This is a genomic window from Vreelandella venusta (assembly GCF_007989605.1).
Taxonomy (GTDB): Bacteria; Pseudomonadota; Gammaproteobacteria; order Pseudomonadales; family Halomonadaceae; genus Vreelandella; species Vreelandella venusta.
The window spans coordinates 1-83,963 of the sequence record NZ_BJUL01000013.1 but is presented as its reverse complement, the minus strand read 5'-3'; the positions used below and the strand labels follow the sequence as shown (position 1 = coordinate 83,963).

Here is an 83,963-nt window from a genome sequence, read left to right as displayed (position 1 = left end):
GACCACACTTACCCCCTTAGCAATCTACATAGCTTTAAAACAAAAACCGAGCTTGTTCGACGGTTTTTCTGCTCGATGACAAACAGCCTCCACGCGATTACCTTCAGGATCCAGCAAGAATGCACCGAAATAGCTCTCATGGTAGTGGGTGCGAAGCCCTGGGGCACCATCATCCTTGCCACCGTGTGCCAAGCCAGCCACGTGAAAGGCACAAACAGCTTCACGGCTCATTGCCTTGAAACACCAGTGGCGGCGCGGGTCTTTATTCGCGCTCGAAGACGAAAGTATCGTCAGGTAGGTATGGCTTGCATCGGTCGCACTACAGCGGGTTCCAAAACCAATGGCATCCTCGTTGTCATAAATTTTATCGGCACCTAGCGCCTCCATAATTGCACCGTAAAAAGATCTACAGTGATCAAGATTTCTAACTGTTATAGACACATGGTCGAGCAGAAACATTACTTTCTCCATTGACATCGAACAGGTATTAGGCGGCACGCTTTATCATTGAGTGAACGTGCTAACACTTTCTAAAATCACCAACCGCCTATTACACAGGCCACTTATTACGCAGGTCGTTTGGCCAGCAGTGCCCACACGCCCGCTGAAGAAAGTAGCGTTCCGCCCACAATATTGAAACGGCGCTGGGCGCGGCGTGAGGCAAGCATTTTGCGCACGGATGAGGCAAACAGCGCGTAAAGCGTGGCATTGAGTGTTGCTAACGCCACAAAGGTGACCGCCAAAATCCACAACTGCTGCCCCGCATTAGCACCAGGGCTAACAAATTGCGGCAAAAAGGCGACGAAGAAGATGATGCCCTTGGGGTTCAGTGCCGTTACCAAATAGGTATTAGTGAACAGCTTCCAACGCGACCCTGATACCGCAGGTGTTACCGGCTGAACCGACGATATCCCGGCACGCAACAGCTTTATCCCCATATAGAGCAGATATAAACCGCCCATCCATTTGATAACGGTGAACCAAAACGCCGAAGCGGCCAAAACAGCTCCCAAGCCAAGTAGCGAAAAAACCAGCGCCGTGGAATCGCCCAGGGCAACCGCGGCGACAAGTGGAATATTAGCGCGTCGACCTTGGGCGATGGAGTAGCTGACAACCGTCAAAATCGTCGGCCCAGGAATAGCGAGCAAGGCCACGGATGCAAGCGCAAAGGCAAACCAAATTTCGATAGACATGGGACAGCACCTTAGACGTGATAACGACTAAGTTAGCATAAGCCGCAATAGGCTGGAGTCCCCCATTAGTCCCCCTGAGCCCCTCATTACTTTGACGATATGAGCGCCCCTGATGGTCGTTCTCGCACTATTTTTAACTAAATAAACACAAAACGTTGACGAAATATAAAAATGTAGATATTTTTTAAGCGTAGGTTCTCTGTTTGATTCAGTTCTTTTTCACCCTTTTGCTAAAGAGAGGCGTCCAATGAACGCTCCAGCCACTATCCCCGCACAGCAGCATCATGGTTTCACCCTTGGCCGCTCACCGCAGTCGGACCGTTTACTGCAACTGAGCTTCCCTAAGGAAACAGTGAAAGCGTTTCTTGACGCCGTGTCGGAATGGCCGGTTCAGGCACTGGAATATAAGTCTTTCCTGCGTTTTCGAGTGGCCAAGATTCTTGATGACCTGTGCAAGAACACCCTTCAGCCGGTGTTGATTGAGACCATGGTGGATCGGGATACCGGGGCATTTCTGGTGACACCGGAGGGGCTGGATCAGGTTGAGCAAGCTGATGATATGGTGATATTCGCCACGGCGGTGGCTCACCTGATGGGGCGCTCTAACTACGACGCTATGAGTGGCCAGTACTATGCGCGTTTTGTGGTCAAGAACGTCGATAACTCAGACAGTTACCTACGTCAGCCACACCGCGTGATGGAGCTGCATAACGACGGTACGTTCGTGGAGCAGGACACCGATTACGTGTTGATGATGAAAGTTGACGAACAGAACATGCAAGGCGGCAACTCGTTACTGTTGCACCTTGATGACTGGGAAGGGTTAGACAGTTTCTATTCTCACCCACTGGCGCGTCGTAACATGCGCTGGACCGCGCCACCGAGCAAGAATGTTGATCGCGATATCTACCACCCCGTGTTCGATGTGGACACCGAGGGTCGCCCGATCATGGCCTACATTGACCAGTTCGTTCAGCCGAAGGACTTTGAAGAAGGCAATTGGCTAGCTGATCTGTCTGATTCGCTGGAAGGTAGCCAACATCAGCTATCGGTTCCGGTCGCTACTGGCAGCTTCCTTTTGATTAACAATCACTTCTGGCTGCATGGGCGCGATCGCTTCACCCCGCACCCTGACCTGCGTCGTGAGTTGATGCGTCAGCGTGGCTATTTCACCCATGCCAAAACACTACGTCAGCCGCGTCAGGTATAATCATTTAGAATAAGCTGGCCACCGCCATGACGGTGGCCATTTTCCCTTGGCTACCGAGACGCCTATGTACGACTACATTATTATCGGGGGCGGCATTCTTGGGCTGTCGACTGCCATGCAGCTGATCCGCGCCTATCCTGACAAGAAGATGCTGCTGGTTGAGAAAGAGGATGGCCCTGCCCGCCATCAAACAGGCCACAACAGTGGCGTGATTCATGCTGGAGTTTACTACACGCCAGGCAGTTTAAAGGCGCGTTTTTGTTTAGAGGGTAACCTCGCCACCAAGGCGTTTTGTGACGAACATAGCATTGCCTACGACGAATGCGGCAAGCTGCTAGTCGCCACGAATGACCTCGAACTCCAGCGTATGAAAGCACTGTGGGAGCGTACAGAGGCTAATGGCTTGGAACGGTATTGGCTGACGGCAGAAGAACTGCAAGAACGTGAGCCTAACATCACCGGCGTCGGTGGTATCTTTGTTCCTTCCAGCGGTATCGTCAATTACGCTGAAGTGGCTGCCGCCATGGGCCGCGAATTTGAAGCCGCTGGCGGTGAAATCCGTTACACCACGTCAGTCACCGGCTTAAGCGAGCGCCCCAATGAGGTGGTAGTATCTACCAGCCAGGGGGATTTCTCTACCCGCTACATGGTGTCCTGCTCTGGCCTGATGGCAGACCGCGTGGTACGTATGCTGGGTATCGAGCCAGACTTCACGATCTGCCCGTTCCGCGGCGAGTACTTCCGACTGCCTGCACAGCACAATCAAATTGTTAATCACCTGATCTACCCGATTCCAGACCCTTCGATGCCGTTTCTTGGTGTTCACCTGACACGCATGATTGACGGCAGCGTGACGGTCGGCCCCAACGCGGTGCTAGCCTGGAAACGTGAAGGCTATCGAAAAACCGATGTGTCGCTATCCGACACGCTAGCCATGCTGCGCCACCGCGGCATCCGCCAGGTGCTGAAAGACAACCTGCGTCCTGGGCTTTCCGAGTTTAAGAACTCAATCTATAAAAAAGGCTACCTGCAGCAAGTGCGTAAGTACTGCCCAAGCTTAACGCTTGCTGATCTTGAGCCTTACCCGGCTGGCGTGCGCGCCCAAGCGGTGTCCAACGATGGCAAGCTGGTCGATGACTTCCTGTTCGTCAACACGCCGCGTACTGTCAACGTGTGTAACGCACCCTCGCCTGCGGCGACGTCTGCCATTCCCATTGGGGCGTATATCGTCGAGAAAGTTAAGCAGCAGGTTGGCGATAGCGCCGCCGTAGTGAGCTAAGAGCCCACCAAGCTGATTAGTAACAAGCCTATTTCGGGCGCATAGTTTGCGTCCGAAATAGGCTTAAGCAGTTACTTAACCAACGCCGCGTAACGCCATCAGCATAGCCTGCATCATAAGAGAAGAGTCCCTCCTGAGCGGCACTGGCTGCCCCATTGCCATAAATCCAGACGACCGATACAAACCAGCTGCCGCCTCATTACTGGTTGTAACGTCAAGCGCGATACGCTCACACTCTTTATCTATCGCCCAGGTTTTAATTTTACCCAGAAGCGCCTTGGCAATGCCTTGCCCTCTTGCCGCAGGCGAAACCCACATTTGATAGATGTGAGCGGTTTCCACCTCTGGTGCATGTATCACTCCCCAAGCAAGCCCCATCGCCCGGCCACCCTGCTCGGCCACTAACGGAAAAGCCACAAGCCCCCGCGCACTAAGATCTAAACGCGCCAGCCAATCAGCATCCGACAATGTAGATTCCTGCTCGTAAGTAGCGCCAAATGAGTCAGGGGAATCCTTGAGTGATTCCAGCCTAACGGACTTATACAGCGCCCAATCTTCTGGGGTTACTACTTTGATGTTGAAATTTTTCATTTAAGGGATGGGCTGCATGGTGTGGGGGTGCTTAGGCAATGAAGGCAGCAAGCCAGCGTTAAGACATTAATACACAGAAACAGGCCGCCATCAAAGGCGACCCCTGATATTAAAAGGCGATGACTTGGCCATCAGCGGGGATAGAGACGTGATCCTGGATCCCAACTTCTTGCACATAATCAGACAGCTCGTCACGGCTTAATGTCATATGGTTCACCGCGCCCATATGCACCGCGATGATCGCCGCATTAGGGGCTGCCTGATGCATACGCAGCGTATCTTGCTTCCCCATGATGATTGGGTCACCTGAGAAGCCTGTGATCTCTGCGGCGCCAGCATTCACGACAATCACCTCGGGGTTATAACGCGCCAGCGTCTGTTCAACTTCATCGCGCCAGATGGTGTCGCCCACCAGGTAGGTGGTTTTATGCTCAGGGGCTTCGAAAACCACGCCCATCACCTCACCGAGCAATTGTGCCAGTTCAGGAACTGCATAGAGGGTGTCAGAGCCATGTTGGCCGCCCGTTTTATGCAGTGTCACTCCTCCAAATTCAACTTTACCGTCCAAAATGCGCACATCATTGAATCCCTGAGAGCGTATCAGCTCAGCATCGGTGGCATTCTGTGTAAATAGCGGCAGGTCTTTGGGCAACAGCTGCTGGGCAGCATCGTCCCAGTGATCGAGGTGTGTGTGAGTAACGATAATGGCATCGACACCATCGATTATCTCCTCAACGGGCATAGGCAGCCCCACCAGCGGGTTGCGTAACTCGCTACGGTAGGTATTTTCAAAGCCAGGATAAGTGCCCTGCTCAGCCAGCATCGGGTCCACCAAAAAGGTGGTGTCCCCATAGCTAACCTTCACTGTTGCATTGCGAATCTGCTGCAGCTTTTGCGTCGCCCCCTGAGCGTTTGAATCCGCCAAGGCGTTACCGGTAATGAGCCCTGTTGTGAGGACAGGAGAACTGGATAAGGTTTTGATAGGCATCTAATGACTTCCTTCAATACGCTGCTGGATTGGTAGACAACAGTGTAGAGAGAGACAACCGTCAAAAAAATTGGCCTGAAAGTCAGTGTTCGAAAGTTTTGGGCCACCATGGTAAGGTTAAGTTAAGAACAGCTAAGGAATTACCCATGTCCTTACCCCGCGTAGGTTTAATTCTCCATCCCCGTATCACACCTTTCCATTTCTCGGTGCCCTATACGGTATTCGGCATGGCCTTTCCTGATCGCTCACTCTTCGATCTGTCCATCGTTGCAGCTTGGGAAGATTCGCCAGAGAGTGATGAAGTGATGACAATAAAGCCCAACGGCGGCTTAACGCTCTTGGATAACGTGGATATAGCCGTAGTCCCTGGCTGGCATGACCTGGATGAACCGCCACCGCCTGAGCTGGCCGAGGCGCTTGTCCGCTGCCATGAACGGGGCGCTCATGTGGTGGGTCTTTGTTACGGCACGTATGCACTGGCGTACGCTGGACTGCTCGACGGCAGGCGGGCATCAACTCACTGGGTCGCCGAGCAGGACTTTAGTGACCGATTCCCAAGGGTCAAGCTGGACACCAATGCGCTTTATGTGGAAGAGGATCGTTTAGTCACGTCCGCAGGCACGGCGGCAGGCCTAGATTGCTGCTTATTTCTGGTGCGCGAGTATTACGGCGCAACGATTGCCAACAAGATTGCCCGTATTATGGTGGTTCCCCCGCACCGCGAAGGTGGGCAAGCGCAGTTCATTGAGCACCCCGTTGCCATTTCCACTCAAGACGCCCATATCAATCGCTTATTGGATTATTTGAGAGAAAACCTAGTCGGCTCGCATCGCATCGATGAGCTAGCGGCTCGAACCTCCATGAGCAGACGCACCTTCACGCGCCACTTTCAAAAAGCAACCGGAATGACGGTGGTGGAGTGGCTTGTCAATGAGCGCCTACGGCGCGGGCGCGAGCTGCTGGAAACCACCTCCCTGTCGGTGGAAGCGATTGCGGAACAAGTTGGCTTTCATACAGCAACGTCTTTCCGTCAACATTTTAGGCAACATCATCAAGTCAGCCCACGCGACTGGCGTAAAACTTTTGGCGGCAACTCCAAGTAGGTAGAGTTTTTCCTTACACCAATATGGGTTCTTTTTAGCGTCTAAAAATGGGTATTCTCTACTAGATAGTCAATTAATAAGCGGCAATGGCGTCGAACACGATGATCGCCAGTAAAAACCATACTGATGTCTTGCTTAGGTAAACGCCAATCTGGAAATAGTTCGACGAACTCTCCGCTTTGTAGCTGCTCTTTAATAACCCATTCAGGAAGAATCGCAACACCTAAATCAGATTGAACCATGGACCTGATTGCGATGGAGGAGTTGGCGCTAAATTTTGCTGAAAACTTTAGTTGAAAGGTCTGTTTATCACCACTGTGTAGCGTCCATTGGTTGGGCGTTTTGAGATTACTGTTAGCGATCCACGGCGCTGTTTTTAAATCTTCTAATGAGGATAAAGGGTTTTGTGCTAACCAATTGGCGGAGCACACTATCATAGTAGAGAAGCTGCCAAGCTTACGACTCTTTAGGGCTGAATCATCGAGCGTTCCTAGTCTTACGGCAAGATCAATTTTCTCATTCAATAATTTATTGAGTGATGAGTCAGCATGAAAACTGATATTTAGCTCTGGATGAACATGACAAAACTCACCAATCAGCGGAATAAGAAATGCTTCGCCAAATTCGACGGTGGACGAGACCCTTAAGTGTCCGGTTAAGGAGTGATGCTTTTCAACAACATTGTCTAATGATGAGTGAATATCAGAGAAGATATTTTTAAAATCGTTATAAAGTAACTCTCCCGCCTCGGTCATAATGAATCCGCGTGAGTTACGAATAAGCAATGGTACATTGAGCGAGTCTTCCAACGATTTTATATGGATACTAACCATGGCTTTACTAATAAACAATTGATTGGCTGCCTTAGTAAAAGAGCCACTATCCACCACAGTAATAAACGTATGAATACGTTTAATCTCATTAAACATCATCGTTTACCCTGATTTAACTAAGCGTTTATTTTAAACAGCTAACAGTCCCAAGTCAAATGCTTTAAAATTCTCGTAATTAGATTTACACCAGGATCACCAATGGCTTATCGTTATCGTATCGCGCTTATTTTCTTGCTCGGATTTTTTATTGATTGTATTAATATTTTTATGTCAGCGATTGCCCTTCCGGATATTGCTCAAGAGTTATCAATTTCAGAGTCGAGCGTGACTTGGATTGCCAATAGCTACATTTTAGGATTAACGCTGATTATTCCGATTAGTAATTGGTTAGCGAGCAAGTTTGGTGCGAGACAAACGATGACCATGTCGATGCTAGTATTCTCGCTCGGCGCACTGTGTTCAGGTATGACGAATGAATTTTACTCGCTCGTCTTTTTTCGCTTCCTTCAAGGCGTCGGAGGAGGTTTACTGATACCAGTAGGTCAGGCGCTGGCTTTTAATTTATTTAAAAACAAAGAAAGAACCAAAATATCAACACTCATTATGAGTATTGCATTAATTGCTCCGACTATTTCACCCAGTATCGGCGGTATCATTGTTGATTATTCATCTTGGCGCTGGGTCTTTCTCAGCAACATTCCCTTTAGTTTATTGGCCGCTATATTGTCTGCTTATTGGATTCGCTCTGAAACCAAAAAAGCGCTACCACCAGATATGAAAGGACTTCTATTTGTTAGTACTTCACTCGCAACATTACTCATCGGACTTTCTATTTATGCAAATGCGAGTTCGAAACTATTGCCAATATTATTTCTCATCGTAGGATTGGGGTTCAGCGTTCTCTACTTACACCATTATCGTAAAACCACGCATGCCATTCTTGATTTGAGTGTATTTAAAAATACGCATATGCGTTTTTCTGTATTGGTGTATTTAGCGGTGCCGGGCGTCTTCACAGGAGTAAACTTACTGAATATCTTCTTTCTTCAAGAGGTATTAGGCTGGTCTGCTCAAAAAACGGGGATGTTGATGGTGCTTTACGGGGCTGGCTCATTAGTTGCGATTACCGTAGGTGGTAGACTCTATAATCGCATTGGCGCTCGCTCACTATTTTTGTTTGGTATGTTGGCACATTCTGCCGGTATTGCTGTGCTATTTTTTGTTGGCCACCATTCCAACATTCCGTTACTTATTATTGCGTATTTATTGATGGGCTTAGGAGGCGGTGTGAGCGCCAATACGGCACAAACTACCGCGATGATGGATTTTGACGAAGCAACATTAATCAAGGCCAGCGCAGTTTGGAACCTCAACCGTCAGATGTCTTTTAGCCTTGGCGCCGCTTTTTTCACTCTTCTGTTCAATGTACTGCAGCACTACGCCAATGATATGTCGGCGTATCAACTGACATTCCTGCTCGCTGCTTTTATTGGCGTCACTCCTTTACTCATCATAAAACAACTTAATCGTAAGCCAAACGAGGATATATCATCATGCTACCCGAAAAAGAGTTAATCGCCGTTGCCCATCGTAGTGTTCAAGATCTGCACGTATGGATTCAAGATGCATTCACAGGAAGCGTCGAGCAAGATGCTTCGTTAGAGAAACTTATCAATAGCTTTTGTCCATCTTTTACCATGGTGACAACATCGGGTAACGTAGTGGGCAAATCTCAAGTGGATGCATTGTTTCGCAACAATAAAGGTACACGACCCTCACTTTCAATCCTCATTGAACAATATGAAACCTTACTCGTCAGCGCAGACAGCGTTGTCCTACGTTATCGCGAAACCCACCAAGAAGCCGAGACAAGTTCGTCTCGTTATTCCGTTGTTATCATTGATATAAAAGATAGCAAGCCTCTATGGCGATACCTGCAGGAAACTGCTGACGTCACCCCAGACTGAGTAGCACTGCACTTTAGAATCCAACCCTATGGGCAAGCAGTTCTGTGGGAACGCCATGTTGTCATGGGTGTTTTCGAGATGAATGTTTGAATGAGCATTGGTCCACCAGTCTTCATCTTGCTCAGTTTTCAAACCCTATAGTAGGACTAACACCTGAACTAAGCCGACCGCTTGGAGCGCATGATCAAGGGGGAGCGAAAAGCGTGGTCGGCTGCAAGGCATTGTTATGTGCGTTCCGCTTTTTGGTTTATAGCTCTTGCACCAGCTGAATAAAGTTTCCACAAGTATCATCAAAGACGGCAATTTTGACTGTCCCAGCTTCCTTGGGAGGAATTGAAAACTTCACTCCTAACCCGGAAAGTCTGGCGTACTCTTTTTCAAGATCGTCAATAGCGAAAGACGTCCAAGGAATGCCAGCCTCTTTCAGCGATTGTTGATAGATTCTTGCAGGCTCAAATGCCATAGGCTCTAGCAGCAACTCAACTCCCGACTGCTCTTGCGGAGATACAACGGTCAACCACTTGTGCTCACCCAAAGGTACTTCTTTTTTCTTAACAAACCCTAAGATATTTGTATAGAAATCAAGGGCTTTTTCCTGATTTTCAACTGGGACGCTTGTGACAAAAATTTTAATCATGGCGATGAGAACTCCGACTAAACTAATGGAATGCCAACGATAGCTGGAAGCAAGTTGGAATACTTATTCTCGATTGCTCTTGTGGAGCCACTGATAGTCTCTCGGCGTATATCCAGTACATTTTTTGAAAACTGAAGAAAACGTAGGCAAGCTCTCATAACCCACCGCGAAACATACTTCAGTAACTGATAACCCGCTCCTCAATAGATTCTTGGCTTGTTTAATGCGCAAATCTCTCAGATAGCTTCTGGGCGTTAAGCCATACATGCTCTGAAAAGTACGTATATAGTGAAAGCGAGACATAAGTGCAGTTTTTGCGAGCTCATTCACCTCTATTCTCTCAGAATAGTAATTTTCCATGAGTGCTTTCGACCGTCTCACTTGAACGTACAGCTCAGCCCGAAATAGCTCCTCTGTGTATAAACGATCAACCTCGCCTTCGAAATACGATTTTGGCTTCTCAGACATATCTGAAGTCAATTTATTTTACGGGAGAGGTTTGATCCTAGCGCATATCGCCTGCAATCATGCACTTGTCGCGTGCATTGCTTTGTTAAGTGGCTTTCGGACGAACGCACGGTAACTGGACGTAGAATCACCACGCATAGTGCTTGCGCTCACAACCTCCTCGTGAAGGCAGGAAAAACCAACGAATACGTCGCGGAGTTCTGCCGGGCTACTGTAGCGCATCGGTATGCCGAGACCGGAAACAAAGCCCTTACTTTTTACGGAACAGAACTCCGACATATGAACGATACCGCCAGGCTTCAGCACGCGGTTTATCTCCGCAGACACTCTATCTCGCTCATCAAGTGAAGGAATGCACGTAAATACCGCGCAAATGACGACAACATCAAATGCATTTTCGCCGAACGGAAGATCAATCCCATCCAAATGTAGGAGAGGCACCCCAGGAAACGCCTTCCTTCCACGCTCGATCATGGCGAAGGAAGGATCAACACCCGTAACGTCAATGTATCCGCACTCGGTAAGTTCGTTGGAAATCCGTCCGTATCCACAGCCAAAATCGAGCACTTTGGCTTTTCGGCTGATCATGCCTAGAAATCGCGCTAGGTCAATTTCAAGATTAAAGTCGACGTCACTCGCCACCTTATCCCAACTGCACTGGAGCATCGAATTCCCCACTCAACATAAATAACCGTGCCTGCCACATAACACTGCTGAACCTGTAGGTCACTTTCAGCCGGAATGTTCGCTCTGGGCGTTACCTGTCATCTCGCCATCAGAGTAGCTTGAGGCTCTGCACTCGGCCAGGAGCGAATTGTTAGGCGGTTCCGATGCATGCGCTTGTTATATGCTGCTTGCACGATGCTTCCAATCAAATTTAGGGATATTAATTCTTTGATTTGTAGTGCCATCCCATTCTACGGTAAATCCCGCCTTCTCTAACGCTTGCTGGATAGTTTCAGCAACCTCAATTTTTTCAGGCACGTCACCATTAACGTGGTCATAAGCTAGCATCAACCCACCACCAGAAACAGCTCGTTCTAAATCTTGACCATGATAGAAACAATAGCCGTAGAATTCACCTTGCGGGTACGCACTCAATGCTTCATTTGAATCTTCATGCCCGTCAGACATGGTATAGCCAGCGTTATGTAAGCAAAGAATGCCATTAGCATTGAGGGCTTGAAACACACCATCTAATCGATCTAGGTCTGTAACTTGAGGCCATGATTTTTCGGCTTCTCGCTTTTTCTTAAACTCGATGCTTACGGATTCACGAAGCATCTCTTCATCAGCTCCTTCTTCAAGTAAATCAGCAATCATCTCTTGAATGTCTTCAGATGTGTCAAACCCACCCCATACATGAACCTTGATAGCATCCAAAATATACTTATTCACTTCATTCATAGCTTCTTCCTTGTATAAAGCTAGTTCACTGATTAAGTAGGGATAATAGAACGATAACTTTCAATGCAGATACCGTCCGGCTTTGGAGCGGACTTGTAGCCGCACAGCAGCGAAAGGCCATCCCAGACCCAGAGGGACGACAGCAGCCGTTTGTTATGTAATTTTATGGCAAGACTAAGCACCGGATTTAACCATATCTCTGATTTTTACTGCTTTCTCGAAATGATCCAATTCGTGAGTTTCAATCCACCACCGTGCCACCTCCATGAGAACTTCTGGCTGATCGTTTTTGTTTTTGAAAAATGCGTAAAACGATAACCCTACCTCTGATCCTTTCTGATCGATTTTTCGATCGCATACTTCAATAAGTATTTCTCTAAGCTCTTTCCGCAAAGCCATACTCCATTGATTTGATCGGATAACGTCGCCAACACGTGTAGCTTTACAGTGAAGGCGAAGCCACAACGAAAACGCTGTTGCCGTGATTGACCTAGCTTTTCGCCATTACTCGTATGCTACCAGCGTGTCAGATATTTCCTGAGATAATACGCTAAATGCACCGTGAACAGATTTAAACAGCTCTGTAATATTGTCGAAATCTGGATTAGCTAGAAGTGTCACTTCGAAAATTGAATATTCAGGCATTACTGCAGGATTGACCCACGACAAGCCTTTTAGCTTTTCCCAATAACGAATTTGGACATCCTTGGTTTGCCCAAGCAGCCACAGTTCGAAGCGTACCTGCTGGTGGTTAAACACAACGGCGAGTTTGAGCTTGTGGCTTTTTAGGAAGTCATTTTGCAAATAAAAGTATGTGAAGTCTATGTAACCATGCATTACGCCTGCTACAGAAAACTTTTCTTTGTATCTTTTTACAAATTCAGTGTGAAGGCTTTGAACGATACCGACCAATTTTTGATGCGTTTCCTGGATCTCTCCACTAGCGAAAGCCTCTTTGTAAGCGGACACCCTGTCGTTTAGGCTTTTATTTGACATAATCCGCTTCCCCTAACTATAACAACACGTAGCGCCGCGCTCTGCGGAAATTTGCCCGATAGCAGCACCTTGTTAGCAATGAACAATAGCAGTTGGCCTTTTGCTCTTGGCAGCTTCATCTAGCGCTTCTAATAAAATTTCTATGAGATCATGACCTGTAGACGTCACAAAATAGTTGGCCAATGACGTGATGTCCTGTGAAATGTCAGAACCCCACGGCGGTTGCTTTGAAAGATCTTCGATATCCCAAACCACCTGCTCTGGAGAGAATGCGGACAACTCCTCTTTAATCTGCTCTAACTCGGCTAGAGCATTTTCAGCGAACGCCGCTTCAAGTCCACCTTGATAGAGGTTAGTGAGAAGAAGAGGGAAACGACTTCCCCATCCCTTTTCGAGGTTAAAGCTTACAGTGCTGAAAAAGGCATGAAAAAAGTCCGGGGTGCCAATTTCATCTGTAATGCTCCCAACCTTAATGCCTACAGCCATACCTGACCCTCAGTATTGCTAACGTCGCGTTAAATAGCGAACAACGCCACCGCTAAACTTAACCCATTGTGCCGTAAATACTAAATCCAACTCAAACTAAAAATGCCATGCGTTGGAAATGTGCCTAAGCGCCTTGCTATATGTGTATTATTGGTTGCACTCACTGCACAAGCAATAACATATACACACTTACTGGAACAAGCTCTAACAGCCAACCCACCACAGTAAAAAAAACACCCAAGTAATTTATATTATTACTTAAAAACTGAGAGATTAGCTTAACTCTGACAATCGATGAAAACAGAAAACCTAATACAACTAACGCCAAGGCAACATCTATTAGAGGATGGTCAACACTCTCTCCATAAACAAATATATAGGTACCAACAGTGCCAGCAAAGGAAATCACTGGAATTAAATATAATATTAAAAATTTCGTAGCTGTACCCATATATCCTCTTAGCTGAATAGTCGTTTGTCACATAACATCGCGCCAAGTTGTGAACAACGCCTATCACCAAATCTAAGCCATTGCATCCTAACCACTAAACCTGATTTTGAATTCAAACCGCCAATCGTTTTGAATCCGCCTTAACCACCTTATTATGCAGCTTTCTAATACGGTAACTCATCAGCTTCAATACCAACATAATCGGGAGCTAAATATTGAGGAAACCTAACTGCTCGGACTGTATCGTGACCAAGTAAAACTGCTTTACACACTCTATGCATACCGTCCATTACCCTTCCTTTATGGCACAGAATAATTGGGTATGATAAATCAGTTTCTTGGATGAGTTTCGTATGCTCTATAATATTTCTACACGTTGGTTTTTCACCACCTAGCTCAAACCAAAATTCTTCGTCCAACTCACTGATGTCAGCTAGCGATATTTCGGTAACTGGCAAATTTTTAGCCAGTTCAATTAGCCGAAAAACGTCCCACGATAGCAGCCCTTCATCTGAGCTTCGAAAATGATACTGTTGTCTCATAATTCTCCTTGGTTGCATAACGCCGCCAACACGCACAGCTTTGTAGTGTAGGTGAAGCCACAACGGAGAAGCTGTCGCTGTGATTGATCTGGTTATACATTTTCGCTTGCATAGAACTCCACCACTTTCTGCCAGCAACGCTTTATTTCCTTGATGATGGAAGCATCTCCATGTATAGCGTTGGGGCGAACTGAAGCAGGCAAGTTTTGAAGAAGCCAAGAATCTGGCCAGCCGCCCCAAACACCGGCAACGCTTCGTAGGTTACTTTCCAATACTGGGTAGACCTCGTTCCAAAGGATGCTCTCAACTTCAGGCAAGGAAAATTCGCTCTCTGAAATTGTACGGGCAATATACCTGAACGTTACATCATCTATTTCTGTGTCAAGAAACAGGTCAGATAAAGCTCGCCATACTTTAAGCCGTTGTTCGCTACTCAATTATCGCTACCCTCCCTACTGATGCTTAACGCCCTGTTAAGGGGTGAGCAACGCAATACCGAAGCCACCGCACACCACCCTAATCACTAAAATCAACGCATAGTAAAAATGCCACGCGTTGCGAATCCCTCTTGAACAGTTTGTTATGTTGAAACTCAGCACGTGTTTTACATTAAACTTTTACCGCATTTTCAACTGCATCAAGACTTCCATGTGTCAAAGACAGCCTCAATATTATGACCATCTGGATCATGAACGAAGCAGGCATAATAGTTCTCGGTATAGTGAGGTCGCGGTCCTGGAGCTCCGTTGTCTCGCGCTCCTGCTAAAATAGCTGAGTCATAAAACTCTCGAACCTTTTTCTGACTCGCCACACGAAAGGCTATATGAAAGCTCGTTAAAGCACCCTCAGTCTTAGCGCTACAGATCTCGAATAAGAAGCCCTTACCGAGGTCGAAAGCCCAAAATTTTCCTTTTTCACCAAATGCAACTATGTACCCTAGTGGACTAAAAGCTTCTTCATAAAACTTCCGGCTTCTTTCCAAATCACTAACGGGAATTGTAACGTGATCAATCATGTATATACCTAAGATATTGCGTGGAAGATGAGATTAGCTGAATACCTGTGGGCTTTGAAGCCCTATTCAACATAACAGTGATTATACGCCCCGCTACATAACCTCAATGAACCTGGCGGCGCGCTCATTCAGGTTATACCGCCTTTCATTTACGACCTAGCTCATTGAAATAAAAATAAATTAAGTATAAATAGGCTGTATATCATAGATTATCGTGCCGGCTGCATAACACCGCTGAACCAACATGGCACCTTGACTCGATGAGCCTCTCAAAGCCGTAAAAACAGACACCCAGATAATCCTTAGCCTCGTCATTAGCCACGCATTGCGGTTTTCTACCACGTCTAGAGTCTATTGGCTGATGACACACCTTTCCGCTGCTATCACGTATACGAAAAAAGCCGATGCAGTGAACCAGGTTAGCTCGGCCAACTGCATCGGCGCGTTACGGGTTAGTTTAATACGGGGGGCTTTCCGCGACGGTGAAGTCGCTGCTTACGTCACCAGAAAGTTCGATATTATTCGGATCGAGCACTTGCACCGGCGAGCCTTCTTCTAGGTCTTGCTCAGAGAGATCAGCCCATATTACGTTGGGGCTGGTCGTCAGCTCGAAGTAGTACCTCAACTCCGAGAGGTTCATGACGGTGCGGTACTCGGTGTTATAAATGCCGAATCCCTTATACGGCGCACCGAACGGAACCGATACATTTCGGGCAATTGCCAGTGCGCTTGCCACGGCTTCGCGCTCGTTTTGTGGCTCCGGCAGCATTGACGAAAAGTAGGCGATTCGCTGGAAACGGTCGGTCGGCTTGACGTTCCCTGGTAGCGGTGTGTCGCTGCTTGGGTTTGAAAAATCTAACTCTTCCAGCAGTGCCAACTGTTGATCGTAAGGTGGATCATTGGTCATGATTCTAAATTCTCTACCGTGGTGAATCATGGGTTCACCATCGATATACTCAATGATCGCTGAATCCCCGCTAGCATCTTCAATTGCCAAGTGTACGGTTGCCTTGCTACCCCGCGCCTCCGTCATGACAATTTGTACATCTTCGAGTATGTCGAGAGCTTCTTCGACAGTGGCTGCGTTGTCGACCACATACTGCCCCCACAAGCCGGCCTGCAATCCTGGTTTAGCCGGATCACGCGGGCCAAAATCGGTGGCCGTGAGATAGAGCATGTGAAACGCCAGCCCTTTTTCGTTAAACCCATCGGCGGCGCCGATGCCATAAACCGTGGTGACCATGCTGCCGTACTTGGATGTCCATGTTGCGGCGTTCTCCTCCACAACGACTTGCGTACCCAGCATGCCCCCATCACGCTCCATGCCACGGGGAAAAATAGTAATCACCGGCTCTGTCGATTCGGGCCAGTCCATTGTGCGGGCAACATAAATGCCCCGCTCATTATCATTCCATAAGTATCTTGAGCACGCCCACGCTGCATTTGCCATTACCATCGCACCAATCACGATAGCAACGCTTCCTTTGTAATACCTACGCATGAACCCTCCCTTAGGGCGTGTCAATCGCCAGCACAACGCCCTTACGAAAAGACGCTTAAATCAAGCATCTAATTAAAGGCCGATAGCCCAAATCAGATTCGAGCAATTAGCCATTCACCCCAGCACTTACGTTAACTCTTTTACCTCGCAAAGCACTTCAAATATTAAATATAGTGAACTAGACAAGCAGTGCAAACCACCACCCAAGCACACCTAACAAGCGCCTAGTAAGATGGGAAAAGGCAGCTAATCATGCGTATCAACATTAAAAATTAACCGTGTCGCTTGCAGCATTACACTTCACCTTCATTTCCTAGTGCTGAACACGGTAAGCTTGGCGGCAACACTGATGCTAATGGCTAAAAATCAACGATGACTTCCCATTGGATACTTGGCCCCGGGGCCATTGGTCGCCTATTGGCGCATTCGCTTTCCCCCTTAACTGACACCACTTTAATTGGCCGACGTGGGCTACCTGAACAACAGCGCCTAACCTCCCCTGAAGGTGAAGAGCAAACTAAGCGACTGGCGAGCGTTACGGTTGCGGAACTGACTTCTCATCCACTGCCCGCGCCTGGGTTTGTACATATCACCACCAAAGCCATGGCCGCCGAGGCGGCACTTGCAAGCATTGCCGATAGAGTTACGCCCACGACCCCACTCGTGCTGTGGCAGAACGGTTTTTTGGCACAGCCACGTATTACACAAACGTGGCCGGGGCCGGTGCTGTGCGCGACCACGACTCAGGGTGCTTATCTGACTGGGGATGATAGTGTAGTTCACGCGGGGCGCGGGCCTACGTTTATTGGTGATTTAGACAATCAGCACGCGAGATTGGCGGAGGCGTTAGCGGCACTATTGAGTGAGGCAGGTTTTGTCGCAACGGCGGTCGGTGATATACGCCAGCGTTTGTGGCAAAAGCTGACGGTGAATGCGGCGATCAACCCATTGGTCGCGCTTAATGGCGTGCGCAATGGTGAGCTGCGCGGTAACGCTTATGCAGGCCGCGTGGAAGCGGTGGTTAAGGAAGTCGCGGCGATTATAAACCAGGAAAACATTGCACCACCGAATGGTGGTGAGGGTGAAAACGCGTGGTTGGCGCTGGTGTGGCAGGTGGTAGAGAACACCGCTAACAATAAGGCCTCGATGTTGCAGGACGTTGAGGCCAAGCGTCCCACCGAGCGCGGGGCGATTTTAGGACCGTTGATTGATAGCGCCGAGCGCCATGGCTTGCCATGTGGGGTGTTGAAGGAACTTAATAGCGAACTGGCCAAATTGGAGGCGAAGTTTTAGGGAACATTTGGTGGCTGAGTCATCGCCCACTAAAGCGCTCTCCCGTCATCAGGGAGAGCGCTTTCTAGATCAGGTTACAGGGATCATCACTACGTTCTGAAAGGCTGGGCGCTCTGCAAGCTGTTGGTACCAGCGCTCCAGACTGGGACGCCGCTGCCAGGTTAATCCAATGTTCCAAAGGTTATAGATAAACGGCGCTAGGGCAATGTCGCCGAGGCCAAACTCATCGCCGGAAAACCAGGGTTGGCTTTGGTTTGCCAACGCATTATCTAATAGCTCAAATGATCTTTCGCAGGCTAGCATTCCGGCATCAATAGCATCGTTATCACGCTCTTCCGGCGGTGTTCTTACGAACCCCTGCAAAATAACGCGGTGCCTGGGCGAAAGCGTATTGTTCGCCCAATCCATCCATTTCTCTGCCTGGGCGCGCTTGGCGGGGTTATCTACCCATAAGCTACCTTGGCCATACTGCGCGGCCAAGTAACGGATAATGGTGTTAGATTCCCATAACACGCTATCGGTCGCGTCGTCTTTAAGTAGCGGCACTAGCCCATTGGGGTTCATGGCCAAGTACGCTGAGGTATTGTTGACCCCGTGCTGCATTCCTGCCGGAATTTGTTCAAACGCCAAGCCGAGCTCTTCGAGCACCCAGCGCACTTTTTTGACGTTCGTGGAGTTATTGCGGCCCCAAAGCGTAATCATGGCAGTCCTTTTTCTGGGCATACATCTGAGAATAGTGAAGAAAATGAGTGTGCCCGCCTTTGAAGCAAGTGGCAAGGGGCGGCTATGCCGCCCGCTCACGGGTGCCTAGCGTTGCTCGTTCCGCGCAAAACTCGCCACCACGCGCCCCCCCTTGCTCCTCACCATTTTCCATTCACGCCTTACTCTCACTCCTTATCTTGATAAAACTGCAGCAGGCTGGAGAAATCGAGTTTGCCGTTGCCGCCGGCTTTATGCAGGGTGAATAACGAACGTGCGGCAGACCCCATGGGCACCGGTGAGGCGCTTTGCTGGCTAACATCCATGGCGAGGCCCAGATCTTTAATCATCAGGTCTACCTGGAAGCCGCCTTGATAGCCCTTCGAGGCGGGGGCATTTTCCATCACACCGGGGTACGGGTTGTAAACGTTTAGCGCCCAATTTCCCCCAGAGCTTTGTTTCATGATTTCGGAAAGCACCGCTGGGTCCAGGCCATTTTTCACGCCCATGTTGATCGCTTCGCAGGTGCCCGCCATCAGGATGGAAAGCAGCATGTTGTTGCACACTTTGGCCACTTGGCCTGCACCGTGATCGCCAGCGTGGAAGATATTCTTACCCATCACTTCTAGCACGGGCTTGGCCTGCTCAAATTGTGCCGCGCTACCGCCCACAATAAAACTCAACGTGCCGGCCTGCGCGCCACCTACCCCGCCAGATACCGGCGCGTCGACAAAACCAACGCCTTTTTCAGCGCCAGCGGCCGCTACGCTGCGGGCGGTATCCGCATCAATCGTCGAGCAGTCAATCACTAGAGCGCTCTTTTTGATGACATCAAACAGCGGCTCGTCGCCATCCACATACAGCCCACGTACATGCTTGCCTGCGGGGAGCATGGAAATAATAAAGTCTGCATCGGTGGCCGCTGCTTTTGCAGAGACTGCTACTTCACAGCCTTGGGATTTAGCCGTTTCCAAGGCTTGTTCAGAAAGGTCGAACGCGCGAACGTTAAAGCCCGCTTTCGCCAAGTTGGCCGCCATGGGGCCGCCCATATTGCCTAAACCGATAAACGCGACAGTGGTCATCTTTATTGTCCTTATTCGAAAATTGACGGTGAATTGGGTTGGGGAAATGGTTTGAAGAAATAGCTTAGTGAAGATCCGACAGAGGGCTCGTTTGCCACGGCGAAGCTAGCAACTCATCAATAAAGGTGTGTTCGACAGACGCGACATCTGGGTATTTCCAGGCAGGCTTACCGTCTTTATCGACCAACAGCGCACGTACGCCTTCGGGGAATTCCTGGTGACGGCAACACTGCACTGAAAGCGCCAGCTCAAACTGAAACACCTCAGCCAACGACATGTGCTTGGCACGCTTTAGCTGCTCATCAATCAGCTTCACTGATACGGGGCTGCCGTGGGAAAGCGTTTTCTGCGCTTTGCTGAACCATTTGTCGTCACTGCGAACCGCCAACACGGCATCTACGGTTTGCTCAACCGTATCGTGATCCATTAGCTCACGAATCAATGCGGCGGATTTTTGAACCGGCGACTCCAGCTCGGCAAATACCTCTTGAGAGGCTTGTTCAAATTCGCGCAGCACACGGTTAACCACACCATGGGCATCAGTTTGCTTTCCTTCACCCCAGGTGGCATCCATCAGTTTTTGCGTCAGGTCTGCGCGGTAATGGCTAGCAATCGCGCGATCGGCAAGGCCGAGATGAACGGCATCTGGGGCGTTAATTTGGCTGCCGGTCATGGCTAAAAAGCGTCCGGTGCCATTCGGCAGGCGGTTTAAAAACCAGCTAGCGCCAACGTCCGGGTAAAGACCAATCGTCACTTCTGGCATCGCCAGCCGAGAGGTTTCTGTCACAATTCGGTGGCTGCTACCGCTGAGCAGCCCCATTCCCCCACCCATTACAATACCGCTGCCCCAGCAAATAACCGGTTTGGGATAGGTGTGAAGCAGGTAGTCCAGGCGGTACTCGTGTTCAAAGAAGCGCTCAGGAAAGTCTGGTTCGCCGTCACCTTTAATCGCTTTATACAGATTGACGACATCGCCCCCTGCGCAAAACGCTTTTTCACCGGCGCTGTCCAGCAGAACCGCGACAACTCGCTCGTCGGTTTGCCACGCTTTCAAGCGCGGCAGGATCTCTTCAATCATTTCTAACGTCAGGGCATTCAGCGAACGCTCGGCGTTAAGGGTGATCTCGCCGATAATATGGCCATCTTGGGTGGCGTGTTCAGCAAACAGTACGCTACTCATTCCATTGTCCTTGTGGTGGTTGGCTACAGCTCAGAGGCACCATCAGAGAGCACGCGGCGGGAAATAATCAGCCGCATGATTTCGTTGGTTCCTTCCAAAATACGATGTACACGGGAGTCACGTACATAGCGCTCCATTGGATACTCTTTAATGTAGCCGTTGCCACCATAGAGCTGCAGCGCTTCATCACACACTTTGAAACCGACGTCAGTCGCAAAGCGCTTAGCCATCGCACAGTAGGTAGTCGCATCGGGGTGACCAGCATCCAGCTTAGTGGCTGCCATACGCACTAACTGACGAGCCGCGACAAGTTCGGTAACCATATCCGCCATACGGAACTGAAGCGCCTGGAAGTCTGCCAAACGCTTACCAAACTGCTTACGCTCCAGCATGTATTCACGGGCTTTGTTGATTGCCTGCTGGGCGGTGCCGATTGAACAGGTAGCGATGTTGATACGCCCCCCATCCAGGCCCTTCATGGCAATTTTAAAGCCATCGCCTTCGTTGCCTAACAGGTGGTTGGCGGGAACACGCACATCTTCAAAGGTAATCATGCGGGTTGGCTGACTGTTCCAACCCATTTTGTCTTCTTTGCGGCCGTAACTAATGCCGCTTGCTTTGGCATCAACCGCAAAGGCAGAAACGCCGCTGGGACCTTCACCGCCGGTACGCGCCATCACCACCAAAAAGTCGGTGCTACCGGCGCCAGAGATAAACATCTTGCTACCGTTGAGCACGTAGTCATCGCCATCACGCTTGGCGGTGGTTTTAAGCGAGGCTGCATCAGAGCCTGCATTGGGTTCAGTTAAGCAGTAAGAACCCAGTAACTCGCCGGTGGCGAGCTTTTCGCCCCACTGTTCCACTGCTTCGGAGGTGCCGAAGTCAGCCAGCATCCAGGTCACCATGTTATGAATGGTGAGATAGGCAGTGGTTGAGGTACAGCCCATGGAAAGCTGTTCAAAAATAATGCTGGCATCCAGACGGGAAAGACCCAGCCCGCCAACGCGTTCTGGCGCGTAAAGTGAACAAAAACCTAGCTCTCCTGCTTTGCGGATAACATCGACAGGAAAGAAGGCTTCAGCATCCCACTGCGCAGCGTTAGGTTCTAATTCATTCTGGGCGAATGCCCGGGCCATATCGGCAAAGGCGACCTGGTCTTCACTTAACTCAAAATTCATGGCGAATCTCCGCAGCATGCGTCGCTGAACAGCCTGTGAGCAGGTTGGGCAGCTTGGCGTTTGCTATTATCTTTATTAGCCGTTGGCGTTATTGGCAATTGTCTTTGCTAGCTATCGTCTTTACTGGCAATTATCTTGACAGGCAACGTTGACGTTTACGTTAACTTATATTCTTAACCTGACAGGTGCAACCGGCTTACCTCACTACCTTTGGCGTAGAAGCGTGATTTGGGCAGAAAAAAGGGTGCCCTAGGGCACCCAATCATCGGACAGAACCGGTTATTTGAAATTTTTGCGATACATTTTGGTGAGCTCGCCCACGATGCCACTGCGGAAGCTAAGTACGCAGACAACAAAGATAATACCTAGAATAACGCTTACCCAGTTACCCAGCGGCGACTGTGCCAAAATGTGCTGCAGGCTAACCACAATGCCCGCGCCCATAAGAGGGCCAAGCAGTGTGCCTACCCCACCCAGCAGCGTCATTAGGATAACTTCACCCGACATGTGCCAATGCGCATCGGTTAACGACGCCAACTGAAACACAACTGTTTTGGTAGAGCCCGCCAACCCCGCCAGCGCCGCAGAGAGTACAAACGCCAGTAGCTTGTAAGCATCAACGTTGTAGCCCAGCGAAATAGCGCGCGGCTCATTTTCACGAATCGCTTTAAGCACCTGGCCAAAGGGAGAATGCACGGTGCGTTGGATTAGCGCAAAGCCAAATACGAAGATGGCAAAAACGAAGTAATACATCGCCAGGTTGCTGCTCAAACTGATTACGCCAAACAAGTCACCGCGTGGCACGCCATGCAAGCCATCCTCGCCACCGGTGAACGATGACTGAACAAAGACGAAAAACATCAGCTGCGCCAGCGCCAACGTCACCATGGCAAAGTAAATGCCCTGACGTCGGATCGAAAGCACCCCGAACAACAGCCCTAACAGGGTTGCCATTAAGGTGCCCGCAATAATTCCCACCTCCGGCGTTAACCCTGGATAGCTTGCCAACAAGTAGCCAGTCACATAACCACCGGTGGCTAAAAATGCCGCGTGCCCAAACGAGAGCAATCCCGCATAGCCCAGTAGCAAATTAAACGCGCAGGCAAAAAGCGCGAAGCATAGAATTTTCATTAGAAAAACGGGGTAAGCCAAAAAAGGAGCGACTAACCCGATGGCCAAGAGCGCTATATAAAACATGTTACGGCGCATTTTGGCCCGCTTCTGCCGCTCTTTTACGGCTGATGGCGCATTGAGTGCTTGAGAGTCTGCCATGGTTATGCCTCCTTACCGAACAGCCCAGCGGGGCGTAACATGAGCACTAATATCATCACCAAGAAGATCACGGTATTGGAGGCTTCGGGGTAGTACACTTTGGTTAAGCCTTCGATGATCCCCATTCCCAGGCCAGTAAGAATCGCACCTAGAATAGATCCCATACCCCCAATAACGACCACCGCGAACACCACAATCAGCAGGCTTGACCCCATGGTCGGTGACACAGGATATAACGGCGCTGCCAACACCCCCGCAAAAGCGGCTAGCGCTACGCCGAAACCGTAAGTAAGCGTGATCAATAGCGGTACGTTTACTCCAAACGCTTGCATCAGCTGGGAGTTTTCAGTACCTGCACGCAGATAGGCCCCCAAGCGGGTGCGCTCAATCATAAACCAGGTAAATAGACACATGGCCAGTGCCGCTACCAATACCCAGGCCCGGTAGGTAGGCAGGAACATGAAGCCTAAATTCAGGCCGCCTTGCAGTGCTTCCGGAGTCGCGTAGCGCGCACCCGAAACACCAAAGAAGTTAACCAGCGTGCCTTCAAAAATGAGTGCTAACCCGAAGGTAAGCAACAATCCATAAAGATGGTCTAAATGGGCAATGCGACGCAGCAAAAAGCGCTCTATTAGCATGCCGAAACTACCCACCACCAGTGGCACCAAAAACAGCGCTAGCCAATAGTTGATGCCTAAATAGCGAAAGCCTAGCAGTGCGGCGAAGGCTCCCAGCATGTATTGCGCCCCATGGGCAAAGTTGACGATCTTCAGTAGGCCGAAGATGACCGCCAGGCCCAAACTGAGCAGTGCGTAAAAGGCTCCATTCACAAGCCCAAGCGTAAGCTGGCCCATGAAAACGGCCAATGGCACGCCGAATATCATCGTCATTGTATGACTCTCCTCGCCGTCAAGCGGTTGGTGGCAAGTTGCCACCAACCAGTTCTAACGTCACTTGCGGTTGTTATTCGACTTAGTTTTGAACCAGTTTGCACTGGCTCTCAGAGAGCGGACGGTAGGCTTCATCGGCAGGAATGGTGCTGAGGATTTCATAAAGATCCCACTCACCGGTAGACTCTTCCGGCGTTTTCACTTGGGCAAGGTACATGTCGTGAATCATGCGGCCATCTTCACGAATGGAGCCGTTACGCGCAAAGAAGTCTTCAATGGGCATATCAGCCATTTGGGCACGAACAACTTCAGGATCGTCGGTTCCCGCGGCTTCTACGGCTTTCAGGTAGTGCATGGTGCTTGAGTAGATACCCGCCTGAACCATGGTGGGCATACGACCAACTTCTTCAAAATAACGATCTGACCAAGCGCGAGCCTCTTCATCCATGTTCCAATACCAACCCGTGGTTAGCAGCAGGCCTTGAGTGGACTCCAAGCCTAGCGCGTGTACATCGTTGAGGAAGATCAGCAGGCCCGCTAACTGCTGGCCACTCTGGGTCAGACCAAATTGGCTGGCAGTAGTGATCGCGTTAACAGTGTCGGCACCGGCGTTAGCCAAACCAACAATCTTCGCGCCAGACCCTTGGGCCTGGAGGATGTACGAGGAGAAGTCACTTGTCGGGAACGGGTGGCGTACGCCGCCGACAATCTCGCCGCCATTGGCTTCAACCACTTTGGTTACATCAGCTTCCAGCGCATGGCCGAACGCATAGTCAGCCGTTAACAAGAACCAGCTGTCGCCGCCCTGCTCGACAACTGCTTTTGCAGTACCGTTCGCCAGTGGGTAAGTATCGTAAACCCAGTGAATGTGGTTGGGCGTGCAGTGTTCATTGGTAATGCTTGATGCCGCAGAGCCCGACACAATGCCCAGGCCATTGTTTTCTTCCAACACTTTGGTGACCGCAATAGACACCGAGGACGCCACTAGGCCACCCACCATGTCGACGTTACGCTGATCGATCCACTCACGCACTGTGTTAGCACCGACGTCAGCACTGTTACGATCATCAGCACTAAAAATTACAATGGGCGAGCCGTTAACACTGCCGCCAAAATCAGCAATCGCCATTTCCATGGCTGTTTCGCCGCCTGGGCCAGCTAAGTCACGATAAGTCCCTGACATATCTGCCAAATAACCAATGCGCACCTCATTATCGCTAATTTCGGCGTGAGCGGTTGAGACTGCCATAGTAGAAGCGGCGGCAACGGCGATGCTGGCGGTCAGCGTTTTTTTCATAAAGGTCATGTTCGTCTCCTGGCCCTTGAGGCCTTTGTTGTTGTGTTACGACGTACGAATGAAATGCTTATAGAGCGTTTAGTGTTGTAGTGCACCTACTGCGAAGCTGATGCTGTGTTTATGATCTAGATTGGCGTTATACCCCCAGCATGGTGTTGAGATGGTCTCGACGTGACGGAAGCTGCTCAGCGCTTATCTCTTCAACAATTTGACCGTGGTCCATTACAAAATGGCGATCTGCCAGCGGCGCTGCAAAACGGAAGTTCTGCTCCACCAGAACAATGGTCATACCGCGCTCTTTCAGTTGAATAAGCACTTCGCCAAGTTTTTGCACAATAACGGGGGCTAAGCCTTCGGTAATTTCATCGAGCAGCAAAAGTCGCGCGCCGGTGCGTAGAATGCGTGCCATGGCAAGCATCTGCTGCTCACCGCCGGAAAGCCGCGTCCCCTGGCTTCTGCGGCGCTCGTAAAGGTTGGGAAACATGGCGTAGATTTCATCTAGGCTCATTCCGCCAGAGCGAACCGTGGGCGGAAGTAATAAATTTTCGTGCACATCCAGGCTGGCAAAAATACCGCGCTCTTCGGGGCAGTAGCCGACACCAAGCCTTGGAATATGGTGTGCCTTCATATTCAGTGTTTCGTTGCCATTAATCACAATCGAGCCGGTGCGACGCCCAACCATATTCATAATGGATTTTAGAGTAGTGCTGCGTCCCGCGCCGTTGCGGCCCAGCAGGGTAACCAACTCCCCACGCTTAACATCGAAGTTCACGCCATGAAGTATGTGCGATTCACCATAGAAAGCGTGCAAGTCTTGCACTCTCAGCATTTCTAGCGTTTGGGAATCGGCTAGTTCATTGGTTTCATAGGCCTCAGCGGTATTCATACGGCAGCCTCCTCTTCAGCAGCTTCACTGCCCATATATGCCTCGCGCACTAATGGATTGCGGGAAACCTCGTCATAATTACCTTCGGCCAACACCGCGCCGCGGGCTAATACCGTAATACGATCACAAAGCCTGCTTACCACGCTCAAATTGTGCTCCACCATTAAGACGGTGCGCCCTTTTGAGACACGCTTAATCAGCTCGACGATACGATCAACGTCCTCTGCCCCCATCCCCTGAGTCGGCTCATCCAACAGCATCATCTTAGGGTCAAGCGCCAGCGTGGTGGCAACTTCCAGGGCGCGCTTACGGCCGTAAGGCATTTCTACCGTTAGTGTATCGGCGTACTCACGCAGGCCAACCTCATCAAGCAGCTCTAACGCACGCTCATTAAGGTGATCTAGCGACTTTTCTGATTTCCAGAAGTGAAACGATGTGCCTAATTGGCGCTGTAGCGCTACTCGGACGTTTTCCAGCGCCGTCATGTGCGCAAACACCGCTGAAATTTGAAATGAACGCACGAGACCCAGCTGTGCAATCTCATTGGATTTCTTGCTGGTAATGGGCTTACCGCGATAAAGGATTTCTCCACGTGTAGGCGGCAAAAACTTGGTTAGCAAGTTAAAAACGGTGGTCTTTCCAGCACCGTTGGGGCCAATCAGGGCGTGAATGTGCCCTTCTTGAACCTGAAGATTAACGTCATCCACGGCGGTAAAACCGCGGAATTCTTTGGTCAGCCCTCGTGTCTCGAGCACTGGCCCATTAAGAACATCGTCTTCACGCATGGAGTGGTAAGCCTCTTTTTGTTCTTGTGTTCGGGTGTTCGGGTGTTCTTGTATCCGGGTGTTGGGTGCTGACGTTTCACCAACCGCTTCATCAAGTAAAACTCGTTAGCCGGCAACACACCCTTACCTGAACGTAAGGTGTAGGTGCAAACTAGCAATCACTTGAGGGGTATTACAATTACAACTTTGGTCTACGCTTCTTTAACGTTTCTTCACACAAACAATCAAAAAATCTATTTTTCAACAACTTACAAAGAAACCAAGGAAATTACACAAGCGCAACTACTGCTTTACGTTAACGTAAACTTGTTTTAGCCTCATGGTCAGTGTTCCATAGGGACATTCCCCTATCGACGAGAACAATGATCATGAGCAAAACCTACACGATCAGTGAATTGGCCAGCGAGTTCGACGTTACCACTCGGAGTATTCGGTTCTATGAAGATCAGGAGCTACTCCATCCTGCTCGCCGTGGTCAAACACGCATCTACAGCAGCAAAGATCGCGTGCGACTAAAATTAACGCTACGCGGTAAACGGCTCGGATTTTCCTTAGCAGAAATTCGCGAACTCTTTGAGCTATGGGATGAAACCCGTAGCGGCAGCGAAAAGCAGTTGCATCTAATGCTAAGCAAAATCAGCGAGCGTAAAGCCGCTCTAGAACAACAAATGAAAGATATCACGATGGTGCAGCTGGAACTTGAAAGCGCTGAAATTCGCTGCCGCCAGGCCCTTGAAGAACTCAATGAAAAACCTGCTTTAACGACGAAAAGTCCCCATTAACAATGACAAGGTGATTGACCATGTTTTCACACTATTCAGAACTCAATTTCGGCCTCGACGATGAACTGAACATGCTGCGCGAGCAGGTCAATGCCTTTGCCGCTAGCGAAATTGCCCCACGCGCCGCTGAAATCGACCGCAATAACGAATTTCCTAATGATCTATGGAAGAAATTTGGCGATATGGGTCTGCTGGGGATTACCGTATCTGAAGAGGATGGTGGTAGCGGTATGGGCTATCTTGCCCACTGTATTGCAATGGAAGAAATTTCCCGGGCCAGTGCCTCTGTCGCCCTCTCCTATGGCGCGCACTCGAACCTGTGTGTCAATCAGCTAAAAATCAATGCCAGCGCTGCGCAAAAAGAGAAGTACCTGCCCAAGCTGATCAGCGGCGACCACGTAGGCGCACTGGCAATGTCTGAACCAGGTGCCGGGTCTGACGTCGTGTCAATGCAGCTGCGAGCCAAGTTAGAGGGTGATCATTACATCCTTAACGGCAACAAAATGTGGATCACCAACGGCCCTGATGCTGACGTATTAGTGGTGTACGCCAAGACCGACCCGGAAGCAGGCTCTAAAGGTATTACAGCGTTCATTATTGAAAAAGGCATGCCTGGCTTCACTACTGCACAGAAGCTCGACAAGTTGGGTATGCGCGGCTCTAACACCTGCGAACTGGTTTTCCAAGACTGCAAGGTACCGGTTGAAAACGTACTTGGCGAAGTCGGTAGAGGGGTTCGCGTGCTCATGAGCGGTTTGGATTATGAGCGTACCGTACTGGCTGCTGGCCCTATCGGCATTATGCAGGCCGCTATGGATGTGGTGATGCCCTATATCCACGAGCGCAAGCAGTTCAACCAGTCAATTGGCGAGTTTCAGTTGGTGCAAGGTAAAGTGGCGGATATGTACACCACGCTGAACGCTTGTCGTGCTTACTTATACGCCGTTGCCGGAGCCTGCGACCGCGGCCAGACCTCGCGTAAAGACGCGGCGGGCGTGATTCTTTACTGCGCAGAGAAAGCCACCCAAGTTGCCCTAGACGCCATTCAGCTGCTCGGCGGCAACGGTTATATCAACGAGTACCCCACCGGTCGCCTTCTGCGCGATGCCAAACTGTATGAAATTGGCGCGGGCACCAGCGAAATTCGCCGGATGCTGATTGGCCGCGAACTCTTCACCGAAACAAAGTAAGGGACGCGCCATGAGCACACTCTCTACACAGATCAATCCCCGCAGCGATGTCTTTCAAAGCAACGCAGCATCCATGCTGGGGGAAGTTTCCAAGCTCCGAGAATTGACCGCTGCCGTCGCCCAAGGCGGCGGTTCCAAGGCCCGTGAACGCCATGAAAGCCGCGGCAAGCTATTTGTGCGCGACCGTATCGATCACTTAATTGACGAAGGCTCGCCATTTTTAGAGTTTTCCGCCCTGGCCGCCCATCACGTTTACGATAGCGACGTACCTGCGGCAGGCGTGGTAACGGGCATTGGTCGGGTATCTGGCGTTGAGTGCGTGATTGTGGCCAACGATGCCACGGTAAAAGGCGGCACATATTTCCCGCTAACGGTGAAAAAACACCTGCGCGCCCAAGAAATCGCCCGCAAGCACCGTTTACCGTGCATCTATTTAGTTGATTCCGGCGGCGCTTTCCTGCCTCGCCAGGATGAAGTGTTCCCCGACCGCGATCACTTCGGGCGCATTTTCTATAACCAAGCCACGATGTCGGCAGAGGGTATCCCACAAATAGCGGTGGTCATGGGCTCCTGCACGGCTGGCGGCGCTTACGTGCCCGCCATGGCGGATGAATCAATCATCGTTAAAGAACAGGGCACGATTTTCCTGGGTGGCCCGCCGCTAGTAAAGGCGGCCACGGGCGAAAACATTAGTGCAGAAGACTTGGGCGGTGCCGATGTGCACGCCAAAATCAGTGGCGTAGCCGATCACTACGCTGAAAATGATGCCCATGCCCTACAGTTGGCACGCGCTTGTGTGTCACGCTTGAATTGGCAAAAGCGCGGCAAGTTAGCCATGCAAGCGCCCCAACCTCCCAAACTCGACCCCAGCGAACTTTACGGCATTGTTGGCACCGACCTTAAAAAGCCTTACGACGTCCGCGAAGTGATTGGTCGCATTGTCGATGGCTCTGACTTTGACGAGTTCAAGCGCTACTACGGCGACACTTTGGTAACCGGCTTTGCGCATATCCACGGCTATCCGGTGGGTATTGTGGCCAACAACGGCGTGCTGTTTTCGGAGAGCGCGGTAAAAGGGGCGCACTTTATCGAGCTTTGCGCTCAGCGCAAGATTCCGCTGGTGTTCCTGCAAAACATTACCGGCTTCATGGTCGGCTCTAAGTACGAGCATGAAGGCATCGCTAAGCACGGTGCGAAGTTAGTGACCGCCGTCGCCTGTGCCAAAGTACCCAAGTTCACCGTTTTGATTGGCGGCAGTTTTGGCGCAGGTAACTACGGAATGTGTGGTCGCGCCTATGACCCTAACCTGCTGTTCATGTGGCCCAATGCGCGCATTTCGGTAATGGGCGGCGAGCAGGCGGCAGGCGTGCTCTCTCAGGTTAAACGTGAGCAGTATGAACGCGAGGGCCGCGAGTGGACCAAAGAGGAAGAAGAGGCCTTTAAGCAGCCCACGCGCGACCAGTACGAGCACCAGGGTCACCCCTATTATGCTAGCGCCCGCCTATGGGATGACGGCGTCATTGATCCACTTCAAACTCGCGATGTCTTAGGGCTTTCGCTAGCCGCTGCAATGAATGCTGACATCGAAGAGACACGCTTCGGCGTGTTCCGGATGTAAGGGCGAACACTATGGCTTACTCAACGCTACTGATCGAAGAAGGCGTGGCGCGCCTAACGTTAAACCGCCCAGAGGTGCATAACGCCTTTGACGACAGCCTGATCGCTGAACTAAACGCCCATCTAGACGAATTGCATGCGCTGGCCAACGCTGGTGACGTTCGGGTGGTAGTGCTTGGCTCTGAGGGTAAAAGTTTCTCTGCGGGCGCTGATCTCAACTGGATGAAGCGCATGGTCGATTACGGCTTGGAAGACAACCTAGCAGACTCACGCAAACTGTCGGCGCTTATGTTCGGGTTAGACACCCTGCCTTGCCCCACCGTTTGCCGAGTTCAGGGAGCGGCCTTTGGTGGCGCGGTGGGCCTAGCCGCCTGTTGTGATCTGGTCGTTGCTTCGGATAAAGCTAAATTCTGCTTGTCGGAAGTCAAAATTGGCCTATCGCCCGCGGTGATTAGCCCTTATGTTCAGCGCGCGCTTGGCGAACGCCAAATGCGCCGTTACGCACTCACTGCTGAAGTGATGGATGCGCCAACGGCGATGGCGCTCGGCTTGGTTCACCAAGTGGTGGAGCACGATGCCTTGGATAGCGCTATAGACGCTATGCTTGACACCCTTCTGGGCGGCTCTCCCCAAGCCCAACGGGCAACCAAAGCCCTGCTAGCAAGCGTGGCTCAAGCACCGAACAGTGACGCCACCCGAGAACACACCTGCCAAGTGATCTCCAAACTGCGGGTGAGCCAAGAGGGTCAAGAGGGCTTAGCGAGCTTTTTTGAAAAGCGCCGCCCTGCCTGGACGCAAACGTCAGACCTTCAAGAACACAATACTGCTGCGGAGCCACGCTCATGACGCTTGATCTTACTAAATTCGACACGTTGCTAGTGGCCAACCGCGGTGAAATTGCCTGCCGGGTAATGCGCACTGCCCGTCGCATGGGCCTGAAAACGGTCGCCGTTTATTCAGATGCCGATGCCACGGCACGCCATGTACGCGAGGCCGATGAAGCGGTTCGCTTAGGCCCTGCCGCCGCCCGCGAAAGCTACCTCAATGTTGATGCGGTTATCGATGCCGCCAAGCGCACCGGCACCGGCGCCATTCATCCCGGCTACGGCTTCCTCTCTGAAAACGGTGGATTTGTTAAAGCTCTGGAGCAAGCGGGCATCATCTTTGTTGGCCCCCCGGCATCAGCGATTGCCGCGATGGGCGATAAATCTGCCGCGAAAGCACGCATGGCCAATGCCGGTGTACCGCTGGTGCCTGGCTATCATGGTGACGATCAAGATGATGCGCTGCTGCGCAGCGAAGCCGATAAAATCGGTTATCCGGTGATGTTGAAAGCCAGCGCCGGTGGCGGTGGTAAAGGCATGCGCGTGGTTGAAAGCGGCGAAGGATTTAAAGCAGCGCTTGATGGCTGTCGGCGCGAATCCAGCGCCGCTTTCGGCGACGACCGCATGCTGATTGAGAAATATCTGGTGCAGCCTCGTCATGTCGAAGTACAGGTATTCTGCGACCGCTACGGCAACGGCGTCTACCTATTCGAGCGGGATTGCAGCGTTCAGCGCCGCCATCAGAAAGTCATAGAAGAAGCGCCAGCCCCAGGCATGACGCCTGAACTGCGCAGTGCGATGGGCGACGCAGCCGTTCGCGCGGCCAAAGAAATTGGCTATGTCGGCGCAGGTACTGTGGAGTTCCTGCTCGACGCCGACGGCTCGTTCTACTTTATGGAGATGAACACCCGCCTGCAGGTTGAGCACCCTGTTACTGAAATGATTACCGGCCAGGATTTGGTCGAATGGCAGCTGCGCGTTGCGATGGGTGAACCACTCCCCTGCACACAAGACGAGCTCACCATCACCGGCCATAGTTTTGAAGCGCGCCTGTATGCTGAAGATCCAGAGCAAGACTTCCTGCCGGCCACCGGTTTGTTAACTCGCTTCGCACTGGATTTAGAAGGTGCCGACTTAGATAGCGATCAGGTGCGTTTAGACAGCGGCGTAGAAAGTGGCGATGTTGTTTCCATGCACTACGATCCTATGCTGGCTAAACTGATTGTTCACGGCGCTGACCGGGATGCAGCACTAGCCACTCTCAACCGCGCGTTGGCGGCGTTGGATGTCCAGGGCGTGGTGACGAACCGCGCTTTCCTGCAGCGCTTGGCAAATCATCCCGGCTTTAAAAATGTCGAGCTCGACACGCGTTTTATCGAACGTAATGAAGCCACCCTGTTTGCGCCGCGTAGCTACTCTACCGAGGCTTACGCCAGCGCCGCGCTGATCGGTTTAAACCAACTGGCCAAAGAGTGCGAAAGTGACTCTCCGTGGGATCGCCACGACGGTTTCCGCTTGAATGCTCCCCATACCATTCGTATTGCGCTGTGTGACCCGGCAAGCGCCCAAGCAGCCGACAGCGATGCAGCAGTGGTGATTGTTGAAGGTAAACGCGAGAGCGGCGAATCGCTGTGGAACTTGACCATCGGCGATCAAACGTTGACCGCTAGCCTACAATCACTGACAGGTGATGCGGTAGCCGTCACGCTAAACGGCCACCGCCGCCGTCTACAGGCACGCCGCGATGGTCATATCGTAGTGATGGCTGAACCCAGTGGTGAAACACGCCTCTTCTGGCGGCGCATCGATGCCATTGACCACGGCCACCATGAAGCGGAATCCACCCTCACCGCCCCCATGAATGGCACCGTTGTCGCGCTGCTGGTAGAGCCTGGCGCGGCGGTAGAGAAAGGCATGCCGTTGATGGTCATGGAAGCGATGAAGATGGAGCACACCATGACCGCGCCTGCCGACGGTAGCGTGGAGACGTTCCACTTCCAGTCGGGCGATACCGTGAGTCAAGGTGACGTGCTACTCGACTTTGCCCCCAGCGAATAGGAGCTAACCGATGGCACTGCCGACATCTATTAAACTGTTTGAAATGGCCCCACGCGATGGCCTGCAAAACGAACCGGGCACCCTGGTGCCCACCGCCACCAAAATCGAACTGATCGAACGGCTGGCAAACGCTGGCCTTACCCATATTGAGGCCGCCAGCTTTGTCTCGCCAAAATGGGTGCCCCAAATGGGCGATGCCAGCGAGGTAATGCATGGCATTGCCCGCAAGCCCGGCGTGGTTTATTCAGCATTAACGCCCAACCTGAAAGGCCTGGAAGGCGCACTCGCAGCCGGCGTTGAGGAAGTCGCGGTATTTGGTGCAGCCTCTGAAGCGTTTTCTCAGAAAAACATCAACTGCTCGATTGCTGAGTCGCTGACGCGCTTTGAGCCAGTGCTGGCGCGCGCCAATGAAGCAGGAGTACGGGTACGCGGCTATGTGTCTTGTGTGCTGGGCTGCCCCTATGAAGGGGCTATTTCTCCGCAAAAAGTTGCCGAAGTCGCCAGCGCACTTTATGAAATGGGCTGCTATGAAATTTCTCTGGGTGACACCATCGGAGTGGGCACGCCGCTAGCCGCTAAGCGGATGATTGAGGCTGCCCGCCAGCAGGTGCCCATCGAGCATTTAGCGGCCCATTTTCATGACACCTATGGCATGGCGCTAGCTAATTTATATGCCGTAATGGAAGAAGGCGTGAGCGTGATTGACGCCGCGACTGCCGGACTTGGCGGCTGCCCCTATGCCAAAGGTGCATCCGGCAATGTAGCCACAGAAGACGTACTTTACCTGTTGGAGGGGCTGGGCATTAACACCGGCATCGACCTCCAGGCAGTGATTGATACGGGCGTCTGGATCACTCAGCAGTTGGGCCGCAAGCCCAGCTCTAAAGTCGCGTTGGCCAAAAGCACGGTTAGTTAATAATAACTATAGAAGCCAACTGCTTTCTTCCCGTTGAGACAAAAAAAATAGTTCGGAGAGACATCCATGGCATCACCTGCACACACCCTACCTAGCTACACCAGCAGCACCGCAGACAAGCCGCTGCTGGGCATGACCATTGGCGATAAATTTGATCAAATTGCCGCACAGTATCCCGATAACGACGCGCTGATCGCCCTTCATCAGAACATTCACTGGAGCTACCGCCAGCTTCAGGAAGAAGTTAACCGCTGCGCCCGTGCGTTGCTGGCCATTGGGGTAAAAAAAGGCGACCGGGTTGCCATCTGGGCACCCAACTGCTGCGAATGGACCCTAACCCAGTTTGCCACCGCCAAGATCGGTGCGATTTTAGTCAACATTAACCCCTCTTATCGCACCCATGAGCTGGACTACGCGCTGAATCAATCCGGTGCGCGCTTTTTAGTCACTGCCGATCAATTCAAAAGCTCTGATTACACCGCCATGCTGTTTGAGCTCGCGCCTGAACTCAATAGCAGCACAGAAGGCCAGCTAAAATCGCACAAGCTACCTGATCTTGAGTGCATCATTAATCTGGGCTCTGACAAACAGAGTGGCATGTGGCGCTGGGCAGACTTCATTAACGAAGCCAGCAAGATCAGCCAGACGGATGTTGATGACTTGCAGGCGACGCTACAGTTTGATGACCCGATCAATATTCAATACACCTCGGGCACAACAGGCTTTCCGAAAGGCGCGACGCTCTCTCACCATAACATCCTCAACAATGGCTTCTTTGTTGCCGAAAGCATGGGCTTTACCAGCGAAGACCGCTTGGTCATCCCCGTACCGCTCTACCACTGCTTCGGCATGGTGATGGGTAATCTGGGTTGCATGACCCATGGCGCGGCGATGATTTATCCGGATGAAGGGTTCGAGCCCGGTAAAGTGCTAAAAGCGGTACACGAGCAAAAAGCCACCGCGCTTTACGGCGTACCCACTATGTTCATCGCTGAACTAGAGCACCCCGACTTTGCCACGACTGATTTTTCCACGCTGCGCACCGGCATTATGGCGGGTTCTATTTGTCCTGCAGAAATCATGAAGCAAGTCATCGAAAAGATGAACATGAAAGGCGTACAGATCGCCTACGGAATGACAGAAACCAGCCCGGTTTCCACCCAAACCGGCGCTAACGACACCATTGATAAGCGCGTTTCTACCGTTGGCCGTACCCAACCCCACCTAGAAAGCAAGATCGTCGATCCTGGCAACGGCGGCATTCTGCCCCGTGGTGAAATCGGTGAGCTATGCACCCGTGGCTACAGTGTGATGCTCAAGTACTGGAACAATGACAAAGCTACGGCTGAAGCCATTGACGAAGCCGGTTGGATGCACACAGGCGACCTTGCCACGATGGACGAGGAAGGCTACATCCAGATCGTTGGCCGCATTAAAGACATGGTGATTCGCGGCGGTGAGAACGTATACCCGAAAGAGATTGAGGAGTTTTTATACGCCCACCCTGCGATTTCGGAAGTACAGGTCACCGGTGTTCCGGATAAGAAGTATGGCGAAGAGCTAATTGCTTGGGTGAAAGTCAACAGCAGCGCTGGAGAACTCACTGGAGAAGACCTTCGCGAGTACTGCAAAGGCAAAATCACTCACTTTAAGATTCCCCGCTACTTTAAATTTGTTGATGAGTTCCCGATGACAGTAACCGGTAAAATTCAGAAATTTAAAATGCGCGAAATTTCTATCCAAGAGCTTGGGCTTGAGGATCAAAAATAACCCTTTAATCAACGCCGGCCTGTGGTCGGCGTTAATTTTTGTAAGGTATTGAGACACCGATATGTCCACACAGCAGCGGCTAGCCGAGCACTACCACCAAGGGTTACGCGATGACGCTATCCTTAACCAAATTCGTACCCACTACCCTGATGGCCCAACGCTTCACCAACTTGCCCCGCTAGACCAGCTGCATATCGGAGGCATTGCCGCCTCTAAAAAATTGCTTAACCTGCTTGATCCTTCCCAACATACAAAGGTGCTTGATATAGGCTCAGGCTTAGGCGGATTAATGCGTCAAGGCGCAGCGCTTGGTTTTCAACTTACCGGTTTAGATATTACTCACCGCTTTAACGTACTTAATCAGGCACTGACTAACTTAGCGGCTTCTCCGACAAATCCGTCGCTTAGCTGGGTTACCGGAGATGCCTGCGTACTCCCTTTTCCTGAGCACACGTTTGATGCCGTGCTATTTCAGCACAGCCTGATGAACATGCCCGACCCCGCCCGCGTTATTGCCGAAAGCCGACGCGTGCTTCGCCCAGGTGGCAAGCTTGTTATGCATGAAGTCGTTAGTGGTAAAAACCTGGCCGAATTGCGCTACCCGGTTCCTTGGGCCGCATCGCCAGAGCATTCACACTTACTTTCGATGACAGAACTGACAAACTTGCTGGCAGCCAATGGCTTTCAGCTTCAGCACAGTGAAGATTGGAGCAGCACTGCGCTTGAGTGGCGTCAGCGGCAGCGCCAAAAAGAGCAAACTAACACCGTCGCTGTGCTCTCTCCCCAATGGGTATTTGGCGAGCGCTTTTTGAAAATGGGTAAAAATCTGCTAGAAAACTTATCAAATAACGCAATTAATGTGGTAGAAATCAGCGCCCGTTGCTAGGCTGATTAAGATAACTTCCTTAGCCAGGGATACGAGGAACGCCAATGAAACGCTTGGCAAGCACCCTGTTGTGTAGTTTTGCTGGTTCCATGCTGCCATTGATGGGCTGTTTAGCCAGCGACGGAGACACCGACCTCGCCTATGCGTCTCCCAACAGCGAATTTATGTCGCTGCGCAACGGTGTCGTTTTAGAAGGCAGTGACTTAAGCAGCCTCGATAGCTACACAACAGGCTTCCGCTTCTCGGCAGGTTTTAGCCCATTGCAACTACCACAGCTGGATATTGGTGCTGAAATTGCCTACCGCGAAAGTGAAGAAGTCCCTATCGCTTCCAGTGCTGACCCCCTCATCATGGACACCCTCAGCTTAGGCGGTGCCATCGTCGCAGGCGTGCGAATGGGTGCCTTTAGTATTTACGCTAAGTCTGGCCTTACCGAGTGGCGTGGCGAAACCGATCAGCCACTGGCCGACGACGGCGGCACCGCTTTCCTACAAGGCTTTGGCGCCACCATGACCATTAATCGCCTGGTAAGCCGGGTTGAGTATGAGCGCATCGACGCGCCTACCCTCAGCCACCTCAATATGTTGAGCGCATCCCTGCACCTGCCGTTTTAGCGGTTTTCTTCGGCTGCCTGTTCCGGCGGCGTCCATACGTGCTCTTCAGCTTGATTTGGCTCATCCCAGCCGTGCCGCATTGATCGACTCAGCGCTTCCTCCAGTTTCATAAACAGTTCGCCGTAACGCGGGCTAAAGCTAATCCCCTCCTCAATCTCTTTCCAGGCTTCAAACAGCTCATCTTCATGGGCATTTTCGTGTTGCTCAAACGAGTCGATCATCTGCTTGGCACGCATTGGGTGTACCCCCATGGCCGTCAACGTATGGCCGCCAAGCTCTAGCGCAGAGTGATAGACCTCTCTGGTTATATCGTCAGCCCCTGCTTCGCGAAGCTGATATCCATGGCCACGGTCAAAGGCACGCGCTAATACCCAAACGTTGGGATAGTAATGCTTAACATGCTTCACCATATCAACAGCACGATCGCGATCATCAATCGCAACCACCATCACTCGCGCATTCGCAATGCCCGCTGTTTCTAAAAGGTCTGAACGACTGGCATCGCCAAAGTAGCTTTTAATCCGAATATGGCGAAGGAGTTCAATTTGCTCAATTTCGAGGTCTAACGCTACGATGGGAATGTTATTAGCGCGCAACAAGCGACATACAATCTGTCCAAAACGACCGACACCAGCAATAATCACCGGTGCTTGTTCTTCGATCTTATCGGCATCCCGCGTAGCATTTTTAGCTGTTTGGTAGCGCGGCAGCACTAAGCGGTCGTAGGCAATAAACAGCAGCGGCGTCGCAAACATGGAAAACGCAACAACCAGCGAAAGTAATTGCGACACATCAACAGGAATAACGTTACTTTGCACGCTGTAAGTTAACAGCACAAAACCAAATTCCCCTGCCTGCGCAAGGCTTAACGTAAACAACCAGCCATTGCTATTTCGAACCCGGAACAGCATAGCTAACCCGAACAGGATAGTGCCCTTTACGGCAATAACGCCAAGCACTAATAGCAATACGGTTGGCCACTGCGCCGCGAATACCTGAAAGTCGATGCCAGCTCCAACCGTGATAAAAAACAGTCCGAGCAAAAGTCCTTTAAACGGTTCGATGTTGGCCTCAATTTCGTGCTTGAATTCGCTGTTAGCAAGTACGATACCGGCTAGAAACGCCCCAAGCGCTGGGGATAAATTGACAACCCCCATCAACGCAGCAATGCCAATGACCAGCATTAAAGCGGCAGCTGTAAACACCTCTCTCAAGCCAGAGGAAACGACGTAGCGAAACAGCATCGGCCCAAGATAATGCCCACTAATAATGACGACTCCGATAGCCCCAACTACCACCAGCCCGTGGAGCCATGCAGGCATATCCTCAACAAGACTTAGGCTACTGTGCTCAGCATAACTACCACCTTCTTCCGTTAGTTCGGGAAGCGCCAACAGTGGGATCAACGCCAGCATCAGGATCACCGCGATGTCCTGAAATAGCAGCACCGAAAACGCGCTACGTCCGCCCTCTGTTTTCGTGAGTCCTTTTTCGTTTAGGGTTTGCAACACAATCGCCGTTGAGGAAAGCGCAAAAATTAAACCGATGGCCAAGGATGTTTGCCAAGCAAGTCCCAGCCACAAAGCAACAGCGGTACCTGCAGCGGCGGTGATCAGCACCTGTAAACCGCCCATCCCTATCAAGCTCACCCGCATGGCCCACAACCCTTTTGGGTCAAGCTCCATACCGACCAAAAACAGCATCATCACCACACCAAACTCGGCGAAATGCTGAATCGTTGTAGTTTCCTGGCCGACTAGCCCCAGCATGGGTCCTATCACCACCCCAGCGACCAAATAGCCGAGCACCGAACCAAGTCCAAACCGCTTGGCAAGGGGAACGGCGATTACCGCTGCAATGAGATAGATAAACGCTTGAATAAAATAGTCGGTCATCGGGCTTCCTCAAATTAACACGAATGGCTTGACTTCATTGCGCAATAGGATACCGTACTAGTACGCTAGTACAGCAACTTATTTCCTTAATTTTGTGGCAATACGGTGAACTCACTTTATGTCATTTGATGATGACCATCAGGCTGATTTAGTACGCTATTTACTCGCCATTGATTCGCCGGAAGCAATGGACGAGGCACTGGCCAGCTTGTTAACGCCTGCAGAGTACCAAGAAATCAGCAAGCGCCTACAGATTTTTAAGCTTTTGCGCGAAGGAGTCCCCCACCGCAAAATCGCTGAAATCCTGGGCGTCGGTATTGCCACGGTATCCCGCGGTTCGCGCGCTTTAACCACGCTACCTTCTTCAACGTTACCTTCATCATTACCGTCACCCACTTCACGGACCGATTAATCATGACGACGACTACGCCTGCTTCATCAGGCCCACAGCCTTTTACGCTGTCGCGCAAGCCTCACTACGTCACCCTGGCAGCGGACTGTGACTTTTTTGCTCTGTTTCAAAAAATTGAACGCCAATTTGATACCTGTTACATGCTGGAATCACTAGGCGAAGATAGCCATATGGCGCGCCACTCGATTATTGGCTTTGACCCCGAGTACACGCTTTACGCCAATGGCGGCTTATTAACTATTGAAGATCGTGACGGTAATGCAAACCACTATCCAAGCGATAACCCTTATGAGCTGCTGCGCAGTCTGATTCCGCAGAATATTATTTCTCGTAAGTATGCGGGTGGACTAAGCGGTTACCTTGGTTATGACGCCATGCAATACTTTGAGCCTTCGTTATCGTTGAAAGCTAGCGACGATTTCGACACGTTTCGATTTGGCCTTTATAAAGACGGTTTGATCCTCGACAAAATGACCGGGGAAGTGACCTATTTTTACTACGACAACAGTCGATACGAATTTCTACAAACCTTGATCGACGCCGATGATATTCCCCCGGGCGCGTTGCATATTACTGCGCTGGGCGACACCATGAGCCGCGAAGAGCACGCCGAAGCGGTGGCCAAGGTGAAGCAGGACATCATCGACGGTAAGGTTTTCCAATGCGAAGTCGGCTTTAAAAAACGCTTTAGCATTAAAGGCGATACGCTAGCGCTCTACGATCAGCTACGCACCATTAACCCATCGCCACAGATGTACTACGTAAAATTTGGCGAGCAGAAGCTGATTGGCGCAAGCCCCGAGCTTCTATTCAGGCTTCGCCAAGGCGAGATGGAGACCTTCCCACTGGCAGGCACCACTACACGAGGCAAAACCCCGCAAGAAGACACGCAGCTAGCTCGTGCGCTACTCAACGATCCAAAAGAGATTGCCGAGCACAATATGATTGTGGACCTACACCGCAACGATATTGGCCGAGTGGCGCAATTTGGCACGGTGAAAGTACGTAGCCTGATGGACATCAAACGCTTTAGCCACGTACAGCATATCTCCAGTGAAATTGTTGGCATTATTGCCGAAGGCGAAGACATGTTTACATCGCTTGCCAGCAACTTCCCTGCGGGTACGCTGACGGGCGCGCCAAAAATCGAAGCGATGAAAATTATCGATGACTTGGAAACTGACGGTCGCGGCCCTTACGGCGGCGCGGTTGGTCAATTCTCATTTAACGGCGATTGCACCTTTGCGATTCCGATTCGTACGGTTTTTGTAAACGGTGAAAGTGCTTACGTGCAAACTTGTGGCGGCAACGTGTTTGATAGTAACGCCGAAGATGAGTACGAGGAAATACGCCGCAAATTTGCAGGCACCCGCAAAGCCCTTGCTCCTTTTATGAGCGCGGATATGGACATGGAGAGCCAAGCATGAAGGTGCTAATTATCGATAACTACGACTCCTTCACCTATAACTTGTATCAGTTTATTGGTGAGATTTTAACCACCGAGAAGAACCGCGGCGAACTGCCTCATTTCGAGATTATTGTTAAGCGCAACAATCAAATCGACTTCAAAGCGATAGAAGCCATGGCGCCTGATCGGATTATTATCTCGCCGGGCCCAGGCTCGCCGGATGATCCGCGTTACTTTGGCGTCTGTGCCGACGTCATCGAGAAACTCGGCAAAACCATACCACTGTTGGGCGTGTGCCTGGGCATGCAGGGTATTGTTCACGTCTTTGGCGGCAAAGTGGTGAAAGCGCCTCTGCCGATGCACGGCAAAATCAGCCCGATCAACCACAACAATCGCTCGGTATTTAATGGCGTCCCCGATCAGCTTGAGGTGATGCGCTATCACTCATTGATTGCCGACGCGTTAACCCTGCCTGACTGCCTGGAAGTAACCGCAACAGTAGGCGCGCTAGGTGCTGACAAGTTTGAGCAACGCAGCCACTGGCAAGCAGTAGGTGAGTTTGAATTGATGGGCGTAAAGCACCGTGATTACCCCATTCACGGCATTCAGTTTCACCCCGAATCGTTTGCCACAGAAGGTGGCAAAGAACTCATTGCTAACTTCTTATTTGCCTGACCCATCAGGCTTAGCATTGAGATAACTTAGTGTTGAAATAACTTAGCGTTGAGATAACTTAGCGACTAACGGCGGGCACTCAGAGCTGCCCGCCCTACTCTCTAACGCTTCCCTTTCGGGCGACCAACACGGCCTTTACCCACCGGCTTGGCCCCTGACTTAGCGTTTTTTCCTGCGCCAGCGGTTTTTCCCCTGGGCTGTGGTTTACCCGAAGCACTGGCTTTTGGGCCAGTTCTCACTTTACCGCTGGCGGTTCTTTTACCCTTGGGCGGCGGTTTATTGCCAACCGTTTTAGCACCCGGCTTAGCCGGTTTCTGGCGCTCCTGTTTCTGTCGCGCCTTGGTGGCTGTTTTTTTCGGTTTGTTAGCGCCTGCCCCCGAATTGTAATCCGGCCGTGCCGTCTGGCGCTTTTCAGGCACTGCCTCAGAGCTTTCTGTCAGCGCAACAATCGTATCAATCTCTTTAGGAGTTAGATCCCGCCAATCGCCCAGAGCCAACCCTTGCAGGGAAACATTCATTATCCGGGTGCGAACAAGCTGGGTGACCTCGTAGCCAAAGTACTCGCACATACGGCGAATCTGGCGGTTCAACCCTTGCACCAGCGTAATAGTGAACACAAACGTCGACGCTTTGGTCACTTTACACTTTTTAGTCACCTGCCCAAGGATCGGTACCCCCTTTTGCATGCCGGCAACAAATTCATCGGTAATCGGCTTGTTGACTGTCACCACATACTCTTTTTCATGATTATTATTAGCGCGCAGGATCTTATTAACCAAATCGCCATTATTGGTTAGAAAGATCAGTCCCTGGGAGTCTTTATCCAGGCGCCCGATGGGAAAGATGCGCGTGCCGTGCTTCACGAATTCAACAATATTGTCTTTTTCGCTGGACTCAGTGGTACTGACTATTCCCACCGGCTTATTCAGCGCAATTAGCACCAAATCCTCTTCTTCCTGAGGCTCAATCTCTTGACCGTTGACCTTAACCAGATCACCCGGCACCACTTGGTCGCCTGTCGTTGCCCGACGCCCATTAATCCAAACGTTGCCTTGCTCAACATAGCGGTCAGCCTCTCGGCGAGAACACAAACCGCTTTCGCTGATGTATTTATTGATGCGGGTAGATTTTCGTAACGACATAAAACGCCATAGGCAAAAGTGTGGTGAAGTGATTAAGCAAATTCAAACGCTAACGTTAAAAGCCTAACTAGAACCCGGAGCCAGGCTGTTTAAGAAACTCTATTTCGTCTGGCGTAGATACCCGCCCCAATACGTCGTTGCGGTGGGGATAACGACCAAAGCGGTCAATGATCGCTTTGTGGCGAATCTCGAAATCCAGGTTATTTTCTAACCCAGGCTGATCGAACAGCTGCATTGCTACCTTATGAATAGCGGCAGACTCACTGTGCATATACGGCATGTATAAAAAACTACGCTCGACGGTAGCCAGTTGGTTATCCACCGCTAAGGCAACCGCTTCCTGTGCAAGCGCTAAGGCTAACGCGTCACTGGCAAAGGCTTGCGGGTGGTCACGGTAGATATTGCGAGAAAACTGGTCCAACACAATAATTTCAGCCAGCCTACCCTGGGCGGTACTGCGCCACTCATAACACTCACAGGCGGCCGCTTTGGTCAGCAATGAGCCAAACCGCTGGGTAATCTGCTGATCCATCGATGTGTCTTTTTTAAACCACTGCTCTGGCGTCAATTCATTGAACCAAAACGACAGTACTGATTGAGCATCCTGTATCATCGCGCCCCCCAATTCCTAGTAAGGTGATGACGACGCCGCCACACGCGGTGGCGGCGCACTCTTTGTTAGCCTGTATTGCGTAACCCTGCTGCAATACCTGCCATGGTCACCATGAGCGCACGTGAGAGATCTGCGCTAATGGCACCATCGGCGTCCCGATTACGCTGCAGAAGCTCCGCTTGCAAGCCATGCAACGGGTCGATGTAAGGGTTGCGCACATCAATTGCTTGGCGAATAAGCGGGGTGTTTTCAAGCAGCTCCTCTTGCTGAAGAATATCCAGCACGACGTTTTCAAGCCGTTCAAAACGCTCACGTAGCTTCTTGCCCAGCGCTTTCAGCGAAGGCTCATCGACTAAGCGATGCTCATAGTAGGCCGCAATCGCTACGTCCGCTTTGGCCAACAGCATCTCTAACATATCGAGATAGGTGCCAAAAAATGGCCACTGGCTGCGCATTTCTTGCAACACTTCACGGCCACCTGGCTGCTCTAGGCGTCGCGAGAACGCCTCACCACTGCCCAACCAAGCGGGTAGCATCAAGCGAATCTGGGTCCAGGCAAAAATCCACGGAATCGCTCGTAAGGTTTCCACGCCACCATCCTGGCGACGCTTGGTTGGTCGCGAACCGAGCGGCAGCCTGCCCAGCGCCCCTTCCGGCGTGACAGCACGGAAGTACGGGACAAAATCGGGGTCTTCACGCACTACGCCAACATAAGCGGCATGGGCCACTTTCGCCAGCTGGTCCATCTCTTCACGCCACTGAAGCTCAGGAGCGGGCGGTGGCAATAGCGTCGCTTCCATCACCGCGCAAGCGTAAATTTCCATAGAGCGCAGCGCGATATCTGGCTGGCCAAACTTAAAGCGAATCATCTCACCTTGCTCGGTCACCCGAAGACTGCCATTCACCGAGCCAGGCGGCTGGGAGAGAATCGCCGCATGCGCAGGGCCGCCACCACGACCAACAGTGCCACCCCGGCCATGGAACAGCGTCAAATCTACGCCATGCTTGTCACATACATCGACTAACGACTCTTGGGCACGGTACTGTGCCCAGGCAGCAGCAAGCTGACCGGCATCTTTAGCCGAGTCTGAATAGCCAATCATGACCTCTTGGCGGTCTTTCGCCAGAGCGCGGTAACCCGGTAGCGCCAGCAATTGATCGATGACATCGCCTGCATGGTCAAGGTCGTTGAGGGTTTCAAACAGCGGCGCGATGGGCAGTGTGACTTGCCCCCCCACCTCTTTCATCAATAGCGCAACGGTTAATACGTCCGAAGGCTCGGCAGCCATTGAAATAATATAAGTACCCAACGCTTCTGCATGCTCTTGAGCAATCACTTTGAAGGTATCGAGTACTTCGCGGGATTCTGCCGAACACTCCCAACGGCGTGGAATTAGCGGCCGCCTTGATTCAAGCTCTGCGAGCAGAAACTCTTGGCGCTGAGCTTCGTTCCAGTCCTGATAGTGTCCCAAACCTAGTGCACTGGTGAGTTCTTCCATTACCTGGGCATGGCGACTGGCCTCTTGGCGCAGGTCAAGTTTGGTCAGTGTGACGCCGAACACCGCCACGCGGCGCAAGGTATCAAGCAGCGCACCGTTAGCAATGGTGTCCAGCCCGACATCACACAGCGAGCGGTAGCATGCCAGCAGCGGCGCGTAGAGCTGGTCGCGGGTTTCAATAATTGGCCCGCCATCATAGTTACGGCCATCCAACTCTGCTTTGGCCCAGTCACGTGTGGCTTCCATTTTATTCAGCAGACGCTTGAGCAGCTCACGGTAAGGCTCAGCAACTTCTCCTACCTCTGCCTTCAAAGCGCTGTTGGCTTTCCACATTGAAAGCTCGGTTTTCAGCTGCTCAAGATCGCGCAAATAGAGATCGGCGGCCATCCAACGGCCTAATAACAGTACCTCTCGCGTCACCCGCGCGGTGACATTGGGATTGCCATCTCGGTCACCGCCCATCCAGGAAGCATAGCGAATGGGCGCGGCATCCAACGGCAAGCGTTCCCCGGCAGTATCGAGGAGTAAATTATCCAAATCGCGATGGAAGTCTGGCACCGCCTGCCATAAGGAGTTTTCGATAACCGCGAAACCCCATTTGGCCTCATCAACAGGGGTTGGCCGCTCGTGACGAATCTCATCGGTATGCCACGCCTGACTGATTAACTCTTCCAAGCGCCCCTGGGCACGGGCTCCGCGCTCAGGGTAGTCCTCAGAGCTTTCAATCGCGGTTAGGCACTCGTCGATCGCGTCATATTTCTGAATCAACGTGCGGCGAATAACTTCTGTGGGGTGGGCAGTCAGCACTAGTTCAACACGCATACTGGCCAGGGTTTCTACTAACTTACGGGGCGAATTACCTGCCTGCTGTGCACGGCTTAGCAGCTCACCCAGCACTGGCTGGGTGCCTGGCTTGTAGTCTTCCACGCGGCGAAAGCGTGCCCGATAGTGCTGCTCAGCAATATTGGCAAGGTTCAAAAACTGATTGAACGCGCGCGTCACGGGTAGCAGGTCGCGTTCGGGCAACTGGCGTAGATACTCAATAAGCTCACGTTGCTGCAATGAATCGCCCTGACGTCCCCGCTTGGCATGGGCACGAATTGTTTCAATTTTATCAACAAACGACTGGCCTAAATCATCGGCAATCGTACGGCCCAGGCTATCACCGAGAATACGTACGTTATCTCGTAGCGATTCGTGTAGGTCGTGACTCATTGGCATGGCCTCCTTACGGGGTCGCATTAGTTGTTAAAAGTCAGTTATTAAAAATCAGTTTTTAAGGGGTAAGCGTTTTTTCTTGTGCTTTAGCGGCTTGCCAGTGGCTTTCCATTTCATCCAGCGAGGCGTCGGTTAACGGACGCGCATCAGCAGCAAGCTGACGCTCTACGTAGCGAAAGCGGCGCTCAAATTTACTGTTTGTGGTACGCAAGCATTGCTCAGGGTCGGCACCCAGTGTGCGAGCTAAATTAGTCACTGCAAACAGTAAGTCACCGACTTCTTCTTGAGCGTGCTGGCGATTACCCTCGGCAAGGGCTTCTTCAACTTCAGCGAGCTCTTCACGGATTTTGTCCAGCACACCGCTGGCATCCGGCCAATCGAACCCGACCCTGGCGGCACGTTTCGAGAGTTTCGCGGCACGACTGAGCGCTGGCAGCGTACGTGGCACATCGTCAAGCACAGAGGGAGTGCTTTGCAGCGAACGCTCAGCACGCTCATCGGCCTTAAGCGCTTCCCAGCGCGAATTAACGTGCTGGGTTTGTACGTCCTCGGCACTCATCCCAGGTGGACGCCGTGATGCTAGCGTGCCATCAGGAAATACATGCGGATGACGGCGCAACATCTTTGCAGTCAATGTATCAACGATATCGTGAAAGTCGAAGCGCTGCTCTTCAGCACCAAACTGGGCGTAATAGACCACTTGGAACAGCAGATCACCCAACTCGCCGGGCAATTCATCAAAAGCGCGCCGCTCAATAGCATCAGCCACTTCGTAAGCTTCTTCCAGTGTATGGGGCACAATGCTGCCCCAATCTTGCTTAATATCCCAAGGACAGCCCTGTTCCGCGTTGCGAAGCACCGACATCAATGTCAGCAGATCCTCTACGCTATACCGCATCAGGCGCCTCCTTTACGGACGTTTTTCTCTGGGTCAGCATTGCGCAGACGACGCACTTCCGTCACGTTGGGCAATTGCTGGATACGGGAAAACAAACGGCCTAGTGATTCAAGACCATCAACTTCCAGCGTGATGCGCAGTCGCGCAATCCCCTCATCGGTGTCTGTCAGTGTATTCACTGCTAACACATTGACCTTCTCGTTGCCCAGCAGGCCGGTCACATCGCGCAGTAAGCCGGAGCGATCCCAGGCTTGAATTTCAATAGTGACGGGGTAGCGCGTGAGAGCACGTTCGCCCCACTCTACTTCGATAATGCGCTGGGGCTCTTCCATGCGCAGTTGCAGGATATTGCTGCAATCCTGGCGATGGACGGTGACCCCGCGACCTTGGGTAATAAAGCCAACAATTGGTTCGCCAGGCACTGGCCGACAGCAATTCGCCATGCTGGTTTTTAAGTTGCCAACCCCCAGCACGGTGATGTCGCTTTGAGTCGCTTTGCTTGGCTGACGGCGTGGCTTCGCCAGCAACCGATCTAACTGCTCTTGGTCGTCCGTTTCACCAAATAACTGTTGCGCCTGATGAAGCACTTGCCCGATACGCAGGTCGCCCGCGCCGAGCGCTGCATACATATCATCGGCGTTTTGGTAGTTAACAGCAGCAGCCAGCTTAGCAAGATCAAGCCCTTCAACATCCAAGCGGCGCATCTCTCGCTCGAACAACGCCCGCCCTTCGTCTAGGTTCTGGTCTCGTGCTTGGTACTTAAACCACGCCTGGATTTTCGCCCGCGCGCGTGAAGTGCGCACATAGCCCAAGCTGGGGTTTAACCAGTCGCGGCTGGGGCCGCCTTTGGTGGCCGTTAAAATCTCGACTTGCTGGCCGGTTTTTAACTTATAGGTAAGCGGTACTATCCGACCATTAATCTTGGCACCACGGCAGCGGTGACCAATTTCGGTATGCACGCGATAAGCGAAATCGATGGGGGTCGCAATACGCGGCAGGTCGATGACATGGCCATCGGGGGTGAAAACATAGATGCGGTCTGGCGCAACGTCGCTGGAAAGACCTTCGCGCAGGTCGCCAAAGCCACCCACTTCATCCTGCCACTCAAGTACTTGACGCAACCAGGCAATCTTTTCTTCATAACTACGGCTTTTGGCGTTGGTATCATGCCCTTTATACCGCCAGTGTGCACATACACCTAATTCTGCTTCGTCGTGCATAGCAAAGGTGCGAATCTGGATTTCCAGCACCTTGTTTTCTGGCCCCATGACCGCGGTATGCAACGATTGGTAGCCATTCTTCTTCGGGTTGGCAATATAGTCATCAAACTCGTTGGGCACATGGTGCCAACGAGAGTGAACAATTCCTAATACGGTATAGCAGTCAGCTACATCAGGGACCAAGATGCGCACTGCGCGCACGTCGTGTACCTGAGAAAAATCAATCCGCTTACGCTTCATTTTGCGCCAGATTGAGTAGATGTGCTTGGCTCGCCCATCGACATCGTAGTGATGAATATGCTGGGCTTCCATCAAGCTCTTGATGGTTTCCACCACGTCATGAATATAGCGATCACGATCTAAGCGCTTTTCAGCTAATAGCTTAGCAATCGCTTTGTACTCATCTTCATGCAGATAGCGAAACGATAGGTCTTCAAGCTCCCACTTGATTTGACCTATCCCAAGTCGATGAGCCAGCGGCGCATAAATATCAGCCACTTCACGCGCGACTTGTAAGCACTTTTCACGGGGGGCATCTTTTACTTGGCGCAAGGCGCAGGTGCGTTCAGCAATTTTGATCAGTGCAACGCGTACATCTCCGACCATGTTAACCAGCATTTTGCGCAGGTTTTCCTGCTGGTTATGCTGGCTCATACCATGGTTGGGCGCTAGTGGGTAGCTAATGGCTGCCATTTGCAAAACGCCGTCAATCAGCTTAGCGACTTCTTCGCCAAACCGTTTGGTAACGGCGTCTATACTCAGCAGCCCTTCGCGAACCGCGCGATAGAGTACGGCAGCCTCAAGGGTTGCTTGATCAAGCTTGAGTTCGGCCAGGATGTCGGCCATCTCTAGCCCCATTCGAAAACTTGAACCTGGCGAGAGCCACACACGGTGGGTTTGCGGCGCCTCTCGTTCCAACTGTTCAGCAAGCTCGCATGCTTGCAATAGTCGTTCGGGGTCGCGTAGGCGCACATCCTCTTGAAGGCGCGCTAACCACTGCTGTATGTCCACCTTTCCGCTTTCGGTAAGCGGCTGGTCTTCACGCACTTTCACCATGACAATTATTCATCCTTTCAGGGTGACGGCTAGCCATTTTCCGTCACCGAGGCTTGATGCAGTGGGCAGGCTAGCCCTGGTATTCAAATAGCATCAGCGTTTCCAGGTGAGCAGTGTGTAAAAACATATCGGCCACTGCTACTTGCTTGACGCGATAACCTGCATGCACAAGGTGTGCCGCATCGCGAGCAAGCGTTGCCGGGTCACAAGAAATATAGGCCACCCGAGGTACATTGTAACTACCTAATACTTGGCAAACTGCTTCTGCACCGCTGCGCGGCGGATCTAGCACAATCGCATCAATTTGCTGATGCTCGCTCAATAGCGTTTGCACCTTTTTGGCGTCGCTTAAGTCTGCTTGCTGGGCATGCACATCCAGTAGGTTAACATTAGCGTTAGCGGTAATTCGTTCGACCATCGCAGGGTTGCCTTCTACAGCAAGCACCTTGGCTCCGGCAGCGGCCAACGGCAAACTGAAATTACCAATCCCAGCAAAGAGATCTATGAGCTGTTGCCCTGGCGCTGGCTTTAGCCATGCTAACACCTGGGCTACCATCTTTTGGTTTACCTCAGCATTTACCTGTAAAAAGTCGCCTGGTGAGAAACCCAGCGTCACTCGGCTGGATGCTTTATCACCCGCCACACACTGTTCACTTGTTGGTGGGTTAGCTCTTTGAATTCCGAGCTCCTTGAGATTAAGCACTTCCTGTAGAACGGATGTGGCCCCACCCTGCGCACCATTCCAGTGCAATACAGGCGTTTCACGCCCCAACCAAGTGCCGAGCAAGACCTGCTGCTGCGCCGCGAACTGCTGCCAGCGGGCCCTATCTTGATCATGGGCTTTTAACTGACGCACTAGCACGACTGTTGCCTCATCGGTCGCCAGTAATTCGACATGGCCAACGAGGCGTGGCGAGGCGAGTGTTGCCAGTAATTGCCGTAATGGACGAATTAATTGATTCAGCGCTGGCACCAGCACATGGCACTGCTCAATATCCACTAAGCGGTGGCTGTTGGGTGCTCGAAACCCCAGCAGTACATTACCCTGACCGTCTACCCTTACCCCCAGACGCGCGCGACGCCGATAGTGCTCGCTGCTACCATCCAATGCAGCAATAGGGCCTAGCGTTAGGCCCTGACGGGCCATTAGCTCAGTGACAACGTCGCGCTTATGCTGGCGTTGTGCAGTCAGATTAAGGTGCTGTAAATCACAGCCGCCACACTGGCCAAAGTAAGCACAGGGAGGCTCAACCCGCTGCTCTGAAGAGCTGAGCCGGTTTTTTATATGTGCTTCGTCATACCGCTTACGCGTGACGTGGATCGCTATATCGACATGCTCACCGGGAAGCGCTTGGTCAATAAAGACTGTTTTTCCCTCGACATTATGCGCAACACCACGGCCATCATGAGCTAAACGCTCAACCACCAACGTTGTCGAGGTAGCATCCTTTGACTCAGTTTTACGGCTTGGTTGGCGAACTAGCCCTGAGTGTCCCGAGGCGGGGCGAGATGGCCGCCGCTTACCCAACATGGCCATCTATAACTCCGGGGCAAATAAGCCTGTGGAAAGGTAGCGATCACCTCGGTCACAAACGATGAAGACAATGACTGCATTCTCAGTTTGTTCTGCGATACGCAATGCGCCAGCCAAACTGCCACCTGACGACACCCCTGCAAAAATACCTTCTTCACGAGCCAGGCGGCGCATATGGGCTTCTGCTTCTTGCTGCCCAATATCCAGGGTCGTATCGACCCTCGGTGATTCAAAAATCGACGGCAGGTACTCTTTTGGCCAACGACGAATCCCCGGTATGCTCGCACCATCCGCCGGTTGTAAACCGACAATTTGGATCGCTGGGTTTTGTTCCTTAAGATAACGAGACACTCCCATAATGGTGCCCGTTGTCCCCATCGAACTGACAAAATGCGTCACTTCACCGCCGGTTTGCTGCCACACTTCAGGCCCCGTTGTGCGATAGTGCGCAAGCGGGTTATCTGGATTGGCAAATTGGTTTAGCGGTTTACCTTCGCCTCTTGCAATCATCGCATCGGCAATATCTCGCGCCTCTTCCATCCCGCCTTCTTTGCTCGCTGACACTAATGTGGCACCGTAAGCCGCCATAGCCTGCTTACGCTCTTCAGAAGCGTTTTCAGGCATGATTAGCGTCATTTTGTAACCTTTGATAGCCGCGGCCATGGCCAACGCAATACCCGTATTACCCGAGGTTGCTTCCACCAGCGTATCGCCTGGAACAATATCGCCCCGTGCTTCAGCTTCACTTAACATAGAGAGTGCCGGGCGATCTTTCACCGAACCAGCAGGGTTATTGCCTTCTAGCTTGGCTAGAAGCGTGTTATTACGCCCCGCCGTTATGCGCTTTAAACGAACCAGTGGCGTATTACCAACCACATCTTCGAGTGTCGGATAATTCATCGTACATTCCTTATCATCACCATTATGCTGCATTATATCGGTGCTGCCGTTAGCTTGACAGGCAACCTTATTGAATCAACGAGCTTCTCTCATGTCTTTAAACACGCGCTTACTCTTTGCGTTACTCGGGCTTCCGCTTCTTGTCTATGCCGTCATGGCAATATTGCTGGTGGTGCAAAGCGAGACCACCGGCCGTGACATGCTAGAAGAGCGCTTAGTTAGCGCTGGTGAATTACTGGCACCAAGCCTGGGTAACGCTATGTTAGATGGCGACTTGCCTCGTTTGGAAGCCATTGCCAGACAGCTTCTGGAGCACAAAGGGTTACGCGCGGTGACGCTTTTTGACGAGCAAGGGAGCCGCTTATTGGTACTGGGGCATTCGATACCTCCCCCACCTCGCCTAAATATCCCCAATGCCACGTCACTCACCAAAGATGAAGCTATTTGGCGTTTACAGGTACCTTTAACCACGTCTTACAGCCAACCATTTGGTCTTGCTAATACTGGCTGGCTTGAAGCCGAAATGGACATACGCACGCTCAAATTAGAGCGCTATAAGCTCATTGCCAGTCTTAGCTTAGGTGGCATGTTACTGGGGCTGCTGCTTTTTTTGGTCGCATTTGCGATCAGCCGCTTCGCTACGCGTCCAATTGAAGAAGCGAACCAAGCGCTTTACCGCCTATCCCGAGGGGACTACCGGCCTTATATGACGGCTGCTCGCCCTAGCGAGTTTCTCCAACTGGCAGAACATATCAATGGGTTAGCGGAACATTTTCGGCAAGCTCAGCATGATATGCAAAGCCAAATCGAGCAAGCGACCAGCGAATTACAAGAGTCCATGGAGACGATTGAAGAGCAAAATATCAAACTCGATCTTGCTCATCGAAGCGCGCTACGCGCGAATGCAGTAAAGTCCGAATTTCTCGCCAATATGAGCCACGAGATTCGCACCCCTTTAAATGGCATCATCGGTTTTTGCCGCTTATTAGGCCGCTCATCTCTCGACGCTCGGCAGAAAGAATGGCTGGAGCATGTCCACCGTGCTTGCGATAACCTGTTGATGCTAGTCAATGATGTGTTGGATTTCTCGAAACTAGAAGCCGACCGGCTGACGTTAGAAGAAGTCGATATCGACTTGGTGTCGCTAATGGATGAAGTTGTCGGACTCCATGCGCCTGAAGCTCAACGCAAACGACTGCATTTAGTAGCGATGGTTTATGAAGACGTACCGTCAGCGCTGTGTGGCGACCCGCTACGCATCCATCAAGTCCTCAATAATTTAACCAGCAATGCTCTGAAGTTTACCCAGAAGGGAGAAGTTATCATTCGTGTCATGCTGGACAGTCAGGAGGGTCAGCATGTTGTGTTGCGTATTAGCGTTAGTGACACAGGCATTGGCTTGAGCGAACAACAACAAAAGCAGCTATTTAGTGCCTTTTCCCAGGCAGATCCTAGTCACTCCAGGCAATTTGGCGGTAGTGGTTTAGGGCTGACGATTTGCAGACAATTAGTTCAACGCATGGGGGGCGAGATTACAATTGATAGCGAGCCGGGAGAAGGTGCAACCTTCTCATTTACGTTGCCGCTACTTGCCGACATGAGCAAGGAACGGCCGCCGGAACTCTCACTCGACGGCTCAATTATTCGTTTACATGAGCCCCACCTACCCACTCGCAATGTGTTGGAACATTTAATCGAGCGCTGGGGCGCCACTGCCGTCTCTTTCATTGAATCTGGCGACGAACAACTGCTCCTGCTAAGCCTAGATAATGATGACTTCAGCGGTGAACGAAAGACGTATTGGCAGTCGGTTATTGCTCAAGCGCCCTGCCCAACGCTCATTCTTGCAAGTGCCACTAGCTTTGAATTGCCTCACTGGGAGCTCCCTAATGGGGGGGAGATACTGTGCAAACCATTTACCAGAACTCAATTGGTTGCCACGTTCAAACAACTATTGGAACCGGCTACAGCCACTATTTCCGCCAACGCACAAACGATTAAAGCACTTCCGTCGTCAACATTCACGGTGCTGATCGTTGACGATAATGCGCCCAACCGTGAACTATTAAAAGCCATGCTCGAAAATGAGCACATCAACATTGTATTAGCGGCCAGCGGCCAGGAAGCGTTGGATTACGCGCGTCAGAACGAAGCAGACATGGTGCTAATGGATATTCGTATGCCTGATATGGACGGTGTTCAAACCACCCAGGCGTTACGGCGCATTAATAATAGCTGGGCGCGCTGCCCAATTATTGCCGTAACCGCACATGTGCTTAGCGATGAACGTCAGCAGTGGCTCGCGGAGGGTTTAGATGACGTCTTGGTGAAACCGATCAATGAAACTCAGCTGCATCAGCAGTTTCAACGCTTCTTGGGCATTACACTGCCAACCAGCCCGCTTCTACAGGCGTCCCCAAAAGCCCCTGATCTTGGATATACCCCGGCTATTGGGTATACCCCCACCTCGTTATCAGTCATTGATCTTGAGCTCGGCACGCGCCTTGCAGGTGGCAATCCCGAGTTCGCCAAACAGCAGCTAAAGCGCCTGATCGATAGCCTGAGTGAATGCGAACAGCAAATTCGCAGCGCTGTCGAAGAAAACAACCTAACGGTGTTGCTCGACCATGTTCATGCGCTCAATGGTGCCAGCCGCTATTGCGGAGCGCCTGAGCTCGCGTTAACAGTAGAAACCCTGGAGACACGTCTACGCACTGGGGGCTTGGAACAGGCTGAAAATTTACTTGATAAGTTGTACACCGCTATCAAGCGCCTCAGGGAGCAGCGGAGCACGTTAAATCAGCGCTAGTCCGTTAGCGCTCAAGTACTAACGTCAAGCACTAGCGCTCAAGTACCACAAATGCTACTGCGTAGTCCGCTTCATCACTGAGCGTTATATGAGTCGCTGAGGCGCCGCTAGCTTGAAATAGACGAAGCGCCTCACCACTTAGCTGCAGGCTTGGCTTGCCCAGCGAATCATTGAGGATTTGAATATCGCTCCATTGCATACCGCTTCTCAAGCCAAGCCCGAGTGCTTTGACATACGCTTCTTTCGCTGCAAAACGCTTTGCCAAATAACTAGTTGGCTGACCTTTTGCTTGCCATACAGCCTGCTCTTCAGGGCCTAAAATGCGCAGGGCAAAGCGTGGCCCATGACGTTTTACGGCCTTAGCAAAGCGCTCGACACGGGCGATATCTGACCCAATCCCAACAATCATCTTAGTGGCTACAGCAACCGCTATGCGTATGTTCATCTTCGTGCTCATGTTCATGAGCATCTAATGCCGCCATTAAACCAGCTTCCTGGCCAGCAATGATCAAGCGTTTCATTTCTTGAATAGCGTCTTTCAGCCCGACAAACAGTGCACGAGCAATAATGGCATGACCAATATTGAGCTCATTAACGCCCGGCAACGCAGCAATCGCCTCAACGTTATGGTAATGCAAGCCATGCCCAGCATTAACCACTAAGCCAGCAGAAACAGCGTGAATGGCCGCTGCACTTAGACGCTCATACTCAGCAATAGCAGCCTCACTGCCAGGTTTTGCTTCTGCATAGGCACCTGTATGCAGCTCAATCGTTGGCGCCCCTGCACGAAGGGCAGCATCAATTTGCGCGCTATCAGGGTCTATGAACAAAGACACGTCGCAACCGGCTGCGCGTAAACGTTGGCAGGCCGAGGCAATAAGATCAAAACCACCCACAACGTCCAAGCCACCTTCGGTGGTTAGCTCTTCACGCTTTTCTGGCACTAAACACACGTGCGCCGGGCGTACTTCCTCAGCCAGCGCTAGCATCTCTTCAGTAACAGCCATCTCTAAATTCATGCGTGTATTGAGCACTTCTGCCAACAGGCGAACGTCCCTTGGCTGAATATGGCGACGATCTTCACGCAAGTGAACCGTGATGCCGTCAGCGCCCGCCTCTTCGGCTAACAGCGCCGCTTGAACTGGATCAGGATAACGAGTACCACGCGCTTGACGCAGCGTCGCAATGTGATCGATGTTGACGCCTAACAAAATCCGCGGAGGATGCATCACGTGTCTCCAATAAGTGGTATCAAAATACCCGCCTAGCGCTGTCGGCGGCGGGCCAAATCGAGCATTAGTTCTCGCGAGCGTAAAGCCGTCGCGCCCAAATGAGGTGCAAGCGCTGCCCGCATCAGCGCTTTTAAAGCACTTGCTAACCCAGCGGGTTGCCAATCGCCTTGATCAATATAGCGCAGCGTCCGGCCTTCTATGCCTTGCTCGGCAGGCACAAAAGCACGACTTGTCGCATCAAACCGATAGCGCGCTTGGGGATCGAGTGCAGCGCCATCGTAGGTACAAAAACGCGGCGTTGCATCTAGCGTTTCCAGCAGCGCCCATTCAAAACGTCGCAGTGCCAAGGCGCGATCCGCCGGTATTGGCAAGGCGTCTAATAGCGCGCTATAAAATGCAAAAACCTCTGGCGCTGCAAGCTCCAAAGGCAGTAGGCGCGTGGCTATTTCATTGGCATATAAACCGCAGAGCAACCCTTCTCCGGCTAGCAATGCCGTCTGGCCACGCGACTCCATCAGCACTAACCGCTTTAGTTCACGTTCGCCGCGCCACGACACAAACAAGGGGGTAAAGGGCTGCAGCCGTTGACGCGACTTAGAGCCTGGCCGCTGCCCACCATGGGCAACGGCGCGGATACGGCCATGGTTAAGGGTTAACAAATCCACCAGCGCACTGGTTTCACGGTAAGGCCTGCGGTGCAGTAAAAACGCTGGCTCTGCCGACATGGAAGTACTCAATCGAGATCGTAACCCAAGCTCTTTAATGCCCGCTCGTCATCCGACCAGCCGCGCTTCACTTTCACCCATAGATTGAGCATTACCTTGTTACCCAAGGCTCGCTCCATATCTAGGCGTGCCTCACGACCAATGCTTTTAATACGCTCACCATTCTCACCAATCAGGATTACCTTTTGCCCCTGACGCTCGACAAGAATTAGGGCACTGATATGGGTCACACGCTCGGTTTCACGGAACTCTTCGATTTCCACGGTCATTTGATACGGCAGCTCATCACCCAGCTGACGCATGACTTTTTCACGCACCAGCTCAGCCGCCATGAAGCGCAAGCTCTTGTCGGTGATTTGATCTTCCGGGAAAAAGTGAACGCTCTCGGGCAAGTATTTGGCAACTTCCTGCTCGAGGGTATCAACCTGGGTGCCATGCTTGGCAGAAATTGGCACAACCGCAGCAAATTCCCGACGTGCACCCACTTCAGCTAACCAGGGTAGCAAGTCACCTTTATCGTTTAAACGATCTACCTTGTTGACTGCTAAAATCACCGGTGCTTTCACGTGCTCAAGTCGCTTTAGCACAGCTTGGTCTTCATCCGTCCAACGGGTGCGGTCAATAATAAACACCACACAGTCAACGTCTCGTAGCGCCTGTGTTGCCGCTTGATTCATAAAGCGGTTGATCGCTTTATTACGGTCTTTTGACATGATGTGCATGCCGGGCGTATCAACATAGATGAACTGCGTCTCGTCGACCGTCTTAATGCCCATTACCTGGTGCCGCGTGGTTTGAGGGCGACGCGAAGTAATCGAGATCTTTTGCCCTAGAATCCGGTTCATGAGGGTTGATTTGCCTACGTTGGGCCGTCCAACGATGGCCACGAAGCCGCAGGTTTGACTCATGACTTGTCTCCAGGTGTTTTTTCAAGGTGGAAAAGCGCTTCTTCAGCTGCCTGTTGCTCAGCATGGCGGCGGCTGGGCCCCTTACCAGTGGTATGCTCGGTTAGCAGATCAATGTAGCACTCCACGGTAAAGGTCTGGGCATGCGCTTCCCCCTTTACAGAGACTACTTCATAGCGTGGCAACGCTGCCTGACGCGACTGCAAAAATTCTTGCAAACGTGTTTTGGGATCTTTCTGGGTATCTTGTAGCGAAATATTTTCAAGCCGCTCAGCGTACCATGCCAGTACACGTTGACGAACGACATCCATGCCTGCATCTAAATAAATAGCGCCAATCACTGCTTCTACCGCGTCAGCCAAAATGGATTCGCGGCGATGCCCGCCACTCTTCATCTCTCCTGAGCCAAGCCGCAAACATTCGCCGAACTCCATTTCTCGAGCCAACTCAGCCAATGTTTGGCCTTTTACCAAACGCGCCCTAAGGCGCGATAACTGCCCTTCTCGAGCCTGAGGGAAACGTTGAAAAAGCGCCTCAGCGATTACAAAATTGACGATAGAGTCACCCAGAAATTCCAGGCGCTCATTGTTACGACCACCGTAGCTACGATGGGTCATGGCCAGTTCCATCAGCGTCGGGTCACCGAAGGTATGGCCGATTCGTCGGCAAAAAGCGGTTAAGGAATTACTCACAGTGCTCCTACGTCGTTGACGTTAACTAATATGATCGCATTAACAATTTCTAAACTATTTTTCATTCAATACGCCGCACGCTGGTAAAGCTAGGCAAGCCACCGTCCCAATGCATCCAAACGGCAAACGCTCTTCCCACTATATTCTCTTCAGGAACAAAGCCCCAATAACGGCTATCGTTGGAGTGGTCACGGTTATCACCCATCGTGAAATAGTGTCCATCTGGAACAACCACCTCTCGCATCTGGGGCCCAGGATCACGGGGATTATTATATATATAGTGGCTAACGCTACCTAATTGCTCTTCCAATAATAGCTGCTGTGGCGAAAGCTCGGGGCCTTCTTCAATCAATGCTTTAACAACTGGCTCGCCGTTAATATACAGCTGCTTTCCCTCATAGCGAATACGGTCACCCGGCAAACCTACCACACGCTTAATAAAGTTAACCGAAGGCTCCTCTGGGAAGCGGAACACCATCACGTCCCCGCGCTCGGGGTCATCAACTTCTAAAAAACGGTTGTGAAGTACCGGTAATCGCAGACCATAGGCAAACTTATTCACCAAGATAAAGTCACCCACTTCAAGCGTTGGCTTCATTGATCCAGATGGAATTTGAAACGGCTCAATGATAAAACTACGTACAACCAGCACTACCAGCAGAACCGGGAAAAATGAGCGGGAGTAGTCAACCGGCCATGGCTCTTTTAGCAATGTCTCGCGGGTAGTTTCATCCAGGCCTTGCGTGGTAGCTGCTTCAGCAGTGGCTAATCGCTCACGTCGCTTAGGTCTTAGCCACAGCACATCCAGCAAATATACGGCTCCAGAAAGTGCAACGGCGATCACCAGTAATAATGAAAAATCCATGTGGGGTAAGTATCCCTAGTCGTTTACCTTGAGCACAGCAAGGAAGGCATCCTGGGGAATTTCAACACGCCCCACCTGTTTCATCCGTTTCTTACCGGCCTTCTGTTTTTCCAAGAGCTTTTTCTTACGGCTTACATCGCCGCCGTAACATTTGGCCGTCACGTTTTTACGCAGCGCTTTGACTGTTGAGCGCGCGACAACCTGGCCACCAATCGCTGCTTGAATAGCCACATCAAACATTTGCCGTGGAATCAGCTCTTTCATTTTTTCCACTAGCAGGCGACCTCGGTTATGGGCATGGTCTCGGTGGATAATGACGGCTAGCGCATCAACTTTATCGCCGTTGATCAGTACGTCCAGGCGAACCAATTTAGCCGCTTCAAAACGTTCGAAGTTGTACTCTAGTGATGCATAACCACGAGAAATAGACTTCAGACGATCAAAGAAGTCCATGACCACTTCTGACATCGGCAGCTCGTAGGTTAACTGGATCTGATTACCCAGGAACTGCATATCTAATTGTGTACCGCGGCGCTGCTCGCACTCGGCAATCACGTTACCAACATACTCCTGAGGGACCAGAATGCTGGCACGCACGATGGGTTCACGCATCTCATCAACGTCTGCCATATCCGGCAATTTCGAGGGGTTCGATACGTATTGAATATCGCCGTTTTTCATGGCGAGTTCATATACCACTGTCGGCGCGGTGGTCAGTAGATCAAGATCATATTCACGCTCTAAGCGTTCTTGAATGATCTCCATGTGCAGCGTACCCAGGAAGCCGACGCGGAAACCAAAGCCCAATGCATCCGAGTTCTCCGGTTCATATTCAAGCGAAGCATCGTTGAGGGCAAGCTTCTCAAGCGCGTCCCGAAAGTCTTCATAGTCATCGGCACTAACCGGGAACATACCTGCATATACCTGCGGTTTCACTTTTTGGAAACCAGGCAAGCGGGGAACATCAGGGGTCTTGGTGTGGGTGATTGTATCGCCCACCGGCGCTCCATGAATCTCCTTAATGCCAGCGACAATAAAGCCTACTTCGCCAGCACGCAGAATATTGGTTTCTTTACGCAGCGGTGTAAAGATTCCTACCTCGGAGGCTCCCCAATCACGCCCGGTGGACTTGATGCGGATTTTGTCGCCTTTACGCAGAGTTCCATCGAACAAGCGCACTAGCGAGACAACTCCAAGATAGTTATCGAACCAAGAGTCGATAATAAGTGCTTGTAAGGGGGCTTCTGGGTCACCCTTAGGAGGCGGAATATCCCGCACTAGTCGCTCTAACAAAGCATCGATGCCGATACCGCTTTTAGCCGACACTTGGCAGGCATCGGTGGCATCCAAACCGATAATTTCTTCAACTTCCTGCGCAACACGATCGGGGTCAGCCTGGGGCAAATCAATCTTGTTAAGTACTGGGAGCACTTCCAAGCCTTGTTCAATCGCGGTGTAGCAGTTGGCTACCGATTGAGCCTCCACGCCTTGTGCGGCGTCTACCACCAACAGCGCCCCTTCACAGGCATAAAGAGAACGCGACACCTCGTAAGAGAAGTCCACGTGCCCAGGCGTGTCAATGAAGTTGAGCTGATAGACTTCACCGTCTGCGGCGGTATAGTCAAGCGTAACGGACTGCGCCTTGATGGTAATACCACGCTCGCGCTCAATATCCATGGAGTCGAGCACTTGCTCCTTAAGCTCTCGCTCGGTCAAACCACCGCAGGTCTGAATTAAACGATCTGATAGCGTCGATTTACCATGATCGATATGCGCAATGATGGAGAAGTTGCGTATGTGCTTGAGCTTTCCGCTGGAAACATCTTGAGACATCGAGTGTGTTCTGCCTTATAGGTATGCAAGGTGTAGCTGGCTTTATAGAGCCCATGTTCGCTGGCAATAAAGGTTGCCGCACGACTACTTTGCCAATGTTCGTCAAAAGGATAAGCGCTATTGTAGCGATATGCGCGGGATAGGAACAGCAGTCCGGCGAGAACCGCCGGACTGGAGAGACAATCAGTGGGTTACTCTAGACGTAACGCCACAAATAGCGAGCGTCCATCTCGATACAAGCGAAGTGGAATTGCACGATCATTTGGCAGCTCTTCAACAATTCTCAACAGCTCATCCGCCGAAGAAACGCTGCGATGATCAATGCTGACTAATACATCACCCACACGCAGCCCCGCTTGAGAGGCAACACTGTCGGGTTCGACCTGACGCACTTCTACGCCACCACCAATATTCAGGCGATCACGAGTTGCCTCGTCAATTTCGACCACGGCTACCCCTAGACGAACCTGATTATTACTGCCCGAATCGCTATGAGCAATGTCTGAATCGGGCCAGCTGCCCAGCTCAAGCGTTTCGGTTACCTCTTCGCCATCGCGCATCAGTGTTAAATCCACATCGCTGCCAGGCGCAACACGACCAATCAAACGCGGCAAAGTGCTAGAACGATCCACCTCTTCGCCGTTCACTGCAATAATAACGTCCCCCGCTTGAAGGCCACCTTGCGCCGCGGGCCCCTCCGGGTCGAGATCAGCAATCAGCGCACCAATAGCTTCTTCCATGCCAAACGACTCAGCTAGATCACGAGACACAGGCTGAATCATTACGCCCAGCCAACCACGGTTCACATGCCCGTCTTCACGTAGCTGATCAGCCACATCCATGGCGACATTAATGGGAATAGCAAACGAGAGGCCCATGAAGCCACCGCTACGCGTCAGTATTTGTGAGTTAATACCAACAACTTCACCCTCAAGATTAAATAACGGGCCACCGGAATTACCTGGATTAATGGCAACGTCGGTTTGGATAAAGGGTACATAAACATCACGGGGCAACGTGCGGTTAATAGCACTCACAATGCCAGCAGATACAGAGTGGTCAAAACCAAAGGGTGAGCCTATGGCAGCCACCCACTCACCGACTTTTAATTCGTCAGAGTCGCCCAGATCAAGCACTGGCAAGTTGTTAGCATCAACCTTCAGTAGCGCAACATCTGTTTGCGTATCGCTACCCACTAGCTCTGCGGTTAGTTCTCGACGATCGTTTAATCGCACCAGAATTTCATCAGCATCTTGAACCACGTGGGCGTTCGTCAGCACGTAACCATCCGCACTAATGACGAAGCCAGAACCTAGCGACTGACGCTCTTCACTGCGGTTTGGCCCTCGGCTGGGGGGAGGCGTAGGAAAACTATCGCCAAAAAAGTGACGGAATATTTCGGGAATATCCTGGCCACCGAACCCTTGAATAGAGGGCCCAGAGCTACGCTGAATCGTCCTGCTAGTAGAGATATTAACTACACCAGGGGCAGCGTCTTCTACCAACTTGGTAAAGTCTGGCAAGTTCTGGGCGTGGGCATTTTGCCCAACGACCAAAAGCACTATAAAGCACAGCCAAAATGCGGAAGGAAAAACCAAGCGCTTCATGCAACAGCTCCTAATCAAGCAAAAGTACTAACCACGTACTAAACACAAGGGAGTGCAACTCTCAGCGAGTTACAGGAGTATTAACTGACCAGTCGCGGACGGAAGCGTTCCATTCGTCCGCGCAGTAGATATTTCAGGATAATGACAGAGTTAATTAACGTACTAAAAAACAACACTGCACAAACCCAATCACGCGCCCCCACTCCTGACGCCGCACCCGTAATGATGAGGGCCAATACAAGAGGCAGTGCATAAACGAGCAGCGCCAGAGTATTGACATCACTTTTAGGGACGGTGAACGAAACCAAGCTACCTATTGGATAAAGGTTCGAATATTGCGAGGGTAAAACGCCCGGATCAATGACAGTGCGTGGCCGACGGCGAGCTAACAACCCTACGCCACACCCACGTCCTTCAGCACACTGCTGGCAGGCGACACTGCTTGACGCATCGACCACTAAACCTGCTCCAGAGTGAGCAATGACAGTGCCTGAACGTACGATAGCATTGCAATCTGTAGTGTTCACAACGATGTGCCTAGTTATTCAAATTCCACTGACTGAACAATCCGCTGCACCAATTCAGCAGGCAGTTCGCCGATGCCGACTAATTGCCAGCTCTGATCTTCAACATCAATCAGCGACACAGCAGCGTTCGATACACCGATTCGTTGAAGGCCTTCCTTCAACGCTGACTGGCGAACGGGCGACACAAACACGCTTACAGTCGCTAACCCATCGCTATACACGCGCTGACCACTCTGCTGCCCCGGCTCCAACGGTTGCTCAACAAAACCGTCGGGAAGCCAAGTTACTTGCCAAGGTTGATCAAGCATTCTCTCGTCAGTAGGACCAGGCACTTCCCCCCTATAGGCGGCAGGAGAGCGAAGCTGGGTAATCTGGAAGGTTTCAAGAACACGGCCTTGAGCATCGCTAAGTACATGCTTAAGCAGTAATCCTGTCGCTTGATCGATCCACCAGGTGTGGTGATATCGCTGGCTATCAATAGGTGAAAATTGAAGCTCTACGGCATCACGCTCGGCTACACGTGTTTTATCCTGAAGCGTAATATCATAGTACTCGGCAACATGCTCCGCCCATGCGTCTGCTGCGGACGCTGAGTCGGACTCGTCAGGTGGAAACCAAGCTAAATGCCCAGCGATGGAGCGGCGTTCAACGCTAACGGACGGACCATCTAGGTGTTGCACAACTTGTTGCCGAACGCCATTTCGAACGCGATGGGAAAGCGCCAGCGTTCTCACCCCTATCGCATCAATGGAAACAGCACGCGCTTGAAACTCAAAGCAGTGTCCAGCATAAACGCTAGACACTAACCACTCATGAGCAGTAGTGAAAGAAGCTTGACTGGGTGCATCTGCGCAAGAAAGCGATGGGTAGCTATCAGCTTTCAGCTGGAGAGGCAGCAAACTGGTGCTCAATAGGCACAGACCAACTGCCAACTTACCTCTCCCGTAAAGATATTTACCTATCACATTTCCAGCCACGCGGGCCCTCACTTGGTTAAAAAAGCCGGCCAACGCACCTAAGATTAACGTTGCCCTAAAGGCTCGGTTACTGAAGAAGAGCGCATTAATGGCATCCAGCTATCGCCACTTCCACCGGCAGCACCTTGCGCGTGCTGCTCAAGGTAGGTCTTAAGCAGGCGGATCTGATCTGCATCAATAGCGAGTGTTTGCTGGGCCATATCTCCTTGGGGCGCCTGGAGTGTTGAGAACCCAGCCTCGCTGACATTCATAAGGCCACCCTGTCCAAACTGACCATTCACACGAAATGGCGTCTGCTCAAACATCGGCATTTCTGCTGGCGTCATAGAAGCGGGCTGAGAAGCCGCGAGGGTAACAGGCTGAACCTGCACACTACCGCCAGACTGGGCAGCAATGCTACCGCCGGCACTCTGCGTGCCACCAGAGGTTGTGCTGCCATTGTTAAAGAACTGCACCCCGGTAATAACCATCAGTGAAACGGCAGCCGCCACCCCGGCGCCACGGGCAAAGGAAAGCCCACCTGAACGAACGGGAGTAGCTACCGCGTCGTTTTCAAGGGCTGGAGCAGGTTCATCGCGCAATCGATCCATAATGCCAGCAGAAAGATCAACGCTCACATCAACATTTCTCTCACGCTGCATCATGCTGCGTGCTAAATGGTAGCGCCGCCATGTCTCCGCCGCATCAGAATCGTCAGGCAATGACTTCAACACTCGGCGCAATTCAAGCTCGTCACTCTCGCTATCCATCAATGCTGAAAGCGACTCCCGTGTGTTATGACTCATACTTCACACCCTCACACTGTGTTATTAGAAGCGCTGCGATGACACTGCTACCAAGTGTTTACCACCGCAGCAACTCCACAGGCCAAGACCTCGTTTCAAATCGCCAACTTCTAAACGCTTAATTATCAGCAGATTAAACTATTTAACTACTGAACACTGAGCGTCTACTTGGCGCTTACTCGACCCAACTAAGATCGTCAGGTTCTATGACGCTTCACTTTCCAGACAGTTCACAAAAAATCTAAAAACGTAATCAAATGTGAATTTAGCGCCCTAACTCTACCGCCATCCGCTCCTTACTCATCACGACTGTTCCGCGCGGTTGTTACTAGTGGGCGTATATGCTCATCAACCGCCTCACGGGCGCGAAAAATACGTGAACGCACGGTGCCTACGGGGCATTGCATCACTTGAGCAATGTCCTCATACGCAAGACCGTCCAGTTCACGCAGCGTGATCGCCGTGCGTAAATCATCTGGCAGATTTTCAATAGCTTCGTAAACGGCTGCCTCTAATTGATCGCGAGCAATCGATGCCTCTGGTGACTCAGCGTCAGCCAATCGTCCACTCTGGTCCACTATTTCAGCATCGACAATATCTAGATCACTGCCGGGCGGTCTGCGCCCACGAGACACTAAATGATTTTTGGCAGTGTTAATCGCAATACGATACATCCATGTGTAAAACGCACTTTCCGAGCGAAATTTCCCTAGTGCTCGATACGCTTTGATAAAGGCTTCTTGCGCCACGTCCTGTACTTCGGAGTGATCGTGAACATAACGTCCGATCAATCCAATAATTTTGTGCTGATATTTTTTGACCAGTAGATCGAAAGCGCGTGTGTCACCTTTTTGGGCACGTTCAACCAACTGCTGGTCTGTTTCACGAGTGCCCATTCACACCCCCCTTCCGCTCGTGCGACGCACGCCGAGCGCTATTTCTCTTTGCCCTTTCATATGGGCCTTCACAGCAAGCAGCATAGTGTCCCTTGGGCATTGGTTAATCTTAATGATGACAGATAATAATGAATGATTCGCCTACCACATTCAGTGTAAAAAAGTATTTCTGTGGTACTTAGTGTTACGCGTTCTTAACGGAGCATCAAGCGCTTACACACACTCCCCCGCTCGTTCCTCTCAACGTGACCCGCAGCCCCACAAAATCTTGACCGCGACACTTTTCGTCTAGATCAAGTTCCGTAACAATTGATTTTTACCTGCCTGACACGCCATAGTAGAGCCACTTTTTAGTCCATAGCGCACGCACAGGTAGCACGATGTCAGATCTGCAGGTTAGTAATCTTAACGTCCTTGCACAGGATGTTCTCACCACCCCCGAAGCTCTTAAAGAGGCTATTCCGCTCACAGAAGCTGCGGAACGCTCTGTTATTGAGGGTCGCCATACCATTCAAAACATCCTCGATGGTAAAGATCACCGGCTTCTCGTCGTTGTAGGCCCATGCTCCATCCATGATGTCGATGCCGCACTAGACTATGCCCGCCGCCTGCGTCAATTGGCAGACCAAGTGAGCGATAGCCTGTACATTGTCATGCGCGTCTACTTCGAAAAGCCCCGTACCACAGTCGGTTGGAAAGGGCTGATCAACGACCCTCATCTTAACGACTCTTTCGAAATTGATGAAGGCCTGCATATCGCGCGCAAGCTACTTGTCGACCTGGCTGAACTTGGCCTGCCACTGGCAACAGAGGCGTTAGACCCGATTTCCCCCCAGTATATGCAAGACTGCATTAGCTGGTCTGCGATCGGCGCACGCACCACAGAATCGCAAACCCATCGTGAAATGGCATCCGGGCTCTCCTGCCCAGTCGGCTTCAAAAACGGCACCGACGGCAGCCTCGACGTCGCTATTAATGCCCTGCAGTCTGTTGCCAGCCCGCATAACTTCCTGGGTATCAACAACGCAGGCCAAGTTGCCATTATTCGCACGCGGGGCAACGCTTACGGCCACGTCGTGCTGCGCGGTGGTAATGGCAAGCCAAATTACGATAGCGTCAGCGTTGCGCTGGCTGAAAAAGAGCTTAAAAAAGCCAATCTTTCAGCCAACATTATGATCGATTGCTCTCACGCCAACTCTAATAAAGATGCTGGCCTACAGCCGCTGGTGCTCGAAAACGTCACCAACCAAATCCTCGAAGGTAACAGGTCCATTATCGGTTTGATGGTTGAATCGAATATCGGCTGGGGCAACCAGAAAGTCCCGGCCGATCTTAGCCAGCTAACCTATGGTGTCTCCATCACTGATGCTTGCATCGATTGGGACACAACGGTTGAAACCTTTACCCGCATGAACGAAAAGCTTGCGCCAGTGCTCGCTCAGCGCATCGCACAGTAAAAAGCCAGCCCCTAAGCGCCCCGCAAGGTAATTCGCCTTAGCGGGGCGTTTTTATGGCTATCTTTTATTACGCGATGATTTCTCGTTTGAATGGCGGCAGAGCATCTAGCAATGCTTGGCCATATCGACGCGTAATCACCCGGCGGTCCAGCAGCGTGATAACGCCACGGTCGCTCTCCTTACGGATCAACCGCCCGCAGGCCTGCACTAGCTTGATTGACGCATCTGGAACACTAATTCGCATAAACGGATTACCGCCTTGGCTCTCAATCCACTCAGCAAGGGTGGCTCCCACCGGATCATCGGGCACTGCAAATGGCAGCCGGGTAATCACCACATGGGTAAGATAGTCGCCAGGTAAGTCGATACCTTCAGCAAAGCTGGCCAAACCAAAAATGATGCTCCCATTACCATCATCGACAGCCGCGCGATGACGTTCAAGCAATTCATGTTTAGGCAGCGCATCCTGCGCTAACACGCGCCCTTTAGCCTTCACAGGCAAGGCTTTTTCCACCGCTCGCAATTGCGCCCGGGAAGAAAACAGCACCAGCGCAGCTTCGTCGTCTCCCAATTGGGCCACGAAATTGACGATGGCGCTTTCATGGGCATCGCGATCACTGGGATCGGTCGCTTCCTTAGGCACGCGCAAAACGGCATTGGCGTAATCAAAGGGGCTCGGCAACGCCTGATAGCGATAGCGGTTTGCTAGCCCAGCGCGTTCTTGGATTCGCTCAAAGCGCCCCAGCGCGGTAAGTGTTGCTGACGTTACTAGCGCGCCATGGCAACGTCCCCACAAATGTTTCGCAAGGGTATGCGCCGCGGATACGGGGCTTGCCGAAAACTCAATTTCCGGCTCTCCCGCCACACGACTAAGCGTAATCCAACGCGCACTAGGCGGCGCATTGGCAGCATCTTGCTCACTGAACGCTTGCCATAGTGAATGGGCATCAAGCGAGCGCCCATGAAGTAGTGCAATCAGCGGTAACCAGGTGTCGGCCTGATCCCGGTCCAAGCCTGTTTGCTTATCAGGATCGAGACTTTCGCGCAGAATATCGCTTATGCTCTCCAGGCTGCGTGACAGCGTGGCAAACATAACTAGCAGTTGCTGTGCTTGTTCGCGAAGCGCTTCTGGCACCTGGCCTTTTTCAAAACGCAGCTGATGGTTCGCCTCTTCATCCGACAAGCCGTTTTCCCGCCCCGCCAGGTGGTGCCCCATGCTAAACACATCGCCCAAAGCAGGCTCTAAGTTATGCAGCAGCTCAGGTAGCCCGGCGAGCAAACGCGCAATCGTCGGCTGAACTGCTAATCCTTGATGCAGATCGGTTAGACTGCTTTTCAGTGTTTTTAACCAACGCAGGCAGCCATGTACCGCAAAGCGATGGGCAAAGTGGGAAAGCGCCTTATCGGGCAGATGGTGGCCTTCATCAAAGACAAAAATGCAGTCAGCCGGATCAGGGAGAATCGCCCCACCACCCAGCGCCAGGTCAGCAAGAACTAAGTCATGGTTAGCCACGATTATATCGGCATCTTCCAGCTCACGCCGGGAACGGAAAAAGGCGCAGGCACCGAAATGACCACAGCGACGCCCAGTGCACTGGCGATGGTCTACCGTGAGCTGTCGCCAATGACCGTCGTCGATCGACGCCGACCATGTATCACGATCACCAGCCCATTCACCTTTGCCGTAAGCTTCGGCCAGATCCGTAGCTAATAGAGAAAAGTCACTGCTGTGGGATTGAAGTGACTGCTCAAACAGCGATAGCGTCGGGTTTGGCTCAGAGCCTTCCAACGCCTGATCAAGGCGCGCAACACATACGTACCTGCCGCGCCCTTTTGCCAAGGCGTAACGAAAGGCAATACCGCTATGACTGGCAAGCGAAGGCAAGTCCTGATTAAGCACTTGCTCCTGCAGCGCCACCGTTGCGGTGGAAACAATCAGTCGCTTTCCCTGCGCCTTAGCAATCGGCAATGCGGCAATCAGGTAGGCAAGCGTTTTACCGGTTCCGGTACCCGCTTCCAGCACACACACATGATTATCGTTTGTGCGCTTGCCTTCGCTATCCTGCTCAATGCCACCTAGCGTACGGGCGATTTCTGCGATCATCAGACGCTGGCCATAGCGTGGTGTCAGCTCAAGCTTTTCCACCACGCGACGATAGGCGTCTTGAATATCGCTTTTTAGCGCATTATCGAGCATGCGCGTTACAGCATGCCTTCCGGCGGATGTTCGCAGGGCAACTTACCGTTAATGTAGCGCTCAATCTCTGGTAGCGAGAATGCATCTTCTTCGCCAACAAAACTAATCGAGACGCCTTTGGCCCCCGCACGTCCGGTACGTCCAATACGGTGAACGTAATCTTCCGGATCTTCCGGCAGCGTGTAGTTGATCACATGGCTGACATCTTCAATATGAATACCACGTCCTGCGACATCAGTTGCCACCAGCACTTGGATATCTCCCTCACGGAAGCTTTCCAAGGTTTTGATGCGCTGATTTTGTGGCACGTCTCCTGATAGCATAGCGACACTGACACCCGCTTTTTTCAGCAAATCATCTAGCTTGCGCACGAGATCACGGCGATTACCAAACACCATCACGCGCTCGAAGCTCTCCTGTGTCAGCAGGTTCACCAACAGCCGCTGCTTGTCGTCATCAGATACTAAATAAACGCGCTGATCGATATCGGCCTGATTCTCAACGGTAACTTCAATCTCTACATGGGCAGGATTGAGCGTCCATTGACTCGCTAGGTTCAAGATATCATCGGTAAAGGTTGCCGAGAACAGAAACGTCTGGCGCTGCTCTTTTTTAGGCGTATAACGGATGATGCGCTTCACATCGGGAATAAAGCCCATGGAAAGCATACGGTCCGCTTCATCCAATACCAACACTTCAACTTCGGAAAGGTCGATATCACGCTTCTGATGGAAGTCCAGCAAGCGGCCTGGTGTTGCCACCAAAATATCGATCTTCTTACCCAAACTGTCGCGCTGCTTTTGATAGTCCATGCCGCCGACAACACTGGCCACATTGAGCTGCGTGAAGCGAGCAAGCGCTTTAGCATCTTTTTCAATTTGCAGTGCCAATTCCCGGGTAGGCGCAATAATTAACGCACGGGGTGCACCCTGCTTTTGGCCATCGGGGGTCGGCTCTTCCAGAAAATAAGCCATTACCGAGATCAAAAAGGCGGCGGTTTTTCCGGTGCCTGTCTGCGCCTTGCCGACAATATCGCCACCCAGCAGCGTGTGTCGCAGCGCCTCTGACTGAATAGGCGTGCAGTATTCAAACCCCTGGGCATGAATGGCACGCATCAAAGGCAGCGGCAGATCAAAGTCATGAAAGCGCCACTTGCCGGCAACGGCGGGCACCTGAAACTGACGAAGATCCCAGTTTGATTGACGACGACGCGGCTTCCGACGGCGGCGTTTAGGCTTGCGGTTCTGGGCCGATGCTGTGGTCTGTTCCGGCTCGCTCATAGGCTGTGTATCTGTCCATTGCTGTGGATGTTAGGCATCACGAAGTGCGCATTGTACCAGGGGTTGGCGATAAGAGCGCGTCCTGCTGTCGAAGGAGTGCGCTTGCCTGTTAGAATGAGGCATCAATTAACCCAAGGAGCGCGACATGACGCGTAAGAAAAAAACTCGTTCGCTAGCGGATAAGGTAACTATCCGCACTGGTCGCCGCAAAGATTACAAAAAATGGCGCCATGACAACCCTGATGCCGTGGCTCCTTCACGCCGTTTTGTGGCTAAAAAGCAGCAACAACGCAAGCTTCAAGCCGTGCGTAAACTGGCACGCCAGCAAGACGGACAGAATATTGCCATCCATCCTGATAAAGAAGGAGACAACCCTTCAGGAGATCGTTCGTAATGCGTTTGGTCTCGTTTAATATCAATGGCATTCGGGCGCGACTTCATCAGCTTCAAGCGCTGATTGATACGCAGCAGCCAGACGTCATTGGCCTACAGGAAACCAAAGTACACGACAGTGAGTTTCCTCTGGCTGACGTTGAAGCCATGGGCTATCACGTTTTTTATTACGGTCAAAAAGGCCATTACGGGGTTGCCTTAATGTGTCGGCAAAAACCCCAAGCGGTATTTTATGGCTTTCCTGATGATGAGGAAGACGCCCAACGCCGGATGATTGGCGTGCAGTTACTGGCCGATAACGGCGAAACAGTCACTGTTTGGAACGGCTACTTCCCCCAGGGTGAAAACATTGAACACCCAACTAAATTCCCGCACAAAGCGCGCTTCTATCAGCAGCTGGCAAACCTGCTACACAACCAGCACCATCCTGAAGAACAGCTGGCGATCATGGGGGATTTCAACATATCCCCGGAAGATCAGGATATTGGCATTGGCGAACCAAGCCGCAAACGCTGGTTGCGTGAGGGCAAAGCCAGCTTTCAGCCTATCGAGAGAGAATGGCTTGAAGGTATAAAAGCGTGGGGGCTTAGCGACAGCTATCGGCTGTGTCACCCAGATAATAGTGAGTGGTTCAGCTGGTTTGACTACCGCTCAAAGGGCTTTGACCGCGAGCCAAAACGCGGCCTGCGCATTGACTACATCCTGGTGTCTAAACCGCTTGCCGAATGCGTCACCGGCGCAGGCATCGATTATGAATTGCGCGGCATGGAGCGACCTTCTGATCACGCTCCTACCTGGAGCGATTTTGCGTTGACGCTTTCCCAGACGACTGACTGAGTAAAAAAGCCAAGCACATGTACGCCCCTAAGGTTGTTCGAGGGGCGTTTGTTGAGGGTTTTGCACGTCACTCTTCAAAATTTGCCAACCACTGTCCTGCCTGATCATCGCCAAGATTTGCCGCCCTGATAAGAGCCTCCTCGGCCTGATCATCTTGCCCCCAGCGGTAAGCCAGCTGCCCATATTGCCGCCAGTCTTCTGCTTGTTGAGTGCTTTCAGCAAGCGCCCTCCAAGCATTTAGCGCCTTATCAACATGCCTAGCCTGCTGCCATGCCCCCGCCAGCAGCCGTAACGTTTCCTCATCACGCGCCAACAAACCTTCTTGAATAGCCGCTTCTAAGTGCTCACCTGCCCTGGCTGGCGTGCCACCCGCCAAATGCAGACGAATTAACGTTAAGCGATCTTCGAGCGTAGTGAACTTCCCCAGCTGCCATGCCATCTCCCACACGCCAGCCGCCACACCCGCCTGACCTGCTTGCTGGGCAAGCCCTGCCGCCTGACGCCAAGCATCAGGATCGCTCTGCGCATTCAAATCCCCCACCAGCCAACCGAGAGCCTGCTCGTTTTGATCCGCATTGCGTAACACTAGCGTGGTTAGTGTCTGCTGCGTGTCCGTCAATCCACCTTTTTGTAGTAACGGAGTCAGCCATTTAGCAGCATCATCCCAGCGCTCTACTTCCACTAACAAACGAATCAGTCGCCATGCTGATTCATCGTAGTGTGGACTGCCTTGAGATTGAGTTAGCCACTGTTCATACAGCGTGATGGCTTCGGGCCGCTGGTTAGCGGCGCGACGTAGCGACGCCTCATCACGCAGCCAACGCAGAATTTGACTGTTAGGCACGCTAGGCCGCTGTCGCGCACTGGCTAGCTCATCAGCAGCCGCAACGTGCTCACCTTGACGCACCAGCGCACTCGCGGCGAGCTGATGATAAAGTGCACTTGCCCACTGGTCCGCACGATTGCCACCCGCGAGGCGCGCCGCCTGGGATCGCGCATGGCGCGTAATACGCTCGAGCACATCGCTATCAGCCTCGCCGCTGGGCTGCTCAGCTAATTGGCTTTGTAAGCCATTAAGATCGCGAACAATATCACCCGGCAGCGGTTCGTTCGCGTGCGCCATGACGCTTAGCGCGCTTAATACGACGATTCCCACCCAACGCTGCATACTCTTTCCTCGACTGGCATTTTCAATGGGCTGACTCAACGAACCATTCCAACAGACCATTCCAACAGACCATTCCATCGGACTAACTCAACGAACTATCTCAACGTACTATCTCAACGGACTATCTCAACTGGAATTCAATGCGCTGCGTGGCGCGACGAAGCTGCTGACCGGGTTCGAACTGCCAGCGCGCGATCGCTTCGCGGGCAGCGTCTTCAAACACTCGCCTCGGCTGTGCCCGCGTCACGCGGATCGTGCCGTTATCGACACTACCATCCCGACGAATAACAAATTCCACTTCAACAAAGCCCTCCATGCCCCGCCGCTGAGCACGCGGTGGATAAGAAGGGTCTACGCGACTTGTCGGGGCAACTTGCCCAACACTGACAGGCTCATTCGATGGCGCTGGCTCTACCGCTGGCGCGGCGGCACGCTGCACTGTCGACGGCGCGGGAGAAGGCGCGACTGTTTCTGCCGGCTGTGGTGCGGGCTCAGGTTGCGGCGCCGGCCTTGGAGACGGCTTCGGCGCGGGCTGCGGGGTCGGCTCGGGCGTTATTTCAGTCAGCTCAGGCAACTCACTCTCCAACTCAACCGGCTCCACTGGCTCTTCCGGAAGCTCTACCTCAGGTAGCGCAATCGCACTATCTGCGATAGGTGCCGGCGCTGGCATCGGCATCGGCGGCGGAGTTGCTGGCGCCGCCTCAGAAGGCGCAGGCGGCGGTGCCTCTTGCTCAGGCGCCACTTCTGGCGCTTCTATCATCGTCATCGACATTGACATGATCGGTGTTTCCGGCGAGCGCTCTGGGGGCGTCACCAGTAGCGCTAACATCCAAAACAAGCCAACGGCTAAGGCAATGCCACCGAGTATCGAGAGGACATGACGAATCATGATGCACTCCGGCTCGCTGCCACGGCGATCTGATCAACACCCGCTTGTTTGAGGCGATCCATCACTTCAATCAGCAAGCCCGTCGTCGATTCCCGGTCAGCCTGGATAACAACGGAGCCATCATCACTCAGCATATCGGCAACCTGCTGGCCAATACGATGCACATCGACTGGTTTACCATCGACCCAAACAGCTCCCTCCGGCGTCACAGCAATCAGCACCTGTGCGTCAGGGCGTGGGCTTGCCGCTGCCGCTTCGGGGCGTTCAATCTCAACACCACTCTCTTTAATGAAACTGGTCGTCACAATAAAGAAGATCAGCATGATAAAGACAACGTCCAGCATCGGCGTTAGGTTAACTTCATTGCTATCAGCCGTGGCGTCTATGGAACGGCGTCTACGCATCATTCTCCTCCAAGGCACGGGCTAAGCGGTCGTGTAACCGCTGGTCTTCGCGACGAATCACGTGCTCTAAACGACTAATAAATAGCAATCCCACCACAGCAATCGCCATGCCGGTTAGCGTGGGCAGCGTGGCACGGGCAACCCCATCGGCCATGGCTCGCGCCTGATGGGTATCACTAAGAGACAGGCTATCGAAAACGGCAATCATACCGGTAACAGTGCCCAGTAGGCCTAGCAGTGGGCATAGCGCTACCAGCAGTTTGATCCATGGCAGCGGGCGGCGTAGCTTAGCAACCAGTGCCTCTGTCCAGACATTGCGTAGCGTGCGTGCACTCCAGCTACGGTGGTCACTGCGTGCCGCCCAGCGGCGGATCAATTGGCGACGGGCACGCCGCCAACTAAAGCGGTAATACCACCAGCGCTCAATTGCCATCCCAAACACCAGCACGGCAACGAATGCCAGCACTACTAAAACGGCACCACCGGCATCAAGCAGCCGCTCAACGGGCTCAAGCCAAAGAGGTAACGTGGGCATATTAGGTCACCGCTTGCGCATTAGCCGTCGACTGCGCTTCAAGATGGTCAGCTAAGGTGGCACTGGCTTCACCTTCAATGGCCTGGGTAATCAAGCGACTGCGGCTCGCTAAGGCTGTCTGAGCAAATAGTAGCGGCACGGCTGTTACAAGACCCAACACCGTTGTTACCAGCGCCTGACTAATACCACCCGCCATTAGCTGCGGGTCGCCGGTGCCAAACACGGTAATCGCCTGAAAGGTAACAATCATGCCGGTCACTGTGCCCAACAGACCCAGCAGCGGTGCCACGGCTGCCAGCAGCTTAACAATCGGCTGGCCACGCTCAATGCGCGGCAATTCAGCCAATACTGACTCATCTAACCTTGCTTCCAGTGCTTCCGGTGTTTGGTGCTTATCCAATTCCTGGAAGCGTTGGAGCACGCGCCCCAGCGGGTTATTAGCGTTCGGCTGATCCAGCGTCTTACGCTGACGGCGCACCCGCGCACTGACGACCACTAGGTAAAGGTACTGTGCCAAAGCCACTAAGAGACCAAAGCCACCCAGCGCCACCACGACGTAACCGACATAACCGCCCTGCTGGAATCGCTCCCAAAGGCTTGGCTGCTGAGCGAGAGCTTGCAGCACGCTACCTTGGGTAGGATCAATGGCAAATACTCGGCTTTGACCCTGATGATAAGTCGCCAGCACATCGCTGATTTCGGCCGGAGTATGCGGCACTTCCGCCAGGCCACCATCATCCTGGCCTTTGCTGAGCAGTGCGGTATCAGTAAACGCTGCAAAATCACCCAGGCGCACGATATTTCTCGATTCAATCTCGCCACTGGCATCGGCCACCGGTAATTCAAGTCGCTCGGCACGCCCAGTACTCAGCGTTAGCAGCGCTAAACTGTCCACGACAGTTTCGATTTGTTGACGCTCCAGCACCTCGATCTCATTAAGACGCGGTGGTAACGCATCAGCATCCAGCGTTAACCAGCTGTCACCACCTAGCTCGTTACGTACCTCTTCGCTGTGCCGTGACAGATCCGCCAACAGCGAAGTGAGTGCTTCGCCCTGTTCTTCCTGGCGCGCAGCCAGCGCTTGAGCCTGTTGCGCTTGTTCCTGTTGCTGCGCGGCTAACGCGACTTGCTGTTCTTCTGCAGCTTGATGTTCAGCCCGCGCCTCTGCCAGTGCCTCATCCAACGCTTCTTGATCATCAAGGAACGACTGCAAGCGCGCTTGGTCACGCGCCTCAGCGGCTTCGCGAGCTTCACGTAACGAACCAACGCTGTCAGTTTGCGCCATTGCCATACTGCCGCCCAAAAGGCTTGCCAGTAGTGCAAAACAAATGATGCTTCTGCGCGCGCCTCGCTGGCGTGTTAACAGACTCATTGCTGGCCCCCTGCGTGGTCATTGGCACTAATGGAAAGTGGTAGACGCAGCAGCTCTGGCGTGCGCTGATCGTCAGCAATACGTAGACCGTTACGCACCTCGCGGCGAGCGCTTTCATCAAGCGCCTGCCACTCACCGCCCGCCTTATCCCACACACCCCCTTCTCGACCATCAGGGGTTAGGTAATAAAAGCCGATTCGGCCAATGCGCAAATAGTCCACTTCACGCGGATTACCTTCTGCTAATTGCAAACGACCACGCCAGCTATCCACTTCACGGCCATACGCCAACTCGGCACGCCAAGCTTCCAGCAAATTGGCAATCCGCGTCGCACTTGCTGAAGCCTGCTGTTCAGTAGGCTGAACACGCGCTAGACGCTCGTCTTTCAGAAACGGCAGGTCAGATTCGATCCAACTAATTAGCTGCTCTGTCATATCCTGTTCAACAGCAGGCAGCGCGGCGCGCGTGTCGCTTAACGTATCGAGCGCCTGACCGAGGCGCTGCAGGCGCTTGGCTTCACTGGCCAGGCGGCCACTTAGGGCAGCATTGGATGCTTCCATCTGGCGGGTTTCCCGCTCTAGGCGGCGCAGCTCTTCAATCGCTGAACGCGTAGCGTCATCAGCCTCATCAATTTGCTGCTGAAGTGCGGACTGCGCTTGCTGGGCCTCGACACCCTGGGCCGCTTGATCGACTGTCTCATCACTTGCCATTAGCGTACCACTGACCAGCACTCCGGCAAGCCAGCCTCCATGCAAGGCAAAGAAAGGCCTTTTCAGCACGTTACGTCTCCGTTACTGATTAGCACGTCGCCATTAACGGCGCGCTAGAAACTCATTAGGTATAATGAACGATTTGCGTTTCGTTTAAGCAGTGCATAGCCTAACACTAATAGAATAAATGACAATATTTATCATTAGCATTCAATGGCGTTTCGCTGCTGACCGTCACTCCACCATAAAAAAGGGCGCCAAGTGGCGCCCTTCAGTAAAGACATGGGTTTAAAGACATAGGTTTAACAACACAGGTTCAGCAAAAACACAGATTCCGTAAAAATACAGCAAAAGCGTTTCTAAGCAGCAACCACAACATGCTGCTTGGTCAACGGCGCCAACGGCAGCTTTAATGCTTCTTCGCGGGTTACCCAAACCGCTTCGGCAATCTCCGCCCCTGCATGGACAGGCTGATCAATCACCAGACTGAACAACTGCGCTTCAATCACAGTGTCCGGCTCATTGGCTGCTAAGGCATGCTGCATGCCCAAAGGACGTAGCTGATCACTTGCTATACGTAAGCCAACTTCTTCCTCCAACTCACGGCACAGCGCTGCGATGGCCTCCTCTGCTGGCTCAATTTTACCGCCTGGCTGCATAAAAAAGCGCGTGCCCTGCTTGCGTACTAATAGCAAACGCCCCGAAGGGTCACTCACGACTGCCGCTGCTATTTTCAGCAGCTTGTGCGTCTTTTCGGTATTGCCCAGCACTGCCCCCTCCTTCCTTGCCTCATCAAACTATCAACGGCGCTGAAAAGCCGCCGACGATAAGCTTAAAACGCCCAGTCGTCGTCTTCGGTGGCAACAGCCTTACCAATCACGTAGGAAGAACCAGAGCCGGAGAAAAAGTCGTGGTTTTCATCTGCACTGGGCGAAAGCGCGGCCATAATCGTTGGGTCAACGTCGGTGACGCTGCTGGGGAACAACGGTTCAAACCCGAGATTCATCAGTGCCTTGTTGGCGTTGTAGTGAAGAAATTTCTTCACGTCTTCCGTTAAACCCACCTCATCATAGAGCGATTCGGTGTAGCGCACTTCGTTGTCGTAAAGCTCTAGCAGCAGCTCATAAGCATAGTCTTTCACTTCTTGCTGGCGCTCGGGCGTGGCTTCTGCCAGCGCTTGCTGGAACTTGTAGCCAATGTAGTAGCCGTGCACGGCCTCATCACGAATGATCAAACGAATCAGATCAGCCGTGTTGGTCAGCTTGGCGTGGCTCGACCAGTACATCGGCAGGTAGAAACCCGAGTAGAACAGAAATGACTCAAGGAAGACGCTAGCCACTTTACGCATTAACGGATCGTCGGAGCGGTAACGCTCAAGAATCAACTCAGACTTCGCCTGCAGCGTCGGGTTTTCTTCACTCCAGCGAAACGCATCATCCACATCCCGCGTCGCGCACAGTGTTGAGAAAATTGAGCTGTAAGAGCGCGCATGCACCGACTCCATAAAGGCGATATTGGTGTAAACCGCCTCTTCATGGGGTGTGCGTGCATCTTCCATTAACACTGGCGCGCCCACGCTGCTCTGAATTGTATCGAGCAGCGTCAGGCCAGTGAACACGCGTATCGTCAGCTGTTTTTCCTGCTGCGTCAGGGTGTTCCACGACTGAATATCGTTGGAGAGCGGCACTTTTTCCGGCAGCCAGAAATTGCTGGTCAGGCGGTTCCACACTTCCAGGTCTTTATCGTCCTGAAGGCGATTCCAGTTGATCGCATCGACCCGCGATAGGCGTTGCATAGTGGTCATCAAAATTCTCTCACCAACATGATCTAATAAAAGCGATATACGATTACAGCGAGCAGGAGACGCAGCCTTCTACTTCCGTACCTTCAAGCGCGCTCTGGCGTAAACGGATGTAGTAAAGCGTCTTGATGCCCTTGCGCCACGCGTAAATTTGCGCTTTGTTGATATCCCGCGTGGTGGCGGTATCAGGGAAGAACAGCGTTAACGACAGCCCCTGATCGACGTGTTTAGACGCTTCAGCATAGGTATCGATAATTTTCTCAGGGCCAATTTCATAGGCATCCTGGAAATAATCGAAGTTCGCCTCATTCAAGAATGGCGCCGGATAGTAAACACGCCCCAGCTTGCCTTCTTTACGGATCTCAATTTTCGCTGCCACCGGGTGAATACTAGAGGTGGAGTGGTTGATATATGAGATAGAACCCGTTGGCGGCACCGCCTGCAGGTTACGGTTATACAGCCCGTGTGCCATCACCGATGCCTTTAGCGCCTGCCACTCTTCCTGGGTCGGTAGTGCAATACCGCTACGCTCGAACAAATGACGCACTTTCTCGGTTTTCGGCAGCCACGCTTGATCGGTGTACTTATCAAAGAAAGCGCCCGATGCGTAGGTGGAGTCCTCAAACCCTGCAAAGGCTTCGCCGTGCTCGATCGCCAGCCGGTTAGACGCACGAATCGCATGGAATGCCACGCAGTAGAAGTAGAGGTTGGTAAAGTCCAGCCCCTCTTCCGAACCATAATAAATGTGTTCGCGCGCCAGGAATCCGTGCAGGTTCATTTGCCCAAGGCCAATGGCGCGAGACTTGGCATTACCTTCAGCAATGGAAGGTACACTGCGCAGGTTGCTCATTTCAGAAACCGCGGTCAAACCACGAATAGCAATCTCAACGCTGGTGCCAATATCGCCTGAGTCCATCACCTTCGCGATGTTCATCGAACCAAGATTACAGGAGATGTCCTGACCGACCTGGCGATAGCCAAGATCGTCATCGTATTCGGTGGGCGTATTCACCTGGAGAATTTCAGAGCAAAGGTTGCTCATATTGATACGGCCGGCAATCGGGTTCGTACGATTAACCGTATCTTCAAACATGATGTACGGATAGCCCGATTCGAATTGCAGCTCGGCCAGGGTTTGGAAGAACGCACGGGCATTGATTTTGTGCTTACGAATACGCGCATCCGCGACCATCTCATGGTACTTCTCGGTTACGCTGATATCTCCAAACGGCACGCCATAAACCCGCTCAACATCGTAGGGCGAGAACAGGTACATATCGTCGTTGCGCTTAGCCAGCTCAAAGGTAATGTCTGGAATCGTTACGCCCAGCGACAGCGTTTTAATGCGAATTTTTTCATCGGCATTTTCACGCTTAGTGTCGAGAAAACTCAGGATATCCGGGTGGTGAGCATTTAAATAAACCGCACCGGCGCCCTGGCGTGCACCTAACTGATTAGCGTAGGAGAAAGCGTCTTCCAGCAGTTTCATAATCGGGATAATACCCGAGGACTGGTTTTCGATACGCTTAATAGGTGCGCCGGACTCGCGGATATTAGTCAACAAGAAGGCAACACCGCCGCCGCGCTTAGAGAGCTGCAACGCGGAGTTAATCGAACGGCCAATCGACTCCATGTTGTCTTCAATACGCAGCAGGAAGCAGGAAACCAGCTCACCGCGCTGCTGTTTACCGCAATTTAGGAAAGTCGGCGTAGCTGGCTGAAAACGGCCGCTAATAATTTCATCAACCAGCGACTTGGCCAACGCTTCATCGCCACGCGCCAGCGTCAGTGCCACCATGCAGACACGGTCTTCATAACGCTCAAGGTAACGCTTACCGTCGAAGGTTTTCAGCGTGTAGCTGGTGTAATACTTGAAAGCGCCTAAGAAACTCGGGAAACGGAATTTATAGGCGTATGCCTGCTCAAACAGCGCCTTAATGAAGGCAAAGCTGTACTGAGCCAGCATTTCTGCTTCGTAGTACTGTTCTTCAACTAAGTAATCGAGCTTCTCTTCCAACGAGTGGAAGAACACGGTGTTTTGATTAACGTGCTGCAGGAAATACTGGCGAGCGGCTTCGCGATCTTTATCGAGCTGCAATTCACCATTGGCACCGTATAGATTCAACATCGCGTTCAGCGCATGGTAATCCAGGGTACGCGCCTCGGACACCCCCGCAGTCGGCCGTTTTGTTTCTGCCGAATTCGTTGTAGCGACATTGTTAGCAGCTACGTTGCTAGAGACTGAGCTTGACGTTTCCAAAACTCTTCTACTCCTTTGCGGACCTTGGCGACATCGTCGTCAGTGCCAAACAGTTCAAATCGATAAAGCAGCGGCACCTGGCACTTTTGAGCAATAATTCGCCCTGCCAATCCGTATGCCTCACCAAAATTCGTATTACCAGCAGCAATAACACCCCGTAAAAGGTGACGATTGTGCTCATCATTTAGAAATCGAATCACCTGCCTCGGCACTGCCCCTTCGGCATAGCCGCCACCATAGGTAGGTGTCACTAATATGTAGGGCTGCTCTACGCGTGGCGTTGGTTCTTCACGGTTTAATGGCAGCCGCTGGGCGCTTAAGCCAAGCTTTTGTATAAAACGGTGGGTATTGCCTGACTTAGTGGAAAAATAAACTAATGAACGATTGCGCCCAGCTTCCACACCAGCGTTTTGCATAGCGATGTTTTACGCTAGTGCTTGAATGCGGTCAGGACGAAAACCAGACCAATGATCTTCACCTGCAACCACGACAGGTAACTGGCGATAACCCAGTGCTTCCACTTCTTCCTGGGCACCGCTTTCTGCAGTGATATCGATAACGGTATATTCTAGGCCCTGCTTATCCAGCGCACGGTAGGTAGCAGTGCATTGAACACAAGCAGGCTTGCTATAAATTTGGATATCCATGGCTATTTTTTCCTTTTCATAGCGGTGTTTTTCGGGTAGAGCATATCTTGTGCTCGCCCTCTCTGGAAGACACTACGCATACTATATATAGACCATGAGAAAATCAATTCAAGCATATATGGTATTTTTTAATCCACAGGTTATTGACAGCTCGTACCCAATATCATACCCAGCAGCCCCCCAATAGCTGCCTACGACGCAGCTCCCAGAGCCGCCCCAGGAGCGCTCTTAATAGCCCTCATGAGAGCCGCCATAAGCACTGCTTCAGAAACGGTCAACCTGCTCCAAAACAAAAAAAAACCGCTCCCAATGGAAGCGGTTTTTTCCAAGGCGCCAAGTCATATCGCTTGGCACCTCTACTTATCGATGTAAGCTTAGGCGATAGCCGCCTGATAACGACGCTCAACATCTTCCCAATTAACGACGTTAAAGAAGGCTGCTACGTAATCAGGACGCTTGTTTTGGAACTTCAGGTAGTATGCATGCTCCCAAACGTCCAGACCCAATACCGGCGTGTTGCCATGCATTAGCGGGCTGTCTTGGTTCAGGGTGTTTTCAACAACCAGCTTTTTCTCAGGTGTCACGGAGAGCCATGCCCAGCCGCTACCAAAGCGACCCAGCGCTGCCGCCTTGAACGCTTCCTTGAACGCGTCCAGACCGCCTAGCTCGGCTTCAATCGCCTTGGCCACATCACCCTGGGGCTGGCCACCGCCATTAGGTGACATCATTTGCCAGAACATAGAGTGGTTGGCATGGCCGCCGCCGTGATTAATAACGGCTTGACGCTTCTCTTCCGGTACACGATCAAGATTAGCAACCAGTTCTTCTACCGGCACGTCTTCAAGGCCTGTGCCTTCAAGCGCAGCATTCAAACTAGTGACGTAAGTATTGTGGTGACGAGAGTGGTGAATCTCCATCGTCATCGCATCGATATGCGGCTCAAGCGCGTCATAAGCGTACGGTAATTCTGGAAGTGTATGTGCCATGCTAACTTCTCCTTAAGTGGCTTTTGTTACGTTCACCTAGCTAGGTGTGGTCTTACCTCACCTTTTTCAACCATCACGGCTATAATTAATTACCGCGAGTAGCGATTATTGGCAACCGGTACGTTTTATACCCCAGTACCTTAGTCAACTATTGGCAGTTTATCGAATTCATCGTCAATAAAAAAGCCGACTTCTGATGAAGTCGGCTTTTAGCCAGTTTAGATTCAGTGGCTTATAGCTTACTTTCAAGCTCCGGCAGAACCTCGAAGAGATCCCCCACCAAGCCATAATCAGCGACTTGGAAGATCGGCGCTTCTTCGTCTTTGTTGATCGCTACAATCACTTTTGAGTCTTTCATGCCCGCTAGGTGCTGAATCGCACCAGAAATACCCACGGCAATGTATAGCTCAGGGGCTACGATCTTGCCGGTTTGACCAACTTGCATATCGTTGGGCACAAAACCGGCATCTACCGCCGCTCGTGAGGCACCAATGGCAGCACCCAGCTTGTCAGCAATGCCGTCAAGCAGCTTAAAGTTTTCGCCGTTGCCCATACCACGACCACCAGACACCACGACTTTAGCACCACCAAGTTCAGGGCGGTCGGATTGCGCCAGCTCTTGCTTAACAAAGCTAGACTGACCATTTTCAACCACTACGTCTACCGCTTCGACAGAGGCGCTACCCGTGCTCTCGACCGCATCAAACGCGGTGGTACGCACGGTCATCACTTTCAGCGCGTCGTCGCTTTTTACTGTGGCGATGGCGTTGCCCGCATAGATGGGGCGCAGGAAAGTGTCAGCACTTTCAACACCAATA

Annotated in this window: 83 protein-coding genes; 22 read left to right on the top strand and 61 right to left on the bottom strand. The window is 51.9% G+C overall.

The window, feature by feature from the left end; all coding sequences use genetic code 11:
* Positions 1–24: 24 nt before the first annotated feature.
* Together HVE01_RS20065 and HVE01_RS14685 are read right to left on the bottom strand one after the other, a co-directional pair.
* The gene (locus tag HVE01_RS20065; RefSeq protein WP_146944896.1) at positions 25–459 is read right to left on the bottom strand and encodes a VOC family protein; all 435 of its coding nucleotides are present in this window, start codon (positions 457–459) and stop codon (positions 25–27) included.
* A gap of 107 nt (positions 460–566) precedes the next feature.
* Complete coding sequence (locus tag HVE01_RS14685; RefSeq protein WP_146944895.1) at positions 567–1,193, bottom strand: LysE family translocator; 627 nt, start codon at positions 1,191–1,193, stop codon at positions 567–569.
* Between the two features lie 247 nt (positions 1,194–1,440).
* Here HVE01_RS14685 and glaH point away from each other — a divergent pair, with 247 nt between their 5' ends.
* A complete protein-coding gene (gene glaH / locus HVE01_RS14680; protein WP_125748740.1) occupies positions 1,441–2,403 on the top strand; it encodes a glutarate dioxygenase GlaH in 963 nt (320 codons plus the stop codon).
* A 64-nt stretch (positions 2,404–2,467) separates the two neighbouring features.
* Complete coding sequence (lhgO, locus tag HVE01_RS14675) at positions 2,468–3,682, top strand: L-2-hydroxyglutarate oxidase (protein WP_146944894.1); 1,215 nt, start codon at positions 2,468–2,470, stop codon at positions 3,680–3,682.
* 75 nt (positions 3,683–3,757) lie between these two features.
* Here lhgO and HVE01_RS14670 read toward each other — a convergent pair whose 3' ends face one another.
* Entirely contained in the window at positions 3,758–4,273 is a 516-nt protein-coding gene (locus tag HVE01_RS14670; RefSeq protein WP_146944893.1) for a GNAT family N-acetyltransferase, read from the bottom strand.
* Positions 4,274–4,382: 109 nt separating this feature from the next.
* Positions 4,383–5,261, bottom strand: a complete 879-nt coding sequence (locus HVE01_RS14665) for an MBL fold metallo-hydrolase (protein WP_146944892.1) — start codon at positions 5,259–5,261, stop codon at positions 4,383–4,385.
* A 146-nt stretch (positions 5,262–5,407) separates the two neighbouring features.
* Between HVE01_RS14665 and HVE01_RS14660 the strand changes: the two genes are divergently transcribed.
* Positions 5,408–6,364 carry a GlxA family transcriptional regulator gene (locus HVE01_RS14660; protein WP_146944891.1) on the top strand — a complete coding sequence of 319 codons (957 nt, stop codon included), beginning with the start codon at positions 5,408–5,410 and terminating at the stop codon, positions 6,362–6,364.
* A 41-nt stretch (positions 6,365–6,405) separates the two neighbouring features.
* Here the strand turns inward: HVE01_RS14660 and HVE01_RS14655 are convergent, their stop codons facing one another.
* A complete protein-coding gene (locus tag HVE01_RS14655) occupies positions 6,406–7,296 on the bottom strand; it encodes a LysR family transcriptional regulator (protein ID WP_146944890.1) in 891 nt (296 codons plus the stop codon).
* 99 nt (positions 7,297–7,395) lie between these two features.
* Between HVE01_RS14655 and HVE01_RS14650 the strand changes: the two genes are divergently transcribed.
* Together HVE01_RS14650 and HVE01_RS14645 are read left to right on the top strand one after the other, a co-directional pair.
* The gene (locus tag HVE01_RS14650) at positions 7,396–8,772 is read left to right on the top strand and encodes an MFS transporter (RefSeq protein ID WP_146944889.1); all 1,377 of its coding nucleotides are present in this window, start codon (positions 7,396–7,398) and stop codon (positions 8,770–8,772) included.
* Positions 8,751–9,164 carry a hypothetical protein gene (locus HVE01_RS14645; RefSeq protein ID WP_146944888.1) on the top strand — a complete coding sequence of 138 codons (414 nt, stop codon included), beginning with the start codon at positions 8,751–8,753 and terminating at the stop codon, positions 9,162–9,164. The genes HVE01_RS14650 and HVE01_RS14645 overlap by 22 nt, the downstream gene beginning before the upstream one ends.
* 247 nt (positions 9,165–9,411) lie before the next feature.
* Here HVE01_RS14645 and HVE01_RS14640 read toward each other — a convergent pair whose 3' ends face one another.
* The 12 genes from HVE01_RS14640 to HVE01_RS14580 all read right to left on the bottom strand — a co-directional run bounded on the left by HVE01_RS14640 (position 9,412) and on the right by HVE01_RS14580 (position 16,667).
* Complete coding sequence (locus HVE01_RS14640) at positions 9,412–9,801, bottom strand: VOC family protein (RefSeq protein WP_125748768.1); 390 nt, start codon at positions 9,799–9,801, stop codon at positions 9,412–9,414.
* 63 nt (positions 9,802–9,864) lie between these two features.
* Entirely contained in the window at positions 9,865–10,161 is a 297-nt protein-coding gene (locus tag HVE01_RS20175; protein ID WP_422822491.1) for a helix-turn-helix domain-containing protein, read from the bottom strand.
* A 165-nt stretch (positions 10,162–10,326) separates the two neighbouring features.
* Entirely contained in the window at positions 10,327–10,935 is a 609-nt protein-coding gene (locus HVE01_RS14630) for a class I SAM-dependent methyltransferase (protein WP_146944886.1), read from the bottom strand.
* 177 nt (positions 10,936–11,112) lie between these two features.
* Entirely contained in the window at positions 11,113–11,676 is a 564-nt protein-coding gene (locus HVE01_RS14625; RefSeq protein ID WP_146944885.1) for a DUF6891 domain-containing protein, read from the bottom strand.
* A gap of 174 nt (positions 11,677–11,850) precedes the next feature.
* Positions 11,851–12,075 (bottom strand): DUF6500 family protein, encoded by a 225-nt coding sequence (locus HVE01_RS20060; RefSeq protein WP_307725261.1) that lies wholly within the window; start codon positions 12,073–12,075, stop codon positions 11,851–11,853.
* Between the two features lie 105 nt (positions 12,076–12,180).
* Positions 12,181–12,672, bottom strand: coding sequence for a DUF7000 family protein (locus HVE01_RS14615; RefSeq protein WP_125748779.1), 492 nt, complete (start codon positions 12,670–12,672; stop codon positions 12,181–12,183).
* Between the two features lie 72 nt (positions 12,673–12,744).
* The gene (locus HVE01_RS14610; RefSeq protein WP_125748780.1) at positions 12,745–13,158 is read right to left on the bottom strand and encodes an immunity 70 family protein; all 414 of its coding nucleotides are present in this window, start codon (positions 13,156–13,158) and stop codon (positions 12,745–12,747) included.
* A gap of 160 nt (positions 13,159–13,318) precedes the next feature.
* Positions 13,319–13,609, bottom strand: coding sequence for a hypothetical protein (locus HVE01_RS14605; RefSeq protein WP_146944884.1), 291 nt, complete (start codon positions 13,607–13,609; stop codon positions 13,319–13,321).
* A 164-nt stretch (positions 13,610–13,773) separates the two neighbouring features.
* Entirely contained in the window at positions 13,774–14,151 is a 378-nt protein-coding gene (locus tag HVE01_RS14600) for a hypothetical protein (protein WP_125748784.1), read from the bottom strand.
* Positions 14,152–14,243: 92 nt separating this feature from the next.
* Positions 14,244–14,588 carry a DUF7079 family protein gene (locus tag HVE01_RS14595; protein WP_146944883.1) on the bottom strand — a complete coding sequence of 115 codons (345 nt, stop codon included), beginning with the start codon at positions 14,586–14,588 and terminating at the stop codon, positions 14,244–14,246.
* A 200-nt stretch (positions 14,589–14,788) separates the two neighbouring features.
* A complete protein-coding gene (locus HVE01_RS14585) occupies positions 14,789–15,166 on the bottom strand; it encodes a VOC family protein (RefSeq protein WP_125748790.1) in 378 nt (125 codons plus the stop codon).
* Positions 15,167–15,623: 457 nt separating this feature from the next.
* The gene (locus HVE01_RS14580; RefSeq protein ID WP_146944882.1) at positions 15,624–16,667 is read right to left on the bottom strand and encodes a linear amide C-N hydrolase; all 1,044 of its coding nucleotides are present in this window, start codon (positions 16,665–16,667) and stop codon (positions 15,624–15,626) included.
* A 372-nt stretch (positions 16,668–17,039) separates the two neighbouring features.
* Between HVE01_RS14580 and HVE01_RS14575 the strand changes: the two genes are divergently transcribed.
* Positions 17,040–17,960: a ketopantoate reductase family protein gene (locus HVE01_RS14575; RefSeq protein ID WP_146944881.1), complete on the top strand. Its 921-nt coding sequence runs from the start codon at positions 17,040–17,042 to the stop codon at positions 17,958–17,960.
* Between the two features lie 69 nt (positions 17,961–18,029).
* Here HVE01_RS14575 and HVE01_RS14570 read toward each other — a convergent pair whose 3' ends face one another.
* The 9 genes from HVE01_RS14570 to HVE01_RS14530 all read right to left on the bottom strand — a co-directional run bounded on the left by HVE01_RS14570 (position 18,030) and on the right by HVE01_RS14530 (position 27,229).
* Entirely contained in the window at positions 18,030–18,662 is a 633-nt protein-coding gene (locus HVE01_RS14570) for a glutathione S-transferase family protein (protein ID WP_125748799.1), read from the bottom strand.
* 185 nt (positions 18,663–18,847) lie between these two features.
* Positions 18,848–19,756 (bottom strand): 3-hydroxyisobutyrate dehydrogenase, encoded by a 909-nt coding sequence (mmsB, locus tag HVE01_RS14565; protein WP_280529891.1) that lies wholly within the window; start codon positions 19,754–19,756, stop codon positions 18,848–18,850.
* 49 nt (positions 19,757–19,805) lie between these two features.
* A complete protein-coding gene (locus tag HVE01_RS14560; RefSeq protein WP_146944879.1) occupies positions 19,806–20,921 on the bottom strand; it encodes an enoyl-CoA hydratase/isomerase family protein in 1,116 nt (371 codons plus the stop codon).
* Between the two features lie 23 nt (positions 20,922–20,944).
* A complete protein-coding gene (locus HVE01_RS14555; protein ID WP_089037880.1) occupies positions 20,945–22,099 on the bottom strand; it encodes an acyl-CoA dehydrogenase family protein in 1,155 nt (384 codons plus the stop codon).
* Between the two features lie 279 nt (positions 22,100–22,378).
* Positions 22,379–23,371, bottom strand: coding sequence for a branched-chain amino acid ABC transporter permease (locus HVE01_RS14550; protein WP_146944878.1), 993 nt, complete (start codon positions 23,369–23,371; stop codon positions 22,379–22,381).
* Between the two features lie 2 nt (positions 23,372–23,373).
* Positions 23,374–24,261 (bottom strand): branched-chain amino acid ABC transporter permease, encoded by an 888-nt coding sequence (locus HVE01_RS14545; RefSeq protein WP_125748811.1) that lies wholly within the window; start codon positions 24,259–24,261, stop codon positions 23,374–23,376.
* 82 nt (positions 24,262–24,343) lie between these two features.
* Entirely contained in the window at positions 24,344–25,567 is a 1,224-nt protein-coding gene (locus HVE01_RS14540) for an ABC transporter substrate-binding protein (protein ID WP_146944877.1), read from the bottom strand.
* Positions 25,568–25,694: 127 nt separating this feature from the next.
* Positions 25,695–26,444 (bottom strand): ABC transporter ATP-binding protein, encoded by a 750-nt coding sequence (locus HVE01_RS14535; protein WP_125748817.1) that lies wholly within the window; start codon positions 26,442–26,444, stop codon positions 25,695–25,697.
* On the bottom strand, positions 26,441–27,229 hold the full coding sequence (locus HVE01_RS14530; protein WP_146944876.1) for an ABC transporter ATP-binding protein: 789 nt from the start codon (positions 27,227–27,229) through the stop codon (positions 26,441–26,443). The genes HVE01_RS14535 and HVE01_RS14530 overlap by 4 nt, the downstream gene beginning before the upstream one ends.
* Positions 27,230–27,597: 368 nt before the next feature.
* Here HVE01_RS14530 and HVE01_RS14525 point away from each other — a divergent pair, with 368 nt between their 5' ends.
* From HVE01_RS14525 to HVE01_RS14485, 9 genes are all read left to right on the top strand, one after another.
* Complete coding sequence (locus HVE01_RS14525; RefSeq protein WP_120387359.1) at positions 27,598–28,011, top strand: MerR family transcriptional regulator; 414 nt, start codon at positions 27,598–27,600, stop codon at positions 28,009–28,011.
* Positions 28,012–28,031: 20 nt separating this feature from the next.
* Positions 28,032–29,201, top strand: coding sequence for an isovaleryl-CoA dehydrogenase (locus HVE01_RS14520; protein WP_146944875.1), 1,170 nt, complete (start codon positions 28,032–28,034; stop codon positions 29,199–29,201).
* A gap of 10 nt (positions 29,202–29,211) precedes the next feature.
* On the top strand, positions 29,212–30,819 hold the full coding sequence (locus HVE01_RS14515) for a carboxyl transferase domain-containing protein (RefSeq protein ID WP_146944874.1): 1,608 nt from the start codon (positions 29,212–29,214) through the stop codon (positions 30,817–30,819).
* An 11-nt stretch (positions 30,820–30,830) separates the two neighbouring features.
* Positions 30,831–31,664 carry an enoyl-CoA hydratase/isomerase family protein gene (locus HVE01_RS14510; RefSeq protein WP_146944873.1) on the top strand — a complete coding sequence of 278 codons (834 nt, stop codon included), beginning with the start codon at positions 30,831–30,833 and terminating at the stop codon, positions 31,662–31,664.
* The gene (locus HVE01_RS14505; protein WP_146944872.1) at positions 31,661–33,700 is read left to right on the top strand and encodes an acetyl/propionyl/methylcrotonyl-CoA carboxylase subunit alpha; all 2,040 of its coding nucleotides are present in this window, start codon (positions 31,661–31,663) and stop codon (positions 33,698–33,700) included. The genes HVE01_RS14510 and HVE01_RS14505 overlap by 4 nt, the downstream gene beginning before the upstream one ends.
* 10 nt (positions 33,701–33,710) lie before the next feature.
* The gene (locus HVE01_RS14500; RefSeq protein WP_146944871.1) at positions 33,711–34,616 is read left to right on the top strand and encodes a hydroxymethylglutaryl-CoA lyase; all 906 of its coding nucleotides are present in this window, start codon (positions 33,711–33,713) and stop codon (positions 34,614–34,616) included.
* Between the two features lie 66 nt (positions 34,617–34,682).
* Entirely contained in the window at positions 34,683–36,386 is a 1,704-nt protein-coding gene (locus HVE01_RS14495; protein WP_125748832.1) for an AMP-binding protein, read from the top strand.
* A gap of 61 nt (positions 36,387–36,447) precedes the next feature.
* Positions 36,448–37,272 carry a class I SAM-dependent methyltransferase gene (locus tag HVE01_RS14490; RefSeq protein WP_125748835.1) on the top strand — a complete coding sequence of 275 codons (825 nt, stop codon included), beginning with the start codon at positions 36,448–36,450 and terminating at the stop codon, positions 37,270–37,272.
* Between the two features lie 44 nt (positions 37,273–37,316).
* Complete coding sequence (locus tag HVE01_RS14485) at positions 37,317–37,886, top strand: hypothetical protein (RefSeq protein WP_125748838.1); 570 nt, start codon at positions 37,317–37,319, stop codon at positions 37,884–37,886.
* Here the strand turns inward: HVE01_RS14485 and HVE01_RS14480 are convergent.
* Positions 37,883–39,781, bottom strand: coding sequence for a monovalent cation:proton antiporter-2 (CPA2) family protein (locus tag HVE01_RS14480; RefSeq protein WP_146944870.1), 1,899 nt, complete (start codon positions 39,779–39,781; stop codon positions 37,883–37,885). The two genes, HVE01_RS14485 and HVE01_RS14480, sit on opposite strands and share 4 nt — an antisense overlap.
* Positions 39,782–39,899: 118 nt before the next feature.
* Between HVE01_RS14480 and HVE01_RS14475 the strand changes: the two genes are divergently transcribed.
* The 3 genes from HVE01_RS14475 to HVE01_RS14465 are packed head-to-tail and all read left to right on the top strand — an operon-like array spanning position 39,900 to position 42,276.
* Positions 39,900–40,193 carry a Trp family transcriptional regulator gene (locus HVE01_RS14475; RefSeq protein WP_125748844.1) on the top strand — a complete coding sequence of 98 codons (294 nt, stop codon included), beginning with the start codon at positions 39,900–39,902 and terminating at the stop codon, positions 40,191–40,193.
* A 2-nt stretch (positions 40,194–40,195) separates the two neighbouring features.
* Positions 40,196–41,620 (top strand): anthranilate synthase component I family protein, encoded by a 1,425-nt coding sequence (locus HVE01_RS14470; protein WP_146944869.1) that lies wholly within the window; start codon positions 40,196–40,198, stop codon positions 41,618–41,620.
* Complete coding sequence (locus tag HVE01_RS14465) at positions 41,617–42,276, top strand: anthranilate synthase component II (protein ID WP_125748851.1); 660 nt, start codon at positions 41,617–41,619, stop codon at positions 42,274–42,276. The genes HVE01_RS14470 and HVE01_RS14465 overlap by 4 nt, the downstream gene beginning before the upstream one ends.
* Positions 42,277–42,377: 101 nt before the next feature.
* Here the strand turns inward: HVE01_RS14465 and rluF are convergent, their stop codons facing one another.
* The 7 genes from rluF to cysM all read right to left on the bottom strand — a co-directional run bounded on the left by rluF (position 42,378) and on the right by cysM (position 52,356).
* Positions 42,378–43,418, bottom strand: a complete 1,041-nt coding sequence (gene rluF, locus HVE01_RS14460) for a 23S rRNA pseudouridine(2604) synthase RluF (protein ID WP_146944868.1) — start codon at positions 43,416–43,418, stop codon at positions 42,378–42,380.
* A gap of 67 nt (positions 43,419–43,485) precedes the next feature.
* The gene (locus HVE01_RS14455; protein WP_146944867.1) at positions 43,486–44,031 is read right to left on the bottom strand and encodes a DUF924 family protein; all 546 of its coding nucleotides are present in this window, start codon (positions 44,029–44,031) and stop codon (positions 43,486–43,488) included.
* A gap of 65 nt (positions 44,032–44,096) precedes the next feature.
* Positions 44,097–46,745, bottom strand: coding sequence for a phosphoenolpyruvate carboxylase (gene ppc, locus HVE01_RS14450; protein ID WP_146944866.1), 2,649 nt, complete (start codon positions 46,743–46,745; stop codon positions 44,097–44,099).
* Between the two features lie 61 nt (positions 46,746–46,806).
* The gene (mazG, locus tag HVE01_RS14445; RefSeq protein WP_146944865.1) at positions 46,807–47,646 is read right to left on the bottom strand and encodes a nucleoside triphosphate pyrophosphohydrolase; all 840 of its coding nucleotides are present in this window, start codon (positions 47,644–47,646) and stop codon (positions 46,807–46,809) included.
* On the bottom strand, positions 47,646–49,922 hold the full coding sequence (gene relA / locus HVE01_RS14440; protein ID WP_125748868.1) for a GTP diphosphokinase: 2,277 nt from the start codon (positions 49,920–49,922) through the stop codon (positions 47,646–47,648). The genes mazG and relA overlap by 1 nt, the downstream gene beginning before the upstream one ends.
* Before the next feature lie 70 nt (positions 49,923–49,992).
* Positions 49,993–51,459, bottom strand: coding sequence for a 23S rRNA (uracil(1939)-C(5))-methyltransferase RlmD (rlmD, locus tag HVE01_RS14435; RefSeq protein ID WP_125748871.1), 1,467 nt, complete (start codon positions 51,457–51,459; stop codon positions 49,993–49,995).
* Complete coding sequence (gene cysM, locus HVE01_RS14430; RefSeq protein WP_125748874.1) at positions 51,460–52,356, bottom strand: cysteine synthase CysM; 897 nt, start codon at positions 52,354–52,356, stop codon at positions 51,460–51,462.
* Positions 52,357–52,447: 91 nt separating this feature from the next.
* Between cysM and HVE01_RS14425 the strand changes: the two genes are divergently transcribed.
* A complete protein-coding gene (locus tag HVE01_RS14425; protein WP_125748877.1) occupies positions 52,448–55,165 on the top strand; it encodes an ATP-binding protein in 2,718 nt (905 codons plus the stop codon).
* Positions 55,166–55,196: 31 nt separating this feature from the next.
* Here HVE01_RS14425 and acpS read toward each other — a convergent pair whose 3' ends face one another.
* The 12 genes from acpS to rpoE all read right to left on the bottom strand — a co-directional run bounded on the left by acpS (position 55,197) and on the right by rpoE (position 66,209).
* Complete coding sequence (gene acpS / locus HVE01_RS14420; RefSeq protein WP_146944899.1) at positions 55,197–55,574, bottom strand: holo-ACP synthase; 378 nt, start codon at positions 55,572–55,574, stop codon at positions 55,197–55,199.
* 1 nt (position 55,575) lies between these two features.
* Positions 55,576–56,394, bottom strand: a complete 819-nt coding sequence (gene pdxJ, locus HVE01_RS14415) for a pyridoxine 5'-phosphate synthase (protein WP_125748881.1) — start codon at positions 56,392–56,394, stop codon at positions 55,576–55,578.
* A 35-nt stretch (positions 56,395–56,429) separates the two neighbouring features.
* Entirely contained in the window at positions 56,430–57,122 is a 693-nt protein-coding gene (gene recO, locus HVE01_RS14410) for a DNA repair protein RecO (protein WP_125748884.1), read from the bottom strand.
* An 8-nt stretch (positions 57,123–57,130) separates the two neighbouring features.
* Positions 57,131–58,030 (bottom strand): GTPase Era, encoded by a 900-nt coding sequence (gene era, locus HVE01_RS14405; protein ID WP_125748887.1) that lies wholly within the window; start codon positions 58,028–58,030, stop codon positions 57,131–57,133.
* The gene (gene rnc / locus HVE01_RS14400) at positions 58,027–58,719 is read right to left on the bottom strand and encodes a ribonuclease III (protein WP_009722084.1); all 693 of its coding nucleotides are present in this window, start codon (positions 58,717–58,719) and stop codon (positions 58,027–58,029) included. The genes era and rnc overlap by 4 nt, the downstream gene beginning before the upstream one ends.
* 61 nt (positions 58,720–58,780) lie before the next feature.
* Complete coding sequence (gene lepB, locus HVE01_RS14395) at positions 58,781–59,584, bottom strand: signal peptidase I (protein ID WP_125748890.1); 804 nt, start codon at positions 59,582–59,584, stop codon at positions 58,781–58,783.
* A gap of 15 nt (positions 59,585–59,599) precedes the next feature.
* Positions 59,600–61,417, bottom strand: a complete 1,818-nt coding sequence (gene lepA, locus HVE01_RS14390) for a translation elongation factor 4 (RefSeq protein WP_125748893.1) — start codon at positions 61,415–61,417, stop codon at positions 59,600–59,602.
* A gap of 191 nt (positions 61,418–61,608) precedes the next feature.
* Positions 61,609–63,024, bottom strand: a complete 1,416-nt coding sequence (locus tag HVE01_RS14385) for a DegQ family serine endoprotease (RefSeq protein ID WP_125748896.1) — start codon at positions 63,022–63,024, stop codon at positions 61,609–61,611.
* Between the two features lie 80 nt (positions 63,025–63,104).
* Positions 63,105–63,551 carry a SoxR reducing system RseC family protein gene (locus tag HVE01_RS14380; protein ID WP_146944864.1) on the bottom strand — a complete coding sequence of 149 codons (447 nt, stop codon included), beginning with the start codon at positions 63,549–63,551 and terminating at the stop codon, positions 63,105–63,107.
* Between the two features lie 14 nt (positions 63,552–63,565).
* Positions 63,566–64,483, bottom strand: coding sequence for a MucB/RseB C-terminal domain-containing protein (locus HVE01_RS14375; protein WP_213017436.1), 918 nt, complete (start codon positions 64,481–64,483; stop codon positions 63,566–63,568).
* 89 nt (positions 64,484–64,572) lie between these two features.
* Entirely contained in the window at positions 64,573–65,313 is a 741-nt protein-coding gene (locus HVE01_RS14370; protein ID WP_125748905.1) for a sigma-E factor negative regulatory protein, read from the bottom strand.
* 296 nt (positions 65,314–65,609) lie between these two features.
* Positions 65,610–66,209: an RNA polymerase sigma factor RpoE gene (rpoE, locus tag HVE01_RS14365; protein WP_125748908.1), complete on the bottom strand. Its 600-nt coding sequence runs from the start codon at positions 66,207–66,209 to the stop codon at positions 65,610–65,612.
* A gap of 380 nt (positions 66,210–66,589) precedes the next feature.
* On the opposite strand from rpoE, the gene HVE01_RS14360 reads away from it, so the two are divergent.
* Positions 66,590–67,666, top strand: coding sequence for a 3-deoxy-7-phosphoheptulonate synthase (locus HVE01_RS14360; RefSeq protein ID WP_125748911.1), 1,077 nt, complete (start codon positions 66,590–66,592; stop codon positions 67,664–67,666).
* A 67-nt stretch (positions 67,667–67,733) separates the two neighbouring features.
* On the opposite strand, the gene dinG is transcribed toward HVE01_RS14360, so the two are convergent.
* Together dinG and rhlB are read right to left on the bottom strand one after the other, a co-directional pair.
* Complete coding sequence (gene dinG / locus HVE01_RS14355) at positions 67,734–69,863, bottom strand: ATP-dependent DNA helicase DinG (RefSeq protein WP_125748913.1); 2,130 nt, start codon at positions 69,861–69,863, stop codon at positions 67,734–67,736.
* 5 nt (positions 69,864–69,868) lie between these two features.
* Entirely contained in the window at positions 69,869–71,143 is a 1,275-nt protein-coding gene (gene rhlB, locus HVE01_RS14350; protein ID WP_146944862.1) for an ATP-dependent RNA helicase RhlB, read from the bottom strand.
* 145 nt (positions 71,144–71,288) lie between these two features.
* On the opposite strand from rhlB, the gene HVE01_RS14345 reads away from it, so the two are divergent.
* Entirely contained in the window at positions 71,289–71,537 is a 249-nt protein-coding gene (locus HVE01_RS14345; RefSeq protein ID WP_125748919.1) for a hypothetical protein, read from the top strand.
* Positions 71,537–72,373, top strand: a complete 837-nt coding sequence (gene xthA, locus HVE01_RS14340) for an exodeoxyribonuclease III (protein ID WP_125748923.1) — start codon at positions 71,537–71,539, stop codon at positions 72,371–72,373. Before HVE01_RS14345 ends, xthA begins: the two co-directional genes overlap by 1 nt.
* Before the next feature lie 67 nt (positions 72,374–72,440).
* Here xthA and HVE01_RS14335 read toward each other — a convergent pair whose 3' ends face one another.
* The 13 genes from HVE01_RS14335 to HVE01_RS14275 all read right to left on the bottom strand — a co-directional run.
* Complete coding sequence (locus tag HVE01_RS14335) at positions 72,441–73,541, bottom strand: hypothetical protein (protein ID WP_146944861.1); 1,101 nt, start codon at positions 73,539–73,541, stop codon at positions 72,441–72,443.
* A gap of 121 nt (positions 73,542–73,662) precedes the next feature.
* Positions 73,663–74,430, bottom strand: a complete 768-nt coding sequence (locus tag HVE01_RS14330) for a TonB family protein (protein ID WP_125748930.1) — start codon at positions 74,428–74,430, stop codon at positions 73,663–73,665.
* Positions 74,427–74,834 (bottom strand): ExbD/TolR family protein, encoded by a 408-nt coding sequence (locus HVE01_RS14325; protein WP_125748933.1) that lies wholly within the window; start codon positions 74,832–74,834, stop codon positions 74,427–74,429. The genes HVE01_RS14330 and HVE01_RS14325 overlap by 4 nt, the downstream gene beginning before the upstream one ends.
* Positions 74,827–75,369, bottom strand: a complete 543-nt coding sequence (locus HVE01_RS14320) for a MotA/TolQ/ExbB proton channel family protein (protein WP_125748936.1) — start codon at positions 75,367–75,369, stop codon at positions 74,827–74,829. The genes HVE01_RS14325 and HVE01_RS14320 overlap by 8 nt, the downstream gene beginning before the upstream one ends.
* A gap of 1 nt (position 75,370) precedes the next feature.
* Positions 75,371–76,741: a MotA/TolQ/ExbB proton channel family protein gene (locus tag HVE01_RS14315; RefSeq protein WP_146944860.1), complete on the bottom strand. Its 1,371-nt coding sequence runs from the start codon at positions 76,739–76,741 to the stop codon at positions 75,371–75,373.
* Positions 76,738–77,520, bottom strand: a complete 783-nt coding sequence (locus tag HVE01_RS14310; protein ID WP_125748942.1) for a DUF3450 domain-containing protein — start codon at positions 77,518–77,520, stop codon at positions 76,738–76,740. Before HVE01_RS14310 ends, HVE01_RS14315 begins: the two co-directional genes overlap by 4 nt.
* A gap of 290 nt (positions 77,521–77,810) precedes the next feature.
* On the bottom strand, positions 77,811–78,221 hold the full coding sequence (locus tag HVE01_RS14305) for an NUDIX hydrolase (protein ID WP_244973729.1): 411 nt from the start codon (positions 78,219–78,221) through the stop codon (positions 77,811–77,813).
* Positions 78,222–78,283: 62 nt separating this feature from the next.
* Positions 78,284–79,255, bottom strand: coding sequence for a class 1b ribonucleoside-diphosphate reductase subunit beta (gene nrdF / locus HVE01_RS14300; RefSeq protein WP_038485235.1), 972 nt, complete (start codon positions 79,253–79,255; stop codon positions 78,284–78,286).
* Between the two features lie 43 nt (positions 79,256–79,298).
* A complete protein-coding gene (gene nrdE, locus HVE01_RS14295; protein WP_146944897.1) occupies positions 79,299–81,422 on the bottom strand; it encodes a class 1b ribonucleoside-diphosphate reductase subunit alpha in 2,124 nt (707 codons plus the stop codon).
* Positions 81,423–81,478: 56 nt separating this feature from the next.
* Complete coding sequence (gene nrdI / locus HVE01_RS14290; RefSeq protein WP_146944859.1) at positions 81,479–81,928, bottom strand: class Ib ribonucleoside-diphosphate reductase assembly flavoprotein NrdI; 450 nt, start codon at positions 81,926–81,928, stop codon at positions 81,479–81,481.
* Positions 81,929–81,937: 9 nt separating this feature from the next.
* Positions 81,938–82,159, bottom strand: coding sequence for a glutaredoxin-like protein NrdH (gene nrdH / locus HVE01_RS14285; protein WP_009722061.1), 222 nt, complete (start codon positions 82,157–82,159; stop codon positions 81,938–81,940).
* A 374-nt stretch (positions 82,160–82,533) separates the two neighbouring features.
* On the bottom strand, positions 82,534–83,145 hold the full coding sequence (locus tag HVE01_RS14280; protein ID WP_089037765.1) for a superoxide dismutase: 612 nt from the start codon (positions 83,143–83,145) through the stop codon (positions 82,534–82,536).
* Positions 83,146–83,377: 232 nt separating this feature from the next.
* Positions 83,378–83,963, bottom strand: a 586-nt coding sequence (locus HVE01_RS14275; RefSeq protein WP_213014760.1) for an electron transfer flavoprotein subunit alpha/FixB family protein, incomplete at its 5' end; no start/stop codon positions are given.

Excerpts from the sequence above, each read along its gene's own strand:
- HVE01_RS20065 (WP_146944896.1), bottom strand. The coding sequence starts at position 459 with ATGTTTCTGCTCGACCATGTGTCTATAACAGTTAGAAATCTTGATCAC.
- HVE01_RS14685 (WP_146944895.1), bottom strand. The coding sequence starts at position 1,193 with ATGTCTATCGAAATTTGGTTTGCCTTTGCGCTTGCATCCGTGGCCTTG.
- glaH (WP_125748740.1), top strand. The coding sequence starts at position 1,441 with ATGAACGCTCCAGCCACTATCCCCGCACAGCAGCATCATGGTTTCACC.
- lhgO (WP_146944894.1), top strand. The coding sequence starts at position 2,468 with ATGTACGACTACATTATTATCGGGGGCGGCATTCTTGGGCTGTCGACT.
- HVE01_RS14670 (WP_146944893.1), bottom strand. The coding sequence starts at position 4,273 with ATGAAAAATTTCAACATCAAAGTAGTAACCCCAGAAGATTGGGCGCTG.
- HVE01_RS14665 (WP_146944892.1), bottom strand. The coding sequence starts at position 5,261 with ATGCCTATCAAAACCTTATCCAGTTCTCCTGTCCTCACAACAGGGCTC.
- HVE01_RS14660 (WP_146944891.1), top strand. The coding sequence starts at position 5,408 with ATGTCCTTACCCCGCGTAGGTTTAATTCTCCATCCCCGTATCACACCT.
- HVE01_RS14655 (WP_146944890.1), bottom strand. The coding sequence starts at position 7,296 with ATGATGTTTAATGAGATTAAACGTATTCATACGTTTATTACTGTGGTG.
- HVE01_RS14650 (WP_146944889.1), top strand. The coding sequence starts at position 7,396 with ATGGCTTATCGTTATCGTATCGCGCTTATTTTCTTGCTCGGATTTTTT.
- HVE01_RS14645 (WP_146944888.1), top strand. The coding sequence starts at position 8,751 with ATGCTACCCGAAAAAGAGTTAATCGCCGTTGCCCATCGTAGTGTTCAA.
- HVE01_RS14640 (WP_125748768.1), bottom strand. The coding sequence starts at position 9,801 with ATGATTAAAATTTTTGTCACAAGCGTCCCAGTTGAAAATCAGGAAAAA.
- HVE01_RS20175 (WP_422822491.1), bottom strand. The coding sequence starts at position 10,161 with ATGGAAAATTACTATTCTGAGAGAATAGAGGTGAATGAGCTCGCAAAA.
- HVE01_RS14630 (WP_146944886.1), bottom strand. The coding sequence starts at position 10,935 with ATGCTCCAGTGCAGTTGGGATAAGGTGGCGAGTGACGTCGACTTTAAT.
- HVE01_RS14625 (WP_146944885.1), bottom strand. The coding sequence starts at position 11,676 with ATGAATGAAGTGAATAAGTATATTTTGGATGCTATCAAGGTTCATGTA.
- HVE01_RS20060 (WP_307725261.1), bottom strand. The coding sequence starts at position 12,075 with ATGGCTTTGCGGAAAGAGCTTAGAGAAATACTTATTGAAGTATGCGAT.
- HVE01_RS14615 (WP_125748779.1), bottom strand. The coding sequence starts at position 12,672 with ATGTCAAATAAAAGCCTAAACGACAGGGTGTCCGCTTACAAAGAGGCT.
- HVE01_RS14610 (WP_125748780.1), bottom strand. The coding sequence starts at position 13,158 with ATGGCTGTAGGCATTAAGGTTGGGAGCATTACAGATGAAATTGGCACC.
- HVE01_RS14605 (WP_146944884.1), bottom strand. The coding sequence starts at position 13,609 with ATGGGTACAGCTACGAAATTTTTAATATTATATTTAATTCCAGTGATT.
- HVE01_RS14600 (WP_125748784.1), bottom strand. The coding sequence starts at position 14,151 with ATGAGACAACAGTATCATTTTCGAAGCTCAGATGAAGGGCTGCTATCG.
- HVE01_RS14585 (WP_125748790.1), bottom strand. The coding sequence starts at position 15,166 with ATGATTGATCACGTTACAATTCCCGTTAGTGATTTGGAAAGAAGCCGG.
- HVE01_RS14580 (WP_146944882.1), bottom strand. The coding sequence starts at position 16,667 with ATGCGTAGGTATTACAAAGGAAGCGTTGCTATCGTGATTGGTGCGATG.
- HVE01_RS14575 (WP_146944881.1), top strand. The coding sequence starts at position 17,040 with ATGACTTCCCATTGGATACTTGGCCCCGGGGCCATTGGTCGCCTATTG.
- HVE01_RS14570 (WP_125748799.1), bottom strand. The coding sequence starts at position 18,662 with ATGATTACGCTTTGGGGCCGCAATAACTCCACGAACGTCAAAAAAGTG.
- HVE01_RS14560 (WP_146944879.1), bottom strand. The coding sequence starts at position 20,921 with ATGAGTAGCGTACTGTTTGCTGAACACGCCACCCAAGATGGCCATATT.
- HVE01_RS14555 (WP_089037880.1), bottom strand. The coding sequence starts at position 22,099 with ATGAATTTTGAGTTAAGTGAAGACCAGGTCGCCTTTGCCGATATGGCC.
- HVE01_RS14550 (WP_146944878.1), bottom strand. The coding sequence starts at position 23,371 with ATGGCAGACTCTCAAGCACTCAATGCGCCATCAGCCGTAAAAGAGCGG.
- HVE01_RS14545 (WP_125748811.1), bottom strand. The coding sequence starts at position 24,261 with ATGACGATGATATTCGGCGTGCCATTGGCCGTTTTCATGGGCCAGCTT.
- HVE01_RS14540 (WP_146944877.1), bottom strand. The coding sequence starts at position 25,567 with ATGACCTTTATGAAAAAAACGCTGACCGCCAGCATCGCCGTTGCCGCC.
- HVE01_RS14535 (WP_125748817.1), bottom strand. The coding sequence starts at position 26,444 with ATGAATACCGCTGAGGCCTATGAAACCAATGAACTAGCCGATTCCCAA.
- HVE01_RS14530 (WP_146944876.1), bottom strand. The coding sequence starts at position 27,229 with ATGCGTGAAGACGATGTTCTTAATGGGCCAGTGCTCGAGACACGAGGG.
- HVE01_RS14525 (WP_120387359.1), top strand. The coding sequence starts at position 27,598 with ATGAGCAAAACCTACACGATCAGTGAATTGGCCAGCGAGTTCGACGTT.
- HVE01_RS14520 (WP_146944875.1), top strand. The coding sequence starts at position 28,032 with ATGTTTTCACACTATTCAGAACTCAATTTCGGCCTCGACGATGAACTG.
- HVE01_RS14515 (WP_146944874.1), top strand. The coding sequence starts at position 29,212 with ATGAGCACACTCTCTACACAGATCAATCCCCGCAGCGATGTCTTTCAA.
- HVE01_RS14510 (WP_146944873.1), top strand. The coding sequence starts at position 30,831 with ATGGCTTACTCAACGCTACTGATCGAAGAAGGCGTGGCGCGCCTAACG.
- HVE01_RS14505 (WP_146944872.1), top strand. The coding sequence starts at position 31,661 with ATGACGCTTGATCTTACTAAATTCGACACGTTGCTAGTGGCCAACCGC.
- HVE01_RS14500 (WP_146944871.1), top strand. The coding sequence starts at position 33,711 with ATGGCACTGCCGACATCTATTAAACTGTTTGAAATGGCCCCACGCGAT.
- HVE01_RS14495 (WP_125748832.1), top strand. The coding sequence starts at position 34,683 with ATGGCATCACCTGCACACACCCTACCTAGCTACACCAGCAGCACCGCA.
- HVE01_RS14490 (WP_125748835.1), top strand. The coding sequence starts at position 36,448 with ATGTCCACACAGCAGCGGCTAGCCGAGCACTACCACCAAGGGTTACGC.
- HVE01_RS14485 (WP_125748838.1), top strand. The coding sequence starts at position 37,317 with ATGAAACGCTTGGCAAGCACCCTGTTGTGTAGTTTTGCTGGTTCCATG.
- HVE01_RS14480 (WP_146944870.1), bottom strand. The coding sequence starts at position 39,781 with ATGACCGACTATTTTATTCAAGCGTTTATCTATCTCATTGCAGCGGTA.
- HVE01_RS14475 (WP_125748844.1), top strand. The coding sequence starts at position 39,900 with ATGTCATTTGATGATGACCATCAGGCTGATTTAGTACGCTATTTACTC.
- HVE01_RS14470 (WP_146944869.1), top strand. The coding sequence starts at position 40,196 with ATGACGACGACTACGCCTGCTTCATCAGGCCCACAGCCTTTTACGCTG.
- HVE01_RS14465 (WP_125748851.1), top strand. The coding sequence starts at position 41,617 with ATGAAGGTGCTAATTATCGATAACTACGACTCCTTCACCTATAACTTG.
- rluF (WP_146944868.1), bottom strand. The coding sequence starts at position 43,418 with ATGTCGTTACGAAAATCTACCCGCATCAATAAATACATCAGCGAAAGC.
- HVE01_RS14455 (WP_146944867.1), bottom strand. The coding sequence starts at position 44,031 with ATGATACAGGATGCTCAATCAGTACTGTCGTTTTGGTTCAATGAATTG.
- ppc (WP_146944866.1), bottom strand. The coding sequence starts at position 46,745 with ATGAGTCACGACCTACACGAATCGCTACGAGATAACGTACGTATTCTC.
- mazG (WP_146944865.1), bottom strand. The coding sequence starts at position 47,646 with ATGCGGTATAGCGTAGAGGATCTGCTGACATTGATGTCGGTGCTTCGC.
- relA (WP_125748868.1), bottom strand. The coding sequence starts at position 49,922 with ATGGTGAAAGTGCGTGAAGACCAGCCGCTTACCGAAAGCGGAAAGGTG.
- rlmD (WP_125748871.1), bottom strand. The coding sequence starts at position 51,459 with ATGGCCATGTTGGGTAAGCGGCGGCCATCTCGCCCCGCCTCGGGACAC.
- cysM (WP_125748874.1), bottom strand. The coding sequence starts at position 52,356 with ATGAATTATCCGACACTCGAAGATGTGGTTGGTAATACGCCACTGGTT.
- HVE01_RS14425 (WP_125748877.1), top strand. The coding sequence starts at position 52,448 with ATGTCTTTAAACACGCGCTTACTCTTTGCGTTACTCGGGCTTCCGCTT.
- acpS (WP_146944899.1), bottom strand. The coding sequence starts at position 55,574 with ATGATTGTTGGGATTGGGTCAGATATCGCCCGTGTCGAGCGCTTTGCT.
- pdxJ (WP_125748881.1), bottom strand. The coding sequence starts at position 56,394 with ATGCATCCTCCGCGGATTTTGTTAGGCGTCAACATCGATCACATTGCG.
- recO (WP_125748884.1), bottom strand. The coding sequence starts at position 57,122 with ATGTCGGCAGAGCCAGCGTTTTTACTGCACCGCAGGCCTTACCGTGAA.
- era (WP_125748887.1), bottom strand. The coding sequence starts at position 58,030 with ATGAGTCAAACCTGCGGCTTCGTGGCCATCGTTGGACGGCCCAACGTA.
- lepB (WP_125748890.1), bottom strand. The coding sequence starts at position 59,584 with ATGGATTTTTCATTATTACTGGTGATCGCCGTTGCACTTTCTGGAGCC.
- lepA (WP_125748893.1), bottom strand. The coding sequence starts at position 61,417 with ATGTCTCAAGATGTTTCCAGCGGAAAGCTCAAGCACATACGCAACTTC.
- HVE01_RS14385 (WP_125748896.1), bottom strand. The coding sequence starts at position 63,024 with ATGAAGCGCTTGGTTTTTCCTTCCGCATTTTGGCTGTGCTTTATAGTG.
- HVE01_RS14370 (WP_125748905.1), bottom strand. The coding sequence starts at position 65,313 with ATGAGTCATAACACACGGGAGTCGCTTTCAGCATTGATGGATAGCGAG.
- rpoE (WP_125748908.1), bottom strand. The coding sequence starts at position 66,209 with ATGGGCACTCGTGAAACAGACCAGCAGTTGGTTGAACGTGCCCAAAAA.
- HVE01_RS14360 (WP_125748911.1), top strand. The coding sequence starts at position 66,590 with ATGTCAGATCTGCAGGTTAGTAATCTTAACGTCCTTGCACAGGATGTT.
- dinG (WP_125748913.1), bottom strand. The coding sequence starts at position 69,863 with ATGCTCGATAATGCGCTAAAAAGCGATATTCAAGACGCCTATCGTCGC.
- rhlB (WP_146944862.1), bottom strand. The coding sequence starts at position 71,143 with ATGAGCGAGCCGGAACAGACCACAGCATCGGCCCAGAACCGCAAGCCT.
- HVE01_RS14345 (WP_125748919.1), top strand. The coding sequence starts at position 71,289 with ATGACGCGTAAGAAAAAAACTCGTTCGCTAGCGGATAAGGTAACTATC.
- xthA (WP_125748923.1), top strand. The coding sequence starts at position 71,537 with ATGCGTTTGGTCTCGTTTAATATCAATGGCATTCGGGCGCGACTTCAT.
- HVE01_RS14335 (WP_146944861.1), bottom strand. The coding sequence starts at position 73,541 with ATGCAGCGTTGGGTGGGAATCGTCGTATTAAGCGCGCTAAGCGTCATG.
- HVE01_RS14330 (WP_125748930.1), bottom strand. The coding sequence starts at position 74,430 with ATGATTCGTCATGTCCTCTCGATACTCGGTGGCATTGCCTTAGCCGTT.
- HVE01_RS14325 (WP_125748933.1), bottom strand. The coding sequence starts at position 74,834 with ATGCGTAGACGCCGTTCCATAGACGCCACGGCTGATAGCAATGAAGTT.
- HVE01_RS14320 (WP_125748936.1), bottom strand. The coding sequence starts at position 75,369 with ATGCCCACGTTACCTCTTTGGCTTGAGCCCGTTGAGCGGCTGCTTGAT.
- HVE01_RS14315 (WP_146944860.1), bottom strand. The coding sequence starts at position 76,741 with ATGAGTCTGTTAACACGCCAGCGAGGCGCGCGCAGAAGCATCATTTGT.
- nrdF (WP_038485235.1), bottom strand. The coding sequence starts at position 79,255 with ATGACCACTATGCAACGCCTATCGCGGGTCGATGCGATCAACTGGAAT.
- nrdI (WP_146944859.1), bottom strand. The coding sequence starts at position 81,928 with ATGCAAAACGCTGGTGTGGAAGCTGGGCGCAATCGTTCATTAGTTTAT.
- nrdH (WP_009722061.1), bottom strand. The coding sequence starts at position 82,159 with ATGGATATCCAAATTTATAGCAAGCCTGCTTGTGTTCAATGCACTGCT.
- HVE01_RS14280 (WP_089037765.1), bottom strand. The coding sequence starts at position 83,145 with ATGGCACATACACTTCCAGAATTACCGTACGCTTATGACGCGCTTGAG.